Origin of the sequence: Candidatus Microthrix subdominans (genome assembly GCA_016719385.1) — a bacterium.
Taxonomy (GTDB): Bacteria; Actinomycetota; Acidimicrobiia; order Acidimicrobiales; family Microtrichaceae; genus Microthrix; species Microthrix subdominans.
In genome coordinates, this window is record JADJZA010000009.1 from 56,875 (window position 1) to 172,217 (window position 115,343).

The 115,343-nt window shown below is 70.0% G+C and carries 104 protein-coding genes, 2 tRNA genes and 4 pseudogenes (2 of these 110 only partly in view); 28 read left to right on the forward strand and 82 right to left on the reverse strand.

From position 1 onward, the window contains the following. A protein-coding gene (locus IPN02_16735; protein MBK9298437.1) for a hypothetical protein crosses the window boundary here: on the forward strand, positions 1 to 527 show its 3' portion. It extends 7 nt beyond the left edge of the window; only the last 527 of its 534 coding nucleotides appear in the window; its start codon lies off the left edge, out of view; it ends in the stop codon at positions 525 to 527. A gap of 1 nt (position 528) precedes the next feature. Next, complete coding sequence (locus IPN02_16740) at positions 529 to 978, forward strand: nucleic acid-binding protein (GenBank protein MBK9298438.1); 450 nt, start codon at positions 529 to 531, stop codon at positions 976 to 978. Position 979: 1 nt separating this feature from the next. Here the strand turns inward: IPN02_16740 and IPN02_16745 are convergent, their stop codons facing one another. From IPN02_16745 to IPN02_16755, 3 genes are read right to left on the reverse strand one after another with little or no spacing between them, the layout of a single operon-like run. Continuing rightward, a complete protein-coding gene (locus IPN02_16745) occupies positions 980 to 1,375 on the reverse strand; it encodes a hypothetical protein (protein ID MBK9298439.1) in 396 nt (131 codons plus the stop codon). Beyond that, positions 1,333 to 2,337: a hypothetical protein gene (locus IPN02_16750; GenBank protein ID MBK9298440.1), complete on the reverse strand. Its 1,005-nt coding sequence runs from the start codon at positions 2,335 to 2,337 to the stop codon at positions 1,333 to 1,335. Before IPN02_16750 ends, IPN02_16745 begins: the two co-directional genes overlap by 43 nt. A gap of 6 nt (positions 2,338 to 2,343) precedes the next feature. Continuing rightward, positions 2,344 to 3,093, reverse strand: a complete 750-nt coding sequence (locus IPN02_16755) for an ABC transporter permease (GenBank protein ID MBK9298441.1) — start codon at positions 3,091 to 3,093, stop codon at positions 2,344 to 2,346. A gap of 177 nt (positions 3,094 to 3,270) precedes the next feature. Here IPN02_16755 and IPN02_16760 point away from each other — a divergent pair, with 177 nt between their 5' ends. From IPN02_16760 to IPN02_16770, 3 genes and pseudogenes are all read left to right on the forward strand, one after another. After that, on the forward strand, positions 3,271 to 4,203 hold the full coding sequence (locus IPN02_16760; GenBank protein MBK9298442.1) for an MIP family channel protein: 933 nt from the start codon (positions 3,271 to 3,273) through the stop codon (positions 4,201 to 4,203). Between the two features lie 50 nt (positions 4,204 to 4,253). Further along, the gene (gene glpK, locus IPN02_16765; GenBank protein ID MBK9298443.1) at positions 4,254 to 5,765 is read left to right on the forward strand and encodes a glycerol kinase GlpK; all 1,512 of its coding nucleotides are present in this window, start codon (positions 4,254 to 4,256) and stop codon (positions 5,763 to 5,765) included. A 9-nt stretch (positions 5,766 to 5,774) separates the two neighbouring features. Then, positions 5,775 to 5,918 (forward strand): annotated as a pseudogene (locus tag IPN02_16770) (transposase). Between the two features lie 163 nt (positions 5,919 to 6,081). Here IPN02_16770 and IPN02_16775 read toward each other — a convergent pair. Then, positions 6,082 to 6,166 (reverse strand) — tRNA-Leu (locus IPN02_16775). A 234-nt stretch (positions 6,167 to 6,400) separates the two neighbouring features. On the opposite strand from IPN02_16775, the gene IPN02_16780 reads away from it, so the two are divergent. After that, on the forward strand, positions 6,401 to 7,780 hold the full coding sequence (locus IPN02_16780) for a DUF222 domain-containing protein (protein ID MBK9298444.1): 1,380 nt from the start codon (positions 6,401 to 6,403) through the stop codon (positions 7,778 to 7,780). A gap of 40 nt (positions 7,781 to 7,820) precedes the next feature. On the opposite strand, the gene IPN02_16785 is transcribed toward IPN02_16780, so the two are convergent. The 14 genes and pseudogenes from IPN02_16785 to npdG all read right to left on the reverse strand — a co-directional run bounded on the left by IPN02_16785 (position 7,821) and on the right by npdG (position 20,818). Continuing rightward, a tRNA-Leu gene (locus IPN02_16785) sits at positions 7,821 to 7,903 on the reverse strand. A 314-nt stretch (positions 7,904 to 8,217) separates the two neighbouring features. Beyond that, positions 8,218 to 8,508 (reverse strand): HU family DNA-binding protein, encoded by a 291-nt coding sequence (locus tag IPN02_16790; GenBank protein ID MBK9298445.1) that lies wholly within the window; start codon positions 8,506 to 8,508, stop codon positions 8,218 to 8,220. Between the two features lie 246 nt (positions 8,509 to 8,754). Continuing rightward, on the reverse strand, positions 8,755 to 9,558 hold the full coding sequence (gene trpA / locus IPN02_16795) for a tryptophan synthase subunit alpha (GenBank protein MBK9298446.1): 804 nt from the start codon (positions 9,556 to 9,558) through the stop codon (positions 8,755 to 8,757). Further along, complete coding sequence (gene trpB / locus IPN02_16800) at positions 9,555 to 10,703, reverse strand: tryptophan synthase subunit beta (protein ID MBK9298447.1); 1,149 nt, start codon at positions 10,701 to 10,703, stop codon at positions 9,555 to 9,557. Before trpB ends, trpA begins: the two co-directional genes overlap by 4 nt. 14 nt (positions 10,704 to 10,717) lie before the next feature. Then, positions 10,718 to 11,692: an endonuclease/exonuclease/phosphatase family protein gene (locus IPN02_16805; protein ID MBK9298448.1), complete on the reverse strand. Its 975-nt coding sequence runs from the start codon at positions 11,690 to 11,692 to the stop codon at positions 10,718 to 10,720. Then, complete coding sequence (locus tag IPN02_16810) at positions 11,689 to 12,801, reverse strand: glycosyltransferase family 4 protein (protein MBK9298449.1); 1,113 nt, start codon at positions 12,799 to 12,801, stop codon at positions 11,689 to 11,691. Before IPN02_16810 ends, IPN02_16805 begins: the two co-directional genes overlap by 4 nt. Before the next feature lie 10 nt (positions 12,802 to 12,811). Beyond that, positions 12,812 to 13,762 (reverse strand): phosphatidylinositol mannoside acyltransferase, encoded by a 951-nt coding sequence (locus IPN02_16815; GenBank protein ID MBK9298450.1) that lies wholly within the window; start codon positions 13,760 to 13,762, stop codon positions 12,812 to 12,814. A gap of 21 nt (positions 13,763 to 13,783) precedes the next feature. Continuing rightward, positions 13,784 to 14,476: a CDP-alcohol phosphatidyltransferase family protein gene (locus tag IPN02_16820; protein MBK9298451.1), complete on the reverse strand. Its 693-nt coding sequence runs from the start codon at positions 14,474 to 14,476 to the stop codon at positions 13,784 to 13,786. A 108-nt stretch (positions 14,477 to 14,584) separates the two neighbouring features. Beyond that, complete coding sequence (locus IPN02_16825; GenBank protein MBK9298452.1) at positions 14,585 to 15,082, reverse strand: hypothetical protein; 498 nt, start codon at positions 15,080 to 15,082, stop codon at positions 14,585 to 14,587. Next, the gene (locus IPN02_16830) at positions 15,075 to 15,617 is read right to left on the reverse strand and encodes an HIT domain-containing protein (GenBank protein MBK9298453.1); all 543 of its coding nucleotides are present in this window, start codon (positions 15,615 to 15,617) and stop codon (positions 15,075 to 15,077) included. Before IPN02_16830 ends, IPN02_16825 begins: the two co-directional genes overlap by 8 nt. A gap of 101 nt (positions 15,618 to 15,718) precedes the next feature. Next, positions 15,719 to 17,693, reverse strand: a pseudogene (thrS, locus tag IPN02_16835) (threonine--tRNA ligase). Positions 17,694 to 17,742: 49 nt separating this feature from the next. Continuing rightward, on the reverse strand, positions 17,743 to 18,735 hold the full coding sequence (locus tag IPN02_16840) for a 1-acyl-sn-glycerol-3-phosphate acyltransferase (protein ID MBK9298454.1): 993 nt from the start codon (positions 18,733 to 18,735) through the stop codon (positions 17,743 to 17,745). Between the two features lie 191 nt (positions 18,736 to 18,926). Then, positions 18,927 to 20,045 carry a cysteine--tRNA ligase gene (locus IPN02_16845; protein MBK9298455.1) on the reverse strand — a complete coding sequence of 373 codons (1,119 nt, stop codon included), beginning with the start codon at positions 20,043 to 20,045 and terminating at the stop codon, positions 18,927 to 18,929. An 11-nt stretch (positions 20,046 to 20,056) separates the two neighbouring features. Further along, on the reverse strand, positions 20,057 to 20,818 hold the full coding sequence (npdG, locus tag IPN02_16850; protein ID MBK9298456.1) for an NADPH-dependent F420 reductase: 762 nt from the start codon (positions 20,816 to 20,818) through the stop codon (positions 20,057 to 20,059). Between the two features lie 115 nt (positions 20,819 to 20,933). On the opposite strand from npdG, the gene IPN02_16855 reads away from it, so the two are divergent. The 3 genes from IPN02_16855 to IPN02_16865 are packed head-to-tail and all read left to right on the forward strand — an operon-like array spanning position 20,934 to position 22,350. After that, positions 20,934 to 21,722 carry an ATP-binding cassette domain-containing protein gene (locus IPN02_16855; protein ID MBK9298457.1) on the forward strand — a complete coding sequence of 263 codons (789 nt, stop codon included), beginning with the start codon at positions 20,934 to 20,936 and terminating at the stop codon, positions 21,720 to 21,722. Positions 21,723 to 21,754: 32 nt separating this feature from the next. Further along, on the forward strand, positions 21,755 to 22,000 hold the full coding sequence (locus tag IPN02_16860) for a hypothetical protein (protein ID MBK9298458.1): 246 nt from the start codon (positions 21,755 to 21,757) through the stop codon (positions 21,998 to 22,000). After that, on the forward strand, positions 21,997 to 22,350 hold the full coding sequence (locus tag IPN02_16865; protein ID MBK9298459.1) for a hypothetical protein: 354 nt from the start codon (positions 21,997 to 21,999) through the stop codon (positions 22,348 to 22,350). The genes IPN02_16860 and IPN02_16865 overlap by 4 nt, the downstream gene beginning before the upstream one ends. 22 nt (positions 22,351 to 22,372) lie before the next feature. On the opposite strand, the gene IPN02_16870 is transcribed toward IPN02_16865, so the two are convergent. Continuing rightward, entirely contained in the window at positions 22,373 to 23,056 is a 684-nt protein-coding gene (locus IPN02_16870) for a DUF1269 domain-containing protein (GenBank protein MBK9298460.1), read from the reverse strand. 194 nt (positions 23,057 to 23,250) lie between these two features. On the opposite strand from IPN02_16870, the gene IPN02_16875 reads away from it, so the two are divergent. Then, positions 23,251 to 24,072: an SPASM domain-containing protein gene (locus tag IPN02_16875; GenBank protein MBK9298461.1), complete on the forward strand. Its 822-nt coding sequence runs from the start codon at positions 23,251 to 23,253 to the stop codon at positions 24,070 to 24,072. Here IPN02_16875 and IPN02_16880 read toward each other — a convergent pair. The 4 genes from IPN02_16880 to IPN02_16895 all read right to left on the reverse strand — a co-directional run bounded on the left by IPN02_16880 (position 24,033) and on the right by IPN02_16895 (position 28,420). Beyond that, positions 24,033 to 24,839, reverse strand: coding sequence for a DUF2254 domain-containing protein (locus tag IPN02_16880; protein ID MBK9298462.1), 807 nt, complete (start codon positions 24,837 to 24,839; stop codon positions 24,033 to 24,035). The genes IPN02_16875 and IPN02_16880 overlap by 40 nt on opposite strands. Next, the gene (locus IPN02_16885) at positions 24,815 to 25,282 is read right to left on the reverse strand and encodes a DUF2254 domain-containing protein (protein MBK9298463.1); all 468 of its coding nucleotides are present in this window, start codon (positions 25,280 to 25,282) and stop codon (positions 24,815 to 24,817) included. Before IPN02_16885 ends, IPN02_16880 begins: the two co-directional genes overlap by 25 nt. 100 nt (positions 25,283 to 25,382) lie before the next feature. Continuing rightward, on the reverse strand, positions 25,383 to 27,008 hold the full coding sequence (locus IPN02_16890) for an MFS transporter (GenBank protein ID MBK9298464.1): 1,626 nt from the start codon (positions 27,006 to 27,008) through the stop codon (positions 25,383 to 25,385). Then, positions 27,005 to 28,420, reverse strand: coding sequence for a hypothetical protein (locus tag IPN02_16895; GenBank protein ID MBK9298465.1), 1,416 nt, complete (start codon positions 28,418 to 28,420; stop codon positions 27,005 to 27,007). The genes IPN02_16890 and IPN02_16895 overlap by 4 nt, the downstream gene beginning before the upstream one ends. A gap of 96 nt (positions 28,421 to 28,516) precedes the next feature. On the opposite strand from IPN02_16895, the gene IPN02_16900 reads away from it, so the two are divergent. Next, entirely contained in the window at positions 28,517 to 30,721 is a 2,205-nt protein-coding gene (locus IPN02_16900) for a prephenate dehydrogenase/arogenate dehydrogenase family protein (GenBank protein ID MBK9298466.1), read from the forward strand. A 17-nt stretch (positions 30,722 to 30,738) separates the two neighbouring features. On the opposite strand, the gene IPN02_16905 is transcribed toward IPN02_16900, so the two are convergent. Genes IPN02_16905 through def form a run of 10 tightly spaced genes read right to left on the reverse strand, consistent with a single transcriptional unit; the run spans position 30,739 to position 38,046 of the window. Beyond that, complete coding sequence (locus tag IPN02_16905) at positions 30,739 to 31,062, reverse strand: type II toxin-antitoxin system PemK/MazF family toxin (protein ID MBK9298467.1); 324 nt, start codon at positions 31,060 to 31,062, stop codon at positions 30,739 to 30,741. Further along, the gene (locus tag IPN02_16910; GenBank protein MBK9298468.1) at positions 31,059 to 31,361 is read right to left on the reverse strand and encodes a hypothetical protein; all 303 of its coding nucleotides are present in this window, start codon (positions 31,359 to 31,361) and stop codon (positions 31,059 to 31,061) included. Before IPN02_16910 ends, IPN02_16905 begins: the two co-directional genes overlap by 4 nt. A 41-nt stretch (positions 31,362 to 31,402) precedes the next feature. After that, positions 31,403 to 31,879: a 6,7-dimethyl-8-ribityllumazine synthase gene (locus IPN02_16915; protein ID MBK9298469.1), complete on the reverse strand. Its 477-nt coding sequence runs from the start codon at positions 31,877 to 31,879 to the stop codon at positions 31,403 to 31,405. Beyond that, the gene (locus tag IPN02_16920; GenBank protein MBK9298470.1) at positions 31,876 to 33,138 is read right to left on the reverse strand and encodes a bifunctional 3,4-dihydroxy-2-butanone-4-phosphate synthase/GTP cyclohydrolase II; all 1,263 of its coding nucleotides are present in this window, start codon (positions 33,136 to 33,138) and stop codon (positions 31,876 to 31,878) included. Before IPN02_16920 ends, IPN02_16915 begins: the two co-directional genes overlap by 4 nt. After that, positions 33,131 to 33,733 carry a riboflavin synthase gene (locus tag IPN02_16925; GenBank protein MBK9298471.1) on the reverse strand — a complete coding sequence of 201 codons (603 nt, stop codon included), beginning with the start codon at positions 33,731 to 33,733 and terminating at the stop codon, positions 33,131 to 33,133. Before IPN02_16925 ends, IPN02_16920 begins: the two co-directional genes overlap by 8 nt. A gap of 4 nt (positions 33,734 to 33,737) precedes the next feature. After that, the gene (gene ribD, locus IPN02_16930) at positions 33,738 to 34,772 is read right to left on the reverse strand and encodes a bifunctional diaminohydroxyphosphoribosylaminopyrimidine deaminase/5-amino-6-(5-phosphoribosylamino)uracil reductase RibD (protein ID MBK9298472.1); all 1,035 of its coding nucleotides are present in this window, start codon (positions 34,770 to 34,772) and stop codon (positions 33,738 to 33,740) included. 43 nt (positions 34,773 to 34,815) lie between these two features. Continuing rightward, entirely contained in the window at positions 34,816 to 35,337 is a 522-nt protein-coding gene (locus tag IPN02_16935) for a MogA/MoaB family molybdenum cofactor biosynthesis protein (protein MBK9298473.1), read from the reverse strand. 42 nt (positions 35,338 to 35,379) lie between these two features. Continuing rightward, complete coding sequence (locus tag IPN02_16940) at positions 35,380 to 36,564, reverse strand: hypothetical protein (protein ID MBK9298474.1); 1,185 nt, start codon at positions 36,562 to 36,564, stop codon at positions 35,380 to 35,382. Beyond that, complete coding sequence (locus tag IPN02_16945; GenBank protein ID MBK9298475.1) at positions 36,557 to 37,480, reverse strand: methionyl-tRNA formyltransferase; 924 nt, start codon at positions 37,478 to 37,480, stop codon at positions 36,557 to 36,559. Before IPN02_16945 ends, IPN02_16940 begins: the two co-directional genes overlap by 8 nt. Then, entirely contained in the window at positions 37,477 to 38,046 is a 570-nt protein-coding gene (gene def, locus IPN02_16950) for a peptide deformylase (GenBank protein ID MBK9298476.1), read from the reverse strand. The genes IPN02_16945 and def overlap by 4 nt, the downstream gene beginning before the upstream one ends. Here def and IPN02_16955 point away from each other — a divergent pair. Then, complete coding sequence (locus IPN02_16955) at positions 38,045 to 38,704, forward strand: methyltransferase (protein MBK9298477.1); 660 nt, start codon at positions 38,045 to 38,047, stop codon at positions 38,702 to 38,704. The genes def and IPN02_16955 overlap by 2 nt on opposite strands. 1,467 nt (positions 38,705 to 40,171) lie before the next feature. On the opposite strand, the pseudogene IPN02_16960 reads toward IPN02_16955, so the two are convergent. The 8 genes and pseudogenes from IPN02_16960 to carB all read right to left on the reverse strand — a co-directional run bounded on the left by IPN02_16960 (position 40,172) and on the right by carB (position 50,397). Further along, a pseudogene (locus IPN02_16960) lies at positions 40,172 to 40,561 on the reverse strand (hypothetical protein). A 57-nt stretch (positions 40,562 to 40,618) separates the two neighbouring features. After that, complete coding sequence (locus IPN02_16965; GenBank protein ID MBK9298478.1) at positions 40,619 to 41,815, reverse strand: methionine adenosyltransferase; 1,197 nt, start codon at positions 41,813 to 41,815, stop codon at positions 40,619 to 40,621. Between the two features lie 111 nt (positions 41,816 to 41,926). Continuing rightward, complete coding sequence (locus IPN02_16970; protein MBK9298479.1) at positions 41,927 to 43,228, reverse strand: bifunctional phosphopantothenoylcysteine decarboxylase/phosphopantothenate synthase; 1,302 nt, start codon at positions 43,226 to 43,228, stop codon at positions 41,927 to 41,929. 23 nt (positions 43,229 to 43,251) lie between these two features. Beyond that, entirely contained in the window at positions 43,252 to 43,575 is a 324-nt protein-coding gene (rpoZ, locus tag IPN02_16975; protein ID MBK9298480.1) for a DNA-directed RNA polymerase subunit omega, read from the reverse strand. Positions 43,576 to 43,706: 131 nt separating this feature from the next. Next, positions 43,707 to 44,639, reverse strand: a complete 933-nt coding sequence (locus IPN02_16980; protein MBK9298481.1) for a guanylate kinase — start codon at positions 44,637 to 44,639, stop codon at positions 43,707 to 43,709. Beyond that, positions 44,636 to 45,286: an orotidine-5'-phosphate decarboxylase gene (pyrF, locus tag IPN02_16985; GenBank protein ID MBK9298482.1), complete on the reverse strand. Its 651-nt coding sequence runs from the start codon at positions 45,284 to 45,286 to the stop codon at positions 44,636 to 44,638. The genes IPN02_16980 and pyrF overlap by 4 nt, the downstream gene beginning before the upstream one ends. Before the next feature lie 211 nt (positions 45,287 to 45,497). Beyond that, positions 45,498 to 46,376 (reverse strand): dihydroorotate dehydrogenase, encoded by an 879-nt coding sequence (locus IPN02_16990; GenBank protein MBK9298483.1) that lies wholly within the window; start codon positions 46,374 to 46,376, stop codon positions 45,498 to 45,500. A gap of 43 nt (positions 46,377 to 46,419) precedes the next feature. Next, on the reverse strand, positions 46,420 to 50,397 hold the full coding sequence (carB, locus tag IPN02_16995; protein MBK9298484.1) for a carbamoyl-phosphate synthase large subunit: 3,978 nt from the start codon (positions 50,395 to 50,397) through the stop codon (positions 46,420 to 46,422). Positions 50,398 to 50,439: 42 nt separating this feature from the next. On the opposite strand from carB, the gene IPN02_17000 reads away from it, so the two are divergent. After that, a complete protein-coding gene (locus IPN02_17000; protein ID MBK9298485.1) occupies positions 50,440 to 50,934 on the forward strand; it encodes a DUF2505 family protein in 495 nt (164 codons plus the stop codon). A gap of 19 nt (positions 50,935 to 50,953) precedes the next feature. On the opposite strand, the gene carA is transcribed toward IPN02_17000, so the two are convergent. From carA to alaS, 13 genes are all read right to left on the reverse strand, one after another. After that, positions 50,954 to 52,036 carry a glutamine-hydrolyzing carbamoyl-phosphate synthase small subunit gene (carA, locus tag IPN02_17005; GenBank protein MBK9298486.1) on the reverse strand — a complete coding sequence of 361 codons (1,083 nt, stop codon included), beginning with the start codon at positions 52,034 to 52,036 and terminating at the stop codon, positions 50,954 to 50,956. Between the two features lie 384 nt (positions 52,037 to 52,420). Next, positions 52,421 to 53,725 carry a dihydroorotase gene (locus tag IPN02_17010; GenBank protein MBK9298487.1) on the reverse strand — a complete coding sequence of 435 codons (1,305 nt, stop codon included), beginning with the start codon at positions 53,723 to 53,725 and terminating at the stop codon, positions 52,421 to 52,423. After that, positions 53,722 to 54,762 (reverse strand): aspartate carbamoyltransferase catalytic subunit, encoded by a 1,041-nt coding sequence (locus tag IPN02_17015; GenBank protein MBK9298488.1) that lies wholly within the window; start codon positions 54,760 to 54,762, stop codon positions 53,722 to 53,724. Before IPN02_17015 ends, IPN02_17010 begins: the two co-directional genes overlap by 4 nt. A 10-nt stretch (positions 54,763 to 54,772) precedes the next feature. After that, positions 54,773 to 55,360, reverse strand: coding sequence for a bifunctional pyr operon transcriptional regulator/uracil phosphoribosyltransferase PyrR (pyrR, locus tag IPN02_17020; protein MBK9298489.1), 588 nt, complete (start codon positions 55,358 to 55,360; stop codon positions 54,773 to 54,775). After that, positions 55,353 to 55,796, reverse strand: coding sequence for a transcription antitermination factor NusB (nusB, locus tag IPN02_17025; GenBank protein MBK9298490.1), 444 nt, complete (start codon positions 55,794 to 55,796; stop codon positions 55,353 to 55,355). The genes pyrR and nusB overlap by 8 nt, the downstream gene beginning before the upstream one ends. Before the next feature lie 16 nt (positions 55,797 to 55,812). Next, positions 55,813 to 56,376, reverse strand: coding sequence for an elongation factor P (efp, locus tag IPN02_17030; protein MBK9298491.1), 564 nt, complete (start codon positions 56,374 to 56,376; stop codon positions 55,813 to 55,815). A 54-nt stretch (positions 56,377 to 56,430) separates the two neighbouring features. Then, positions 56,431 to 56,898, reverse strand: a complete 468-nt coding sequence (locus IPN02_17035) for a 3-dehydroquinate dehydratase (protein ID MBK9298492.1) — start codon at positions 56,896 to 56,898, stop codon at positions 56,431 to 56,433. 13 nt (positions 56,899 to 56,911) lie between these two features. Further along, a complete protein-coding gene (locus tag IPN02_17040; GenBank protein ID MBK9298493.1) occupies positions 56,912 to 57,946 on the reverse strand; it encodes a 3-dehydroquinate synthase in 1,035 nt (344 codons plus the stop codon). Between the two features lie 9 nt (positions 57,947 to 57,955). Further along, complete coding sequence (locus tag IPN02_17045; protein ID MBK9298494.1) at positions 57,956 to 58,597, reverse strand: AAA family ATPase; 642 nt, start codon at positions 58,595 to 58,597, stop codon at positions 57,956 to 57,958. 64 nt (positions 58,598 to 58,661) lie between these two features. Next, a complete protein-coding gene (locus tag IPN02_17050) occupies positions 58,662 to 59,528 on the reverse strand; it encodes a shikimate dehydrogenase (GenBank protein MBK9298495.1) in 867 nt (288 codons plus the stop codon). A gap of 7 nt (positions 59,529 to 59,535) precedes the next feature. Continuing rightward, positions 59,536 to 61,035 carry an endolytic transglycosylase MltG gene (gene mltG, locus IPN02_17055; protein MBK9298496.1) on the reverse strand — a complete coding sequence of 500 codons (1,500 nt, stop codon included), beginning with the start codon at positions 61,033 to 61,035 and terminating at the stop codon, positions 59,536 to 59,538. Next, a complete protein-coding gene (ruvX, locus tag IPN02_17060) occupies positions 61,032 to 61,514 on the reverse strand; it encodes a Holliday junction resolvase RuvX (protein MBK9298497.1) in 483 nt (160 codons plus the stop codon). Before ruvX ends, mltG begins: the two co-directional genes overlap by 4 nt. 35 nt (positions 61,515 to 61,549) lie before the next feature. Beyond that, on the reverse strand, positions 61,550 to 64,153 hold the full coding sequence (gene alaS, locus IPN02_17065; GenBank protein ID MBK9298498.1) for an alanine--tRNA ligase: 2,604 nt from the start codon (positions 64,151 to 64,153) through the stop codon (positions 61,550 to 61,552). Positions 64,154 to 64,212: 59 nt separating this feature from the next. On the opposite strand from alaS, the gene IPN02_17070 reads away from it, so the two are divergent. After that, positions 64,213 to 66,321 (forward strand): ATP-dependent helicase, encoded by a 2,109-nt coding sequence (locus tag IPN02_17070; GenBank protein MBK9298499.1) that lies wholly within the window; start codon positions 64,213 to 64,215, stop codon positions 66,319 to 66,321. A gap of 6 nt (positions 66,322 to 66,327) precedes the next feature. Here the strand turns inward: IPN02_17070 and IPN02_17075 are convergent, their stop codons facing one another. The 5 genes from IPN02_17075 to aspS all read right to left on the reverse strand — a co-directional run bounded on the left by IPN02_17075 (position 66,328) and on the right by aspS (position 71,349). Further along, on the reverse strand, positions 66,328 to 66,990 hold the full coding sequence (locus IPN02_17075) for a M23 family metallopeptidase (protein MBK9298500.1): 663 nt from the start codon (positions 66,988 to 66,990) through the stop codon (positions 66,328 to 66,330). 69 nt (positions 66,991 to 67,059) lie between these two features. After that, complete coding sequence (locus IPN02_17080) at positions 67,060 to 67,332, reverse strand: hypothetical protein (protein ID MBK9298501.1); 273 nt, start codon at positions 67,330 to 67,332, stop codon at positions 67,060 to 67,062. Further along, positions 67,329 to 68,732 carry a replication-associated recombination protein A gene (locus IPN02_17085; protein ID MBK9298502.1) on the reverse strand — a complete coding sequence of 468 codons (1,404 nt, stop codon included), beginning with the start codon at positions 68,730 to 68,732 and terminating at the stop codon, positions 67,329 to 67,331. The genes IPN02_17080 and IPN02_17085 overlap by 4 nt, the downstream gene beginning before the upstream one ends. Then, positions 68,729 to 69,565, reverse strand: coding sequence for a phosphoribosylformimino-5-aminoimidazole carboxamide ribotide isomerase (gene hisA / locus IPN02_17090; GenBank protein MBK9298503.1), 837 nt, complete (start codon positions 69,563 to 69,565; stop codon positions 68,729 to 68,731). Before hisA ends, IPN02_17085 begins: the two co-directional genes overlap by 4 nt. Next, complete coding sequence (aspS, locus tag IPN02_17095; protein MBK9298504.1) at positions 69,562 to 71,349, reverse strand: aspartate--tRNA ligase; 1,788 nt, start codon at positions 71,347 to 71,349, stop codon at positions 69,562 to 69,564. The genes hisA and aspS overlap by 4 nt, the downstream gene beginning before the upstream one ends. Before the next feature lie 144 nt (positions 71,350 to 71,493). Here aspS and IPN02_17100 point away from each other — a divergent pair, with 144 nt between their 5' ends. Next, positions 71,494 to 73,206 (forward strand): DUF3556 domain-containing protein, encoded by a 1,713-nt coding sequence (locus tag IPN02_17100; GenBank protein ID MBK9298505.1) that lies wholly within the window; start codon positions 71,494 to 71,496, stop codon positions 73,204 to 73,206. A gap of 4,036 nt (positions 73,207 to 77,242) precedes the next feature. On the opposite strand, the gene IPN02_17105 is transcribed toward IPN02_17100, so the two are convergent. Genes IPN02_17105 through IPN02_17135 form a run of 7 tightly spaced genes read right to left on the reverse strand, consistent with a single transcriptional unit; the run spans position 77,243 to position 86,733 of the window. Continuing rightward, positions 77,243 to 78,613 carry a histidine--tRNA ligase gene (locus IPN02_17105; protein MBK9298506.1) on the reverse strand — a complete coding sequence of 457 codons (1,371 nt, stop codon included), beginning with the start codon at positions 78,611 to 78,613 and terminating at the stop codon, positions 77,243 to 77,245. 29 nt (positions 78,614 to 78,642) lie between these two features. Next, positions 78,643 to 80,889, reverse strand: coding sequence for a bifunctional (p)ppGpp synthetase/guanosine-3',5'-bis(diphosphate) 3'-pyrophosphohydrolase (locus IPN02_17110; GenBank protein ID MBK9298507.1), 2,247 nt, complete (start codon positions 80,887 to 80,889; stop codon positions 78,643 to 78,645). Positions 80,890 to 80,939: 50 nt separating this feature from the next. Continuing rightward, a complete protein-coding gene (gene secF, locus IPN02_17115) occupies positions 80,940 to 82,076 on the reverse strand; it encodes a protein translocase subunit SecF (GenBank protein MBK9298508.1) in 1,137 nt (378 codons plus the stop codon). Beyond that, a complete protein-coding gene (gene secD, locus IPN02_17120; GenBank protein ID MBK9298509.1) occupies positions 82,073 to 83,977 on the reverse strand; it encodes a protein translocase subunit SecD in 1,905 nt (634 codons plus the stop codon). The genes secF and secD overlap by 4 nt, the downstream gene beginning before the upstream one ends. Next, positions 83,974 to 84,438 (reverse strand): preprotein translocase subunit YajC, encoded by a 465-nt coding sequence (yajC, locus tag IPN02_17125; GenBank protein ID MBK9298510.1) that lies wholly within the window; start codon positions 84,436 to 84,438, stop codon positions 83,974 to 83,976. Before yajC ends, secD begins: the two co-directional genes overlap by 4 nt. A 49-nt stretch (positions 84,439 to 84,487) precedes the next feature. Next, complete coding sequence (tgt, locus tag IPN02_17130) at positions 84,488 to 85,585, reverse strand: tRNA guanosine(34) transglycosylase Tgt (GenBank protein ID MBK9298511.1); 1,098 nt, start codon at positions 85,583 to 85,585, stop codon at positions 84,488 to 84,490. Continuing rightward, the gene (locus IPN02_17135; GenBank protein MBK9298512.1) at positions 85,582 to 86,733 is read right to left on the reverse strand and encodes an S-adenosylmethionine:tRNA ribosyltransferase-isomerase; all 1,152 of its coding nucleotides are present in this window, start codon (positions 86,731 to 86,733) and stop codon (positions 85,582 to 85,584) included. Before IPN02_17135 ends, tgt begins: the two co-directional genes overlap by 4 nt. Before the next feature lie 289 nt (positions 86,734 to 87,022). Here IPN02_17135 and IPN02_17140 point away from each other — a divergent pair, with 289 nt between their 5' ends. After that, complete coding sequence (locus tag IPN02_17140) at positions 87,023 to 88,579, forward strand: NAD(P)/FAD-dependent oxidoreductase (protein ID MBK9298513.1); 1,557 nt, start codon at positions 87,023 to 87,025, stop codon at positions 88,577 to 88,579. 86 nt (positions 88,580 to 88,665) lie between these two features. On the opposite strand, the gene IPN02_17145 is transcribed toward IPN02_17140, so the two are convergent. From IPN02_17145 to IPN02_17160, 4 genes are all read right to left on the reverse strand, one after another. After that, complete coding sequence (locus IPN02_17145; GenBank protein MBK9298514.1) at positions 88,666 to 89,292, reverse strand: response regulator transcription factor; 627 nt, start codon at positions 89,290 to 89,292, stop codon at positions 88,666 to 88,668. A gap of 83 nt (positions 89,293 to 89,375) precedes the next feature. Continuing rightward, the gene (gene ruvB / locus IPN02_17150; GenBank protein MBK9298515.1) at positions 89,376 to 90,464 is read right to left on the reverse strand and encodes a Holliday junction branch migration DNA helicase RuvB; all 1,089 of its coding nucleotides are present in this window, start codon (positions 90,462 to 90,464) and stop codon (positions 89,376 to 89,378) included. A 54-nt stretch (positions 90,465 to 90,518) separates the two neighbouring features. Next, entirely contained in the window at positions 90,519 to 91,133 is a 615-nt protein-coding gene (gene ruvA / locus IPN02_17155) for a Holliday junction branch migration protein RuvA (protein ID MBK9298516.1), read from the reverse strand. Then, entirely contained in the window at positions 91,130 to 91,642 is a 513-nt protein-coding gene (locus IPN02_17160) for a crossover junction endodeoxyribonuclease RuvC (protein MBK9298517.1), read from the reverse strand. The genes ruvA and IPN02_17160 overlap by 4 nt, the downstream gene beginning before the upstream one ends. Positions 91,643 to 91,770: 128 nt before the next feature. On the opposite strand from IPN02_17160, the gene IPN02_17165 reads away from it, so the two are divergent. Beyond that, a complete protein-coding gene (locus IPN02_17165) occupies positions 91,771 to 92,754 on the forward strand; it encodes a hypothetical protein (GenBank protein MBK9298518.1) in 984 nt (327 codons plus the stop codon). Positions 92,755 to 92,767: 13 nt separating this feature from the next. Here the strand turns inward: IPN02_17165 and IPN02_17170 are convergent, their stop codons facing one another. After that, positions 92,768 to 94,978 carry a hypothetical protein gene (locus IPN02_17170; protein ID MBK9298519.1) on the reverse strand — a complete coding sequence of 737 codons (2,211 nt, stop codon included), beginning with the start codon at positions 94,976 to 94,978 and terminating at the stop codon, positions 92,768 to 92,770. 299 nt (positions 94,979 to 95,277) lie between these two features. On the opposite strand from IPN02_17170, the gene IPN02_17175 reads away from it, so the two are divergent. The 5 genes from IPN02_17175 to IPN02_17195 all read left to right on the forward strand — a co-directional run bounded on the left by IPN02_17175 (position 95,278) and on the right by IPN02_17195 (position 97,947). Next, on the forward strand, positions 95,278 to 95,853 hold the full coding sequence (locus IPN02_17175; protein ID MBK9298520.1) for an Asp23/Gls24 family envelope stress response protein: 576 nt from the start codon (positions 95,278 to 95,280) through the stop codon (positions 95,851 to 95,853). Positions 95,854 to 95,858: 5 nt separating this feature from the next. Beyond that, positions 95,859 to 96,197, forward strand: coding sequence for a J domain-containing protein (locus tag IPN02_17180; GenBank protein MBK9298521.1), 339 nt, complete (start codon positions 95,859 to 95,861; stop codon positions 96,195 to 96,197). Positions 96,198 to 96,263: 66 nt separating this feature from the next. Next, positions 96,264 to 96,650, forward strand: coding sequence for an Asp23/Gls24 family envelope stress response protein (locus IPN02_17185; GenBank protein MBK9298522.1), 387 nt, complete (start codon positions 96,264 to 96,266; stop codon positions 96,648 to 96,650). Continuing rightward, positions 96,647 to 97,201, forward strand: coding sequence for a hypothetical protein (locus IPN02_17190; GenBank protein ID MBK9298523.1), 555 nt, complete (start codon positions 96,647 to 96,649; stop codon positions 97,199 to 97,201). Before IPN02_17185 ends, IPN02_17190 begins: the two co-directional genes overlap by 4 nt. Beyond that, positions 97,198 to 97,947, forward strand: coding sequence for a hypothetical protein (locus IPN02_17195; GenBank protein MBK9298524.1), 750 nt, complete (start codon positions 97,198 to 97,200; stop codon positions 97,945 to 97,947). The genes IPN02_17190 and IPN02_17195 overlap by 4 nt, the downstream gene beginning before the upstream one ends. On the opposite strand, the gene IPN02_17200 is transcribed toward IPN02_17195, so the two are convergent. The 11 genes from IPN02_17200 to IPN02_17250 form a co-directional block, all read right to left on the reverse strand. Beyond that, positions 97,893 to 98,645: a YebC/PmpR family DNA-binding transcriptional regulator gene (locus IPN02_17200; GenBank protein ID MBK9298525.1), complete on the reverse strand. Its 753-nt coding sequence runs from the start codon at positions 98,643 to 98,645 to the stop codon at positions 97,893 to 97,895. The genes IPN02_17195 and IPN02_17200 overlap by 55 nt on opposite strands. Before the next feature lie 65 nt (positions 98,646 to 98,710). Next, on the reverse strand, positions 98,711 to 99,325 hold the full coding sequence (pdxT, locus tag IPN02_17205; GenBank protein MBK9298526.1) for a pyridoxal 5'-phosphate synthase glutaminase subunit PdxT: 615 nt from the start codon (positions 99,323 to 99,325) through the stop codon (positions 98,711 to 98,713). Positions 99,326 to 99,327: 2 nt separating this feature from the next. Next, positions 99,328 to 100,242 carry a pyridoxal 5'-phosphate synthase lyase subunit PdxS gene (gene pdxS / locus IPN02_17210; protein MBK9298527.1) on the reverse strand — a complete coding sequence of 305 codons (915 nt, stop codon included), beginning with the start codon at positions 100,240 to 100,242 and terminating at the stop codon, positions 99,328 to 99,330. 72 nt (positions 100,243 to 100,314) lie between these two features. Beyond that, the gene (locus tag IPN02_17215; GenBank protein ID MBK9298528.1) at positions 100,315 to 101,184 is read right to left on the reverse strand and encodes a M48 family metalloprotease; all 870 of its coding nucleotides are present in this window, start codon (positions 101,182 to 101,184) and stop codon (positions 100,315 to 100,317) included. 7 nt (positions 101,185 to 101,191) lie between these two features. Beyond that, complete coding sequence (locus IPN02_17220) at positions 101,192 to 101,755, reverse strand: LemA family protein (protein ID MBK9298529.1); 564 nt, start codon at positions 101,753 to 101,755, stop codon at positions 101,192 to 101,194. A gap of 309 nt (positions 101,756 to 102,064) precedes the next feature. Further along, positions 102,065 to 103,951: an excinuclease ABC subunit UvrC gene (gene uvrC, locus IPN02_17225; protein MBK9298530.1), complete on the reverse strand. Its 1,887-nt coding sequence runs from the start codon at positions 103,949 to 103,951 to the stop codon at positions 102,065 to 102,067. A gap of 405 nt (positions 103,952 to 104,356) precedes the next feature. Next, positions 104,357 to 105,475, reverse strand: coding sequence for a patatin-like phospholipase family protein (locus IPN02_17230; GenBank protein MBK9298531.1), 1,119 nt, complete (start codon positions 105,473 to 105,475; stop codon positions 104,357 to 104,359). Positions 105,476 to 105,491: 16 nt separating this feature from the next. Continuing rightward, positions 105,492 to 106,919: a pyruvate kinase gene (gene pyk, locus IPN02_17235; GenBank protein MBK9298532.1), complete on the reverse strand. Its 1,428-nt coding sequence runs from the start codon at positions 106,917 to 106,919 to the stop codon at positions 105,492 to 105,494. 89 nt (positions 106,920 to 107,008) lie between these two features. Continuing rightward, on the reverse strand, positions 107,009 to 107,830 hold the full coding sequence (locus IPN02_17240) for a methyltransferase domain-containing protein (protein MBK9298533.1): 822 nt from the start codon (positions 107,828 to 107,830) through the stop codon (positions 107,009 to 107,011). Positions 107,831 to 107,839: 9 nt separating this feature from the next. Continuing rightward, positions 107,840 to 108,631, reverse strand: coding sequence for a transglutaminase family protein (locus IPN02_17245; protein ID MBK9298534.1), 792 nt, complete (start codon positions 108,629 to 108,631; stop codon positions 107,840 to 107,842). A 57-nt stretch (positions 108,632 to 108,688) separates the two neighbouring features. Next, positions 108,689 to 109,969 carry an MFS transporter gene (locus IPN02_17250; protein MBK9298535.1) on the reverse strand — a complete coding sequence of 427 codons (1,281 nt, stop codon included), beginning with the start codon at positions 109,967 to 109,969 and terminating at the stop codon, positions 108,689 to 108,691. Here IPN02_17250 and IPN02_17255 point away from each other — a divergent pair. From IPN02_17255 to IPN02_17280, 6 genes and pseudogenes are all read left to right on the forward strand, one after another. Next, complete coding sequence (locus IPN02_17255; GenBank protein ID MBK9298536.1) at positions 109,905 to 110,846, forward strand: glycerophosphodiester phosphodiesterase; 942 nt, start codon at positions 109,905 to 109,907, stop codon at positions 110,844 to 110,846. The two genes, IPN02_17250 and IPN02_17255, sit on opposite strands and share 65 nt — an antisense overlap. After that, positions 110,828 to 111,550, forward strand: coding sequence for an rRNA small subunit methyltransferase 1 (locus IPN02_17260; GenBank protein MBK9298537.1), 723 nt, complete (start codon positions 110,828 to 110,830; stop codon positions 111,548 to 111,550). Before IPN02_17255 ends, IPN02_17260 begins: the two co-directional genes overlap by 19 nt. A 97-nt stretch (positions 111,551 to 111,647) precedes the next feature. Beyond that, positions 111,648 to 113,360, forward strand: coding sequence for an ABC transporter substrate-binding protein (locus tag IPN02_17265; protein MBK9298538.1), 1,713 nt, complete (start codon positions 111,648 to 111,650; stop codon positions 113,358 to 113,360). A gap of 21 nt (positions 113,361 to 113,381) precedes the next feature. Beyond that, positions 113,382 to 114,330, forward strand: a pseudogene (locus tag IPN02_17270) (ABC transporter permease). Beyond that, positions 114,323 to 115,282 carry an ABC transporter permease gene (locus IPN02_17275; GenBank protein MBK9298539.1) on the forward strand — a complete coding sequence of 320 codons (960 nt, stop codon included), beginning with the start codon at positions 114,323 to 114,325 and terminating at the stop codon, positions 115,280 to 115,282. The pseudogene IPN02_17270 and the gene IPN02_17275 overlap by 8 nt, the downstream one beginning before the upstream one ends. Continuing rightward, positions 115,279 to 115,343, forward strand: the start of a protein-coding gene (locus IPN02_17280; GenBank protein ID MBK9298540.1) for an ABC transporter ATP-binding protein. 1,240 nt of this gene lie beyond the right edge of the window; 65 of the gene's 1,305 nt are visible here — the first part of the coding sequence; the start codon lies at positions 115,279 to 115,281; the stop codon falls past the right edge of the window. The genes IPN02_17275 and IPN02_17280 overlap by 4 nt, the downstream gene beginning before the upstream one ends.

The following is a 115,343-nucleotide window of genomic DNA, read 5'->3' on the forward strand; positions in this document are numbered from 1 at the left end:
CTGCAACTCGCTCGGACATTGGCGCTGCCGACTTCTACGCCGACCCTCACGCGGCCAAGTACCAGGGGGAGCTTGAGGCACATCCGGATGCGTTTCAGAACCTCTTCGAACTGCTGAACTTGCCGGCCAACGAGCAACGGCTCACCGACGCAGAGATGCACAACCTGCCCGCTCTCGCCGGCGTTGTCCGGTTCATCGAGGCAGACCCGGCGATCGAACGCATTCTCATATCTGGCCCTCCCGGCTTCCGCTTTCGTCAGTCTGTGGGCGTCGCCGTGAAGCTCAAGATGGCGAAGCTGGGTTGGCGGTCCACTGGCCGAAAGGGCGCCGTGAAGGGGGCCTCGCACTTCACGAAAGCCGAACGATTCGCCCCCGGCCCAGCCGCAGGTGACGACTATGCGGCCGGTGCACTCGCAGCGATCGACGCCGTCGGCCAGATCGGCGAGCACAGCGAACGGCAGTCGACCGGTCGGGCGCTCATGGATGCGCTGGCTGCGACGCGCCGATCCGAGGGTCGACCCTTCTAGCGTGCTGATCATTCTCGACAGCGGACCCCTCGGCCTCGTGAGCAACCCGAGCACCAAAGGGCCTGCCCACGATGCCCGAACGTGGGCACGAACCCGTATCGACGCAGGCGACCGCCTCATCGTGGCCGAAATCTCTGACTATGAAGTTCGCCGAGAACTCGAACGGTCCGGGAAACACGCCGGTATCGAGCGGCTCGAAAGACTCGGCACCGGCCTCGGTTACCTGCCCTTGTCAACCGCCATGATGCGGATCGCCGCCAGCCTCTGGGCCGAAGCACGAAACAGCGGACTCCCAACAGCCCGGGATGCAGCCCTCGATGGTGACGTTATCCTCGCCGCCCAGGCACAGGCCCTTCAGGCCGAGGAGCCAGCCGAAACAATCGTTGTAGCAACCACGAACGTCACGCACCTTGAGCGCTACGTCGATGCGCGCCTTTGGTCAGACATCTGAGTCAGCGGGTGACCAACGTCGGGCTCAGGCCGAACTCGGCGAGGGTGGCCTCGATGTGACAGAGCAACTCATCTCTGCCGAGGCCGCCGCCCACCGGCCGTGCGACGATCGAGAGGAAGACGTTTCCGAGGGCCCGGCCGCTGAGCACGTACAACTGACCGCCGATGCGGTCGAGGTCCGCCGGACCCTGGCCCGGCTCGATCAGGCGCACCCAGAAGTCGTTCGAGTCCCGGCCGTCGAGGCGGACGACTGCGGCGGGCAGGTCGCCGTAGTTGGAGCAGCCGACCGGCAGGGCGGACGCGCCCATCGCCAGCGGCTCGGCCCTGCGCACCGCGGCGGCGGGCATGAGGGGCGTCAACGGGAGGGCGGCCGCAAGGTCGTATGACTGCTCGGCCACGGCCACGAGCGCCGCCTTGGTGGCCTCGCGTAGGCCGGTGAGGTCATCGACCACGCCGGTGGGTTCGATCCGAATGGTGGCTCTGTCGAGGGAGTTGGCGCGCGTATCGCCCTCGATCCGCACGCTGACCGGCACGCCAGGGTGACCATCCCGTCGGCACCGGTCCGTCCCAACCGCTCCCCCATCCGGGCCGCAACCGCCGACACCAGGGTGTTGCTCGTGCCGCCTCGCTCGGCGGCGGCGGCATCCCAGTCGGCCTGGTTCACCCGAACGCACGACACCGGAACGCGGAAGGGACCGCCTGCTGGTTTCGACGTGGTAGAAGCGGCCGGGGCGCCGGGTTTGCTGCCGGAAGTCTTCGGCGCAGCCTGGGCACGGGCGACTCGGGCGCCGGCGACCACGGCGCGCAGCACGGACGGCAGGCCCCGGACAAACGCCAGCAGATCGGCCCACAGCACGCGGCTGCGGCGACGTGCACCCCTCCGTGGATAGGCCGGGCGGCGCGCCCGACCCTCGACCGCATCGGTGATCGCCTGGAGCACGCAGAGCCCGTCGCCGAGGGCGTGGGGGATGGTGAAGGCAACAGATGTGCCGCCGTCGGTCAGCGGCAACACCCCGATCCGCCAGCCCGGGCCGTGCTCGGGGTCGGTACCTCGGTCACCAAACTCGGAGGTCCAGGTGAAGACCTCGTCCCATTTCCTTGGCGTTGCTTCAACGACGAGGTCGGGGGCGCGGTCGACCGCCACCCAGCGGTGCCGTCCGCCCGGCAGCGGGGAGTGCTCGACCAGCCGTCCCGCCAACGTGTGGCAGAGGTTGTCGTTGACGCGCCGCAACGCTTCGAGGTCGACCGGTCGGTCATACGTCCACGTGGCGAGGAAGACGGGCTGGTGGCCGAGGGCCCGCAACCCGAGGTACGACCCCTGATCCATCAGGGCGATGCGGTCGTCGAGCACCGTCTCCATGCCGCCTCATGTCTTGCTGAACCGGCGGACCGCCAGCGGGACCGAGATGGCGAGGATCACTGCGATCCACAGCAGCGACCGCAACACGTACCCCGTGGTCGTTGTGGTGAACGAGCCGGAATCCTGCAGGGCCTGGGCCGCCTCGGGTCCCAGCATCAGCCCCCTGCAGGCGTTGACGACGATGGTAACGGGCTGGTGGGCGGCGAAGGCCTGAAGCCACCCCGGCATCGAGTTGACCGGTACGAACGCCGAGCTGGCGAAGGTGAGCGGCAACAGCACCGGGAAGGCCATCGACTGGGCCTCCTCGGCCGACGTGGATCGCAGGCCGACGAGCGCCATCAGCCAGGACACGGAGAAGGCGAACGCCAGGACGAGCAGGCTGCCCTTGACCACGCCCATGACGTCGTAGGGCCGGAAGCCGATCGCCATGCCGACGAGCAACATCACCACGACGATGCCGATGTTGCGCACCAGGTCGGCCAGCGTGCGCGCCGCCAGCACCGACATCGGGGCCATCGGCAGCGAGCGGAACCGTTCGATCAGCCCGCCCCCAAAGTCCTCTGCGAGGCCGATGGCCATGGACACCGATCCGAGGGCGACCGCCTGCACGAAGATGCCCGGCAGCAGGTAGTTGACGTAGTCCATGCCCAGCACCTGGCCGAGCGTGCCGCCGAACACGTACCGGAAGAGCAACACGAACATGACGGGTTGCAGGAACGTGAACACGAGCAGCCCGGTCTCGCGAACCAGGTGCAACAGCCTTCTCCTTCACCCGATCACCCTCGTTCACTCGTTGTTGGCCTAGGCTTCGGCCTTCGCCGAACGCGACCAGCTCAAGGAACGACAACGCCGGGTCGGCCCCGGTCATCGCCGGGAACCCGTCGCTGCTCGCGACGAACCCGTGGGAAGCGACTCGCAGGGGGAGGCTGGGGCATGGAGACGACCGGCTCTGCGGAGAGTGCAACTGCCATAGCGTTCGGGACCAGGGTGGGATGGCGGAACACGCCGTGGGCGGACTACCTCGCCGAGTTCCTTGGGACGTTCGTGATCATCACGTTCGGCTGCGGCGTGGTGGCGACCTCGCTCGCCGCGCTCCCGGAGTCGGGGCGGACCGAGACGGCGTTCCTCGGCGGTGGGGACTGGTTGCTCATCACCCTCGGGTGGGCGATGGCGGTGACGTTCGGCATCTACGTCGCCGGCGGGGTCAGTGGCGCTCACCTCAACCCGGCGGTCACGTTGTCGTTCGCGCTACGTCGGGGCTTTGCCTGGTCGAAGGTGCCCGGCTACATAGCGGCGCAGTTGCTCGGCGCCTTCGTCGGCGCCGCCCTCGTGTACGCCCTGTTCTTCGAGGCCATCGAGGCCTTCGAACGCTCCAGTGGGATCGTGCGTCACGGGGGTGCGAGCATAGGCATCTTCGTCACCGCGCCGGCCGACTACTACACGAGCTACTGGGGTCCGTTTCTGACCGAAGCCGTGGCCACCGCCTTCCTCGTCGTGTTCATCTTCGCGGTGAGCGATCTCATGAACACCCCGCCACGAGCCAACCTCGGCCCGCTCGTCATCGGCTTCGCCGTCTTCGCCATCGGCTCCTCGCTCGGTGCCGGCACCGGCTACGCCATCAACCCGGCCCGGGATCTCGGCCCCCGGTTCTTCGCGTGGGTCGCCAGATGGGGTGATGCCGCCCTACCGGGGACCTCGGCGAACCTCGGCGCCTACTGGTGGGTCCCGATACTGGGCCCCATCGTTGGTGCCATCTTCGGTGCACTCGTGTACGACCTGGCGATCCACAACGTCCTGGCCGCCCGGGGAACGGCAGAGACCCCCCACGCCAGGACCGTCGGTGAAGTCGTCCTCGAAGAAGAATGAACGTCCTACGCGGGGTGCAGATCCTGTGACGAACCATATGAGGAGCACAGATGTCTCGGTATGTGGCCGCCATCGACCAGGGCACCACCAGCACGCGCTTCGTGATCTTCGACGCCGACGGGCAATCCGTGGGCATGGCGCAGCAGGAGCACGAGCAGGTCTACCCTCAGCCGGGTTGGGTCGAGCACCGGCCGCAGGAGATCTGGGCCCGGACCGAGGCGGTCATCGCTGACGCCCTCGCTACCACCGGGCTGACCGCGGCAGATCTGGTGGCCATCGGCGTGACGAACCAGCGCGAGACCACGGTCGTGTGGGACCGGTTCACCGGCGAACCGGTGGGCAACGCCATCGTCTGGCAGGACACCCGCACCGATCAGATCTGCCGCGACCTGTCCGCCGACGCGGGTCGTGACCGATTCCGGGCCTCCACGGGGCTCCCGCTCGCGACGTACTTCTCGGGACCGAAGGTCGTCTGGATCCTCGACAACATACCCGGCGCACGAGCGCGCGCCGAAGCCGGCGAGCTCCTGTTCGGGACGATCGACACCTGGATCATCTGGAACCTCACCGGCGGCGTCGACGGTGGACTGCACATCACCGACGTCACCAATGCCAGCCGGACGCTCCTGATGGACCTGGCCACCCTGGACTGGGCGCCCGACATCGTGGCGGCGCTGGGCATTCCCGCGTCGATGCTGCCGGAGATCCGCTCGTCGAGCGAGGTCTACGGCGAAGCCCGCCTCGCTTCCGTGGCCGGGGTGCCGGTGGCCGGTGACCTCGGCGATCAGCAGGCCGGGCTGTTCGGCCAGAGCTGCTTCGACGCCGGCGACGCCAAGAACACCTACGGGACCGGCAACTTCCTCCTGCTCAACACGGGCACCGAGCCGGTGCGCTCGGATCACGGGTTGGTCACTACGGTCGGCTACAAGCTCGGTGACGCCCCCGCCGTGTACGCCCTCGAGGGGTCGATCGCCATCGCCGGGGCGCTCGTCCAGTGGCTTCGCGACAACCTCCGCCTCATCGACTCGGCGGCGGAGGTGGAAGAGCTGGCCCGCAGTGTGGACGACAACGGTGGCTGCTATTTCGTCCCGGCGTTCTCGGGACTATTCGCCCCGTATTGGCGTGATGACGCCCGTGGCGTGATCGTCGGGCTGACCCGCTTCGTGGAGGGAGGCCACATCGCCCGCGCCACGCTTGAGGCCACGGCGTTCCAGGGCCGCGAGATGGTCGATGCGATGGAGGCCGACTCCGGCGTGACCCTCCACGAGCTGCGCGTCGGCGGCGGCATGGTCAAGAACGAGCTGCTCATGCAGTTCCAGGCCGACATCCTCGGCATCCCCATCATCAGGCCGTCGCTGACCGAGACCACGGCGATCGGTGCCGCGTATGCAGCAGGGCTCGCCGTCGGGTTCTGGCCGAGTACCGAGGTGCTGCGGGCCAAGTGGGTCGAGGACAAGCGCTGGCTGCCCCAGATGGACGAGGCCACCCGGGAGCGGGAGCTCGCCCAATGGAAGAAGGCCGTGACCCGCACCTTTGACTGGGTCGACGCTGAGCCGGTCTAGCTACAACGCCCGCGAGCACCCCAAGCGAACGCGTTCGCCGAACGATGGGTGCGCACGCTGCGTCACGAACTGCTCGACCGCACCTTCATCTGGAACGAACGCCAGCTTCGCGCTCTCCTGCTCGACTACAACCAGCACCGCCCGCACCGCGGGCCTGTGGGATCACGCCCACGAGGCAGAGCGCAGGACGCTGCTCGACGAAGCTGCTCCAAGACGTCACAGTCCACGCAGACCGGCTCTCGGTGACCCTGCACGGAGCGCCAGCGCTCAACGTGGGATTCTCCGAAGTCGGGCTCAAGGACTCGGGGTTGAGTTGTGTCGGAGGGGGGACTTGAACCCCCACGCCCTTAACGGGCACTAGGCCCTCAACCTAGCGCGTCTGCCAATTCCGCCACTCCGACGTGACCCCGGTTTTCGCCCGGTGCAAGCGGGTCAGCATAGCAGCGCTGCCGCTCTCCCCCACCAGCCGACACCCAGCCGGCGTCCTGATGGATGGGGCACCCGAAGGCACGGCAGATACGGCCGACCTGATGCCGGTCTGAGGCGTCGCTCACCGCATCAGGATCGCCGAGAATTCTCGGAAATCTTCTCCAGCGGCTGGCTTCGTTGTCACACCCGTTGATCAGACTGGACCCATGGCTTCGATCACCGATTTCGAGCCGACCGGGAGCGGTCCGGAGGGAGTGGGTCCGGAGCGCGATCTTGGGCGGGTGGAGGTGGGCAATCCGGCTGCGGCGCTTGCCTTGGCCCACGCCGAATCGTCGATCGATGAGTTGTTCGCCGCCGGGGTGGAACCCGACGATTCTCAGGATGCGGTCGTCTGGATCGACGAGCTGGAACGGCTTGGGCGTCGGGTGGATGCTGCCCGTTCTGAGTTGGTTGAGTCGATCCAGCGCAGGGTGTTGCACACGGCCGACGGGCACGGGTCGGCCAAGATCATGGTGCGCCATGTCGCCCACCTCACCAACGCTGAGGCGACGGCCCGGGCCAAGACCGCCCGGCTTGCTCGCGATATGCCGAAGGTGACCACAGCATGGAAGGCAGGTGAGGTATCCACCTGCGCGGTCCGCGCGCTGGGTCGGGTGGATGCCAACCCTCGGGTGGCGGCGGCGATGAGAGCCCGTGACGACGAGTTCCTGCGCGACGCCCAGACGATGGGTGCCAAGACGTTTGCGCACAAGGTGCATCGCTGGGCACGCCTGATCGACGAGGACGGCCCCGAACCGGCCAACGAACGTAACCACAAGAAGCGGGATGCCCGGTTGGTGCAGAACCCGTGGGATCAGTCCTGGGACCTGACCGGGTTCTTCGCGTCGATGCAAGGTGCTGAACTCAAGGAGATTCTCGACCGCTATGTCGACGCTGAATTCAAGGCTGATTGGGCCGAAGCCACTGCCCGACTCGGTGAAGGCGGCTGGTTGGGCGACGGGATCTCCAAGGAGGACCTGGATCGGACCGATGCCCAACGCCGCGCTGACGCGTTGGTGCGGGTGTTCCGAGATGCAGCCGCCGCCGATGGATCGGCCATTGCGCCCGGGTGGGTGCACAACATCCACTGGTCGGCGGCCGCCTACGAGGAGATGCTGTCGGCGATGGACGCTGACCGGCCGCCACGGTTCGATCCGGACACGTTCATGTGTCGCACCGAAGACGGCCACGACGTCGACCCCACCGAAGCAGCGGCCGACAGCCTGCTCCACAAGGTCCGACGGGTTATCGTCGACGCAGCCGGGGTGGTGATCGACCTCGGGCGGGCCCGACGGTTCACTGGATCGGCCCGTGTGGCCGCCACCGCCGGCCACACCCACTGCATCTGGCCTGGCTGCCACGCACCCGCCAGCCGTTGTGAGATCGACCACCTCCACGAACACGGCCGAGGCGGAACAACACAACCGGCCAACGCAGCGCCGTTGTGCGGAAAACACAACCGCTGGAAGCAGAAGGGCTTCACGATCCAGCGAGATCCGACCGGCGGGTGGCACACCACACGACCTGACGGAAGCCAGTTGGAGTAGGTCGCCGGCGCCCCGCCAAGCGAGCCGATCGATCCTTGAGTGCCCGGGGTGGGACTTGAACCCACACGCCCTTTCGGACAGGGGATTTTGAATCCCCCGCGTCTGCCATTCCGCCACCCGGGCTTTGGGTGGAGCGTCGATGGTAACCCGTCGACGCGTTCGCTCACCATTGCCGCAGTTCAGGGCCCGGATCGGTAGTTCGTCCGATACGATCCACAGCGTGAGTCGCCTACTGAAGGTTCTCGTCATCATCATCTTGGGCGTCATGCTGGCGCGGGAGATTGCGTTCCGACGGAACCTGAGCGAGTTCAACCCCGACACTGCACCGTTCGGAGACTGAGCACCGAGGGTTGCCGCCGGTCGCGACGATGGGAGCGCCCGAGGACGCTCCCATCGCAGGTAGCACCAGTTGTTCGGGGCCAATCGGCCCCAGCCAACTACGGGGTCTCTTCGCCCTTGGCGATCTTCTTCAGCTTGGAGCCAGCGGAGATTTTGACGGCCTTGGTGGCCGGAACCTGGATCTGCTCGCCGGTCTGCGGGTTGCGACCCATGCGGGCCTTGCGCTCGGTCTGCTCGAAGGAGATGAAGCCGGGGATGGTCAGCTTGTCCTTGCCCTTCGCGACGACCTCGCCGACGACGGTGATGAACTCACCCAGCACTGCGTTGACGTCCTTCTCGGACATCTCGGTGCGACGGGCGATGGTCGAGACCAGTTCACTCTTGTTCATGTGTGCCTCCTCAGCGGTTCGTCCGCTTGGATCATGTACGAACCGACTTGGTTCGGGGTCGTTGTGACCCTATTGCGCCGCCCGTCACGTTCTGCAACCTCGAAACCAGGCCGGAGCCCGGAATTCGGTGAAGCCGGATGTGAATGACAACGGTGTAACTCTACCAGGAATGAGCGCAGACACCTAGGGGCACAACGAATCTGCGATTTGAGCGGGCTTCAAGCGGCGGCTGCAAGGGTCCTAATGTCACATCCCCCGGTCGAGCGCGTCTCGGAACTCCCCCACCTGGTCGGCCACCTGATCGGGGGAGGCACCGTCGAGGATCTTGCGCATGAACGCTGACCCGACGACTGCGCCGTCGGCCACCTCGCACACCTCGACCGCCTGCTGGGGGCTGGAGACGCCGACCCCGACCAGCACGGGCAGGTCGGTGATGTCCTTGGCGCGCCGGGCGATCTCCTTGGCCGAATCGGCCAGGGTGGCCCGCTCGCCGGTGACGCCGAGCAGCCCGACGGCATACAGGAAGCCCCGGGACCGCTGGGCGATGCGGTCGAGGCGTTCGTCGGGGGTGGTTGGCGCCGCCAACAGCACGGTCTCCACCCCAGAAGTGTCGGCCGCATCGATCCACGGGCCGGCCTCGTCGAGAGGCAGATCGGGCAGGATGGCCCCGGCGATGCCGGCCCGGGCCAGTTCTCCGGCGAAGCGGGTGACGCCCGGGCGGAACACCAGGTTGTAGTAGGTCATGACGGCCAAGGGGATGCCGACGTCGGCAGCACCGGCGGCCTCGATCACCTCGTGGGGAAGGGCCCCCTGGTGCAAGGCCAGGTCGGAGGCCGCCTGGATGGTGGGGCCGTCCATCACCGGATCGGAGAAGGGAATGCCGATCTCGATGGCATCGGCGCCGGCCTGGGCGACCGCCTCGATCGTGGGGATCCACTCCCCCAACCCACCGGTGATGTAGGGCACGAGGGACTTGCCCCCGGCGTCGCGACGGCGGCGCAGCGCCGATTCCAGCGGGCCCGGGACGTGTGACGGCTGGGCGGCGCTCATCCCAGCACCTCCATCATCTGGGCGACGTCCTTATCGCCGCGTCCCGACAGGTTGATGAGCACGGTCTTGCCGGCGAGCTCGTCCTTGGCCTTGGCCACCCAGGCGAGGGCGTGGGCCGGCTCGAGGGCCGGGATGATGCCCTCGGTCCGGCTGAGCAGCACGAAGGCCTCGATCACCTCGGCGTCGGTCACGGGCTCGTAGCGGGCCCGGCCCTCGGCGGCGAGGAAGCTGTGCTCGGGGCCCACCCCCGGGTAGTCGAGCCCGGCCGAAATCGAGTGGGCCTCCATCACCTGACCGACATCGTCCTGCTTGAGGTACGAGGCCATGCCGTGCACGACGCCGACCGCCCCGCCGCCGATCGCCGCCCCGCCGGCGGGCTCGGCGCCGACCAGCTCGGCCTCGGTATCGACGAACCCGGAGAAGATTCCGGCTGCGTTCGATCCACCACCCACGCAGGCGACGACGACGTCGGGGTCGGCGCCGGTCAACTTGTGGACCTGGGCGTAGGCCTCGTCGCCGATCACCCGGTGAAACTCCCGCACCATCCACGGATACGGATGGGGTCCCATCACCGAGCCCAGGCAGTAGTGGGTGGTCTCGACGGTGGCCACCCAGGAGCGCATCGCCTCGTTGACCGCATCCTTCAGGGTGCGACTGCCGCTCATCGCCGAGCGAACCTCGGCCCCGAGTAGGCGCATGCGAAAAACGTTGAGCTCCTGGCGGGCCATGTCGACCTCGCCCATGTAGACGATGCACTCCATGCCGAGCAGCGCCGCAGCGGTGGCGGTGGCCACGCCGTGCTGGCCGGCACCGGTCTCGGCCACCAGCTTGGACTTGCCCATGCGGCGGGCGAGCAGCGCCTGGCCGAGAACGTTGTTGATCTTGTGCGAGCCGGTGTGGTTGAGGTCCTCCCGTTTGAGCAGCACCCGGCAGCCGAGCTCCTCGGACAGCCGGTGGGCTTCGGTCAGCGGGCTGGGACGCCCGGCGTAATCGGCGAGCAGTCCGTCGAGCTCGGAACGAAAGGCCGGGTCCACCCAGGCGTCGCGGAACGCCACCTCGAGCTCCTCACATGCCGGGATGAGGGTTTCGGGCACGTAGCGCCCACCAAACTCGCCAAAGCGGCCCGTTGCACCCGGGTCACCCATACCTACCGTGTTGGTCACGCTCGCTCCCGTACCTTCTCGACGACGGCCGACACCCTACGCCCGGCGGTCGAGAACCTTGCGGTGACCGGCCGGTGGTCCGAACCGGCTGTGCATCCCACGCTGAGCGACAGCGGTTCGAGGCCCCGGAACAGCACCCGGTCGAGACGGGCAATCGGCAGCCGAGCAGGCCAGGTGAGCCCCAACCCCTGCCCCACTTCCCGGTGGGCGTCGCGCAGGTGCCCGCCGGCCACCAACTGGCGCATCGGCTGGTGCCGACCGCTGGCGTTGAAGTCACCGGCCACCACCACGCGATCGGCCTCCCTGGCCATCGCCGCCAGCCGGTCGTGTTGGGCGGTCCACGGGCCCACCCCGTGGATCGGCGGGGTGGTGTGCACCCCCAGTACGCGCACCACCGTGCCGTCGCAAGCGACCACGTCGGCTGAGGGCGTGGGCGACCCGGCGGCCGACTCGATCGTGGCGTTGCGCACCTCCACCCGGGCGAACATCGCTGCCCCCAGCGCATCGTCGCGGGAGGTCGACACCACCTCGGTGTAGCAGCCCTCGAGCCCGGCGCGCAGCTGCCGGAGATAGTCGGGGGTGACCTCCTGAAACACGGCGACGTCGCAGCCGGCGGCCAGCATCTCCTCGATGTTGGCCGAGACGTCGCTCCGCTCGAACTCCAGGTTGGCGGAGTACACGGTGAGGGTGGCGTCTCCCGGTCGGGGCCCTCCGCCCCAGTCCCCAGCCAGCAGGCCGACGCCGGTGCCGAGCAGTGCGAGGGCGGCGGCCGCGTTGAGCTGGCGTGCCCTGCGGCCGGGGGCGAGAGCGGCAGCCGGCAGGGCCGCCAGGGCTGCGGCGTGCGCCGGCAGCGCCAACGTCTGGGCGATCACGTGGGCCGGTGGGCCGTTGATGCCGAGCGCCCAGGCCGCATCGAGTGCGGCCGCCGGGGCCAGCGCCGCCGGGGCCAACCAACGCGGGATGCGGCTCAAGCGCCGGAGCGCACCGGCTCGGCCGCCGGGGTCCGGGCCATCGCATCCCGGTACAGCTGCTCGTAGGCGGCGGCCAGGCGGTCCATCGAGTAGGCGTTGGCCCGCTGGTGGCCCGCCTCGGTCAGCCGGGCGGCCAGCGCGTCGTCGGTCAGCACAGCGGTGAGCGCCTCGGCCAACGCCGTGGGATCCTCGGGCTCGGCGAGCAGGGCGTTGCGGTCGTGGGTGGCCACGTTGTTGTAGCCGGGGATGTTGGAGGCGACCACCGGGGTGCCGGCCGCCATCCCCTCGAGAAGCACCACGCCGAAGCTCTCGCCGCCGAGGGCAGGCGCACAGAACACGCTCGCCCCGGCCAGGCGGGCATCCCGCTCGGCGTCGCTGATCCGGCCCAGCCACTCGATCCGCTCGTCGCCGGCATTGGCCGCCTGGAGCTCCTCGGTGAGCGGGCCGGTGCCCGCCACCCACAGGGTGACGTCGGCGGGCAACTGCTTCATCGCTTCGAGCAGGACGGCCAGGCCCTTGCGGGTCTCGTGGCGTCCGATGAAGAAGATCGAGGGCCCGTCGCTCGGCGTGGGCACCACCTGGCGAAACGCCTCGGTGTCGACGGCGTTGTAGAGCACCAACATGTCGTCATCGGTGAACCACACACCGGCGGTGCTGCGGGCGTCGTCGGAGACCGCCACCCGCACGTCGAGGCGCCGCACCCCCCACGATCCCAGCGGCTTGAGCCAGGAGGAGTAGGCCGAGAAATCGCCCGAGGCGTGGAACGTACCGACCATCGGGCACGGCTTGACGACCAGGGCGGTGTTGGTGACGCCGGGGACGAGCGGTTCGTGCAGGTGCAGCACGTCGAAGTCCTCGTCCCACAGGGCCCGCATCGTCCGTAGCTGCGCCGAGGGGTCTGGGGCGAGCGGGGCGACCGACCCGTTGGTGGCGAAGGGGATGGAGGCGCCCAGCGGAGTGACCCCCGGTTCGGGCGGCGGGCCGTCGCAGGGCGCCAGCACGCGAACCTCGTGGCCTCGACGGCGCAGGGCCTTGGCCAGCCCGAGCACCTGCCCCTGGACCCCACCGGGCACGCTGAGGCTGTAGGGACAGACGAGGCCGATACGCATCGGGGTGAGGCTAGTTGGAATGCCCTGGAGCGCTCCCAGGCAACGACTCCGGCGAGTAGCCGGCCGCCCGCAGCGCCGCGACATCGCTCGGCCAGTTGGGGCTCTGAAGGTGCCACTGCTGGGGCTGCGCGGCGATCAGCTCCTCGAGCTCGTAGGCGAGGACCTGGGTGAGCCGGGCGACGTCGGCCCGAAGGCGCCCCTCGCGTTCGAGGTCCATTGGGGGGCGGACCACGCCGAGCACCCGGTTGCCCGGCGTTTCGTAGACCGCGGTGGGCAAGAGCAGGGCGCCGGTGCGCAGGGCCAGGGTGACCGGGCCGGCGGGCAGGCGGGTGCGCTCCCCGAAGAACTCCACCTCGGGGCCGCCGCCGCTGATGTCGCGGTCGGACAGCAGACACACGACGTGGCCGGCTTTGATCGCCCGGCTGATCGACCCGACCGCGTCCGGCCCCAGAGGCACGACGTGGATGCCGAGCGCCTCGCGTTTGTTTCGGAACCAGTCGAAGAGTTCCGGAGGTTCGATCGCTTCGACGACGGCGGTCACCTCGACGCCGTGCACGCGGGTGAGCCATGCGGCCGCCCACTCCCAGCGGCCGACGTGGGGCATGGCGAGGATGGGTCCGGTGCCGCTTGCGACCGCCTCGTCCAGGTGGTGGAGTCCCTGGCTGTCGAAGTTGGCCGCCAGCTCGCGGGTCGAGACCGTCGGCAGGCGCAACAGGTCCTCCCAGTAGCGCCCATAGGAGCGGATCGCTGCGTTGGTGAGCGCCTCGCGTCGAACGGGAGTGAGCCGGTGACCGGTCGCCCGATCGAGGTTTCGGCCGATCAGCAGGCGCCGCTCGGAGAGCATCGGCGCCACGGCGCTGGCCAGGCCCTGCGAGACGATGTTGGCGCCCGGCCTCGGCAGCACACCGGCGGCGGCGGTGCCCAGCTTGAACAGGTCGAGGACCGAGATGCCCAGTACCACGCCGTGAACCGAAGGACCTGGTTAGCGGCGGCTGGCCAGGCGGCGGTCGCGGGCGTCCCGGCGGATCTGCCAACGCTCGGCCATCGTCGTCTCACTGCGGCGGGCACGGCGACGCTGGCGGGGCGGGCGGGGACGCTCGACCGAGGCCTGCTTCCACACCTTGACGAAGCGCTGTCCGGCCGTGCCGACGTTGAGGACCAGCATGAGGATCAGGGCGGGGATCATCAGCATGGGGAACAGCAGGGCGACCAGGAGGATGATGAAGCGCTCCGCCCGTTCGACCATGCCGCCGCTGGCGTCAAAGCCGAGCGATTCGGCCTTGGCCCGGATGTAGCTCACCCAGGAGGCGCTGGCGAGCACGGCGACCGGCAGCCACACCCAGTTGGGCTGGTTTTGGCTGTAGTTGATGGCGATCGCGCCGAACAGCAGCGCATCGGTGACGCGGTCGCTGACCGAGTCGAAGAAGGCCCCACGAGGCCCTGCGGTGCCCGACGCCTTGGCCACAGCACCGTCGAGCAGGTCGGGCACGCCGGTGAGCACGACGAACAGCAGCCCGAGGTGCCACCAACCGAAGCTGATGACGACCGCAGCGCCCACCGCCATGACCAGCCCCGCGATGGTGAGGTGGTCGGCCGTGATGCCGGTGCGCTTGATCTGCTGGCCGACCGGTTTGAGCTTGGCCTCGACCTGAGGACGGAAGTTTCCGTCGAACATGCTGTCTCCCCTCGGGGTGCTAACTCTTGCAAGCATAGCGACCCGGGTGTCTTCTGTGAAGCGTAGACGCTCGACGGGTGCCGGACGGACCTCTCGGACCCGGGTGGTTCAGGCGCCGGGCTGCGGGTCCCAGCGCTCCGGGTTCTCCTCGGCGAACCACTCGACGATCTCGCCGTTGACACCGTCGATCAGCACGATGCCGCGGTTCTGGGGCGGGTTCTCGTTTGAGTAGATGAGAATGCGCCAGGTCGGGGTGGAGCGCCAACCCCGCCACACCTGCTGTGCCGACGCGTGCCCGACCGGGAACCCGACGACAGAACCGGCGGTGGCGAACGCCTGCTGGTCGTCGACCGCCAAGGTGCGGCCGGCGATCAGCCCGTACAGGCCGAAGACCGCCAGCAGCGCGCCGGCGACGGCGACCCCGGTGTTGACCACCGCCTCACCTTTGTAGGCGATGGAGACGGCGATGGCGGCCACGCCGAGCAGGAGGTAGATCAGCGCCGGGATGCGGCGACGGTTGTTGTTGGGGAACGTCACCGGGCCGACGAAGTTGGTCATGTCGAGGTCGTCGGGCAGTTCGTCGATGTGTTCGGCCTCGTCAGTCATTGGCCTGTCCTTTCATCCAAGCAGGGGGTGCCCCGCCGGGCCACCCGGCGCGTAGGCGGTCCCAGGCCTCGGGCAGCGACACCGGCAGGGTGCGGGTGTCGGCGGTGGCGGTCATGAAGTTGGCGTCGCCTGCCCAGCGGGGCACGACGTGGACGTGGAGATGGTCGCTCTGGGAACCGCCGGCCTCCGCCCCGAGGTTGACGCCGACGTTGACGGCGTCGCAGCCCAGGCCCTCCCGGCAGGCGACCGTTGCGTCGCGCACCATCGGCCACAGCTCGGCGAACTCCTCGTCGTTCAGGTCGTCCAGCCCGGCGACGCCGCGGTTGGGCAGCACCATGACGTGGCCGGCGGTGTAGGGGAACAGGTTCAACAGTGCAAAGCAGCGACGGCCGCGGGCGACGACGAACTTCTCGCGGTCACCCTCTGGTGCGCCGAGGATGCGCTCGAACAGCGTGCCCTCGGCGTCGCCCGGCGGGTCGCCCAGCGTCGAGACGTAGTTCGATCGCCAGGTGCTCCACAAGTGATCGAGCGTCACGACGGACCGGGGCGCGAGGCGGCCTCGATCACCGCCTGGGGGACGCCGTCGGGGTCGAGCGAGCCGGCATCGACACCGACGGGCGTGCCCGGCCCGGCTCCGATGCCCTTGGACTCCACCTCGGCTGCCAGCCGCTCGAGGAAGGCGTCGACCGACACGTCCCGCTCGACCGAGCCACCCCGGGGGTTGACGCCCACAGTGTGGTGGGCCACATCGTCGTCCCCGACGACCAACACGTAGGGCAGCTTCTGCCCCTTGGCGTTGCGGATGCGCTTGCCCAACGTGTCGTTGGCCTCGATCACCTCGGGGCGATACCCCGCCGTGCGCAGCCGTGCGGCCAGGTCGTGGGCGTAGTCGTCGTGGGCGTCGGCCACCGGCAGGATGGCCACCTGCACCGGGGCCAGCCAGGTGGGGAACGCCCCGGCATAGTGCTCGACCAGCACGCCGAAAAAGCGCTCGACCGAACCGAACAGCGCCCGGTGGATCATGATCGGCCGGTGCCGCTCGCCGTCGGAGCCCACGTACTCCAGCTCGAAGCGTTGGGGCAGCTGGAAGTCGACCTGAATCGTCGACATCTGCCAAGTGCGGCCGATGGCGTCGCGGGCCTGCACCGAGATCTTGGGGCCGTAGAAGGCACCGCCGCCGGGATCCATCACCAGGTCGAGGCCTTGGGTAACGGCGACCTGGCGCAGCGCCTCGGTGGCCTCGTCCCACTCCTCGTCGGTGCCGACCGCCTTCTCTTCGGGCTTGGTGGACAGCTCGAGGTAGAAGTCATCGAGGCCGTAGTCGCGCAGCAACGACAGCACGAAGTCGAGCAACGACGACAGCTCCTCCCCCATGTTCTCCTTGGTGGTGAAGATGTGGGCATCGTCCATCGTCAGGCCGCGCACCCGGGTGAGGCCGTGCAGCACGCCGGACTTCTCGTAGCGGTACACCGTGCCGAACTCGAACATGCGCAGCGGCAGCTCGCGGTAGCTGCGCATGCCGGCTCTTGAAGATCAGGATGTGGAACGGGCAGTTCATCGGCTTGAGGTAGTAGTTGGTCGCCTCGCCGTCGCCGTCCAGGTCGAGTTGCATCGGGGGGAACATGCCGTCGGCGAACCAGTCGAGGTGCCCCGAGATCTGGAACAGCTTTTCCTTGGTGATGTGGGGGGAGTTGACGAACTCGTAGCCCGCCTCGGCGTGGCGCTTGCGGGAGTAGTCCTCCATCAGCATTCGGACGATGCCGCCCTTGGGGTGGAACACCGCCAGCCCGGAGCCGATCTCCTCGGGAAAGCTGAACAGGTCGAGCTCGACCCCCAGCTTGCGGTGGTCGCGCGCTGCGGCCTGCTCGAGCCGCTCGAGGTGGGCGGTCAGGTCGTCCTTGGAGGTCCAGGCCGTGCCGTAGATGCGTTGGAGCATCGGGTTGGCCTCCGAGCCCCGGAAGTAGGCGCCGGCCACCCGCATCAGCTTGAACCAGCCCAGCTTGCCGGTCGACGGCACGTGAGGGCCGCGGCACATGTCGACAAAGCCGTCGCCGTTGCGATAGAAGCTGATCGTCTCACCGGCGGGGGCCTCCCCGTCCGAATCGTCACCACCGGACGCGGCGGACATGAACGCCTGCTTGTAGGGGTGGTCGCCCATCTCGGCCATCGCATCGTCCAGCTCGAGTTCGTACCGCTCGAAAGGCTGGTTGGACTTGATGATCCGGCGCATCCGCTCTTCGATGCGGGCCAGGTCGCCCTCGGAGAAGGTGCCGCCATCGGGCAGTTCGAAGTCGTAGTAGAAGCCGTCCTCGATCGGCGGGCCGCCGGCGAACGTGGCGCCCGGCCACAGGTCGAGCACCGCCTGGGCGAGGACGTGGGCGGTCGAGTGCCGCAGGTGTTCGAGCACCTCCGGGTCGCGCTTGGTGAGGAAACGCACCTCGGCCCCGTCGGGCAGCGGCGCCGACAGGTCGCTGGGATGGCCGTTCACCTCGGCGATCAGCACCGCCTTGGCCAGGCCCGAACCGATGTCGGCGGCCAGGTCGGCCCCCGTGGCACCGTCGGTGAGCTCTCGCTGAGAACCGTCGGGAAGGGTGACCGTGATCGCTGACATAAGGGGACCGAGGCTACTCGTCCGGGTACGGAACCCGGAAGCGGGTTGCCTAGGCCCGCACGAGCGGCCTTGGCTGCAGCACCGTCGCCGACGAGGCCCGGCTGAGCATGTCGTCGTGGTCGGAGGATGTGTCGACCACGGCGGCGGCCTGTTCCCTGGCTGCGGCCGGGTCCGGCGCCGGCACCGGGGAGCTACCGGCCGGCACCAGCGGGCGCGCCGCCAGGACCGATCCGGACGAGGGGCGCGTGGCGCCGCTCTGGGTGGGGCTCGACGTACCGGTGCGCAGGTGGCGGCCGTGGCGCACCTCGCCGCCGGCGCCGGTGAGCACCGTCGAGGAGGACGCAGGAGCGGTGGCCGGTGCGCTGGGCTGCTCCGGCTTGGCCGCCTTGGTGGCGTAGGTGTCGTTGTACTCCTGGCCGGTCAGGCGGCGGATCTCGAACATCACCTCGTCGGTCAGCTGACGCAGCGCCATGCGATCGTCGAGGCGGTCGAGGTAGCGCTCGGGCGAGATCGGTTGACCGAAGCGGATGTGCACGTTGCGGAACGGCCGCGGGAACTTGGCGTCGGGGGGTTGCACCTGGACCGTGCCAAGGACGCCCACCGGCACGATGGGCGAGTTGGTCTCGATCGCCAAGCGAGCGATGCCGGTGTGCCCCTTGTGCAGGTCGCCGGTGCGGCTGCGGGTGCCCTCCGGGTAGATGCCAAACAGCTCCCCGCGGTTGAGCACGTCCGCTGCTGCGTCGAGCGCAGCCTGGGCGTGCTCCCCGCCGCGCCGGTCGATCGGGATCATGCCCATCGCCGGGAACAGTACCTTGGTCTTCCAATCGTCCAAGTACTCGGCTTTGCCCACGTAGGTGATGCGACGGGGCAGCGAGCAGGGCACGAAGAACGAATCCAGCACCGACAGGTGGTTGGGGGCGATGATGGCGCCGCCATCGGTGGGGATGTTCTCAAGGCCGTCGGTGCTCACTCGCCACGCAAAGTTGAAGAGCGGCGAGAACCGCCTTGATGGGTTTTGGAGTTGTCCGAACTCGAGTTGCATGTACTCCCCTTACCTTTCGGTCACCTGCGGAACGCACTCATGCTGATCGCAGTTTGCGCTCCTTCATGAAGTTTTGGTGACGGCCCATTCTGTCCTATGCCCATGATGATTGGTACCGCTAACGGGCGATTTCTCATTCGGACCTGAGAATTTTCATGGCGACAACGTAAGGCCGACGCCGGGTGGGCGGCTCAGCGCTCGAAGTCGACGCCGAGCAGCATGGCCGCCTCCGACACGCCCTCGCCTCGTTCGGCCGCAGCATCGATCGCAGCGATCGCAGCCGGCGTGTCCAGGTCGTCGTCCAGCGCGGCCCGCACGTCGTCCAACGCGCCGGTCCCCTCCCCCGCCGCCAGCCAGCGCTCCCAGCGTCGCTGGGCGTCCGGCATCAGCTCGTCGGAGTACTCCCACTCGGTGCGGTAGTGGTTGGTGAGCACGCCGAGCCGGATCGCCATCGGGTGAAACGATTTGGACAGCTCGCTGACGAACACCAGGTTCCCCAGCGACTTCGACATCTTCTCGCCGTCCATGCGGACCATGGCCTGGTGCATCCAGTGGCGCACCAGCGGCTCGCCGGTGGCGGCCTCGGACTGGGCGGCCTCGCACTCGTGGTGAGGGAAGATCAGGTCGCTGCCGCCGCCGTGCAGATCGATGGTCGTGCCCAGCTCCCGCAGGCACAGCGCAGAGCACTCGATGTGCCATCCGGGTCGGCCCGGGCCCCACATCGACTCCCAGGCCGGTTCGTCCTCGGCGGAGGGCTGCCACAGCACGAAGTCGAGCGGGTCCCGCTTGTTGGGGTCGTCGACGTTGCCGCCCCGTTCGGCGGCCAGCTCCAGCATCTCGTCGCGCGAGTAGCCGGACAGTTCACCGAAGCGCGGGAAGGTGGCCACCTCGAAGTACACCGAACCGCCCGCCTCATAGGCGTGACCGGTATCGATCACCATGCCGATGAACCCTCGGATGTCGGGGATGGCTGACGTCGCGCGGGGCTCGGAGTACGCCGGGAGCATGCCCAGCGCCTCCATGTCGGCATCGAAGCGGGCCATCTCCGCGGCTGCCAGGTCGAGGTAGTGCACGCCAAGCTCGCGTGCCTTGGGCAGGATCGAGTCGTCGACGTCGGTGATGTTGCGGACGGCCCGGGTCTCGTGCCCCGCGTCGCGCAGGCGGCGCTGCAACACGTCGTAGGTCAGGTACGTCGCAGCGTGCCCCAGATGGGTGGAGTCGTACGGCGTGATTCCGCACGTGTACATCGTGACCACCGGTCCCGGCTCGAAGGGCACGATCTTGCGGCGAAGGGTGTCGTAGAGGCGCACGGAGGTGGGCGTTACGCCTTGGCGGGCGCGGCTGTGTCCTTGGCGGCGGGTGCCTTGGAAGCGGCAGGCTTGGCGGCGGCCTGCGCGGTGCGGCCTGGGGACTTGGTGCGCCGGTTCTTGGGATCGATCCCGGTGAAGCGCACGGCGGCGCGGGTGCGGTACTTCACGTTGAGCTGCAACAGCACCGCAGCAAAGGCCTCGATCGGGGCGGCGTTGGACAGCTCGCCGGCATCCAGGCCACGCAGGTCGGGGATGGCGTTGACGATCTCGAGCGTCGTGTTGGTGGCCTCGTCGTGGTCGGAGCACACCAGCACGTCGGACTCGACCGGGTTGGCCAGGTCGCCGAGTTCCTTGGCGGGCACGTGGTGCATGGCCGCCGACACGAGCGACTGGGGAATGGCGGCCTGGATCGACGCCGCCACCGAGCCGCGGGGCGGCACGAGGGGCTGGAATTCGTGGGCCACCTTGGCCAGGGCGTTGGCCATCGAGATGACGACCTTGCCGGCCAGCAGGTCGGCCAGTGGCATCACGGTGGCGGCCGCAGCGTCCCAGGGCGTGGCCACGACGACGACGTCGGCACGGGCGGCGTCCTGGTTGTCGCCCGCATGCAGGTTGAGGTCCTTGTCCGGCCACTTGTCGGTGAGACCGTCGACCACCTCCATCGCCCGGTACTTGGACCGGGAACCGATCCACACCTCGTATCCAAGCGACGACAGTCGCACCGCCAGCCCGCTTCCGGCCGGTCCAGTTGCTCCAAGTACACCGATCTTCATGAGGGGCGATGGTAGTTGGGGGTCACCATCCGGCCATGAATCGCCTCGGCGTGCGACGTGTGGGAGCGTCGGACGGCCGGCGAAACGGTCGCCGCCGATCCGACGGAGGTGGAACGTGTCCCAGCCGCTGCTGTCGGTGGGCGGCCTGAGCGTGTGGCGGGGCGAGCGCCACCTGCTGTCCGATGTCACCTGGGCGGTGTTGTCCGGCGAGCGCTGGGTGGTGCTGGGCGCCAACGGCTCGGGCAAGACCACCCTGGTGCGGGTGGCCACCTGGTGGGACCGACCGTCCGCCGGCGAGCTGACCCTGCTCGGCCATCGGCTTGGCCGGGCCGACGTGCGCTCGGTGCGCACCGAGGTCGGGTTCGTCAGCGTGGCCTTCGCCGACAAGATCCGTCCCGGCGTCACCGCCCACGACGTGGTGGTCTCGGCGCGCCACGGCGCGTTGGAGACGTGGTGGCACCACTACACCGCCACCGATCACGAGCGGGCCGGAGCAGCGCTGGGCGAGATGGGCATGGCCGGCTTCGGCGAGCGCGCCTTCGGATCGTTGAGCTCGGGCGAGCGCCAGCGGGTGCTGCTCGCCCGAGCCCTGATGGCCGACGCGCCACTGATCGTCCTCGACGAGCCGTCGGCCGGGCTCGACCTGGGCGGCCGGGAGGATCTGCTCGGCCGGCTCGACCGCCTTGGCTCCAACCCGGAGGGCCCGGCTCAGGTGCTGATCACCCACCACCCCGAGGAGATCCCGCCCAGCTTCACCCATGTGTTGTTGATTCGCAACGGAATGGTGGGCGATGCCGGCCCGATCGACGAGGTGCTAACCGCCGAGTCGCTCAGCGACACCTTCGGCCTGCCGCTCAACCTTGAGCGGCGCGACGGCCGATTTACCGCCTGGGCGGCGACCTAGCCGTACTTGTACGGCTTCGGTACCATGCCCGTATGGCCACCAAGACAACCATCAATTTCGATGACGAGATGGAAGCCGCACTCGCCGAGTTGGTGGCCATCGACGGCACCAAGAGGCTGGCGATCAAACGTTCGCTCCTCGCCGAAGTGAAACGACGGCGCCGAAGTCAGGCGATGATCGACCTGATCGCATCGTGGGAAGCCGAGGATGGGCAAATCGACGCCGAGCACCTCGCGTGGGCCGACGCGGTGCTCGACCGGCAGGGAGTCGATCGATGATCATCGATGCCGGCCCGTTGATCGTCGACGGTGAGCGGGTCAACTCGCGGCTATGGGCGCTGATCAAGCGGGCAACCGAGCGCGGCGACGACCTTCACACGACGCATCCCGTGCTCGCTCAGGTGTGGCGGGACCCAACCCGACAGGCAAACCTGGCACGAGCGCTGCGCAGTTTCGATATCCACCCGCTCGACGAGTCGAGGAGTGTCGGTCGGCGGCTCGCCGCAACCGGAACGTCCGATGTCGTCGATGCTCACCTGGCGGTCGTTGCGGAGCAGCTCGGAACCTTCATCCTGACGGGAGACCCTGATGACATGACGGCGCTCAACGCCCGATTCGAGCTCTACTGACCTGGTTGTTCGGTGAGGACGACTAACCGGCGACGCTCTGGCCGATCGAGTGGTGATGGCCGTGTTCGTGCAGCGCCCTGGCATCGTCGACGGACATCGGAGCGAGGTCGTCTGCTCCATCGCACCCGACCCGATCTTGGTCTCGCCGGCCCACAGGGTGACCTTCCCGCCGGCCCCGGGCTTGGGTTCGTCGGACTCGAAGAGCATCTTCAGCGTCGTGCGGCCGGTGGGGACCGGCCGGTCGGACACCTGCTGGTAGGTGTCCGACCCCGAGGAACGAAGAGGAGTGGTTGAGCAGGCCATCGCCGTCCAACCACAGCGAGAAGCCACCGATGAAGTCGGCGTTGGCCACCAGCACACCCTCGGCGCCACCTTCGGGGATCTCGACGTCGGCCTCGAGCCGGTCCTCCTCATCGACGATGGCGATGATCATGGCGCCGTCGCTCGGCAACTTGTCCGCCAGTGCCTCCTCGAGCCCGCTGTCCACCTTCGTGCGGGTGAACTTGCCGACCACACCACCGACGGCGCCGCCGACCACGACCGAGGCCAACAGCGGCGGGGACAGCAACCCGACGAGCACGCCCACGCTGCCGCCCCACGTCATGCCACGTCGGCCGAGGTGGTCGGCGGTGTGGGTGACCCTCACCTCGCCGTGATCATCGTGGTCGACGAGGATGACCCCGGCGGCGGGGGGGCGTTCACCCACCACCGGGCGACGCACATCGGAGTCGCGAGGAGGCGTACCCGGTGATCGTCCGGGGCCTGCGTGACACCGCACGACGCCCAGCCCGACCGACAAGTCGCCTGGCAGGGCGGCGCGATGGGCACGACTCTTAGGGGTGGGGAACGGGGGGGGGGGGGGGCCGGGGGGGGGGGGGGGGGGGGGGCTGGCGGGGCCGAGTGGGGATCAGCATCGACGGGCCCTCGGAGCTGCACGACCGCTACCGGGTCGACAAGCGGGGCCAGGCGACGTCGGCCAAGGTTCTACGCGGACTCGAACTGCTCCGGGCCCACCGGGTGGACGTCAACGTCCTGTGCACCGTGAACGCGGCCAACCAGTACCACCCGCTGGACGTGTACCGCTATTTCCGCGATGTGCTCGGCATCGAGCACATCCAGTTCATCCCGATCGTCGAGCGCGACAACGACACCGGCTTCCAGGAGGGAGACGTCGTCACCGACCGGTCGGTCGACCCGACGGCCTGGGGCGAGTTCCTCGCGACGATCTTCGACGAGTGGGTCGGGCGCGACGTCGGGAAGGTGTTTGTGCAGATGTTCGACTCGGCCTTGGCCTCGTGGCTGGACCTGCCATCGAGCATGTGCCTGTTCCGGGAAACCTGCGGGGACGCCCTGGCGTTGGAACACAACGGCGACCTGTACTCCTGCGATCACTTTGTGGAACCGGCCCACCTGCTCGGCAACATCGCGACCACCACGATGGTGGAGCTGGTCGCGTCCCCGAAGCAACGGGCCTTCGGGCGGGCCAAAGCCGACACGCTGCCCGCCTACTGCCGCCGGTGCGAGGTGCGCTTCGCCTGCAATGGCGAATGTCCGAAGAACCGCTTCACCCTCTCCCCCGACGGCGAGCCCGGCCTGAACTATCTGTGCGCCGGCTACCGGCACTACTTCAACCACATCGACGGGCCGATGCGCACGATGGCAAACCTGCTGCGCGCCGGTCGCTACGCCGACGAGGTGATGGAGGTACTGCCGGGGGCCTGACTGCCCTCGGCGGAGTGGATCGTCATCCCGAGTCCCTGCCGGTCCGATGCGAGCGCATCGGGGCGCTGCTCAGCAGGGAACGATCGCTCGACCGCGTCCTCGAGCAACTCCCGTTGCCTCACCAACGCAGGGTGGCGTTTGGCGGGCAGGTCGACGATCAGGTCGTCCAGCAGAGCGCGGACCCGTCTTGCGACCTGATACTGACCGGCGCCGAACGCCCTGATCTCGTCGAGGGCCAGCGCGACAAGATCGTCCCAGGTGGGGGTCGGAACGAGCACGCGCACCGCTCCGTGGGGATCGGTCACGACGCCGGTCGACAAGTGCTTGGCGGCGGCGTAGCGCAGCACGTCCGCAATGCGATGGAGGCACTGGACGGCCGTGGTCGGGTCGTTCACCGCCGGTGACAGCGCCTTGATGGCGACGTCGACGAGGAGCCGCAACGTGAACGCCGGATCATCCTCGAGCGTCCGCTCGTCGCCGAACATCAGGGCACCTTTGAGCGGTCGCATCGGCAGGGCTTGGTCGCCGTACACCCGGAGCACCAGGCCACCGGCGGCGATGTGGTCGCCCACCGCCGCACACAGCTCGATCAGCGCGTCGTGGCGCTGAGCGATCCGCAACAGCTCGTCGCGATCGACGGCCACCAGCACGCCGCCCACGTCTGGATTTCGCACCTGCTGCACGGCCGAGCTGGGATCGACGCTCGACGCCGCTTGCTGGGCCGTCGCCACTTCGGTGCTGCTCACCGGATAGACGTCGTCGAACACCCGGCGCGCCTGGCTGTCGATGCGCTGGATGACGTGGCAACCCGGAGGTTGTCCGACGTTCGGGAAATCAGTGCCAGAAACCAGGCGATGCTGGCGGCGGTCAGCACGGTCGCTCCGATCAGCGCACGGTTCGGCACGATGTGGTCGGCGCCGCGACCGCTGAGCGCCGTAGACGTCAGCGCGAACACGAAGGTGGCGATGAAGGTGCCCAGGCTGTGCTTCATGACCGGGTCGTCGCGAAACCAGCGGAGAAAACGGGGCGAGAACTCGCTACTGCCGAACTGGACGACGAGGAGCACCACCGACATGACAAACCCGGTGAAGGTGATCATGCCGCCACCGAGCGCGGCGAGCGCCGCACCCGCGCTGGCCGCGCTCAGGTCGAGCGACGATTCAAGCGGGCTGGCGTGGTCGAAGGCCACAAGCGCGATGCCGGTGCCCAAGGCGACCGCTGCGTACAGACCGGGAATAACCCAGAGGCTGCTCTTGATCCAGTGACGAACCCGTCGGATTCGCCAGCGACTGGACCGTGTTAGGCCCACGTCAGCCGTCCGGGTGGCCGGCGGGCTGAGGGGCGGCGGTGGACGCCTCGGCCTCGTCCTGCTGGTGGAACTCGGCCAGCATGCGCTGCTCCTCCTCGGCCTTGGGAAACATGAACCAGACGAGCACCGCACCGAGCGCCACGGCGATGATGGCGACGCCGTAGGCCCAGTCCTGTCCCTCGACGAAGGACTGCTTGGCCGCTGCGACGATCTGTGAGGAGTACTGCGGGTACTGCTGAGCGATCGCATCGGCCCCGCTAAACGACTTGGTCAGCTGGCTCTGCACGCTGGTGGTCACGCTGCTCGCCTTGGACGATCCGGCGATCGCCGCGGTGGCCGCTGAGGCGTAGCCGGCAGTGAGCAGCACGCCCATCAACGACTGCATGATGGCCCCACCGAGGTCCCGCTGCAGATCGGCGGTGGCCGAGGCCATGCCCGCCTTGGTGACCGGAACCGAGCCGGTGAGTGAGTGCGAGGCCGGGGTCCCGGCGAAGCCCACACCCGCACCGACCAGGGCATACCCGAGCCCGACCGGCCAGTAGGACACCCCGTCCCTCCACAGCACCAACATGATGATGAAGCCGGCCAGGATGGCGGCGTACCCCACCAGCAGCGTGAAGCGCGCACCCTTCGTATCGACAAGTTTGGCCGATTTGGGTGCGATCAGAACCATCGCCACGGCCGCCGGCAGGATGGCGAACCCGGCTTCGACCGTGCTGTAGCCCAGCACGTTCTGCAGGAACTGCTGGCCAATGAACATGGCCCCCATCAGGGCGCCGAAAACGATGATGCCGGCGCAGGCGGCGACCCAGAACGTCCGCCGGCCGGCGACGGCGAGGTCGTAGAGGGGCTGCTTGGAGCGGCGCTCCTGAATCACGAACGCGATCAGCGCGGCGACGGCGAGGACGGCCAGGCCGATCACGAGCGTCCCGGCGTTGGGCACGGCGGCGAAGTTGATCGCCAGGATGAACGCGCCGACGAGGACCGCTGAGAGGATGCCGCCGAGGTGGTCGACCGGATCGTCGGATTCGTTGACGTGGGCGGGCACGACCATGACGACCTTGACCACGCTGACGACGATCAGCGGCAATGTCACCAGGAACACCGAGCCCCACCAGAACGTGGTCAACAGCACCCCGGCGACCAACGGGCCGAGGGCCGAGATGGCCCCACCGAGCGCCGACCACAGTGCGATCGACTTGGTGCGCCCGGCGCCCGTCCACAGCGCTGTGATCAGCGACAGCGTGGTGGGATAGGCCATGCCGGCGGCCAGACCGCCGACCAGGCGAGCGAGTATGAGCACCTGAATGCTGGGCGCCCAGGCCGCCGCCAGGCAGGCCGGAAGCGATGCGACGACGCCGATGAGCAGCATCTGCTTGCGGCCGTAGCGATCGCCCACCGCTCCGAGCCAGAGCACCGACATGGCCAGGCCCAGCGAGTAGGCGATGGCGACCAGGTTGAGCTGGGTTTGCGAGGCGTCGAAGGCCTTGCCGATGTCGGGCAGCGCCACGTTGGCGACGGCCAGCGGCAGGTTGGCCACAGCCGCTGCCAGGATGAGCGCGGTGAGCACCGCGCCGGCCCGCTTCGGGCTGGTGCCCGCTGCGACGGCGGGGGCTGTGGTCGTCATAGAACACTCGTATCGTCACGGTCGGACAGTTCGTCGGCGATCAACTCAGCGATCACCTCGTCTTCACTCAGACGGGACAACGCCACCTCGTAGGCGGCCAGGATCGCCAGCACGATCGCCACCCAGAGCCAGGACGATGCGCCCCACCACAACACCAGCAGCGCCACCACCACGCCGGCGATGCGCAGCGGGTCGCGATGGTTCACCACCCAGGTGGTCGTCGCCGGGTCGGTGCCCCGGTCGTGAGCGGAGGTGGCCACGCCGGTGACCAGGGATGCCGTTCGCCGGCGCAACGCCACCGACCGAGGCCAGGGTGCGGTGAGCGCCGCCAACACGATGAGGATCCCAAAGGCCCAGAGGAGGATCCGCGTGCCATCGAAGAGTCCCTGCAGGATGGCATCGCTGATCGCGCCCACCGCGCCACGGTTGGACGGAACCCGAACCAATGCGAGCAGCTGATCCTGAGCGATGATTGCCGCCCGGCGCATCAGGATCAGGAGGAGCATGTCGACGACCGCCAGCTCGATCAGCGTCCGCCGCCGGTTGATCGACAGCGCCAGGGCCCCGACGGTGGAGAGGGCGAACACCACGGCGGACACCCACACCAGGGTGTCGAAGAGCGCAATCGCGTCCTGCACCTCCTTCAGCTTGCCGTTGTCGTAGATGGTGATCTGCCCGAAGTCCTGGGGGAGGTTGGTGCCGAAGGCCTGGTTGACCTTGTCGATCGCCGCCGTGGGGATCTCGTCGATCGACACGTCGGGGATGTTGATCGTCTTCCCGAACAGTTCCGGCGACACCGCCGTGATCTGCGCCAGCACCTGGTTGATCGCCGGCACCAGGCTGATCGTCACCGACTCGTCGCCGGCGGTGACCCCCTTGGCGTCGCCCCGCAGCACCTGAACCGCCTTGGCGTGCGCCCTGCGGTTCAGCTCGACCCAGAGGCGTTCGAACTGCTTGGTGGCGACCACCTTGTCCACCTGGTCGCCCACGAACGAATCGACCGCGTTGGACAGCGGGACGGCGAGCACTTGGCCCCGTTCGGGCAACGCCTGCTTGATCAGCGCCTCGGGATCGACGAGCTTCATCGTCTCCTCGGTGATCTTGGCGCTGAGCGCCGCCTGCACCTCGGGGTTGTCGATCAGCGGCCCCGTGTGCGCCACCCAGACGTCGGTGTCGAGGAGGCTGCGCTTGGCCCACACCCCGATGCCGCCCGAGAGGAAGGAGATGCATGAGACGAACACCAACACGACGGCGGTGGTGCGGCGGACCAGCCGACGCGACGGCGGCTTGCCGCGTAGGTCGGCCATCTCGGCCCGCGCTGCGTCTCGCTCGGCGCGAGCGGCATCGCGTTCGGCGCGGGCAAGCTCGAGTTCGGTGGAGAGGTCCTGATGCGGCGTCTCGGGTGTCGGCATGTCGCTCTGTTTCCTTCGGCGGTGCAGCCATGGTGCCCGACACTCCGTGGATTGTCCTCACCCAATCGGGATGAACGGTCTCACTAGGATCTGCGGATGGTGCGGCCCTCCCCCACCCCGGCCGAGATGCCGGGTCGACTGGTGATCTTTGGTGCGGCCCAGGGCATGGGGCGCTGGCTGGCCGAGCAGGTGTTTGCCGCGGCGCCGTTCGAGCTGGTGCTCGTCGACGTATCGCATCACGTCTTTGAGCATCCCGGCGATCGGCCGTGGGGTCGGCCGCCACTGCGGCTGAAGGTCGCCTACGAGGCAGGCCGCCCGGTGTTCACCGACGGCGACGGCGCCGCAGCGCAGTCGCCCCTCGATCCGCCCGGCTCGGGCCGACTGGCGCTGTGCCTGGCCGTACCGGCCGATGCGGTCGACACTATTGCGTCGGTCGTGCTGCCGCAGCTGGAGCCGGGCAGCATCGTGTTTGATGTGACGTCGTCGAAAAACCAGCCGCTCGCTGCGCTGCGGGCGCAGCGGGACGACCTGGCCGTCTTCGGTACCCACCCGCTGTTTGGCCCCCGCGTGGCGGGACCGGCCGGGCAGAGCGCCGTCGTATGTCCCGACCCCGACGACGTCGCTGCACACCGCTGGCTGAGCGACCTGTTCACCGAGGCCGGTATCACCGTGCAGGAGGTGTCGGCCGCCGAGCACGACCGGGCGATGAGCTGGGTGCAGGCGCTGACCCACCAGGTGCTGATCGTGTTCGCCGGGCTGGTGAGCCGCTCCGAGCCGGGCATGGACGAGCTGTGGCGCTTTCGTACCCCGGTCTTCGAGGCGCTGGCCGGCCTGGCCGGCCGCGTGCTGACGCCCAGCCAGGATGCGACAATCGCCGCCATCCAGTCCGGGGTCGACGGAGCGGGTCGGGCCGACGACCTGGCCGAGGCGGTCGACGCGCTTCGTCAGGCGCTGGCCAGCGGCGACCCGGCCGACACCGCCGGGTTCATCGCCTGGGCGCGCGAGGGGCTGCGCGCCGTCGACCTCACCCGGCTTCAGGCGACCGCCGAGGACGCGGTTGCGGCGGTTCAGGCACTGCGCTCCGATCTGGCCGCCGCACGGGCCGACGGCCACGTCGTGGGCCTGACCCCGAGGGAAGGCTCCGATCGGCGCCCCCACATCGGAACGGTGGTGTCGGTGGACAGCACCGAGGTGCGGCTGCTCGACGTGGTGCTCGGCCCCGACGACCGGGCGGTCCTGGTGACCGATGCCGCCGGCCAGCGACGGGCGGCCAAGTTGGGGATCGGCGGCAAACCTCGCCCGGTTGCCCTCGCCCTCTCCGGCCACCGTCTGCTGGCCGACGCCGAGCTGGAGCGGTGGCTTGCCGGTCACCTGGCCACGCTGGAACGCGATGTGCGGGTGCTGGTGCCGCCGTCGCTCAACGGCGACGAACTGGGCCGCATGCTGGCGGCGCTCGTGCCCGGACTGAGCGGGGCGGTGCCGGTGGCCGACCGCTGGTTTCGGGGCGACCGCGAGCTGATCCTGCGCCTGAGCATCCGCGCCGATGGCGATCCGGCACACGTTCGAGACGCGGTGATCGCCCAGGTCGAGGCGCTGGTCACCCCGCCGGCGCCGATCGGCACCGAGGTGATTGCCTACCTGGGTCCGCCGGGCACGTTCACCGAGCAGGCCGCCCGGGCACTGGGCGCCGAAGCGGTCGGCGACGGCGCAGCGCTGGTGGCTGCGCCGTCGGTGGGCGAGGCGCTCGACCGCCTCTCCGACCATCAGGCGGACTGGGCGGTCATCCCGGTGACCAACACGCTGTCCGGTGGTGTCCGGCCCGCCCTCGAGGCGCTGGCCGCGCGCAGCGCCGAGTTGGCGGTGGCCGGCAGCCACCAGGTGGCGGTCAACTTCACCGCCTGGGTGCATCCCGACGACCTGACGGTGGCCGGATTTGAGGGGGTCGTCAGCCACGAGCAGGCGCTGGCCCAGTGCGGCACGTACCTGGCAACGCTGGGCGTCCCCACCCGATCGGTCGATTCCACCGCCGAGGCCTGCCGGGTCGTCGCAGACCGTGACGCACCGGGATGGGTGGCGCTGGCCGGGCCCACCACCGGGGCTCGGTACGGGCTGGTCCCGTTGGCCGAACAGGTGGCCGACAGCACCGACAGCGTCACCACGTTCGTGCTGGTTCGGAGGATGGCACCGGGTGTCGGGCGCAGCGATGACCGAGTCGTCGAGGTCAACTTGCGTGATCCGTCGATCCGGCTGCCGAAGCTGTCGCCGCATGAACCCCCGGCACCTCTGGTGGCGACGAGTTAGCGGCCTTTGGCCAGGGCTCATCTTTCGCAGGCGATCACATGGGCCATGGCGGCACACACCTCGCCCCATCGCTCCGGACGAATGCGGCCGGCGAGGCCGAGGAGCTCTCGACGATCGACGAGTTGCACGTTGTCAAGGTTGGCCGCGCTGCCGTCATCGACGCCGTCGCCTTGCCCGAGCAGCACCTCGCAGTGAATCCCTCGAACACGAGTGGTAATCGGAGCCACCAGCACTCTGGACAATCGTGGCGCAACCCAGCCTCGTGTGAGGATCAGAACGGGTCGCACCTTGTCCCGCTCGAGATCGGCCCACCAGATCTGACCGTGGCCGACGACGGTCACGAAGCGCGCCGCTCGCGTTCCGCCCGACGCTCCTCGGCAAGACGCTGAATTTGAGCGGGAACAGCACCGTCGTAGGGCAACGCGCCCTCCGGATCGCCGGGGTGGTCACCCACCCTCAGGTCCGCGTCGGTTTCGTACGGGAAACGGTCGAGCAACGAGAGTTCCGCTTCGATCACCAACCGTTGGAGGAGCAACTCCAGAGCGCGGTCGAAAAGCTCCGAATCCCGCAGGCCCGATCGGGTCCGCGCATCTTCGAGCCGATCGGCGTCGACCGTGGTGGAGATCCGCGTGCGTGCCATGCCACGAAACGTAGCATGGACCAAAAACGTGCAGTCGGCGGCTAGTCGGCCAGTTGGTCGAGGGCGGCGAGCACGCGGGCGGTCTCGATGGCGGCCATCGCCGCGTCGAAGCCCTTATTGCCAGCCTTGGTGCCGGCCCGCTCGATCGCCTGGTCGATGTTCTCGGTCATCAGCACCTCGAAGATCACCGGCACGCCGGTGTCGGCCGCCGCCCGGGCGATCCCCGCCGCCGCCTGGCCGGCGACGTGCTCGTAATGGTCGGTCGAGCCCTTGATCACCGCGCCGAGCGTGATCACCGCATCGAAGGCGCCGGACTGGGCGCAGCGACGCGCTGCCACCGGAATCTCGAAGGCGCCCGGCACCATCACGACGGTGATGTCGTCCTCGTCGACGCCGTGGCGGACCAGACCGTCGCGGGCGCCCTCCAACAGACGGGAGGTGATCAGGTCGTTGAAACGACCGGCGACGATGCCGATCCTCAGGCCGGTGCCGTCGAGGTTTCCTTCGATCACGTTCATGGGGTCTCCACTTCGTCGTCCAAACCGGGGAGCAGATGGCCCATCAGCTCCCGCTTGGTCTGTAGGTAGCGCAGGTTCTCGGGGTTGGGCACCGACTCGATCGGCACCCGCTCGGTGATCTCCAGCCCGAAGCCGTCGAGCCCGCCGTACTTGGCCGGGTTGTTGGTCATCAACCGCATGGTGGTGATGCCCAGGTCATTGAGGATCTGCGAGCCGATGCCGTACTCGCGGGAGTCGACCGGCAGGCCCAGCGCCTCGTTGGCCTCGACGGTGTCGAGGCCCTCGTCCTGGAGCGAGTAGGCCCGGATCTTGTGCCCGATGCCGATGCCGCGCCCCTCGTGGCCACGCAGGTAGACGACGACGCCCAGGCCGTCCTCGGCGATCTGGGCCATGGCGGCGTCGAGCTGGACACCGCAATCGCAGCGCAGGCTGCCGAACACGTCGCCGGTGAGGCACTCGGAGTGCACGCGCACCAACACGTTCTGCTCACCGGACACGGCGCCGCGCACCAGCGCAACGTGCTGTTGACCGTCGAGCACCGACTCGTACGCGAAGCAGGTGAAGTCGCCCCACACGGTGGGGATGCGGGCCTCCGCAACCCGGCGGACCAGCTTCTCGTTCTGTCGGCGGTAGCGGATCAGCTGCGCGATCGACACCATCAACAGGTCGTGCTCGGCGCAGAACTTCTCCAGGTCGGGCACCCGGGACATCGTGCCGTCGTCGTTGACGATCTCGCACAGCACGCCTGCCGGATACATCCCGGCCATGCGGGCCAGGTCGACGGCCGCCTCGGTGTGGCCGGCGCGCTTGAGTACCCCGCCCTCGGCGTAGCGCAGCGGGAAGATGTGGCCGGGCCGGGACAGGTCGGCCGGACGGCTGGCGGGATCGATCAGCGTGGCGATCGTTTTGGAACGGTCGGCGGCCGAGATGCCGGTGGTGACACCCTCGATCGCATCGACGGTGTAGGTGAAGGCGGTGCGCTGGCTCTCGGTGTTGTTGTCGCGCACCATCAAGGGAATGTCGAGCTCGTCGAGGCGGTCACCGGTGACCGACACGCAGATCACCCCCGAGGTGTGGCGGACGAAGAAGGCGAGCGCCTCGGGCGTGGCCGCCTCGGCGGCGATGATCAGGTCGCCCTCGTTCTCGCGGTCCTCATCGTCGACGACAACGACGACCTCACCGCGGGCGATCGCAGCGATCGCCTCGGGCACCGTGCAGAATGTCGTCGCCTCGCCCCTTTCGGCTGTGGCTTCACTCATCGTCGCTCCTGTCGGTTGCATGCTGCTGGTCGGGGGTTCCGCCCAACATCGATTCCACGTACTTGGCCACCACGTCAACCTCCAGGTTCACCCGCTCCCCCACCCCGCGCCGACCCAGGTTGGTGACCTCGGCGGTGTGCGGGATGACCGCCACGGTGAACGAGGTGTCATCGAGCGACGCCACGGTGAGGCTGACGCCGTCGACGGTCACCGAGCCCTTCTCGACCAGGTACCGCTGGAGCCCGTCGGGGATGGCCACCCGAAGGTCGGGCACCGGCTCGAGCACCTCGGCGACCGCGTCGACGTGGCCCTGCACCAGGTGACCGCCGAGGCGGTCGGACAGACGGAGAGGCCGCTCGAGGTTGACCGGGTCGCCCACAGCCAGGTCGCCCAGGTTGGTGCGCCGTTCGGTCTCGTCCGACACGTCGGCCTCCCACCAGCCGTCGCCCTGGGCGACGACGGTCAGACAACACCCGTTGACGGCGATCGAGTCGCCCAGCCGGGCATCCTCGATCACCGTGTCGGCGGCGATCCGCACCCGTTGGCCGCGCTGGGAGTGCAGCCGGCCAAGCTCCTCGACGATTCCGGTGAACATCGCTTCAGTGCTCCAGGTGATCGGTGACATGGTCGGCCTCAGCCGGCTTCTCGGGCGGCCGGGCGGCCAGTTCGATGCGCACGTCGTCGCCCAGGCGGTCGACCGAGATCAGCTCACCCCGCCAAACGTCGCCCATGCTCCACGCCCCCGGCCCGGAGAACAGGCTGCGGGCGTCATCGCCGCCGAAGAGCGCCGGAGCGAAGTACAGGACGTATCGGTCGACCAGTCCGGCCCGGTGAAATGCCCCGGCCACCGCAGCCCCGCCCTCGATCAGCACCTGGACCATGCCCCGCTCGGCCAGATCGACGAGCACGTCCTCCGGGTCCCCGGACAGCTCGAGGCAGGGGTGGATCAGGGCGCCCTCGGGCGCCGTGCCCAAGACGACCCGAACCGGGTTGTAGTCCTCGGGATGGGCGCCGGTGGGCGGCTGCCAGTCGCGAACGGTCAGGTTGGGGTCGTCGTTACGGACCGTCTGGGCGCCGACGATGATGGCGTCACTTTCGGCTCGCAGGCGGTGACCGTCGCTGCGGGAGGCGGGGCCCGTGATCCACTTGGAGCTGCCGTCGGGAGCGGCGGTGTAGCCGTCGAGGGACGCCGCCAGCTTGAGCACGACGAAGGGCCGGCCGGTGCGGCGCTGGTGCAGGTAGGGGGCCAGCTGGGCCTCCACCTTGTCGGCGACCACGCCGACGTCGACCGTGATGCCCGCAGCCCGGAGTGCCTCCACGCCGGTGCCGTCGGTGCGGGGGTCGGGGTCGAGCACGCCGACGACGATCCGGGCCAGGCCCGCTGCGATGATGGCCTCGGTGCACGGCGGCGTGCGGCCGTGATGGGCGCACGGCTCGAGGGTGACGTACATCGTGGCACCGGCGGCGCGGTCGCCGGCCCGCTCGATCGCCACTTTCTCGGCGTGGGCCTGGCCCGGTGCACGGGTGGCGCCGGTGATCAGCTCGCCGTCGGCGGTCACCAGGATCGCACCCACCCACGGGTTGGGTGTGGCCACCCAGCGCGCGTCGGCGCCGGCGGCGATCGCCCGCTGCATCAGCTCCCGATCCCGGGTGGTGGTGATGATGTCGATCTCGGCCCTACTGATCGGGGGTCGGGTGCGGATCCCGCTTCCCGCCGAGGAGCGCGAGCGCGTGGGGGACGACGTCGAGGACCGACTCGAGGGTCTCGACCGCGCCGCCGGGCGAGCCGGGCAGGTTGAGGATCAACGATCGACCCCGAACGCCGGCCACACCGCGCGACAGGCGGTTGAGTGGCGACGCGGTGGCCATGGCGGTCGTCAGCCCGGGGGCCGGCTTGTCGAGGATGCGGCGGGTGCCTTCCGGGGTGTCATCCCGAGGACCGAATCCGGTGCCGCCGGTCGTGGCGATGAGACCGACGAAGTTGAGGGCCATGTAGGAAAGCGTGTTGGAGACGTTGTCGACGCCGTCGGAGATGGTGCGATGCTCGATCACCTCGAAGCCGGCGGCCTCCAGGTGCGACACCAAGCCCGCGCCCGAGGAATCCTTGCGGACGCCGGCCATCACCCCGTCGGACACGGTGAGCACCTTCGCCTGCTGCTTGTGCTCGGTTGCGTCGGTCGTCCCGGCGTCGCCAGTCATCTGTCTCCTTGCCATCTCGGGCCATAGCGGCCGCGTTGGATGTTAGTGCTGGGGTGCCCGGTGCAGGGTAGCCAGGGCCATGCCGTCGGTGCCTTCACGCTGGGGCAACAGAATCGACACCGGGCCGTCGCTCTCCCAGGGGCCTTCCAGCGGCGCGTCGGCGCCAAACTCGGGGTGGTCGTCGAGGAACGCTTCGACCACGTCGACGCTCTCGGCCCGGGTGAGGGTGCAGACGCTGTAGGTGAGGGTGCCGCCCGGCTTGACCAGCGGCGCCGCCGCCTCGAGCAGGCGGCGCTGCAGCTTGGCCAGGTTGGCCGGATCCTCGGGGGCCACCCGCCAGCGCAGGTCGGGACGGCGGTGCATGACCCCCAGCCCGGAACAGGGCGCATCGACGAGCACGCGGTCGGCGCTGCGGTTGCGCAGGGGCGGTGACGTGGCGTCGGCGCGCACCGCATGCACGTCCGAGCCCAGCCTGGCGGCGTTCTCGACGACCAGATCGACCCGGTGGGCGACCAGATCGGCGGCGATGACCGTGGCACCGGAGGCCGCCATGCCGGTCGCTTTGCCGCCGGGGGCGGCGCACACGTCGACGACGAGCTCACCCGGGAGGGCACCGACCGCATCGGTCACCCAGGTCGACGCCCGGTCCTGGGTGTAGCCGTCGGCTCGCACGGTGGGCGCCACCGGCCGGTTCATCGCCTCCAAGGCCTCCTCGGCCACATCGCGACCGAGGTCGGTTTCAAGTCGTTCGACGATCCAGTCCGGATAGGACAGCTCTTCGCCCAGGCTGCGCCACCGGGGCGGGTCGGACCGCACCACGTTGCGCAGCACGGCGTTGACCAGGCCCCGCCACCGCTTGGGCACGGCGCCAACCGTCGTGTTGAGCGCGGCGTGGTCGGGAAACCCCACCTCCAGCTGGTAGGCGCCCAGGCGCAGAGCCCGCACCGCCACGTCGGCGGGTCGGCGGTCGAGGAACGGGTCGATGATCGCGTCCAGGCGCCGTCGTTGCCGCACGGTGCCGTAGGTCAGCTCGGTGACCAGGCGCCGGTCGGCGTCGCCCAGGTCGCAGCGGTCGAGGGCCCGGGGCACGACCAGGTTGGCCCACGCGCCGTCATCCTCGATGCGGGCGAGCAGGTCGAGCGCCAGGCGCCGGGGCGCCACGCCCGGTACCTCTGCGCCCTTCGCCGGGCGGTGGGCAGTTCGGTTGGCAGCGCGTCGTTCAGCCACCGAGGCGCTCCCCCGGCTCGGGGCGCAGGCCGCGCAGGAACTCGGTGGCGTCCTGGCGGGCCCGACCGGCCAGCTGCACTTCGACCAGGCGCAGGCCCCCGCAGGCGGTGCCGACGATGTCGGCGTCGAGCACGCCGGGCGGTGGAATCTCGGCCGCGGAGGGTGCGACGATCTCGGCCCGCCACACCTTCAGCCGCTCGCCACGCAGTGTGGTCCATGCCCCGCCGACCCGCACCCGACGGTCGAGCTCGATCGCGGGGGCCTCGTCGAAGCGCAGTTCGAGATCGTCGCCCGTGATCTTGGTGGCGTAGGTGGTGGTCCCCGATTGCGGGCGGGGATCGGTCAACCCGGAACCGAGGGTGTCGATCAGCAGCTCGGCGCCTCGAGCGCTCAGCTCGGTCCGTAGCTCGGCGGCAGTGCTGGTCGGAGCGATCGGCACGGCGACCTCGGCGTAGACCGGCCCGGTGTCGAGGCCCTCCTCGACACCCATCACCGCCACCCCGGTGGCATCGTCGCCGGCGAGGAGTGCCCGCTCGACCGGGGCGGCACCCCGCCATCGGGGCAGCAACGAGAAGTGCAGGTTGACCATCGGCAGCGCTTCGAGCAGCGGCCGGCGCAGGATCTGTCCGTAGGCGACGACAACGCCCAGGTCGGCGCCGTCCTCGGCCGCTGTGGCCGCATCGGTCAGGTCGTCGGTCACCTTCAGGCCCAGCCGAAGCGCTGCCGCCTTGACCGGGGTCGGCGTCGGCGAGCCCCGCCGGCTGCGCCGTCGGTCGGGAGCGCTGACGACCAGATCGACCCGATGGCCGGCGGCGATGAGCGCCTCGAGGGGCGCCACCGCCTCGGCGGGCGAGCCGAAGTAGACGATGCTGGTCGGCCGGGTCGGGGGCGGAGGAAGGGGCTGGGCGTCGCTCACCGACTCCCGCCGAAGAGGGCGTCGCTGCCCAGCCGCTTCCTGGATCGGTCGGGCAGCTCGTCGGGGCCGCGCTCCCCCATCATCATCTCGCGCACCTGCTTCTTGGCCATCTTGCGCTGATCGGCCTCGAGATGGTCGAGCAGCAGCACGCCGTCGAGGTGATCGAGCTCGTGTTGGATCAGGCGGGCGGCGAGCTCGTCGGCCTCCCAGTCGACCTCGTTGCCGTCGAGGTCGATCCCCCGCACGTGGACCTGCCTGGGGCGGGCGATCTCGAAGTAGAGTCCGGGTACCGAGAGACAGCCCTCGTCGAAGAGCCATTCGCCGTCCGACTCGACGATCTCGGGGTTGATCAGGGCCTTTGGACCGCCGTCGTCACCGAGGTCATAGACAAAAAAGCGCTGCTTGATGCCCACCTGTGGGGCGGCCAGACCGAGGCCGGGCGCGGCGTACATCGTCTCGGCCATGTCCGCCGCCAGGCGAACCAGGCGTTCGTCGATGTCATCGACCACCTCGGCGCGCTGGCGCAGTACCGGGTCGCCGACGATGCGGATGCGTGACGCAGTCATGGTCCCAGCGTACCGCCGGGGGCCGGCTCCTCGAAGATCACCGGCCTACACTCCGCCGGTGGATCAGCAGTATTTCAGCGCCCAACCGAGCTCCAAGCGGCGCACCCGGCAGATCGAGGTGACGCTCGACGGTGAGACGCTGACCTTCCAGACCGATTCCGGGGTGTTTTCGCCCGGTCGCCTGGACCTGGGGTCGGCCACGCTGTTGCGGCTGGCACCGCCACCCCCGCCCGACGCCGCCGTGCTGGTCGACCTCGGGGCCGGCTGGGGGCCGCTGAGCGTGGCACTGGCGCGTCGCACCCCGACCGGCACCGTGTGGGCGGTCGAGCCCAACGATCGGGCGCGCGAGCTGTGTGCGATCAACGCCCAACGGTTGGCACCCGGGCGGATCCGCACCGTCGGCCCCGACGGAGGTCCCGATGCCCCGATCGACCTGTTGTGGTCCAACCCACCGGTGCGCATCGGCAAGGCCGAGCTCTATCCGCTGCTCGAGTCGTGGCTGGACCGCCTGGCGCCCGACGGCCGGGCGGTGTTCGTCATGAGCAAGAACCTGGGTGGTGACTCGTTGCACCGTCATCTGGAGGACCGGGGGCATCCGGTGGAGCGCCTGGGTTCCAAGGCCGGCTACCGGGTGCTGTCGATCGAACCACGCCGGTAGTCGGACCCGTTACAGGCGCAGCGGGTCGACCCGGAGGCGCAGGCGCCCGGGTGGGCGTTCGACCTGGTCGAGCAACGCGCTCAGCTGTTGCCAGCCGGGGGCGCGCAGCAGCCACCGTCCGTCCTCGGGGTTGAGCAGCTGGGCATCGGGCACGTCGTCAAGCAACGGGGTGAGCCGTTCGACGTAGGCGGGAGCGGCCTGGCCGGCGATCTCGGCGACCGAGCCGAACGGTGGGTAGGCGAGTAGCTGGCGACGCGATCGTTCGGCGGCGACGGCCCGGTCGGGGTCGGCGAGCACGGCGGCGTGCAGTACCGGATGCTCGGGCTCGCGGGTGGGGACGATCACCCGGCCCCCGCCGGCGCGGGGCCCGACCAGTCGGGCCGCCCGGGCCAGCAAGGCCAGCGCCTGCTCGGCCGCCCGGTAGCGGGGCGCCAACAGCTCCTGATCGAAGTCCAAGAACACCACCAGGTCGGCGCTGCCGGCGCGGTGCAGCACGGCCTCGGTGCCAACCACCGGGCCCCGGTCGGGCAGCTTGTCGCGTCCGCCGGAGGCGCCGGTCGCCTCGGCCACGTCGACGCCGAGCAGGGCTGAGGCCTCCTCGACCACACGGCTGACCCCCAGGCGCAGGTTGGCGAAGGCGGTGCCCCGACAGGCGAGGCACACCTCCGGGCGTTCGTGGGCGCAGCGGGGGCAGGTGAAGATCCCCGTTTTGAGCCGGCTGACCGCAGCGTCGCAACGCTCGCAGGTGGCGGTCGCCGAGCAGTTGCGACAGATCGACAACCGTGAGCGACCGGTGCGGTTGAGGACGAACACCGGGCGATGGGCGGCCCGCGCCGCGGCGACGATCCGAGGGTGGAACAGGCCACCCCGGGGGTCCTCGGCCCGGAGGTCGATCAGGTCGATCGGCGGCCACCCCGCCCGTTCGGCGCTTCGCGACAGCGACAGCACCGGCCCGAGGGCCACCGCTTCCTGGCTGGGCACCGGCGAGATCAACAGCAGGGGCACCCCCAGACGGGCGCACCGCTCGACGAGCACCTCGCGGGCGTGCCAGCTGGGCGAGCCCTCCTCCTGGAGCGACTCGTCGTGTTCGTCGACGATGACGACCACCCCCAGGTCGCCCTGGGGCGAAAACGCCGCCGCCCGGGTGCCGACCACCGTCGATCCCCCGGCTTTCGCTGCGGCCCAGGCCCGGTCGTAGGGCACCGCCGTGACGCCGGCCCGACGCAACGCCCGGGTCAGCTGGGCTGCCTGGGCGTGCTCGGGCACGACGACCAGGCCCGGACCCTGCTCCCACCGCTGCGCCAGCCCAGCGAGGACGGCGCCCAGGGGGTCGGCGGCGGGCGCCAGCCGCAGCGTGGCCACCGGATGCTCGAGTGCTGCGGCCACCGCATCGACGACCTCCGCATCGGGGGCGGTCGGGGGCGGACCGGCGGGTGCCGGGTCGGGCAGGGCCGGCACCGCCCGGTGCGGGCTGGCGGTGGTGAGAAACGTTGCCAGGCGTCCGGCCCAGCGCCGTGCCGCCCAGCGGCACAGGTCGATCACCTCGGCCGGCGGCCCGTGACCGGTGATCTTGCGGATCGGTTGGAGGGTCACGCCGTCGGGCGGGGTGACGTCGCACTCGAGCACCCAGCCGCCCACCGGGCGCCCCGCCAGCGCGACGCGCACCATCGAGCCCACCTCGAGTGGGCCGTCGGTCGCGTCGGGGACCGAATAGTCGAACGCCCGCCCGATGCGAGCCGGCTCGGGCAGTACCCGAACGAGCCGCCCCTCGGGCGGGGGGCCGGGCTCAGCCGGCAGAGGGGTGGCGGGCGGGTCCGGGAGCCGAGCCCGCTCCCTCTGGCTCCCCGGGCAACCCAGCCTCCGGCTCCCCGAAGGGCAGCCGGGGCTCGTCCGGGTTGGGTGTGGACCTCGAGCTCAGAGCCCCAGGGCCGAACGGAGGTCGTCCGCCCGGTTGGTCAGCTCCCAGGTGAACCCGGGACCGGTCCGGCCGAAGTGGCCGTAGGCGGCCGTCGGGCGGTAGATCGGGCGTCGCAGGTCGAGGTCGCGCACGATCGCAGCGGGGCGCAGGTCGAACACGTCGCGCACGGCGGCCTCGATCTTCGAGTTCTCGACCGTCTCGGTACCGAAGGTCTCGACGAAGATCGAGATCGGGTGCGCCATGCCGATGGCGTAGGCCACCTGCACCTCGCAGCGGGTGGCGGCGCCGGAGGCGACGACGTTCTTGGCCACCCAGCGGGTGGCGTAGGCGGCGGAACGGTCGACCTTGGAGGGGTCCTTGCCCGAGAAGGCGCCGCCGCCGTGGCGGGCCGAGCCGCCGTAGGTGTCGACGATGATCTTGCGGCCGGTCAGGCCGGCGTCGCCCACCGGGCCGCCGATGACGAAGCGACCGGTCGGGTTGACGTAGACGTCGAAGTCGTCGTTGGCGAAGCGCTCCGGGATCGTCGGCCGGATCACCGACTCGATCAGGTCCGGGCGGATGTCGGCGTCGCGGTCGACGCCCTCGTTGTGCTGGGTGGAGATCAGCACGGCCTTGAGCCCGACCGGCTTGCCATCCTCGTACTCGAAGGTCACCTGGGTCTTGGCGTCCGGACGCAGGTAGGGAATCGTGCCCGCCTTGCGGACCTCGGCCATCCGCTCGGCCAGGCGGTGGGCCGTGTGGATCGGCAGCGGCATCAGCTCCGGGGTCTCGTCGCAGGCGTAGCCGAACATCATGCCCTGGTCGCCGGCGCCCTGCTGGTCGAGCTGGTCCTCTTCGCCGGAGGTGCCCGAACGCACCTCTTCGGAGTCGTCGACGCCCTGAGCGATGTCGACCGACTGCTCATCGATGGCGACGAGCACGCCGCAGGTGGAGCCGTCGTAGCCGACGTCCTCGCGGTCGTAGCCGATGTCGCGGATCGTCTGGCGCACGATCGACTGGATGTCGACGTAGGCCTTGGTGGAGATTTCGCCGGCGACGATCGCCAGGCCGGTGGTCACCATCGTCTCGCAGGCCACCCGGGAGTCGGGATCCTGCTCGAGCAGGGCGTCGAGCACCGAGTCCGAGATCTGGTCGGCCATCTTGTCGGGATGACCTTCGGTCACCGACTCCGACGTAAATGTCCACTTGGCCACGTTGAGCTCCTCAAGGGTTGAAAATCGCGAATTGGTTGAAGGGGGATGAATGGTAGGTGACGGTCGCCACCGAGATGGAAGCGGCCGGGTCTCGTCAGAGGACGCGAGGGCTTAGGACGACGCAGCGCGTGCGGCGGCCAGCGCTCCGGCGCATTCGAGCACCCGCGCTGCCACCGCCGACTTGTCGGTCAGCGGCACGCTGATCCGCTCGCCGGAGTGGCCGAGGATGAGCACCTCGTTGGTGTCGTGGCCGAACCCCACCCCGGGGGCACCGACGTCGTTGACGACGAGCAGGTCGGCGCCCTTGCGCTCGAGTTTGGCGGCTGCGTTGGCCTCGACATCGTCGGTCTCCGCCGCAAAGCCGACCAGCACCTGCGACGCAGGCTTGCGGCGTCCCAGCTCGGCGAGGATGTCCTGGGTGGGGACCAGCTCGATGCTCGGCGCCCCATCGGCCTTTTTCAGCTTGCGGTCGGCGACAGCGGCGGGGGTGAAGTCGGCGACAGCGGCGGCCATGATCACGAGGTCCATGCTTGGGGCAGCCTCGAGCACCGCGTCGGCCATCTCGGCGGCCGACGTCACCTGTCGCCGTTCGATTGCCGGTGATGTCGGGAGCTCGGAGGTGGTCACCAGCGTGACCGCCGCGCCGAGCTGGGCGGCCTCCTCGGCCAGTGCATGGCCCTGCTTGCCGGTCGAGCGGTTGCCGAGGTAGCGCACCGGGTCGATCGCCTCACGGGTTCCCCCGGCCGATACGAGCACCCGTCGGCCGCGCCATCCCATGCCTGCATCGCCGCTTGCGGCGGGAAGCGGGCGGGCCCCGGCGGGAAGGGCGGCGGGTTCGGAGCCGGCGGTGAGCAACTCGATCGCCCGGTCGACGATGCGCTCCGGGCCGGCCAGCCGCCCTTCGCCGACGTCACCACCGGCCAGACGCCCCGACTCGGGATCGACGATGACGACGCCACGGCGGCGCAGCACCGCCAGGTTGTCGACGACCGACGGATGGCGCCACATCTCGGTGTGCATCGCCGGCGCCACCATCACCGGCGCCTCGGTGGCGAGCAGCGTGGCGACCAGCAGGTCGTCGGAGCGTCCCGTCGTCAGGTCGGACAGCACCCGTGCCGTGGCCGGGGCGACCAGCACCAGGTCGGTGCGCTGGCCCAGGCGGGTATGGGGAATGGGATGGGGCCCGTCGAACAGCGAGCTCTGGGCGGGCTCGGAGGCGAGCGCCGAGAACGTGGCCGCCCCCACGAAGCGCTGGGCGCCCTCGGTGAGCACCGGGGCGACGTAGGCCCCGGCATCGATCAGGCGGCGGCATACCTCGATCGCCTTGTAGGCGGCGATGCCACCGGTGACGCCAAGGACGATGTGGCGACCGGCGAGCGGGCCGTCCCCCTCGGTCGCCCCGGTGGCATTCATCGGCGTTCAATCACCTTGGTGGTTCAGCCCGCGGTCGGGTCGTCGGAGTCGTCGGAGGCGTCGCCCGGGTGCACCACGTGGCCCTCATCGTCCAGCTGGACGCCGGCGGGGTTGTCGCGCCCGGGGGCGTTCACCGGCAGGATCTTGTCCGCAGCGATCTCCTCGAAGGCGATCGAGAGCGGCTTAGAGGCATTCGACGCCACCTGCGGCGGGATCGCTCCGCCGGAGGTACGGCCCAGCTGATGCACGTAGTCGTTGATCTGACGCGCACGACGGGCGGCGAGCGTCACCAGCGAGAACTTGGATCCCGCCCGGTCGAGAAGACCTTCCACCTGGGGCTCGATCATCGTGTCGTGGCGGGTGTTCATCGGTGCTGGGGGCTCCTCGTGTGCGGATGGCGGCGCCTGGCGAACGCGCAGCGAACCAGCATAGCGCAGTGGACCGGGTCACAGCCCCGGCCGACGACCGGTGGATCGGGCTACGCCGGGGCCGGGCCGCCCGGTGATCGGCGGGCTCGACGGGCCGATTCGATCAGCGCCTGCAACTCGTCGACCGTCGCCTCGACGTCATCGTTGATCACGACGATGGCATCCATCGCCAGGGCCGCCGCCACCTCTTCATCGGCCTTGATCAGCCGCTGCGCGATGCGCTCGGGGTCGTCGCCACGGCCGCGGAGGCGGGCCTCCTGCTCCACGCGACTGGGTGTATCGATGAACACGCACAGCGCGTCGTCCCAGCGTTCGCGCAGCGCCGTGGCTCCGGCGACGTCTATCTCGAAGACAACGTCGCATCCCGGTGGCGGATCGGGTACCGGGGAACCCTGGCAGTAGTCGAGAAACTCGACCCATTCGAGAAACCCCCCGGAATCGGCGTGGGCGACGAACTCCTCGGTCGTCGCCCACCGGTACGCATCCTCCGCCTCGCCCGGCCGGGGAGCACGGGTGGTCCAGGAGCGGCTGAGCCACAGGCGGGGATCCCGCTCGAGGAGCCGGTGCACCACCGTGCCTTTGCCGACGCCGCCAGGACCGGAGATCACGATGATCAGGCCCGGCTGGTCGGGCTGGGTTGCGTCGATACCGGCCGAGTCGGGTAGGGCCGTGGCGTCGGGCGCAGCCGGGTCGGCGAACACCGCCTCCAAGCGCCGGCGCAGCCGGTCGTCGAGTTCGCCGAGGGTGATCGACTGCGGAAGGCCGAGAGCGTCGAGGGCCCGCCGGGTGAGCACCTTCTTGGCGCCGGGTCGGGCCTCGAGCGCCACCAGCAGCTTCAGCTCGGCCGCCGCCGGGTCTCGATCCGCCTCGAGCCAGAGCCGGTCCAGGGTGAGCGTGCCGTCGGCCAGCCGGTCGAGCAGCCCCTGCCAGCGTCGCCGTGTGGAGGCAACCCAGTCGTGGGCCCGAGCGCGGTCGGCGCTCAACGGAGGGCGAGGGTCGCTCGGACCTCGTCGGCGATCGATGCCGACGCCGCAACCGGGTCGTCCGCCTGGGTGACCGCCCGCCCGACGACCAACAGGTCGGCCCCGGCGGAGATGGCCTCGCCGGGGGTGGCCGGGCGCGCCTGGTCGTGGGTGTCGCCGCCGGCGCTTCGAATGCCGGGCACCACCCGGGTCATCTTGGGGGCGAGGGTGAAGGCGTCGTGCAGATCCTCGGCGGCGAGCACCAGGCCGCCGCAGCCGGCCTCCATCGCCATGCGCATGCGCTCGGCCGCTACATGGGGTGCTGCGGTGTCGTCGCTGGTGAGCACGGTGACCGCCAGCGCCTGGGGGATCATCTGGCCCGCGTTGGCCGCACCCTCGGCCAGACCCTCGACGCCGGCGCGCAACATGTCGGTGCCACCGCTGGCGTGCAGGGTGAGGTAGGTGGCGCCCATCGAGCCGAGCACCCGGCTGGCGCGGCCGACCGTGGTCGGGATGTCGTGCAGCTTGAGGTCGCAGAAGACGTCGAAGCCCAGGTCGGTCAGCGAGGCGATCGCGTTGGGGCCGGCGGCCGAGAACAGCTCGAGGCCCACCTTGACCACCCCGAAGTAGGGCATCAGCGCAATGGCGGTGCGTTCGGCCTGCACCATGTCGTCGGTGTCCAACACCAGGCACAGGTGGTTGCGCACCGACGGCTCGGCCCAATCGGGCTCGTCGGGAACGTCCTCCGACTCGGGATCGACCGAGTGGACGCCGGTTCCGTCGCTCACGTTCACGATGTGGTCCTCTTCCGGTTTGGGGAGAAAGCGGCCTGGACGGCCATGGGCGCGCAGCGACGATACACCGCCTGAGGTGTTGCGCTCATGGGTGGGCCGCACCGATCAGCTCGGCGATCGTCGCCACCCCATGGCTGTCGCACCAGCTCGCCAGCTCGTCGAGCACCCGGATCGTCGCTCGGGGGTCGGCGAAGTTGGCGGTGCCCACCTGCACCGCCGAGGCGCCGGCCATCAACAGCTGCAACGCCGAGTTGGCATCGTGCACCCCGCCGACGCCGACGATGGGCAGCTCGGGCATGGCCCGGGCCACCTCCCACACCGCCCGCACAGCGATCGGGCCCAGGCCCGGCCCCGACACCCCTCCCCCGCCACCGCCCAGCGCCGGGCGGCGACTGTCGGTGTCGATCACCAGGCCGAGCAGGGTGTTGGTCAGGGTCACCGCGTCGGCCCCGGCCCCGGCGCACGCCTCGGCCACCGCCACCAGCGCGTCGGTGTTGGGCGACAGCTTGGCCCAGCGGGGATATGCCAGCCCGGCGGTGGCGGTGATCACGTCGGCGGCGGCGCCGACGTCGTGGGCAAACATCTTCTTGCCGGCCAGGTTTGGGCACGACAGGTTGATCTCGACCGCAACGATCGGGTCGCTCGCCGTCCCGGCGGGCGCATGTTTGGCGAGCGCGTCGGCGGCGACGGCGTAGTCCTCGACGCTGCGACCCCAGATCGACACGACCACCCGGGCTCGGGCCCGGCGGAGCGCAGGAAGCTCGTCGTGCGCCCAGGCGGCGATCCCGGGGCCTTCCAGCCCGACCGAGTTGATCATGCCGGTGCTCAACGGGTGCACCCTGGGCGCCGGGTTGCCCGGCCACGGGCCGGCCGACAGTGACTTGACCACGACCGCACCGAGCTGGGCCAGGTCGACGAAGGCGCCGAGTTCGGCCCCGTGACCGGCGGTGCCCGAAGCGCACATCACCGGGTTTGGCAGGCCAACCGCCCCGACCGCTGTGGTGAGATCAACCACGTTGGTCCGACGCTGCGCCCGGCTCGTCGGCACGGTGATCGGCCGCCGAACTGCGGTCGACGCCGGCCTGGTACTCCTGCAGGGTGCGCACCGCCATCGGGTGGGCCCGGCGGTCGGACATGCCCCGCACGGCGGCGGAGGCGGCCGAGATCGTCGTCATCAGCGGCACGTTGTGCCGACCGGCCGCCTCGCGGATCTCGTGACCGTCCGCCCGGGGGCCGCGACCCCTCGGCGTGTTGATCACCAGGCCGATCTCCCCGTCGGCGATCAGCTCGGGGGCGGTGGCACCCTCGGTGCCCGAATCGGCGTCGGCCACCTTGGTGATCGTGCCGGTGACGGCGATGCCTGCGTCCGCCAGGGCGGTGGCGGTGCCGCCGGTGGCCATCAGCTCGAAGCCGAGGCCGATCAGCCCGCGGGCCACCTCCAAACCGGCCACCTTGTCGCGGTCGGCCAGCGAGAGGAACACGCAGCCGCCCTCGGGCAGGCGATCGCCGGCGGCCAGCTGGGCCTTGGCGAAGGCCAGGCCCGGCGTCAGGTCGATGCCCATCACCTCGCCGGTCGAACGCATCTCGGGCCCGGGCAGCGGGTCGGCCTCCGGGAAGCGGTTGAAGGGCAGCACCGCCTCCTTGACCGCGGTGTGGTCGCCGCTGGACACCTCGCCGAGCAGGCCCTCGGTGCGCAGTTCGCCAAGCGTTGCGCCGGCCATCACCCGGGCGGCGATCTTCACCAGCGGGCGCCCGGTCGCCTTGGCGACGAACGGCACGGTGCGGCTGGCGCGTGGGTTGGCCTCGATGACGAACACCTGGGCGGCGTCGGGGTGGATGCCGGCCCGCTTGACGGCGAACTGGACGTTGATCAGCCCCTTGACGTCGAGCGCCTCGGCGATGCGGCGGGTGGCGTCGCCCAGCACGTCGATGACGCCGGCACCCAGCGTGACCGGCGGGATGACACAGGCCGAGTCGCCCGAGTGCACCCCGGCCTCCTCGACGTGTTCCATGATGCCGCCGATCAGCACCTCGCCGGAGGCGTCGCGGATGGCGTCGACGTCCACCTCGGTGGCGTCCTCGAGGAACCGGTCGACCAGCACGGGTCGGTCGGCGGACAGCCCGCCCTCCCGGCCCAGCGAGCCTTCGAGGGCGAGGGCGGACCAGGCGCGGGCCAGATCGTCGTCGTCGTAGACGATCTCCATCGCCCGGCCACCGAGCACGTAGCTCGGCCGGACCAGCGCCGGATAGCCGATCCGCTCGGTCACCTCACGGGCGCCTTCGAGGGTGGTGGCGGTGCCGCCGGGGGGCTGGGGGATCTCGAGCCGGGCGCACAGCGCGCCCCAACGGTTGCGGTCCTCGGCCAGGTCGATCGAGGCCGGCGAGGTGCCGAGGATCAATTCCTCGGGTAGGTCGCCCGCCAGCTTCAGCGGGGTCTGCCCGCCGAGCGACACGATCACGCCGGCGACCGGGCCGGCCTCGGACTCGGCGTCGATCACCGACTGCACGTCCTCGAGCGTGAGGGGCTCGAAGTACAACCGGCTGGACGTGTCGTAGTCGGTGGACACGGTCTCCGGGTTGCAGTTGACCATCACCGTGTCGTACCCGGCGTCGCGCAGGGCGAAGCTGGCGTGCACGCAGCAGTAGTCGAACTCGATGCCCTGCCCGATTCGGTTGGGCCCCGACCCGAGGATCAGCACCCGCGGGGTGTCCGAGGGTTGCACCTCGGTCTCGTCCTCCCACGTGCTGTAGTGATAGGGCGTGTCCGCCTCGAACTCGGCGGCGCAGGTGTCGACCGTCTTGTAGGTGGGCACGACGCCGGCCGCCAGGCGGGCGGTGCGCACCGTCGCCTCCTCCGCCCCCCACAGGTGGGCGAGCTGGGCGTCGGCAAAGCCCAGCCGCTTGGCCCGCCGCCATCCGGCGCGGCTCAGCGTGTCGGGCGTGGCCGCTTGGATCGTCTCGCGCTCCTCGTAGATCGTCGACATCTCGTCGAGGAACCACGGGTCGATCGCCGTGAGCTCGGCCACCCGCTCGACCCCCCAGCCGCGCCGCAGGGCCTCGCCCACCTCAAAGATGCGATCCGGGGTGGCAACGACCACCCGCCCGGCCAGCTCGTCGTCGTCCACCTCGGCCAGCGCCACCTCGGTCGGGTCGGCGCCCAGGCCGAAGTGGCCGCTCTCGAGCGAACGCAACGATTTTTGCAGAGACTCGGGGAAGGTGCGCCCGATCGACATCACCTCGCCCACCGCCTGCATCTGGGTGCCGAGGACCTCGGGGACGCCGGGGAACTTTTCGAAGTTCCAGCGCGGCACCTTGGTGACGACGTAGTCGATCACCGGCTCGAAGCAGGCCGGGGTCTTCTCGGTGATGTCGTTGGGGATCTCGTCCAGCGTGTAGCCAACCGCCAGCCGGGCGGCGATCTTGGCGATCGGGAACCCGGTCGCCTTGCTGGCCAGCGCCGAGGACCGGCTGACCCGGGGGTTCATCTCGATGACGACCAGGTCACCGTTGGCCGGGTTGACCGCAAACTGTACGTTGGACCCGCCGGTCTCCACCCCGACCCGCCGGATGCAGGCGAATGCGGCGTCGCGCATCGTCTGGTACTCGACGTCGGAGAGGGTCTGGGCCGGGGCGACGGTGATCGAGTCCCCGGTGTGCACGCCCATCGGGTCGAAATTCTCGATCGAGCAGACGATCACGCAGTTGTCGGCGCCGTCTCGCATCACCTCCAGCTCGAACTCCTTCCAGCCGAGGATCGACTGCTCGATCAGGATCTCCGAGATCGGGCTGGCCTCCAGGCCGCGCTGGGCCAGGCGGGTGAACTCCTCGGGCGTCGAGGCGATGCCGGTGCCCCGCCCGCCCAGGATGTAGGCCGGTCGGATGATGGCGGGCAGCCCCAGCTCGGCGGCGACCGCCTCGGCCTCGGCCATGTTGTGGGCGATGCCGGAGTCGGGCACGGACAGGCCGATCTCGATCATCGCGTCCTTGAACTGCGAGCGGTCCTCGGCGGTGGCGATCGACTCGGCGTTGGCGCCGATCAGCTCGATGCCGAGGCGATCGAGGGTGCCCGCCTCGTGCAGTTCCATCGCCAGGTTGAGGGCGGTCTGGCCGCCCAGCGTGGCGAGCACGGCGTCGGGCCGCTCCCGTTCGAGGATGGCGGTCAGCACCTCGACGTCGAGGGGCTCGACGTAGGTCGCATCGGCGAAGTCCGGGTCGGTCATGATCGTGGCCGGGTTGGAGTTGGCCAGGATCACCCGGTAGCCCTCCTCGCGCAACACGCGGCAGGCCTGGGTGCCCGAGTAGTCGAACTCGCAGGCCTGGCCGATCACGATCGGGCCGGACCCGATCAGCAGAATCGATTCGAGGTCGTCACGACGCGGCATGCTGGCTCCCGGCGTGGGTTTCGAGGCGGCGGGGGGCGCACGGCGGCGCGGTGGGGACAGGGGGGGAGGCCATCGAAAGGAGCAAGTTAGCAGCCGACGGCCGGGCGTCCGATATGGGGGTCGGGGCCGCTCAATCCTTGGTCGAGGCGCGTCGCCCAACGCCTCGATGTAGGCGATCACCTGGTCGAGCTGGGCGTCGTCGAGTGGCACCATGGGCATGATTGGCTTGAACCCGTCGACGATCTCGCTCGACGGATCGGTGATCGCCCGCTCGAGGTACTCGCGGTCGGCGGTCACGGTGCTGCCGTCCTCCAAGGTCACCTCGGACCCGGCCAGCCCCGCCCAGCTGGGCCCGCGGGCGTTGTCGTCCCCTGAGGCCGAATGACACTGCGTGCAGCCCCGATCGCGAGCGATGTCGCGGCCCGCGGCGGCGTCGCCGGTGAGGCCGTCGGTGTCGGTGTTGCCGCACGCCCCGAGTGCGAGGGTCGCCGCAACGCACAGCCCAACCGCTCCGGCCAGGAGTCGCAGGGGACGAGGGCGCCGTGAAGGAGGGTTCCTCTGGTGTTCGAGAGCACCGGAATGGCGGAGTGTGTGAGGGGGCATCGTCACCCAGCGTACCGTCGGGCAGCGTGCCAAGATGTCCCGATGCGGTTTGCCGTCACCCAGACCTATCCGATCAGTCGCGATGAGGTGCTCGAGATGTACACCGGCACCGAGATGTGGGGGGAACTGTCCGGGTTCACCAAGGTGTCGGTGCCGGAGGTGGTCGACCGAACGAAGAAGGGCGACCTGGTGACGGTGCGCCTGCGCTACCGGTTCATCGCTCCCCTGCCCACTGCGGCGACCGCTGTGGTCAACCGCGACAAGTTGGTCTGGATCGAGGAGACGGTGACCGACCTCTCGGCCGGGACCGCCACCGTCGACTTCCAGCCCGAGAACTACGCCAGCAAGCTGGCGGCCTCGGCCGCAATTCGCTACGAGCAGCTCGACGACGCGGCCAGCCGGACCGTGCAAGGTGATCTGAGGGTCAAGGTGCTGTTCGTCGGCGGCCAAGTTGAAAAGGCCATCACCTCGGGGCTGAGCGATCACCTGGCCCAGGAGGAGCGTGCGGTGCTCGACACGCTCAAGCCCGCCGGCTAAGTCGACCGGCGGCGCCGCCTCAGGTAGCGCGGGCGTCCATCAGCGCGGCAAAGCGGTTGAACATGTAACCGCTGTCGTGGGGGCCGGGGCCCGCTTCGGGGTGGTACTGGACGCCCAGGGCGGCCACCTCGGTGCCGACGAACCCCTCAAGGGTCTGGTCGTTGAGGTTGATGTGGGTGAGCTCCACGCCGGCGATGCCCTGCGGGTCGACGCAGTAGTTGTGGTTCTGGCTGGTGATCTCGATCGTGTTGGTCAGCGTGTCCTGCACCGGGTGGTTGCCGCCGTGGTGCCCGAACGGCAGCTTGTAGGTGCTGGCCCCCAGGGCAGTCGCCAGCAGCTGGTGGCCCATGCACACGCCGAAGACCGGCACCTGCCCGAGCAGTTCGGCGATCATCGCCGGGGCGTGGGTCACCGCCGCCGGGTCGCCGGGGCCGTTGGACAGAAACACGCCGTCGGGCTCGAGGGCCAGGATGTCATCGGAGCTCGAGCCGGCCGGCACCACGGTGACGGTGGCGAGCGGTTGGAGGTGGGCCAACAGGCTGGCCTTCATCCCGTAGTCAACGGCGACGACCCGGCGGGGACCACCGGGGCGAACATAGGGCTCCGGGGTGGTCACCAAGCGGGTCAGGTCGGTGTTGTCGGTGCCGGTGGCACTGGATGCGGCGGCCCGCAGATCGGTTTCGTTCGCAGTGCCGAATACGCCCGGCACTGCGCCGTGGTTGCGCAGGTGACGGGTGAGGCGACGGGTGTCCACCCCGGCGATGCCGGCGATGCCGTGGCGCTTCAGCCACTCGTCCAGGCTCAGCTCGGCGCGCCAGCTGCTGTGGCGACGGGCCAGGTCGCGGACGACGATGCCGGCGCAGCTGGGCCGGGTCGACTCGTCGTCGAGGTCGGTCGTTCCGGTGTTGCCGATGTGGGGATAGGTGAAGGTGACGATCTGACCGGCGTAGCTCGGGTCGGACAGCACCTCCTGGTAGCCGGAGAGCACGGTGTTGAACACCACCTCACCGCTGCTGATCCCGCTCTCGGGGGTGGCACCGATCGCCTCTCCCTCAAAGAGCGACCCATCGCTCAGTACCAGTGCAGCCTCGGTCACGCTCACGCCAGTCCTCTCAACAGCTCAACCCCACCCGGTCGGCCGGGTCGGTTCCGCCGGACACCGTACCGGCGCACGCGCGATCACCCGGAACTCGGGCGCACCGCCCGCTCCACACCTGCACCACACCCGCTCCACACCTGCACCACACCCGCTCCACACCTGCACCACACCCGCTCCACACCCGCAACTGGGGAGCCCAAACAACCACCAGGGCGCGGTGTGCACTCCCGAGTTGGCGACCCACCCGCAACTGGGGAGCCCAAACAACCACCAGGGCGCGGTGTGCACTCCCGAGTTCGGGTTTGGGCGGGTGTGGGTGTCGGTTTGGGTGGGTGTCGGTTTGGGTGGGTGTCGGTTTGGGTGGGTGGGGGTGGCCGGCCGGCCGGGTCAGCGTTGGGGCGCGCCGTCGATCACCACCGGCTCGCCTGCGCACACCGTGTGGCGCACCTTCCCGGTCACCCGACGCCCCGCATAGGGCACGTTGCGGCTGCGGGACGCACCGCCGGTGTCGTCGATCGTCCAGGCGGCGCTCGGGTCGATCACGCACAGGTTGGCGGGTGCCCCAACCGCCACCGGCCGTCCCTGCTCGCCCATGCGGCCGATGGCGGCGGGGCGCACCGACAGCAACTCGATCACCGCATCGAGCGGCAGATCCAGCTCGGTGAGCGCCAGCGCCAGCGCGTACTCCAGGCCCAGCATGCCGGGAGGGGCCTGGTCGAAGGGCAGCTCCTTGCTGTCCGGCGTGTGGGGGGCGTGGTCGGTGGCGATGGCGTCGATCGTCCCGTCGGCCAGGCCCGCCTTCACCGCGGCCACGTCGGCTGGAGTGCGCAGGGGCGGGTGCACCTTGAAGAGCGGGTCGTAACCCACACAGACCTCGTCGGTCAGCGTGAAGTGATGGGGGGCCGCCTCGGCGGTGATCGCCTGGCCGGCGGCCTTCGCCTGACGCACCAGGTCGACCGAGCGGGCAGTCGAGAGGTGCAGGAAGTGCACCGGGGTGCCGGTCAGGCGGCTGAGCGCGATGTCGCGCATCACCATCAGTTCCTCGGCCTCCGCCGGCTGTCCGCTGAGACCCAGGCGGGATGAGACCAAGCCCTCGTGCATGCACGTGCCCTGCGACAACGAGGTCACCTCGCAGTGCTGGGCCAGGATGACGCCCAGCCCGCCGGCGTACTCGAGCGCACGACGCATCAGCGCGTCGTCCTGCACGCCGCTGCCGTCATCGGTGAACAGCGAGACGCCGAGGGCGGCCATCTCGGCCATCGGGGCCAACCGCTCCCCCGCCCGGTCGACCGTGATCGCACCGGAGGTATGCACGGCGCACGGTGCGGACCGACCCAGCTCGAGCACCTCGCGCACCACCTCGGCAGAGTCGATCGTCGGCGTGGTGTTGGGCATGGCCAACACGGCGGTGAACCCGCCGAGGGCGGCGGCGCGACCGCCGCTCTCGATCGTCTCGGCCTCCTCCTTGCCCGGCTGGCGCAGGTGCGTGTGCAGGTCGACGAGCCCCGGGGAGACGACGCAGTCACCGCAGTCCAACGTGATGTCGGCGGTCGCCTCGGTCGCCTCGGGGCCGACGGCTGCCACCAGGCCGTCGCGCACCAGGACATCGGCGGATGTGCCGTCCCCGCTGTCGCCCGGTGTCCAGGGGCGTCCGCCCCGGAGCTTGACCGTCGGGTTGGGACCAGTGCTCATCGGTGCTCCTCGGGGGGCGGCGGCCCGCTGCCTGCTCGGTCGCCGTCTGCTCGGTCGGTGTCTGCTCCGTCGATGTCCTGGCCCGGCTCGGCAGGCCCGGCGGTATCGGGGTTGGCGGTATCGGGGTTGGCGACCAACGCCCAGAACAGCACCGCCATGCGGGTGGGAACGCCGCTGGCCACCTGGGCGGTGATCAGGGAGCGGGGATCGTCGGCCGCCTCCGACGAGATCTCGAGCCCTCGCACCATCGGGCCGGGGTGCATCAGGTGGGCGTCGGCGCCGATGAGCCCCAGGCGCCGGGCGGTCAGCCCGTAGGTGGCGGTGTACTCCCGCAGCGTGGGGATCAGCGCCTCGCTCATGCGCTCCCGCTGGATCCTCAGCACGTAGACGACGTCGGCGGTGGCAAGCGCCGCGTCCAGGTCGTGGCCGACCCGCACCGGAAACGAGGCCACCTCGGGAGGCAACAGGGTGGGCGGGGCGACCAGCGTCACCTCGGCGCCAAGCGCGGTCATCGCTGCGATGTTCGAGCGGGCCACCCGGCTGTGGCGCACATCGCCCACCATGACGACGTGCATGCCGTCGAGGCCCGGCCGGTCGAGGCGTCGGGTCAGCGTGTAGGTGTCGAGCAGCGCCTGGGTGGGGTGGCCGTGCTGGCCATCGCCCGCGTTGATCACCGAGGCGTCGGTCCAGCGGCTGATCTGGTGCGGAACCCCCGACGAACGGTGCCGCACCACGTAGGCATCAACCCGCATGGCGTCGATCGTCATAATCGTGTCTCGCACCGACTCGCCCTTGCTCATCGACGAGCTGCCCGACGAGAACCCCATCACGTCGGCCGACAGGCGGCGCGCCGCTGCCTCGAAGCTGAGCCGGGTGCGGGTCGAGTCCTCGAAGAAGCAGCTGACGACGGTGCGGCCCCGCAGCGCCGGGCTCTTGGGGATCGGCCGCGAGCTCACCTCGACCATCGTGTCGGTCAGCGTGTGCAGCTCCTCGAGGCCGGATCGGCCAAGGGATTCGATGTCCAGCAGGTCGCTCACCGGGGTTGCCTCACTTCACCAGCTCGCCCAGGTCGACCCCGTCGGGGCCGACATCGACCAGCTCCACCCGGCGGGTGGGCACCACCCGACCGACGTAATCCGGCGCGATCGGCAGCTCCCGGTGGCCGCGATCGACCATGACCGCCAGCTGCACCGCCCTGGGACGCCCCCAGTCGGCCAGCGCGTCGAGCGCCGCCCGCACGGTTCGCCCGGTGAACAACACGTCATCGGTGAGCACGACGGTCATGCCGGTGAGGTCGACCGGGATCGAGGTGGCCGCCTGGGGCAGCAACGGCCGGATGCCGACGTCGTCGCGGTGCATGACCACGTCGAGGGTGCCCACCGGCGGCGCAGCGACTGCTTCGGAGCTGGCGGCCGTGTCGAGCGCCGCCACCTCGACGGCCAGCTGGCGGGCCAGCTCGATGCCGCCGGTCTGCAACCCGATCAGCACGAGCGACCCGGTGCCCTCGTTGCGTTCGATGATCTCGCCGGCCATGCGCCGCCGGGCACGGTCCAGATCGTCGGCGTCCATCACCCGCACGCGGGGATGAAACGTGCCCCCGTAGGGCCGGGCCAGGCGCCGTTCGCGTTCAGCCATCGCCGCGCTGGGCCGAGCCGTGGCCCGTGCCGTCGGATCGAACGTCGTCGGCGAGCGTGGCCAGCACGCCGTTGACGAAGCTGCCCGAGTCGTCGGTGCCGTAGGTCTTGGCCAGCTCGACCGCCTCGTTCAACACGACCGCTGTCGGGATGTCGGGCCGTTCGGTCAGCTCCCAGACGGCCAGCCGCAGCACGGCCCGATCGATCGCCCCGAGGCGATGGATCGGCCAGTCGCCCGTGCGCTCGCCGAGCAGTTGATCGAGGCGTTCCTGGTTGGCCTCCACCCCGGCCAGCACCTCGGCGGTGTACTCGTCGGGTTCGACGACCACGTCGGCGACCATCGCCTCGGCGCCGAGGCTGCGGATCTCCGCCTCGTACAACAACAGCAACGCCTGCTCGCGCGCCTCGCGCCGGCCGCCGAGGACCGGGGACGGCACCGGGTCGCCCGCACCCTCAGGCACGGGTGAGGTACTCGCCGGTTCGGGTGTCCACCTTGACCGTGTCGGACTGGTTGACGAACAACGGGACCTGGAGGGTCTTGCCGGTCGACAGGGTGGCCGGCTTGGTGCCGCCCGAGGAGCGGTCGCCCTGAACGCCGGGTTCGGTCTGGGTGATCTCGAGGTCGACCGACGCCGGCAGGTCGATGCCGATGATCTCGTCGCCGTAGAACACGACGACGGCGGTGGAGTTGTCGGCCAGGTAGTCGGCTGCATCGCCCACGGTTTCGGGCGGCACGTGCAGCTGCTCGTAGGTGTTGGAGTCCATGAAGACGAAGTCGGCCCCGTCCCGGTACAGCATCGACATCTCGTTCTTGTCGACGATGGCCCGCTCCATCTTCTCGCCGGAACGCATCGTGCGCTCGAGCACGGCGCCGGTGCGGACGTTCTTCAGCTTGGTCCGCACGAAGGCGTGCCCCTTGCCGGGCTTCACGTGCTGGAACTCCACCAGGGTGAACAACCCGTCGTCGAGGTCGAGCGTCATCCCGTTCTTGAAGTCGGCGGTGGAGATTTGGGCCATGCGGTACCTCTGCTGTCTGGGGGGCGGCCCGTCAAGGCTAGTGGATGCCCTGGATCAGCCTTGGTCGAGCAGGTGGGCGACCGCCTCGATCGCCAGGCGGTATCCGTCGCCGCCGAACCCGGCGATCGTGCCGGTGGCCACCGGTGCCACCACCGAGGTTCGCCGCCAGGGTTCGCGGGCGTCGGGGTTGGACAGGTGCAGCTCGATCACCGGTCCCTCGAACGCGGCGAGCGCATCGTGCAGCGCCCAGGAGTAGTGGGTGAACGCACCGGGGTTGACGACGATGGCCCGGTGGCGGCCACGGGCTCGGTGCACCGCCTCCACCGCGTCGGCCTCGGCGTTGGTCGCCATCGCCTCGACCGCCAGTCCGAGCGCAGCTGCGGTCGTGGTGGCGGTCTCGACGTGGTCGGCCAGGGTGGCGGTACCGTAGATCTCCGGTTCCCGGCTGCCCAACAGGTTGAGGTTGGGCCCCGACAACAACAGCACCGTGGCTCGATCGTCGGCCGTGGCCGGGGCGCTCATCGGGTGGTCGTCGCTATCGGGTGGCATGCAGGGCCTCGACGATCAACCCGACGGGCACATCGGTCACCAGCTCGACCCCGTCGGGGCCGTCGAGCACGAAGGTCAGGCCGTCGAGCGCCTTCTTGTCGCGGCCCATCGCCGCCAGCAGGTCGTCGTCGCCCAGCGACGGATCCAGCCGGTCGACCAGCTCGTAGGAGGCGATCACCCGTCGGTGTTCGGCCACCGCGGCGGCATCGATGCGTCCCAGCCGCTGCGCCAGCTCGGCGGCGAAGATCAACCCCACCGCGACCGCCTCGCCGTGGGCCAGTGCGTGGTCGCTCACGGTTTCGATGGCGTGGGCCAGCGTGTGGCCGTAGTTGAGGATGGCCCGTCGGCCGCCCTCGCGCTCGTCGGAGGCGACGACCTCGGCCTTGATCTCGACGCAGCGGGCCACCCGGTCGACCAGGCTCAGGTCGTCGAGTCGACCGCCGCCCAGCCAGTGGTACTTGGCCACCTCGCCCATGCCGCAGCGCCACTCCCGCGGCGACAGCGTGTCGAGCGTCTCGGTGTCGCAGATCACCGCCGAGGGTTGCCAGAAGGCGCCGACCAGGTTCTTGCCCTCGGGCAGGTTGACGCCGGTCTTGCCGCCGATCGCCGCGTCGACCTGGGCGAGCAGCGTGGTGGCCACGTGCACGACCGGCAGGCCACGGTGGTAGCTGGCGGCGGCGAATCCGGCCACGTCGGTGACGAGGCCGCCGCCGAGGCCGACGACGCAGTCGGCGCGGTTGATGCCGGCCCGGGCAAACGACGACGTCAGCGCCTCGATCGCGGCCAGGTTCTTGTGGGCCTCGCCGCCGTCGATCGTGTGCACCGACACCGCCACGTCGAGCGCCGCCAGCGTCGAGTCCAGCCACGGCTGGTCGGCCTCGGTCACCAGGGCGACCCGGCGCGTCCCGGCCGGCAGCATCGAACCCAGTTGAAGGCGGGTCCCGTCACCGACCCGGACGTCGTAGGAGCGGTCCCCCAGATCGACGTTGACCTCTCGAACCGGCGCAGTCGTGTTGGGCACGTGTCGATCCTACCGGTCGTTGCCGCCGCCCACGCCGGTGGGTTGGGGTTGCGCCGGGAACTGGAGCAGCGCTGCGATCTGGTCGACCACCTGCGCCGGGTCGACGGCGGCGTCGATGCGATGGCCGGCGGTGGCCTCGTACAGCGGGCTGCGGGCCGCGGCCAGCTCGGCCAGGCGGAGGGCAGGATCGCCATCGTTGAGCAGCGGGCGGGGCGTGGCATCCGAGCCGAGTCGGTCGAGCAGTTGTCCGACCGGGACGTCGAGCCACACCACCGTCGAGCGGGTGACCAGGGTGGCCCGGTTGGCCTCGGAGGTGACGATGCCGCCGCCGGTGGCGACGACCACCTCGGTCGGGAGGGCCAGCACGCCGCGCAGCACCTCGGTCTCGACGGTGCGGAAGTGGTCCTCCCCCCGTTCGAACAGCTCGGGAATCGACTGCCCGGTCACCGCCTCGATCCGGTCGTCGAGATCCACCCAGCGCCAGCCCAACCGCTCGGCGAGCAGCCGGGCCACGGTGGACTTACCCGAGCCGGGCAGCCCGACGAGCGCCACGGGCAGTGCGCCGAGGTTCGGCGTGACCGGTGCCGTCACGGGTCGTCTCCGGCGCACCGGCGTCGGCAGGGGGGTCCCCTCGGTGGCATCCGCAGTCATGGCCAAACGCTAACCGGGCCGCCGGGTCGCTCGGTCCGCCCGGCGCGTCGGGCAAGCGCTTCGATTACCGCTCACGTCCCAGCTGGTCGAGGGCGGCGGCCGACATCGCATCGAGGGGCGCATCGAGGTCGGTCCACCAGGTGAAGACCTCGGCGGAGACGCCGACCAACAGCTCGACGCCGCCCAGGGTCGACAGGCCCCGACCCTTCGCTGCGACGAGCAGCGGCGTCTCGGTCGGGTGATACACCGCGTCGATCACCCAACACCGGGGAGACAGCAGCTCGACCTGCGCCAGCGCATGCTGTGGAGCAGGCCCCCCGATCATGCCGACCGGTGTGGTGTTGGCGACCAGGTCGGCGCCGCCCCAACCGGCGTCGTCGACCCGGTCGAGCGCCACGCCGACCCCGACCGCCCCGGCCAGCTGCGCCACCTCACGGGCGGCGTCGGCCCGGCGGGCGGCAACGGTCACCCGGGCGGCGCCGGCGCCGGCCAGCGCCGCGGTGAGCGCCCGAGCGGTGCCGCCGGCCCCCAGCACGATCGCGTTGCGCCCTGCCGCGTCCCAGCCGGCGGCTGAGAGGGCGTGGAGGAAACCGGTGCCGTCGGTGTTGTGGCCGACGAGCGACGTACCCACCCGCTTGGTGGCGTTGACAACGCCGAGCGAGACCGCCGCCGGGGTGAGCTCGTCGCAGCACGCTGCAGCGGTCGCCTTGTGCGGCATCGTCACCGACAGGCCTTCCAGACCGAGCGCCACCGCCCCCCGCAGTGCCGCCTCGACCCCGCCCGGCCGCACCGGCAGGGCGACGTAGGCCCAGTCGAGGCCGTGGGCGGCATAGGCGGCGTTGTGGATGGCGGGCGACAGGGAGTGCCGCACCGGATCGCCGATCACCCCCGCCAAGCGGGTGGCGCCGGAGATCAACTCGGGCGAGCGCACCCGCCGCTCACTGGATCACGCCCTCGTTGCGGGCCTTGTCTCTCAGCTCGATGAACTCCGCCTGGGTGTCGACGAACGCGTGAACGCCGGGTTCGACGAGCACGTAGTACATCCAGGCGCCCTCCTCGGGGGCGATGGCCGCCTTCAGCGACGCCCGCGAGGGAAGCCCCACCGGTGTGGGTGGCAGCCCCTGTTTGGTGCGCGTGTTGAACGGATCGGTCTCGTCGCGCAGCTCCTGGGTGGTCAGCTGGCCGCCGGGTTTGCCCTTCGAGTATACAGCGGTGGCGTCGATGCCGAGGATCTCCGGGGCCGCCAACCGGTTGTAGATCACCCGGGCGATCTGCGATCGCTCCTCGGGCGGCGTGCCGGCCTCCTTCTCGACCAGCGAGGCGACGATCACCGTCTCGTACGGGGTAAGCCCAACCTTCGCCTCGGAGTTCTGGAAGCCGAGCTCGTCGAGTTCGCTCGTCATCTGGTCGGCCAGCTTTTGGAGGATTGCTTCCGGTGTGGCGTCCTCGGAGAACTCGTAGGTGTCGGGGAACAGCATGCCCTCCCACTTGTTGTACTTGTCCGGCGGGATCTCGCCGTTCTCCAGCGGGGGCAGCTCGGCGGGCACGTACTTCGACGTCACCTTGCCCGAGTCCAGCGCGGCGAGGAAGTCCTCCTTGGAGATATCGGGAAACTGCTCCGCCAGGATGGTCAGGGCCTCGTCGAGTTCGACGCCCTCGGGGATGGTGACCCGGGAGGTGCCGACCGGGACCGGGCCCCCGTTAAGGACCTCGGTGACCTCGGCGAAACTCGAGTTCTTCTGCAGCTCGGGGTAGTCACCCGAACTCCAGCTGCCACCGGTGAAGCGGACGTACCAGCCGAACACCGACGCGTTGCTGATGATGCCGTTGTCCTCGAGCAGGAGCGCGACATCGGTGTCGGTGGCGCCCTCGGGAATGACGATGCCGACCGCCTTGCCGGGCTCGCCCGGGGGGTCGACCTTGCGCAGCACCCAAAAGACGGCACCGGCCGCCACCAACATGACGACACCCAACACAACGACCACGCCGATGATCCCGCGCCGGCCGCAGCCGTCGTTGCTGGCCAGGTCCTCGTAGCTCTGCTTGCGACCCGATCGCGGTGATGGCTCCGGCGGGGGCACGACGTCGGCGGGTGCCGGGTCCCACACGTCTCCGAGCGGCAGGCCGTGACCGTCAACCCATCCTCCGGCGCCGTCGTCGTAGACCGGACTGCCGTGCTCGTCGACGTAGCCGCCTTCCCCGTCCTCGTACACGAGGGTTTCCGCCGCCGGCCTTGCGTCCCGGGAAGGATCGTCGGGGTCGGCGACGATGACCGGGGTGCCGTCCTCGTAGACGAAGCCGCCGGCACCGTCGTCGAAGACGTGATTGTCCGCCTCGTCGGCGAAGGTGCCGTCGTCGTGTTGGAAGACCAGCACCGGAGTGCCGTGCCGGCCTTCCTCGTGCGCCGTGGTCTCCCAGTCGTCGGCCACGTCGCTCACCGGCTTCGCTCCGCGTCGAACGACCCCTGCTCGGTCAGCGCCAGATGAGCGCGCCGATCGAGCCACCCCTGAAGGATGACCGAGGCTGCGACGGCGTCGACGACGGCCCGGCGATTGCGGCCCGTCATGTTCAGTTGGTCCAACGAACGCTCCGCTGTGACGGTGGTCAAGCGCTCATCGTAGGTGAAAACCGGCACGTTCAGACAGCCTCGCAGCATTTCCACCTCGCGCAGGGCGCGCTGGGCGGCCGCTCGCTGCTGACCGTCGAGGGACACCGGCAGCCCGACGACCACCACGTCCACCTCGTACTCGTCGGCCAACCCGGCCAGGCGGCGGAAGTCGCCCGGGATGTCCTTGGTCCGCTGGATGGTCCGCAGCGGTGTGGCAACGCCCACCGCCCCGACCGCCACGCCGATGCGCTTGGTGCCGGGGTCGATGCCCAGCGCCCGCAGACGCCCTGGAGGCGGCAGCGCGTCCACCTCGGCCGGTAAGCCAGGGGTGTCGGCCGCGTCGTTCACGAGATCCCGAGCGCAGTGCGCAACATCTCGAGCGCCTCGTCGAGCCCGTCGGCGTTCTTCCCGCCGGCCACGGCCAGGTCGGCGCCCTTGCCGCCGCCGCCCGAGATCGCCTTGGCGGCGGGTGCCATCAGCTCGCCGGCGTGCAGGTCACCGTCCACGCTGGTGGCGACCACCAGCGTGACGCCCTTGCCGCCGGGGACGGCGCCGAGGACGACCGCTCGGATCCCGGGCCGGTCCCGCAGGGCCAGCGCCTGGTCGCGCACCTCGTCGCGGCTGGCGGCCTCCACCCGGGCGACGATCACCCCGTCGGTGGCGGTCTCGGCCAGCGACATCGCCTTGGATCGGGCTGCCTCGGTGCGCAGCTGGCCCACCTCTGCCCGCAGGGCCTTGTTGTCGTCGTTGCGTCGACGCATCGTCGCGAGCAGTTCGTCGCTTGAGGTTCCCAGCTCGGCGGCCAGCGCACCCAGCGTGGCCTCGTCACGACGGAGCAGCTCGATCGTGTTCAGCCCGGTCGAGGCCTCGATGCGTCGGATGTTCGACCCGATCGAAGCTTCGGAGGTGACCTTGACCGTGCCGATCTGGCCGAGCGCGCTCACGTGGGTGCCGCCGCACAGTTCGACCGACGGGCCCGCCTCCAGCACGCGGACGTCGTCGCCGTATTTCTCCCCGAAGAAGGCGATCGCGCCCCGCTCGTCGGCGTCGGAGCGGCTCATCTCCTCGTGGCTCACCGGCTCGCCGGTGAGCACCTCGCGGTTGACCAGGTCCTCGATGCGGACGATCTCGTCGGCGCTGAGCGCCTGGAAGTGGCTGAAGTCGAAGCGCAGGCGGGTCTCGTCGACCAGCGAGCCCTGCTGCTTGACGTGGTCGCCCAGCACCTGGCGCAGCGCCCAGTGCAGCAGGTGGGTGGCGGTGTGGTTGCGGCGGATGGCGTTGCGGCGTTCGACGTCGATCGATGCTGTGACCGTGTCCCCCGCCGACAGGCCGCCCACGTCGGGCGCTGCATCGTTCCCCAGCACGTGGCGGGTCAGCCCGGGCAGGGCGAAGGTGGTGTCGAGCACACGGGCGCTGCCCCCAGACCAGCTGAGCGTGCCCGTGTCGCCCACCTGGCCGCCGGACTCGGCATAGAACGGCGTGCGGTCGAGCACGACCGAGCCGCCGACGATGCCGAGCACGGTCGCCTCGGTCGTCGACACCTCCCGGCCGACGAACTCGGTGGGGCCGTTCTCGGTGATCAGCCGGCGAAACTCGTCGGCCGCCTCGCCCACCTCGACGCCGCCGCCCTTGGATGCCGCCTTGGCCCGGGCCCGCTGCTGTTCCATCTCGGCGTCGAAGCCGGCCAGGTCCACCTCGTGGCCTCGCAGCTGAGCCATCTCCTCGGTCACCTCGAGGGGGAACCCGTAGGTGTCGTGCAACTTGAAGGCCACCGCCCCGGGCAGGGTTGCATCGTCGTCGAGGCCGTCGAGCGCCTGGTCGAGCAGCGTCGATCCGTTGGCCAGCGTCGTGCGGAACTGGCCCTCCTCGCGTTCGGCGACGCCGAGGATCAGCTCGCTGTTGGTCCTCAGGTCGGGGTAGGCGTCGCCCATCATCTCGGCGCAGCGCTCGATCATCGGCACGAGCACCGCGTCGGACACGTCGAGGAGGTAGGCAAAGCGCACCGCCCGGCGCATGATGCGGCGCAGCACGTAACCGCGGTCCTCGTTGGAGGGGATCACGCCGTCCGAGATGAGAAAAGCCGTGCTGCGGGTATGGTCGGCCAGCAGCCGCAGGGCGATGTCGCCCAGGTCGCTGTCGCCCAGCGAGCGTCCGGTGACCTGCTCGGCGCCGCTGACCAGCTGGCGCATGCCGTCGGCGTCGTACAGCGAGGAGCTGCCCTCGGTAAGGGCCAGGGTGCGCTCGAAGCCGAGGCCGGTGTCGACGTTCGTGTTGGGCAGGTCGGTCAGCTGGCCGTCGGCGCCGCGGAAGTACTGGGTGAAGACCAGGTTCCAGAACTCGATGTAGCGCCACTCGGAGCCCTGGGCCGGCCCGCCGTCGGCGCCGAACTCCGGCCCGAAGTCGAAGAACAGCTCCGAGCTGGGCCCGCACGGGCCGGTCTCGCCCATCTCCCAGAAGTTGTCGGTGCCCATGCGCTGGATGCGCTGGCGGGGCAGGCCGACCACGTCCGCCCAGATCGCCTCGGCCTCGTCGTCGGTGGTATGCACGGTGGCCCAGATCCGGTCGCCATCGACCCCCAAGCCGCCCTCACCGACCGACGAGGTGACGAACTCCCAGGCCCAGGGGATCATCTCGGCCTTGAAGTAGTCGCCGAAGCTGAAGTTGCCCGCCATCTCGAAGAACGACAGATGGCGGGTGCTGCGACCGATCGCGTCGAGGTCGTTGTGCTTGCCGCCGGCCCGCACGCACTTCTGGATCGAGGACGCACGCGGCGGGTCGTAGGGCACCGCCTCCTCGCCCAGGAAGTACGACACGAAGGGCATCATGCCCGAGTTGGTGAACATCGGCGCCGAGGGGTGGTGTGGGATCAGCCCGGCGGAGGGCACCACCGTGTGGCCCCTCCGCTCAAAAAATCGGTCCCAGGCAGATCGCAGTTCATGTGCGCGCATAGCGGTCCGAGCCTACCGGCCCACGTGAGGGCTTCCCGCAGCGGTTACACTTCGAACGCATGTTCGCCCCATCCGCCGCCGACCACGTCAGCCCCGACCTGCTCAATCCCGAACAGCAGCGGGCGGTCCAGGCGCGCGGCGGTCACCTGCTGGTCGTCGCCGGCGCCGGCACCGGCAAGACGCGCACCCTGGTGGCCCGGGTGGTGGGGCTGATCGCCGACGGGGTCGATCCCAGCCGCATCCTGTTGTTGACCTTCACCCGCCGCAGCGCCGCCGAGATGTTGGGCCGGGTGGCAGCCGCCGAGCGGGACTGCTCGGGTGCCGCAGCGCAGGTGTGGGGCGGCACGTTTCACTCGGTGGCCAACCGCTTGTTGCGCACGTTCGGTGGCTCCGCCGGGTTGCCCCCCAACTTCACCGTGCTCGATCACGCCGACAGCACCGAGCTGATGGGGATGGTGCGCACCGAGGAGGGCTTCGGCGAACGGGCCAAGCGGTTCCCCAAGGCGCAGACCGTCGCCGCCATCTACAGCCGGGTGGTCAACAGCCAGGCCAAGCTGGCAGCGGTCCTCGAGGTGGACTACCCGTGGTGCGCCGATGATGGCGACGATCTAAAGACGATCTTTGCCGCCTACACCGCCGCCAAACGGCGCCATCACCTGCTCGACTACGACGATCTGTTGTTGTTCTGGCGTGGGGTGCTCGCCTCCCCCGCCGGCGCAGCGATGGCCGAGCGCTTCGACCACGTGCTCGTCGACGAGTACCAGGACACCAACCCGATCCAGTCCGACATCCTGCGTGCGCTGACCCGGGCGGGGACGCCGTACCAGGCCGGTACCCAGGTGTGCGCCGTCGGCGACGACGCCCAGGCGATCTACGGCTTTCGGTCGGCCTCGGTGGAGAACATGTGGGCGTTCGCCGAGCACTTCCCCGGCGCTTCGATCGTCACCCTGGAACGCAACTACCGATCGACCCAACCGATCCTGGCGGTGGCCAACGCCGTGCTGTCCGACACCACCCACTTCGCCAAGAAGCTGTGGACCACGCGCAGCGACGGGCCCCGGCCGATGCTGGCCACCCACCACGACGAGGGGGCCCAGAGCCGCGCCGTCGCCAACGCCGTGCTCGATGCCCGGGAGCGGGGGATCGACCTGCGCCAACAGGCGGTGCTGTTTCGCGCCGGCCATCACGGGGACTCGCTCGAGCTCGAGCTGACCCGGCGGGATATCCCCTACGTGAAGTTCGGCGGGCTGAAGTACCTGGAGGCGGCCCACGTCAAGGACCTGCTGGCGCAGCTGCGCATTCTGGAGAACCCCGCCGATGCGATGGCCTGGCACCGCGTGCTCGCCTCGTTGGACGGGGTGGGGCCGGCCACCGTCCGCCGGATCATCGCTGAACTGGGCCTGGTCGAGCCGGCGCCCGAGCCTTCCGGGGCGACCGCTGCTGCGTCGCTGGGCGACGATCCGTTGGGCCGTTTCATCGGCGGCGTGGGCGCCTTGCCGCCTGCGGCCACCGCCCAGGCCGCCGAGCTGCGCGCCGCGTTCGCCGACTGTCGGGGCGAGTCCCGGCCGCCGGCCGAGCAGGTGGAGCGCCTGGCGAGCTTCTGCGCGATGGTGTTTCCCGGCCGCTACGACAACGCTGATGTGCGGCTGGCCGACATCGGCCAGCTGGCCGCCAGCGCCGGCGGCTACCGCAGCCGATCCCGTTTCCTCGCCGAGCTGACCCTCGATCCCCCCGGCAAAACCTCCGAGCTCGCCGGTCCCCCGCACCTCGACGACGACTGGCTCACCCTGAGCACGATCCATTCGGCCAAGGGCGGCGAGTGGCGCGCCGTCCACGTGCTGCACGCCTCGGATGGCAACATCCCCTCCGACATGGCGCTCGGCGACGTCGACGCCATGGCCGAGGAGCTGCGCCTGCTGTACGTGGCACTCACCCGTGCCCGGGACGAGCTGTCGGTGCACGTGCCGTTGCGCTACCACGTCAACCGCCACGGTCACGACGACCGGCACCTGTACGGCCAGGTCAGCCGGTTCATCGAGCCGGCGCGCCATCTGTTCGAGGCCACGACCACTGCGGTGGATGCGACGCTCGACGAGGTGGTGGCCCTCGACGGCACGGTCGGGGTGGCCGACGAGGTCGACGCGCTGTTGGCATCCCTGTGGGATTGAGCGCCGTCAGCCGCAGCCGATCGCCTCGATCGTCTCGAGCGGGTCGCGATCGCCCCCCGAGCGCCAATCGTCGAGGAACGGTTGCGGGTAGGTAAGCCCCCGGCGGTTCTGCCAGCCGGTGAGGCACGCCGGGGACAGCCCGAAGTGGATGTGGCAGCCGGTTCCGGCGGCGTTACCGGTGTCGCCGACCGTTCCGACCTGGTCGCCCCCCGCAACCGACTGACCGGGTTCGACCGCCACCGACGCCAGGTGGCTGGTGTAGTAGCGCACGCCGCGATCGTCGACCAGCGACACGAACAGGCCGCTGCGGGTGGCCGGGTCGTCGCTGGCGCTGTCCCACTCGTCGGTCGTGGACACGTCCTCGATGACGCCATCGGTCACCGCCAACACCGGGGTTCCACAGGACGTGAACATGTCGGCCGCCGGGTAGTCGTGATGGCTCGAGTCGTAGTTGGTGTCCGCCGACGCCGACGGAAAGGTGAAGGTGCGGGGGCCGTCGGGCGCCGGGGCTGAGCCGGCGGGCACCTCGGTGCTGCCCGAGGGCGGCGCACGGCGCGCCGGATCGCTGATACGGCTGCCGAGCACCCCGGCGACGACGACCGCCACGATCACCGCGCACCCGAGCCCCAGCCACAACGCCGCTCGTCCGGACTTCGCCCGCCCGCTCACCCGGCCTCCATCGGACGCCCGTCGCCGCACCGAGTTCGTGGCGCCCGCGGCCCCGGCCCGCCGGCGTCGCTAGCGGCGCTGGGCACCGCTCCAGTCCCGCTCGTCCCACGGTTGCGCTCCGGCGGGACCCGCCGAACGCGCCTTGACCCGACCCTTGACCGCCCCTCCAACCTTGCCCGGAGCTCCCGCCGCCGCGCTGGTCAGCTTGCCGGCCGCCCCCTTGGCCAGGTTGGCCGGGGTGAGCTGTTCGCGCCTCGCCTGCAGCTCGGATTCGGCCCGCCGGGCGCCGACGACGCCTGCCGCAGCCCCGACCGCAAACCAGAATGCTCGCTTGGGAATCACGTCGTCTCCTCCCCCGCCGGCGTGGCGGGTTGGTCACTGGTCGTGTCGGGCTGTTCGACCGACGGTAGCGCCCCCCGGGCGGCCAGTCGCTGGGCGACGCGCCCCTCGTAGCCATGCTGGGACGGTTGGTAATAGCGCCGGCCGGCCACCACGTCGGGCAGGTACTGCTGATCGACCCAGCCGGATGGGTCGTCGTGCGGGTAGCGATAGCCGACGCCGTGACCCAGCCGTTTGGAGGCCTGGCCGGAGGTGTCGCGCAGCGGTGGCGGCACCTCGCCGACCAGCCCGCGTCCCACGTCCCCGAGCGCTGCGCCGATGCCCAGGTAGGCCCGGTTGGACTTGGGCGCCTGGGCCAGGTGGACGACCACCTGGGCCAGGTTGATCCGGGCCTCGGGCAGCCCGACCAGCTCGACCGCCTGGGCGCCGGCGGTGGCGACCACCAGCGCCATCGGGTCGGCCTCGCCGATGTCCTCGGAGGCCGAGATCACCAAACGGCGGGCGATGAAGCGGGGGTCCTCCCCCGCCTCGAGCATGCGGGCCAGCCAGTACAGGCCGGCGTCGGGGTCCGACCCCCGGATCGACTTGATGAACGCCGACGCAACGTCGTAGTGGGCGTCCACGCCGTAGCGCACCGCCTTGGCTCCCATCGCCCCCTCGACGTCGACCAGCGACAGGTCGATGGCCTCGGCGGGCGCCCCGGCCCCGGCCCGCGCCCGGGCCAGGCTGATCGCCACCTCAAGCGTGGTCAGCAGATGGCGACCGTCCCCTGCCGCCGCCACCGCCAGCACCTCAAGCGCCTCCTCCAGGCCACCATCGCCTGGCGGCCCGGTGGAGGTGAGCCCCTCGGCGGCGAGGCCCCGCCGGGCAAGGGTGACCAGCGCGTCGTCGTTCAGTGGCTCAAGGCGGAAAAGCACCGACCGCGACAACAGTGCCGAGTTGACGCTGAAGCCCGGGTTCTCGGTCGTGGCGCCGATCAGGATCACCAAACCGGTCTCGACCGCCGGCAACAGCGCATCCTGTTGGGCCTTGTTGAAGCGATGGACCTCGTCGAGAAACAGGATGGTGCGCCGGCCCCGCTCCCCCAGCCGGGCCTGGGCACCGGCGATCACCTCGCGCACGTCCTTGACGGTGGAGGTCACCGCCGAGCGGGCCTCGAGGTGGGCCGAGGAGGCGCCGGCGATCAACCGGGCCAGGGTGGTCTTTCCCGTGCCGGGAGGGCCCCACAACACCACCGAGGACAACCTGTCGGCTTCGACGAGCACCCGCATCGGCTTGCCCATCCCCAACAGGTGCTCCTGGCCGACAACCTCCTCGAGCGACCGCGGTCGCAACCGGTCGGCGAGGGGCGCCGACGCGGCGGCGAGCTCGTCGGCGGCGGCGCTGAAGAGGTCGTCGCTCACGGCGAGGGCGGGCCCACCGCTGCGGCCTGCTCACGGTTCCAGTCGACGCACTCCTCGTAGCTGGCGCCGGTGCCTCCAAACAGGTCGAGGGCCGACCCGATCGTCAGGTCGACGCGGCCGTCGGAACGTTCGGCGACCAGATCGAGGTCCTCGATCGACCGGGCCCCACCGGCATAGGTCACCGGTCGTCCGCCCCACCGGCCGAGCAGTTCGACCAGCTCGGCGTCGATGCCCTCCTGGCGACCTTCGACGTCGGCGGCGTGCACCAGCAGCTCGGAGGCGTGCTCGGCCACGTCGTCGAGCGCTGACGGGGTGATCTCCAGGTTGGTCAGGCGCTGCCAGCGGTCCATCGCCACCACCCACCGGGTGTTACCGGCACCATCCGAGCCGTCGGTGTCGGCTTCGTCGACGGGGATGCGCCGGGCGGACAGGTCGACGACGAGCGACTCGGCCCCCACCTCGGAGGAGAGGCGGGCGAGCGCCTGGGGGTGGAACCGGCCCCGGTCGTCGAAGAGCGACGAGGTGACGATCACCGCGGAGGCTCCGGCCTCCAACCACATGGCGGCGTTGGTGACGTTGACCCCGCCGCCCAGTTGCAGGCCCCCGGGATAGGCGGCCAGCGCCCGGCGTGCTGACGCGTCGTTCTCGGGGCCCAGCTTGATAACGTGCCCGCCGGTCAGCCCATCGGCGCGATAGCGCTCGGCGAAATAGGCGGCGGGGCGCTCGCTGCGGTGGTTGGTGACCGTCGACGACCCGTCATCGGAGTAGGTGCCGCCGACGAGCTGGACGACCGCTCCCCCGGCGAGATCGATGCAGGGCCGAAAGCGGGTCATGTCGTCGGCGGCAGCAGGCGCAGCCCCAGCTCGTCGAGCTGGTCGGCCCCGATCGGGCCCGGCGACCCGGTCAGCGGGTCGGCGCCGCTCTGGGTCTTGGGGAAGGCGATGACCTCCCGGATGTTCTCCTCGCCGGCCAGGATGGCGACCAGCCGGTCGATGCCGTAGGCGAAGCCGGCGTGGGGCGGGGCGCCGAAGCGCAGCGCCTCCAACAGGAAGCCGAAGTTGGCTTCAGCCTCGGAGTCGGAGATACCGAGCAGACCGAACACGGCCTCCTGCACGTCGCTGCGGTGGATCCGCACGCCGCCGGAGCCCAGTTCCCAGCCGTTGATCACCAGGTCGTAGCTCTGGCTGCGCACCTTCAGCAGCTCGTTGGGATCTCCCAGCTCACCGGCCGCGCCTGCCTGGAGCAGGGCCAGGTCGTCCTCATGGCACATCGTGAACGGGTTGTGGGCCGGCACCGGCCGGCCGGTCACCTCGTCGATCTCCTCGAACAACGGGAAGTCGATCACCCAGCGCACCTGCACGCCGCCCTCGGCGATCGGGGGTCGGCCCAGCTCGAGGCGCAGCAGCCCGAGCACGTGGGTGGTGCGCCGCCACTCGTCGGCGACGAGCAGCAACAGGTCGCCCTCGGTGGCCTCGGTGCGTTCGGTGAGGGCCGTCATCTCGGCCTCGGAGAGGAACTTGGCCACCGGCGAGTCGAGCCCGTCGGCCTTCACCCGCATCCACACGAGGCCCTTGGCGCCCCAGCGTTTGGCCGACTCGGTCAGCTCGTCGAGGCGGCGGCGGGTGAGCTCGGCGCCGCCCGGCACCCGAATCGCCTTGATCGACGGAGCCTTGAATGCGTTGAAGCCGGTCTCGGCGAACACGTCGGTCACCTCGCGCAGCAAAATGTCGAAGCGCACGTCGGGCTTGTCCGAGCCGTAGGTGTCCATCGCGTCGTGCCAGCTGATGCGCTCGATCTCGCCGACCGGCCGACCGGTGACGCCCTCGATCGCCGCCGAGATCGTCGACCCGATCACGTCGAGCACCTCGTCGCGGCTGGCGAAGGCCAGCTCGGCGTCGAGCTGGGCAAACTCGTACTGACGGTCGGCCCGCAGGTCCTCGTCGCGCAGGCAGCGGGCGATCTGGTAGTAGCGGTCGATGCCGCCGACCATGCACAGCTGCTTGTACATCTGGGGAGACTGGGGCAGGGCGTAGAAGGTGCCCGGGTGCTGACGGGAGGGCACGACGAAGTCGCGGGCGCCCTCCGGGGTGGACGCGATCAGCATCGGGGTTTCGATCTCGACAAACCCCTCGTGCTCCATGGCGGTACGGATCGAGGAGTTCACCCGGGCGCGCATGCGCAGGTTGGACTGCATCTTCTCGCGCCGCAGGTCGACGTAGCGGTGCCGCAGGCGGATCGTCTCGTCGACCGCGTCGGCCCGGTCGTCGACGGGGAACGGCGGCGGTTTGGCGGCGCTGAGCACCTCGACCTCGGCCTCGCCGATCTCGACCTCGCCGGTGTCCAGGTCGGCGTTGACCGTGCCCTCGGGTCGGGGGCGGACGACGCCGGTGATCTTCACCACCCACTCGGAGCGGACGTCGACGTCGTGGTCGATCACGCACTGGACGACCCCGGTGTGGTCGCGCAGGTCGATGAACGCCAGGTGCTCGCCGTGCTCGCGTCGGCGGGCGACCCATCCGGCCACGCTGACCCGCTCACCAACGTTGGCGGCCCGCAGCTCCCCGCAGCGGTGGGTGCGGTAGGGCGGGTTGGCGGATACGGCGGGGGTGTCTTCGATGCTCGGCACGAGGATCGATCCTACCGACCGGCGGCGGCCGCCCGGCAGCCGGGGTTCGGTCGGTGCCGCTCACCGGCGGACAGGCGTGGCAGAGTTGGCGCCGGTGAGGGTCGGACGAACACGGGGGCACTGTCGATGGGGTTTATGAAACCGAGCGCGCCCGAGTTCGACACGGCGGCGTGGCCGGCGCTGCCCTACCCCGAGCGTCTCCGGCTGATGTGTCACACCTGGGCGATGCAGGGCTTCGGCGCACCGCTGGTCGCCTACGGCTTCTACGTCGTGAAGCTGGTGCTCTTCGTCGGCGGATTCATCGTGTTTGCGCGGTTCACCGACGGCGTCGACTCGCTGGGGAGTATCGGTGGGTGGTGGGCCCGACCGCAGGTGTTCGCCAAAGCGGTGTTGTGGTGCCTGGTCTACGAGGCGATGGGCCTGGGCTGCGGCAGCGGACCGCTGACCGGCCGCTACTCGCCCCCGGTGACCGCCGGGCGTGCGTTCCTGCGGGTCGGCGGCGTGCGGCTACCACCCTGGCCGCAGCTTCCACTGACCGGGGGCAGCCGCCGGAACGCCCTCGACGTCGGGCTCTATGGCGCGCTGTTGGCGTTAACGCTTCGGGCCCTGCTCGCCGGGGATCCGCTCGCCAGCCGGTGGATCGTCACCCCGATCATCGTCGTGATGGTGCTGGCCGGACTGCGCGATCGCACCGTGTTTCTTGCCGGGCGATCCGAGCACTACCTGCTCGCCGCCTTCGTGTTGTTGTTTCCCTCCGAGCTGTGGGCCGGCGAGCAGGCGGTGCAGGCCGGCCTGTGGTTTTGGGCGGCCACCTCCAAGCTGAACCACCACTTCCCCAACGTGATCGCGGTCATGTTGTCCAACAACCCGTTCTTTCGGTCGCGGCGGCTGCGCCGGTGGTTGTACCGCGACTTTCCCGACGACCTGCGCGGATCGAGGTGGGCCGCCTGGGTGGCCCATGGCGCCACCGCGCTGGAGTACGCAGCACCGCTGGTGCTCGTCTTCGCCCCGAGCGGCCCGGTCCGGGTGGCGGCCCTGGTGGCGATCGTCGCCTTTCACACCGTCATCCTCACCAGTTTTCCGCTCGGGGTGCCGCTGGAGTGGAACCTGTTCTTCATCTACTCGGCGCTCGTGCTGTTCGGGGCCCACGGCGACGTGCGCATCTGGCACCTGAGCAACCCGCTGCTGATCACGGTGCTGGTGGTCTGCCTGGTGGCGATCCCCGCCTACGGCAACGTCCGTCCCGATCGGGTGTCGTTCCTGCCCGCCATGCGCTACTACGCCGGCAACTGGGCGATCGGCACCTGGCTGATGCGACCGGGTTGCCTCGACCGCATCGAGGACACGCTGCGCTGTGCGGCCGCCACGCCGGCCCAGCAGCTGGAGGGGCTTGGCGACGACACCGACGTCCCCCAGGCGCTGGGCCGGGGCCAGGCATTTCGGGCCATGCACCTGCACGGGCGGGCGCTGGCGGCGCTCGTGCCGCTCGGAGCATCGGGCATGTTGGACGATTCTGCGTACCCGGACCCGACCGCGCAGTTGGCACCCGATGAGCTCGAGGTGCTCGACGGCGAGATGGTCGCCGGCATGGTGCTCGGCTGGAACTTCGGCGACGGGCACCTGCACGACGAGCGATTCCTGGAGATCCTCCAGGAGGCCTGCGGCTTTGCCCCCGGCGACGTGCGGGCGGTGATGATCGAGGGCCAGGCACTCGGCTCCCCGACGATGGCCTGGCGCATCGTCGACGCCGCGTCGGGCACGGTGGCCAGCGGCAACCTGGTGGCGGCCGACCTGCTCGATCACCAGCCGTGGGAGGCGAATGGGCTGGCGCTGCACGCCGAGGCCTGAGCCGGCCTCGCTACAACACCTCGAACGCCGCTCCGCTTCTCCGTGCATCGGGTACCGTTCGGCTTCGGGGGAACGATGATGCGTCCGAGCGAGTCGTCCGACGAACGCCAGCCTGACGACGGCAGCGCTCGTCCGCTGGAGCTGCGCGTGCACGGGGTGGGCAACCCGCCCGACGACACGGTGCTGCCACCGGCCGGCTCCGAGACCCACACCGAGGTGCGCCTGGTTCGCTGGGGTCACCTGATCGCGGACAATCGCTGGTTGCCCCTGTGGGTGCTGCTCGCCCCGTTCACGCTGGCCAACGTCGCCGGTTGGATGCACCCGGCCAACGCCCCCCGACGGGCCGCGTGGTGCCGCCGCATCGCCCATGTGGTCGGCATCAGCCTGACGGTGACGACGACCGCCTGGGTCACCCAGCTGGTCGTCGACGTCATCGCCTGGCAGGGCCTGGTCGGCCTCGATGTCTGGACGTACCACCCGCTGCGGCGCCTGTGGTTGGCGGTGGCGGTCACGTTCCTCGGCATCGTCGGCGCCTTCACCCTGGCCGGCCGCACCCGCGCCGCCGCCGAGGCGGTCGCCCCCTACACCGCCGCCCCGGAATCGAGGGGTGGCGTCGACGACGATGAGCGGATCTTCAACCCGGCCTTCTTCGCCCACGAGCCGGACCTGGCCTTTCTGGCGATCGTCCACCAGCTGTTCGCCCTGGGCACCCTGGTCCTCACCGCCGTGTTGGCCTTCCATCGCGCCGGGGCGGCGCCTACCCCGGTTCCTGGGCAGCCGGTGCCCCTCGGCCTGGGCGACGTGTTCGCCACGGTCGGAGCTGCGCAGTGGATCGGCGTGGGGCTGCTGGCGGTCGCCGGCCTGGAGCGGCCCGGGCTGTGGGGCCGGCGCTGGCGCATCTCCGGACCGGCGGTGGCGATGGGGCTGGCGATCCTGGCGTCCAATGCCGGCTGGTCCGGCGTGATGTTGGTCGCCCGCCGAACGCTCAGCTGGCTGGGCGGGGCTCAGATCACCCTGGGCTCGGAGGTGGCCCTGGTGGAGAGCTTTACCGCCGGTGTGGTCGCTGCCGCGCTGCTCGCTGCGCTGATCGCCGCGGTTGCACTGCTGCGGGGAGGACGTGGCGACACGACCCTCCCGGCCGTCCCCCGAACGCTCCTCGTGCTGCGGGTGCTGATCCGCAACGTCGACCTGATCGCCTCGGCCGGGGTGGCCGTGGCGTTCGCCGTGGGCGGGGCGCTGTTCGTCGCCCGGTTTCAGCGCCCCGCCGACGTGTTGGCCCCCTGGCCGGTGCGCATCGAGTCCCCGGGTGCCGGGTGGCTCACCCGGGTGACCGCAGCGGTGCCGCTCCTGCTCGCATTGGGGGCGGCAACAGCAGCGCTGGCCACCCGCTCGGTGCCCCGCCTGCGGCCCTGGGCGGCATCGGTGTGGGAGGTGCTCACCTTCTGGCCGCGCCGTTTCCATCCCCTGGCGATCACCCCGTATTCCGAGGTCGTCGTGCCCGAGCTCCAGCTCGAGGTGGTCGACGGACTTCGGCAGGGGCGCCGGGTGGTCGTTTCGGCCCACAGCCAGGGCTCGGTCCTGGCGGTGAGCGCCCTGGCCGGCCTGGCCGGGGGCGGGGTCGACCTGGCCGGGTCCTCGCTCGTCACCCACGCCTGCCCGATCGGCCCCCTCTATGGCCGGTTCTTCCCCCACCAGTTCGCACCGGAGGCCCTCATCCCGCTGGCCGAGCACCTTGCGGTCGGCGCCCGTACGGGCTCGACCTGGATCAACGCCTGGCGACGCGGTGACCCGGTCGGCGGCCCGGTCGGGTCGGTCGGGTCGGTCGATGGAACCAGCGTGCAACGCGGCCCCGTCGAGATGCCGCTCGGAGGGGTGGGCCACACGGCGGCCTTCGACGACCCCGAGGTGCGACGGGGCATCGAGCTGTTGCTGGCGAGCACTCCCCGGCCGATCCCCGACGAGGTCTTGCCGCGGCTTGACCGCATCCGCTTCTCACCCAAGCCGATGGTGGGCTGGTTCGACCCGTCGGTGCTGTTCCGCGCCGGATCCAGCCTGACCCTCACCGAGGCGGTCGGGCCCTTCGCCGACCGGCGCGAAGTGCTCGCCGCTCTTGATCCGGACGCCGCCGTCATCGACCTGGCGGAGGCGGTGCCCCGAGCCGACCCGTACACGCCGGTGTGGGTCGACTTCGTCGCCGATACCGGCGACGGCCACGTGCCCACGATGGCGGTGGCCTGGCACCTGGCCAGGGGGCTGACCCCAAGCGACACCGACCGGGGGCCCGACGACGAACCGACGGTGACCAGAGCGATCGAGCTCGCCCGGGAACCAATCTGGGACGAGGCGGTGGCGCTGACCCCGCGCAGCCGCCCCGCCGGCCCCGACGTGGCCCTGCCGCGCGGCTCGCTGCTGGTCATCGGCGGCGATCTCGGCTACCCGGTCGGCACCTCCGACACCTATCGGGACCGCCTCGCCGGCCCCTACCAGCAGGCCTGTGACGGTGTGGGGCCGTCACCGGACGGGACGGAGCCGCTCGTCGTGGCCATCCCCGGCAACCATGACTGGTACGACGGGCTGGACGGATTCGCTGCGTTGATGTGCGATCGGGTCCGCCTTGGCGCGTGGCGCACGGCGCAGCGCCGGAGCTACGCAGCGGTGGCGCTGGCCCCCGGTTGGATGCTGTGGGCGGTCGACGGCGGTGTCTCCGGCGGCGACGTCGACCCGACCCAGCTCGACTACTTCACCCGGATCGGCGCCGACCTTTCACCGGATGTCAGGGTGATCCTCACCTGGCCGACCCCGGCATGGGCGACCGGTCATCGCCACGGCGAAGCCCAGGTGGCGCTCGACCGCTTCGTGATCGACACCCTGGGCGACCCCCGCCGGGTGGCGCTGTACCTGAGCGGTGACAGCCACCATTACGCCCACCTCATCGACGAGCAGCACGGTATCCACTACGTGACCGCCGGGGGCGGAGGCGCGTTTACCCACCCCACCCACACGCTGCAGCGACGCAGCGATCACCACTCCCCTGCCCGGGCCACCGTCCCCGCCGGAGCAGATGGCGCAACCGGGTTCGACCCTGCAGCCGGTCCGGTGCACCTCGACGGAGTCCCACCCGGCGAGACCGCCTTTGCCCTGACCGATGCCACCGGTCGCTTCGGGCCCCGCACGCTGCGACTGGGAGCGGTGTTCCCCACCTTTCGCCAATCCCGGCTGGCGTTGCTGCGCCACCTGGCCTTCCCGTTGATCAACCCTGGCTTTCTCGTCGTCACTGGCGCGATCAGCGCGGTGTTCGCCATGATCGCCGTGTTCACCGTCGGCGCTGGGCGCGAGCTGCTCGTCGGCCTCGACGGTCTGGCCGGTCACCTGATGACCAGGTACTGGGCCAATCCGCTCAGCTGGATTCCGTTGCTCATCGTGCTCGTCGCTACCACGCTGTTCGCCCGAGCCGAACGAGCCGACCGCGCCAGCGTCTTTACCGCGCGGGCGGTCGGTTTTGCCCATGGGCTGGCGCAGCTGGCGGTCATCGACGCCGTGCTCGGTTGGGCCTCGTCGGCCGGCGAGCGGCTGGGCAGCCTGGTCAGCGGACGGGACCCGGCGTCGCTGCTCGGCGTGACGATCTCCGCGCCGTCGCTCGTCGGCGGCATCGTCACGGTGGTGGTCGCCGCCGCCGTCGGCGCCCTGGCCTCGGCCTGGCTGCTCGCCGCCTACCTGGTCGTCTCCAACCTGGCCTTCGGCATGCACGACAACGAGGTGTTCTCAGCCCTGCGGCTCACGTCCTACAAGCATTTTCTGCGCATCCGGGTGGAGCCCTCGGGCGACCTGACCGTCTACCCGGTCGGCCTGGCGGCCACCCGGCGGCCGCTCCGCTGGAATGCGCCCTCGGGGGGCGTGGGCATCGACGCCCACCCGGCGACCTTCGCCAGCGATCCGCGCCTGATCGAGGCACCGTTCACGTTCGCTCGACCGTCCTTTCCAGCGCCCACAACCACAACCACACCCGCCCCTGTCCCGGACCCGACCGGGATGGGTCTCAGCGACCGAGCTCGGCCAGCACCGCAGCGACAAGCTGATCGAGCGGCACCTGGCGCTGAGGCGTCTCCGAGCGGTCTGGCCCACCCCGCAGCGGACGCAGCGTCGCCGCTCCGGCCTCCAGCTCGTCAGGTCCGATCAGCACCGCCACCTGGGCGCCCGAGCGGTCCGCCGCCTTCATCTGGGCCTTCATCGACCGGGGTCGACCCAGCCCCGCCTCGGTGAGCTCTCCGGCCCAGGAGCGATCGGTGGCCACGCCCGCTCGTCGCAGCGCTTCGGCGATCTCGAACCCGTACAGCGAACCGGTCGTGTCGACGACGAAGCAGTCGAGCGCCGTCGTGGGGGCATCGAACACGCCTTCGGCATCGCAGGCCAGCAGGGTGCGGTCAACGCCGATGGCGAAGCCGACGCCGGCGGTCGGCGGGCCGCCCAGCGCCTCGACGAGGCCGTCGTAGCGGCCACCGCCGCCGAGCGCGTTCTGCGAGGAGTCGAGCGCCTCGGTGGCGAACTCAAACGTGGTGCGCCGGTAGTAGTCCAGCCCTCGGACCAGCTTCGGCGACACCTCGGCCTCGATCCCCAGTGCGTCGAGGCCGGCCAGCACCCGTTCGAAGTGGGTGACCGACGCCAGGCCGAGGAAGCTGGACAGCTGCGGCGCACCGGCGATGATCGGCTGGTCCTCACTTCGCTTCGAGTCGAGCACCCGCAGCGGGTTGCGCTGAAGCGTCGTCGCCGCCTGCTCGGACAGGTCGCCCAGGTGATTGGACAGATAGGCCGCCAGCGCGTCGACGTAGGCGGCCCGCTCGGCGGCCTCGCCCAGCGAGTTGACCAGCAACCGCAACCGACGGAGCCCCAAGCCGCGAAAGAAGCGCCAGGCCAGCGCAATCGCCTCGGTGTCCAGGTCCGGGTCCTCGGAGCCCAAGGTTTCCAGCCCCACCTGGTCGAACTGCCGGTAGCGGCCCTTCTGGGGCTTCTCGTAGCGAAACTGCGGCCCGGAGTACCACACCTTCCAGGGCAGCACCGCCGGCCGGTGCTCGGTGAAGGCCCGGCACACCGACGCTGTCAGCTCGGGTCGCAACGCCATCGCCCGTCCGCCCTTGTCGGTGAACTCGTACATCTCCTTGGTGACGACGTCGGTCGACGCGCCCACCCTGGTGAACACACCCAGATCCTCGAACATCGGCGTGGCCAGGTGGCGGTACCCGGCCAGCTCGGCCGCATCAGCGAAGCGCTGCACCAGCGCCCGGCGCCGCTCGGATTCGGGGCTGAGCACGTCCCGGGTGCCGATCGGTGCGGTGAAACGTTCCGGGCGGGCGGGTCGGGCCGGTTGAGCCGGTTGGGTTGGCTGATTGGTCGACGGATCGGTCTCGGGCACGGCGACCGATCGTAGCGGGGTGCGGCGGGTCAGCCGTGGGGCTGCACGCGGGCGGCGTCGTACACCGCGTCGACGCCGTACAGGTTGCCGAGCAGGCGTTCGAGGTGTGCCGGGTCGCCCAGCTCGAGGTCGAACCGCATCGTCGTCACCCGGTCGTCGCCGGTGCGGGCCTGCAGCGAGCGCACGCCCACCTGGGCCTCGGCGATCACCTGGGCGATGTCGACCAACAGGCGCGGCCGGTCCAGCCCCTTCACCTCGATCGCCACCTCCCAGCTGCCCCGGCTCTCCAGTTCCCATTCGACGTCGACCACGCGGTCGACGTGCGAGGACAGTGACACCGCGTTGGTGCAGTCGGTGCGGTGCACGGCGATGCCCCGGCCCCGGGTGACGAAGCCCATGATCTCGTCGGGGGGCACCGGGGAACAGCAGCGGGCCAGCCGGACGAGCTCGTCCCGAAAGCCTTCGACGTGAACACCGCTGCCGTCGCTGCGCCGGGGTCGACGCCGCTCGCCCAGCACCTCGCTGGCCAGCATCGGCCCGCCCGCACCCGAGCCGTGCTGAAGCTGTCGGACGAGGCGCCCCGCAACGGTGGCGGCCTGCACCTTCTCCTCGCCGATGGCGGTGACCAGGGCCTCGGCGCTCGAGTACCCCATCTGGCTGGCCACCTCCTCGATCGTCTCGCCCTCGAGCAACTCGGCCGGTAGCCGCTCGCGGCGCACCGCCCGTTCGAGCTCGTCGCGGCCCCGTTCGACGGTGTCGTCGCGTCGCTCCCGGCTGAACCAGGACCTGATCTTGGATTGCGCCGACCGGCTCTTGACGAAGCCCAGCCAGTCTTCCGACGGGCGGTGACCGTCGTTGGCGGTGATGATCTCGGCGGTGTCGCCGGAGCTGAGCACGTGGTCGAGCGGCACCAGGCGCCCGTTCACCCGGGCGCCGATGCAGCGGTGTCCCACCTCGGTGTGCACCCCGTAGGCGAAGTCGACCGGCGTCGAGCCGGCGGGCAGGGTGATCAGGCGCCCTTCCGGCGTGAAGACGTACACCTCGTCCTGGCCAAGGTCGGTCTTCAGGTTCAGCATGAAGTCGTCGGGGTCGGTCAGGTACTGCTGCCAGTCGACGATGCGGTCCAACCAGTCGCCGTGGTTCTCGGAGTCCGGGTCGACCGGCGGCGTGGCCACCGGTGCTTTCAGCACCGAGCCGCTCTTATAGGTCCAGTGGGCCGCCACCCCAAACTCGGCCTGGCGGTGCATCTCGCCGGTGCGGATCTGCACCTCGACCGTCTTGCCGCCGGGCCCGACCACCGTCGTGTGCAGCGACTGGTACAGGTTGAACTTGGGCATGGCGATGTAGTCCTTGAACCGACCGGGGACCGGCCGCCACAGGGCGTGGATGGCGCCGAGTGCGGCGTAGGTGTCCGCCTCGTCGGTGACGATGATCCGCACGCCCATCAGGTCGTGGATCTCGTCGAAGCTCCGACCTCGGATCACCATCTTTTCGTACAGGCTCCACAGGTGCTTCGGTCGCCCGGTGATGTCGCTGTCCACCCCGATGCGCTCCAGGCGGATGCGCATCTCGTCGATCACCTGCATCAGGTACAGGTCTCGTTCCGGGGCGCGCTGGGCGACGAGGTGGTCGATCTCGGCGAACACCTGAGGGTGCAGGGAGGCAAAGCACAGGTCCTCGAGCTGCTGGCGCAGCTCGGTCATGCCCAGCCGGTGGGCCAACGGGGCATACACGTCGAGCGTTTCGCGGGCCTGCTTCTCCTGGTGGGCCGGCGACATGGCGGCCACGGTGCGCAGGTTGTGCAGGCGGTCGGCCAGCTTGATGACGATCACCCGCAGATCGTTGGCCATCGACAGGATGATCTTGCGGATCGTCTCGGCCTTCTGGTGCGCCTTGGAGTCCACCTCGACGCGGTCGAGCTTGGTGCAGCCGTCGACGAGCACGCTGACCGTCGGTCCGAACTTGGCGCTGATCTCGGCCAGCGTGACGTCGCAATCCTCGACCGTGTCGTGCAGCAGCGCCGCACACACGGTGGCATCGTCGGCCCCGTAACGGGCGACGATGGTGGCGACCGCCAAGGGGTGGGTGATGTAGGGCTCGCCGGACGCGCGCAGCTGCCCCTCGTGAGCGGCCTTGGCAAAGTCGTAGGCCCGCTCGACCAGGGCGATGTCGGGCCGGTCCCGGGCCTCGTTCATCGCCAGGACCAGCGGGCGAAGCTCCGACGCCCGCGGTGCGCTGTGTCGTCGCCACGGCAATACGCGTGTCACCGTCGGCATCGGGGGACCTCCTCGGTGCCCAGCCTACGCCGCACTCGCCGGGCCGACGCTCAGCGCTTGGACTTCTTGCGCGGCCGGGGTGGGTGGGGCCGCTCGTACAGGTCGGCCCGCTCGGCTGCCCGGTTGCCCGCCGCCACCGTTCCCTCGTGACGCACCGACGCCTGAGGGAGCTTCGCTGCGCTGCGACGCTTGGAGTACTCGACCCAGCGGGTGTCGTCGGGATCCCCACCGCGATCGATGATCCGCTGGCGGATCTTGACGAACTGAGGCTCGCGCTCCTTGAGCCACTCGAGCAGCGTGGTGGCGATGACGATCGAGCTGTAGGCGCCGGCGACCAGGCCGATCAGCAGCGCGATCGAGAACTCCGACAGCGTCGCCTGCCCGTAGAAGCCCGCCCCGATCACCAGCATGGCGATCACCGGCATCAGCGCGGTGATCGTCGTGTTCATCGTCCGCATGAACACCTGGTTGAGGCTGCGTCTCGACAGGGTGATGAACGTGTAGTGGCCGGTTTTGGTGTAGCGCGCCTGGTTCTCCTGGGATCGGTCGAACACGACGATCGTGTCGTAGAGCGAATAACCCAGGATGGTCAACACGGCGATGACGGTCGGCGGGGTGACGTCAAACTGGAACAGCGCGTACATGCCGAGCGTGATGATCACGTCGTGCAGCAGCGCGGTGATGGCGCCCACCGCCATGCGCCACTCCAGCCTGGCGGTGATGAACACCGAGACGAGCACCAGGAAGATAACGAAGGCCTTGGCCGCCTGCCGGGTGACCGTCTTGCCCCAGGTGGGGCCAACGAAGTTGGTCTCGACGTCGGTCACCTTAACGTCGCCGGCCTTGGCCAGCTCCGCGGTGACCTTCGCCGAGGCCTTCTGGTTGGTCAGGTCGCTCTGCACCCGCACGATGCGCACGTTGTTGGCGTCGGTCACCACCTGCACCTTGGAGCCGGCAGCGACATCGGCGTCGGCGAGCACGGCGGTGGCCTCGTCCTGGGTGAGCGTGTCCGAGGGCACCTCCCAGACGGTTCCGCCGACGAAGTCGACCGACAGGTTGAGCCCGCGGGTGAACAGCGCGCCGAGCGAGATCAGGATCAGCACGCCCGACATGATCAGCAGGCGGCGGTTGATGCGGGGAAAGTCGAAGTCGATCTGGCCCCGGTAGATGCGCCCGTGGGTGCTCACAGCGTTCCCCGATCGGACGTCGCCATCGCAGGCGTCGGTTCCACCTCGGGCACCAGCGGCACGCCGGGGCCTCGTTCTTCGGCCAACTCGGCCGGGGTGTACAGCACCGGAATGCCAAAGCGCGACCGCTTCTCACCCAGCTTGGAGCGGGTGAGGTAGGCGACGGCCGGGCGCATGAAGAAGTAGCTGGCCACCAGGTCCAACGCCACCGACAGCCCGAGGTAGAGGGCAAAGCCCCGCACGCTGCCGGCGGTGAGGAGGTACAGCACCGCCGCACCGATCAGGCTGGACATGTCGGCCTTGACGATCGTGCTGAAGGCGGCCGGGAAGCTCTTCTCTCCGGCCAGGCGCAGGCTCTGTCCGTGGAGCACGTCCTCCTTGAGGTGTTCGTAGAACACAACGTTGGAGTCGAGGGACACGCCGATCGACACGACGATGCCCACCAGTCCGGCCAGCGTCAGCGTTGCCCCGAGCAGCGAGATGATCACCCACAAGAGAGACCCCGATAGCGCCAGGCTGATGAAGGCCACGATGCCCAGCAGGCGGTAGTAGGCGATGAAGTAGATCGCCACGATGCCGAGGCCGATCAGGCCGGCGATGATCACGGCCCGCAGCGCACCCTGGCCGAGCGTGGCGGTGACGGTCTGGGTCTGGCTCGGCCGCAGCTCGAGGGGCAGGGCGCCGAAGCGGAGGGCGGTGGCGACGTCCTTGGCCTCCTGCTCGGCGAAGGACCCGGAAATCGAGATCTGGTCCTTGTCGAAGGTGGCCTCGTTGATCGACGGGGCGGTCAGCACCTCGCCGTCCAACACGATCGCCAGCTGACCCCTGGGCGCCCCACTGGTGGAGTCCTGGGCGTTGGGCGGGCACAACGGATCGCCGTTGTAACAGAGGGTTGCGGCCTGGTTGAACTTGTCGATGCCGTCCTTGCCGCCCCGAAACGTCGGGCCGACCTGCCACTGCCCCTGCGCATCGAGGCCTGCGCTGGCGCCGGACAGCGCATCACCGGTGAGCAGGACGGGGCCCAGCGTGTACCGCTCTTTGCCGTCCTTAGCCAGGAGGGTGACGTCCACGTCCTTCTTGGCGCCGAGCTCGTCCGGGTTGGTCAACTCGGCCTGCTCCAGCTGCAGCAACTCGCCGAAGGCCTGGCTGGTCACGTCGATCCCCTCGGCGTTCTGCGGGACGAACGCCGTCGTCGGCGGCGCCTCGGTGGGCGGTGGCGCTGTGGTGGGTGCAGCGGTGGTGGGGGTCTCCTGGCCGGGCAGGCGCTTGTCCGCCTTGGCGCCGGCGAAGCCCTGGGCGGGCACAGCGGTGGCGGGCGCCGCGGTGGTGGCGGGGGGAGCGGTCGTCGCAGCCGAGGCGGCGGTGGTCGCAGGACCCTCCGGGGTTGCACCCTGCTCGGGGGTGGTGCTCTGCCCGGCAGCGTCGAGGCCGCGAGCGTCGAGCTCCTCCTGTTGAATGTCGGCGGCGCTCTTGCCCTCGGGAATCTTCAGCTCCTTGCGGAGCTCGGCCTCACGCTTGGGATCCGGCGGCACCACGGGGGTGCTGGACAGCACCGGGCGGAACTCGAGCTGGGCGGTGCGCCCGACCAGCTCCAAGGCGCGCTCCTGGTCGTCGATGCCGGGCAGCTGGATGAGGATGTTGTTGCCCTGCGAGCTGATCTCCGGTTCGGACACGCCCAGCGCGTCGACCCGGCTGCGAATGATCGCAATCGCCTGTTCGACCTGCTCGTCGCTGACGTCCTCGGCCGGTTTGCCGTCGACGTAGGGCTCGAGCACCACCGAGATGCCGCCCTGAAGGTCGAGACCGAGGAGCGGCGAGGTGTTGGTGAAGATGACCGCCGCCAAGGCGCCCACCGACAACACGACGATGGCCACCATCTGGATGGCTCCAGCCCGCTTCATCGCTTGGAGCGCTGGCCCTTGTCGCCGCCGTTTGCGTCGTCTCCGCCCTTGCCCTTGCCCCGACCGGCACCACCGGAGTCGGACGTGGTCGGGTCGTCGGTGGGACGGGCGCCGCCGCCCAGCAGGCCGCCGAGCAGCCCGCCGCTCTTGGCGGGCGTGGCGGGTGCGTCCTGGGAGCGCAACACCGCTGCCCTGGCCACCCGGACCACGATGTCGCGGTCGACCTCGAGGTGCACCGTCTCATCGTCGATGTGGTTGACCGTGCCGTACAGGCCCGATGAGGTGACCACCTTGTCGCCCACCTCGATGCCGCTGGTGAACGACGCCTGATCACGCTGCTTTTTCTGCTGAGGGCGGATGAGCACCATGTACATGACGCCCATCATGCCGACCAACAAGATGATCGAGAAGGCGCCGCTGCCGCCTGATTTCTCTTGCGCAAGTACCAGAAGAGTTTCCACGAGGGGGCGATCTTATGGGTCCCTGAGCACGAGTGGAAACCGGGGCGCCTTACGCCCAGACGGCGGCCACCTCACTCCTGAGAGCGTCGAGCGTTCCGGCGGCGATCGCGGCGCGCATGCGGTCCACAAACGCCAGCATCCAGGCCAGGTTGTGCAGCGCGCACAGGGTTTTCCCGGCCGGCTCCCCGACGACGAGCAGGTGCCGCAGGTAGCCGGCGGAGTAGGTGGCGCACACCGAGCAGGCGCACGCCGGGTCGATCGGCCGGTCCGACCGGGAGAACTCGGCCCGTTTGGCGTTGACGCGCCCCCGGTCGGTCAACAGCGTGCCGTGGCGGCCCAGCCTGGTGGGCAACACGCAGTCGAACATGTCGACACCACGGGCCACCGCCTCGATCATCGAGCGGGGGTCCCCCACGCCCATCAGGTAGCGGGGCTGATCGGCGGGCAGCTCGGCGATCGCCGCCTCGAGCGCCCCCATCATCGGGCCGCGCTCCTCCCCGACCGACAGGCCCCCGATGGCGTAGCCGTCGAAGTCGAGCGCCACCGTTCGCTGGGCCGACTCCCGGCGCAGTGCCGCATCGGTGCCGCCCTGACCGATGCCGAACAGCGCCTGATCGTCCCGGCGTCGGTGCGCCGCTTTGGCACGCTCGGCCCAAGCCGCAGTGCGCCGCACGGCGCGGGCCAGGTCGCTGCGCTCCGCCGGCAAGGGAAGGCACACGTCGAGCACCATCTGGATGTCGGCGCCGAGGAGTTCCTGGGTGGCCACGATGCTCTCGGGGGTGCAGCGCACCGTGTCGCCGTCGTACACCGAGCGAAAGGTCACCCCTTCGTCGTCGACCTTGGGCGACAGCGAGAACACCTGGAACCCGCCCGAGTCGGTGAGGAGGTGTCCACCCCAGCCGGCGAAACGTCCCAGGCCACCCAGTGCGGCCACCGTGTCCGCCCCGGGGCGCAGCATCAGGTGGTAGGTGTTGGCCAACATGAACTCGGCGCCCAGGTCGGCCAGCTGAGCGGTCGTCGCCGCCCGGATGGTGCCGCGGGTGCCCACCGGCATGAACACCGGGGTGGCAAAGCCCCCCTTGGGCGTCGGCACCCGGCCGGTGCGGGCGGCCCCGTCGGTGGCGGTGACGTTCAGCTTCAGCTTCATCGGGGGTCCTCTAACGGGTCGAGGGGCTGCGAGCGTCGATCGAGCAGCGTGGCATCCCCGAACGACAGGAACCGGTAGCCCTCGGCGAGTGCCCGGTCGTACAGCTGGCGCCAACGGGGACCGATGAACGCGTCGATCAGCACCAGCAGGCTGGACCGGGGCAGGTGAAAGTTGGTCATCAGCCGGTCGACGACCAGAAACTCGGCGCCGCGGTGCAAGAAGAGCTTGGTGGTGGCGGCGAGGTCGCCGCTGCGGGCCGCCGATTCGAGCGCCCGCAGGGTGGTCGTGCCGACCGCCAGCACCGATCCGGGCGTCGCCGGGTCGTGCGCAGCGCGGATGGCCGCCCAGGCGTCGGGGGCGATCCGGTAGCGCTCGCCGTGCATGGCGTGATCTTCGACGCGGTCGGCCGTCATCGGCCGGAACGTGCCCAGGCCCACCTCGAGGTCGACGCTGACCACCTGGGCCCCGGCCTCGACGACCGCATCGAGCACCTCCCGGGTCAGGTGCAGCCCGGCGGTTGGCGCCGCCGCCGACCCGGGCCGGTCGGCGAACACGGTCTGGTAGCGCTCCGGATCGCGGGGCCGGTCGTCCAGGTACGGGGGCAGCGGCATGACGCCGTACTCCTCGAGGGCCGCATCGGCCGCGTCGTCCAGGTTCCGGCCGTCGAGGGTCCGGCCGTCGGCCGCGCCGTCGATGCCGAGCTCGACCACCCAACGGCCCTCGCCGTCGTAGGCCTCCAGGCGCACGTGAAAATCGTCGGGTCCGGCTGCGTCGGGACCACCCGTGTCGGGTCCAGCTGCGTCGGTCCGGACCTGTGGACGCAGCACATCGCCCGGCTTCAGCTTGGCCGACGGTCTCACCAGGGCCTCCCAACGGATGGTCGAACCGTCGAGTGGCGACAGCAACAACACCTCCCCGGCACCGCCGGTGGCGCGTCGGACCGCCAGGCGCGCCGGGCGCACCCGGGTGGTGTTGACGACGACGACGTCGCCCGGCCCCACCTCGGCGGGCAAGCCGGCCACCCGGGAGTGCTCCGGCGGCCGGTCGGGGCCTCGGTCGATCAGCAGACGGGCAGCGTCGCGGGGCTCGACTGGCTCCTGGGCGATGGCCTCGACGGGCAGCTGGTACTCGAACTCGCTCAACCGCACTGGCTCCGTGCCTCCCGATCTTCCTCGTCGATCGTCCGACCGTGGCCGGGGTCGCCCGGACGGTGACCGGGCCCGAGGCGCCGCTCGCGTGACCCATGCCGCAGGGACGGCCTGGGCACCGACCCGGCCAGCGAGGAGACTACGCTCAACACTTCGGTGGTTCCGTCATTCGGATCGCAGCGTCAACCGCCCCTGGCCTTCGGCCCGACGGCCAGCCCACCGGACCATTCGAACCCACACCCCCCCGGCCCATCGATGCCGACAGCCACTTGCGAGGACCCCACGCGCCATGGACGACACCCGCCCCACCCTCGATCCCGCCGCTGCCGAGCTGATCGGCACCGATCCCGGCGAGGTGGTCGTGATCGGCGCCGGCCCGGCCGGCCTCACCGCCGCCTTCCAGCTGCACAAGTACGGCATTGCCTCGACGATCCTCGAGGAGTCCGACCAGGTCGGTGGCATCTCCCGCACCGAGGTGCGCGACGGCTGGCGCTTCGATATCGGCGGTCACCGCTTCTTCACCAAGGTGCCCGAGGTCGAAGCGCTGTGGCACGAGATCCTGCCCGACGAGGACTTCATGATGCGGCCCCGCAAGAGCCGCATCTTCTATGACGGCAAGTTCTACGACTACCCCCTGCGGGCCACCAACGCCCTGCGCAACCTGGGCATCATCGAGGCGATCCGCTGCGTGCTCAGCTACATCTGGGTGCGCATCCGTCCGCCGAAGGATCAGACCAACTTCGAGGGCTGGGTGGCCGCCCGCTTCGGGTGGCGCCTCTACGGCACGTTCTTCAAGGCCTACACCGAGAAGGTGTGGGGCGTTCCCGCCGACCAGATCGAGGCGGACTGGGCCGCCCAGCGCATCAAGAACCTGTCGCTGTTCAGCGCCGTGGTCAATGCTCTCTTGCCCAATCGAAATCAGAAGGACATCGCTTCGCTGATCGAGGAGTTTCAGTACCCCAAGTACGGGCCCGGCATGATGTGGGAGGTGTGTCGCGACCACGTGGTCGCCGACGGCTCGACGATGCACTACGAGACCGAGGTGACCGGCATCCGCCACGCCGACGGCGTCGCCACCCATGTGATCGCCACCCACCCCAACGGCACGACCGAGGAGCACGAGGCCGACCACGTCGTGTCGTCGATGCCGATCTCGGCGCTGCTCGCCGGCATGGACCCGCCGGTGCCCGACCACGTGATGGCGGCGGCCAACGGCCTCAGCTACCGGGACTTCATCACGGTGGCCCTCGTCGTTCCCGAGTCCAAGGTGGACTGGAACGACAACTGGATCTACATCCACGATCCGGCGGTCGCCACGATGCGAATCCAGAACTTCGGTTCCTGGTCCCCGTACCTGGTCAAGGACGGCAGCAACGTGCTCGGTCTCGAATACACCGTGTTCGAGACCGACCACGCCTGGACTGCCCCGGACGACGAGTTGATCGAGCAGGGCAAGCGCGAGTTGGTGTACCTGGGCCTGATCGAGCCCGGCGACGTCGAAGGCGGCTACGTCGTTCGCCAGAAGAAGGCGTATCCGACCTACGACGAGACCTACAAGGCCAACGTCGACGTGCTGCGGAATTGGCTGGACACCCATACCGCCAACGTGCACCCGATCGGCCGCAACGGCATGTTCCGGTACAACAACCAGGACCACTCGATGTACACGGCGATGCTGACCGCCGAGAACATCGCCACCGGCTCCACCCATGATGTGTGGACGGTGAACGTCGAGGAGGAGTACCACGAGGAGGGCCCGGCCGAGAAGCCGAGCTTTGCGTCGAAGCCGTCGACCGGCCGGGACGCGCCGATCATCCCCTCGACCGCACCCCGCATCGAGCGCTGACGCCGCCCGGCACCGTCGCCGGGTCGCTCTGAAACGTTCCACATGGCACCGGGGCGCCGGTCGGATCCCGGTCGGCGCCGGGTGGTTCACTCCTCCGGGACCAGGCCGGCGCGGACCGCCCACGCCGCCAGGGAACTGCGGGTGCGACCGTCGAGCCCCAGCTTGCGCTGCGCCGAAGTGATCAACCCGTCGACGCTTCGTTTGGGGCGGTTCAGGTCGCGGGCGATCTCTGGGCTGGCCATGCCCTGCGCCACCCGCCGGGCTACCTCGATCTCGGCGGGTGACAGCTGCGCATGATCGTCGAGAAACTCGATGCCCGCCTCGAAATAGACACCGTGATGGGCCGACAGCACGGCATCGATCAACTGCAGGGCCGCCGACCGCTTGGACACGAAGGCGCTGGCCCCGGCCGCCTTGGCCTGGTCGCGGATCATCGATGTGGCGAACATCGTGCAGACCACCACCGGGATGCCCCAGGGCACCACCCGTTCGACCGCCTGTATGCCGGCGGCCTCGTTTGGCAACGACAGGTCGACGATCACGACGTCGGTGTTGGCCGGTTCCGTCGCCGGCAGCGGCACGGTGCGGATCGAGCCGAACGCGCCGACCACCTCGAGGCGGGCATCAGCCTTCAGCTCCGCGACCACACCACTTCGGGTGAGTTCGTGGTCGTCGATCACCAGCACCCGCACCGGATGCAGTTCGTGAGCCATCTCGAACGTCCCTCCCTCCGTCTCCGCTCGCCGAGCGCAGACCCGTCCTCCCGGCAGGGTACCCGGGCGGCCTGAGGTGCGGTTCAGCCGTCGTTGTCGAACAAGGTGGCGCTGGGCGTCGGCGCGTCCGGCACCGGAAGGCCCAGGTGCTTCCAGGCCGCCGGGGTGGCCACCCTGCCTCGGGGCGTGCGCATCAACAGGCCCTGTTGGATGAGGAACGGTTCGTGAACGTCCTCCACCGTCTCGGTTGGCTCGGCCACCGCGATCGCCAGGGTCGACAACCCGACCGGCCCACCGGCGAAGCGCCGAACGATCGAGTCGAGGATCGCCCGGTCCACCTTGTCGAGCCCCAGGTTGTCGATGCCGAACACCGCCAACCCTCGCTGGGCCACGTCGGCGTCGATGTTGCCGTCGGCCTCGACGTCGGCGTAGTCCTGCACGCGGCGCAGCAGCCGGTTGGCAATGCGGGGCGTGCCCCGGGACCGCCGAGCGATCTCGCGGGCGCCCTCGGTGCTCAGCGGCGCCTCGATGATCGTGGCGGTGCGCTCGACGATCGACTGGAGGTCGGCGCTCTCGTAGTAGTCGAGGCGGGCGACCAGCCCGAAGCGATCGCGCAGCGGTCCGGTGATCAGCCCGGTGCGCGTGGTCGCGCCGACCAGGGTGAACTCGGGCAGATCCAGCCGGATCGACCGGGCCGCCGGCCCCTTGCCCAACACGATGTCGAGCTGGAAATCCTCGATCGCCGGGTACAGCACCTCTTCGACCGCCCGGGGCAGCCGGTGGATCTCGTCGATGAACAACACATCGCCGTCGCCGATCTTGGTGAGGATGGCCGCCAGGTCCCCGGCCCGCTCCAACGCCGGACCGCTGGTGACCTGCATGGTCGAGCCCACCTCGGTTGCGACGATGCCGGCCAACGTGGTTTTGCCCAGGCCGGGCGGCCCAGCGAACAGCAGGTGGTCGGCTGCGGCGCCGCGCCGACGAGCCGCCTCCAAGATGATGCGCAGGCGTTCCTTCAGCTCGCGCTGGCCGACGAACTCGGCCAGCGTGCGGGGCCGCAGCCCGGGCTCGGCGGTTTCGCCGTCCTCGCTGCCGGGAGCCCCGTCCGGCGGCGGTTCCAGGGGATGGTCGGCCTCGGTCGCCCGGGGTTCGATCAGCTCGTCGCGGGCCATGCTATTTTCCCGCCAGGTGCGCTGCGGGGGTACTCAACGGTTCGCCCATCACGTTCAGTCTCCAGCCAGATGGGCGAGGGCGGCGCGCAACAGCTCCGCCGGGTTGTCGCCGGCGGGCAGGGCGGCGACGGCGCGGTTGGCCTCGTCGGCGGAGTACCCCAACTCCCCCAGCGCCGATCGCACATCGGCTTTGGCGCTCGCCACAGGCTCACCGGAGGCGCCGCCGTCGGCGTCGCCGCCGGGCACCGTCCCAACGTCGAAGCTGCCGACATCGAGTCGGCTCTTCAGTTCGATCAGCAGCCGCGCCGCCGTCTTCTTACCGACGCCGGGAACCAGGCACAGGGCGGCCAGGTCGTCGGCGGCCACCGCCCGCGCCAGCTCGCCCGGGGAGTGCACCCCGAGGATGGCCATCGCCAGCGCCGGGCCCACGCCGTGGGCGCCGATCAGCACCTCGAACAGCTCCCGCTCGTCCTCGGTGGCAAAGGCGTACAGCGTCTGTGCGTCCTCGCGCAGGTGGTGGTGCACCCAGCAGAACAGCTCGTCGCCCAGCTCGCCCCCGGCGGCGACCAGCCCCGGTGACGCCGCACAGCGATAACCGATACCGGCAACCTCGATCGTCAGCTCGGCGCCATGGCGGGCCAGCAGCGTGCCGCGCAGCGACCCGATCATCGGCCGGCCCGGACGCTGGTGGCGCTGCTCGACGCGCGGCGTCCGGTGGTGCCGACGCCGGCGATCGCCACATGACACAACGCGATCGCCGCTGCGTCGGCGGCATCGGCGGGGTGTGGCGGTTTGCTCAGCCCCAACAGCCACTGCACCATCGTGGCCACCTCGTCCTTGTCGGCGGAACCGTGTCCTGCGACCGCACCCTTCACCTGGTTCGGCGAGTACTCGACGACGTCGCAGCCCCGCCCGGCCGCCTCGGCCAAGACGAGCCCGCTGGCCTGGCCGACCGAGATGGCGGTGCGCACGTTGACCTGAAACAGCACCCGTTCAACCGCAACCGCCTGGGGTCGAAGCTCGTCGAACAACGCCCGAATGTCGCCGGCCAGCTCGGCCAGCCGCTCGGGCACCGGCGCCGACGGCGGCGTGGTCAACACCCCGAGCGCCACCGTGCGATGGGTGCGGCCATCGGTATCCAAACAGCAGTACCCGCATCGGGACAAGCCCGGATCGATCCCGAGAACGAACACGCGTACGACCCTATCCGATTGATCGCTTTGCCGGGGGGATCGCTCGGGGGCGAATATCGTCGGAGACCCCCTCCCCCGGTCATCTACGCGGGCCACACAGCGACAGGAACTCCATGAGCAACACGAAAGCCTTCACCGGCCCGGCGGGGCGCCACCGGCGAGCTTCGTGGTTGCGGCGCAGCGGTGTGGCGGTGTCGTTGTCGGCGCTGCTCCTGGGTGCATCATGTGGGAGGACGGTCGACGAGGCTGCGACCGATCGCACGACGACCACCGAGACGGAGGAAGCCTTCGTCGCGACGAGCCCCCCACGGGAGCTGACCACCGGGGAGGTCGACGACGACACCATCGCCATCGTCGAGGAGTACCGCATCGACGGCGACCAATTGGTTCCCAACGACGACACGCCAATCCCCGCCTTGACCCAGAAGGCGTGGGGCCGCTTCGCTGCGCTGTTTCCCGCCGCCGGGCGCCCGGAGATCGACCTGCTCGTCGGCATCGACCAGGACGCCTCGGACGGCACCGACGGAGCCCTCCAGAACAGCGCGACCGATGACGACAAGCGGTACCTGGCCATCGACGTCAGCGGCGCGGTGGAGTTCAAGGAGCTGACCCGCACGATGATCCACGAGTACGCCCACCTGCTGCAGTTCCGCCCCTCGGCGTTGACTCCAGGCACCGAGGACGAGTTCTGCGACGTGTACGACGGTGGGGAGGCGTGCCCCAAGCCGGGGTCGTACCTGCGCCTGTGGAGCGAAGCCTTCTACCCGGACGTGACCGATGGCGACGACTATCCGGAGGAGCAGTCCGACATCGACGATCGCTACAGCGCCACCGAGCACGTCACCGACGACTACGCGGCCACCAACCCCGCCGAGGACATGGCCGAGACCTTCGCCGAGTGGGTGCTGCTCAATGCCCCCGCCGGTCCGAAATTCGTCAACGACGACCCCCACTACGACGCTCCCGTCACCGGCGACCGGGTGGTCGACCAGAAGCTGCGCTTCTTCGATCAGTTCCCCGAGTTGGTGGACCTGCGGGCCAACATCCGCGGTGAGCTCGGGTTGGCCCCGCTGGCGGTGCCGGCAGCGACCGGTTGAGCCGGCGGGCCGGTCAGCCGGTCGGTTTGGCCCGGCACGGCTCGCCGCCGCAGGGGTCGATGATCGTGCCGGTCTCGAAGAACGTCTGCTTCTGCGTGACGAATCCGATCGCCCGACGTGGGTCCTCGTGCGGGTCGGCGCACTTGGCGTCGGCATCCACCTCGTCCTCGCTCAGCGAGCTGCAGGTGTCGATCCACTCGTCGCTCATCGTCGGGCTGACGTTGCCGGGGGGCGGGGCGAGCGCACCACTGTCCCAGTAGAACAGCGCCGAGCCATCGGCCGGGTAGTCGGTGATCGGGTCGAGCCCCCACAGCGGCTCCTCCCGGGGGTCCCGGCCATCGGCCAGCGACGGCTCGTGGAAGGGGATCTTCAGCATTCTCGCCATGTTCTCCGCCGTCACCGGGGCCACCTGATGGTCACCGAAGGCGACGGCGAAGATCACCTGGTGTTCGGGGGTTTTCGGATACGGATTGGAGGTGAGGTGTTGCACGTAGCCGCCCGCCTCGCCCCGATCCCACAGCATCTGTAGCAGGCCGAACACCAGCTGGCGGTCGGCGTCGCTCGGGTAGGCGGGGTCCATCACCGCGGCATAGGTGGCCCAGTCGGTCGAGCGCTGCAGCAACGTGGAGTAGTTCATGCCCGGTACCCCCAGCGTCGCCCGCTTCCAGTCGGTGGCCACCGCCGTGGCGGCGGCGCCCATGATGGCGCCCTGGCTGTTGCCGTCGAAGAACACCTCGTCGGTGAAGTAGCTGACCGAGCCGTCCTTGTTCCGAAACTGCGGAAGCTGGGGCAGCGACCGGGGGTCGATGATGGCCCTGGCCAGCACGAGCTGCGCCAGGATGCCCTGCTGCATGCGGTCGGCCATCGCCGGAAACTTCGAGAGATCCCCGAGGGCCTCGGTGGCATAGCCGATGTCCTGTGTGCTCATGCCCAGCCAGTCGGTGGCGCAATACATCTGGTTGCCGGAGGCGGCGTTGGCCCCCAGGTCGTTGCCGGCCACCTCGTCCCGGCTGCCCAACAACCCATGGCCGTAGACGACGGCGCGGGCCTTGCCCCCCAGCTCGTTGCCCAGCTGGGCGTTGGTCAGCATGCATGTGAACCCGGCCTGGTAGGTCGTCCCCGTCGCCTTGGGCGTGGTGCCGTCTTTGTCGTAGGTCATCGGCGACCCGGGCTCGCCCTTTCCCTTCAAGAACAGCGGCAGGGCGAAGGTGCCGGTGACCTTGCGGCCGATGCCCTTGGGCAGCTTGGTCGGGTTCTCCTCGGTGCCGGTGACCTTCACGACGACCGGCTGCTTCTCGGTTGCCTTCAGCGCAGCGTTACGCATCGACAGCAGCCGACCCGACAGGCTGGAGGTGCTGGCGACGGTGAAGTCCCAGGCGACGATCAGCCCGGCGGTGTCGACGCCGGCCTCGTCGAGCTGGTCGAGCACCGGCGCCAGCTCGTCAGAGCGCTCGCCCAGCGTGGCCTTGGCTCCGGCCGAGACGTCAACCTCGTCGAGGTCAAGCCCATCCCGGATGGCACGGAAGGCGGCCGACGGGGGGATCGCGCGGCCCCGCTCGTCGAGCAGGTCCCGATAGGCGACCGCAAAATGATGCCCCTCGGGGAGCGAAACCGCCGGCCGCATGATCGTCAACCGTTCGGCCGGGTCCTCGGCCCGCTGGTCGACCTCGACCCAGTGGGGAATCTGCTTGCCATCGGTCAGGTCGAACAACACGCTGGGGCTGTCGGCCGACATGCTGACGCTCAGTTCGCCTTCGGTCGGCGTGGCGCTGCGCTCGAGGTCCACGTTGGGGAAGTAGGTCAGGATCGGGGTGTTCGGGCTGAAGCCGTCGTTACGGTTCCATTCGGTCGGGTCGATGTGGACGTCGTCGGCGTTGGCCGGCATGTTCTTCTCGACAAAGGCCACCGTTCGGCCGGTCCCCTTCTCCGAGGACACCGACGACGTCCCCGAATCGTCGGACATGGTGTAGGTGCCGGAGGGAAACGGCAACAGGCATCTGGTCGTGTCCAGGGCATCGCAGCCGGGACCCTGGTCGTCGAGTCGGGTGAGGGCCTGAAGCTCGGTGGTCGACAGTTCGGGCGCCGCGGTGTCGGAGCCGGTCGACTCCTCGGCGGTCCGGTCCGACGCCGTGCCGTCGGTGCAGGAGGCGCCCAACAGGGCGACGGTCAGCGCGGTTGCCGCCACCGCCAAAGGGGCCTGGCGACGCGTGGTCGGCGGCTGCATCGTTCGCCCCGCTCGGGCCCGTCGTCGGAACACGTTGTCCTCTCCTCGGTCGGGCCGGCTGAGCGCCCGACACCTGGTGGCTGGCACTCGAACGCCTGCGCTTGGTGGCTCGGCCTGCGGCGGCCGACGAGTCGGCGCTGCCGATGCTCAACGCTACCCGTCCACCCTCGATCGTCGTTGGACCCTTGAAGCGGGCCCACGGGTCGCCGATGGAGGTCGCCCGCAGGTTTGGCCGCGTGCGGTGGCGGGCATCTGGCAACCTTGCATACCGCCCACCACCGCCTCCCGGGGGAACCACCATGATCGACCAGACGTCCACCGCCACTTCGCCGCCCACCGATGACGGTGTTGGAGGTGACGTGGACGGTGCCCCGAGCTCCGAACATGGCTCGCAGAACGCTCTCACGGGCGCGGACCCCGGCGCTTCGACATCGATCGAGGTGCGCCCCGAATCGGCGCTGCACACCGATAAGGGCACCACGACGATCGCCGAGGGGGTCGTCGCCAAAATCGTGGGCATGGCCGCTCGCGAGGTGGCGGGCATCCACTCGATGGGTTCCGGGTCGGGCCGAGCGATGGGGGCGGTCAAAGACCTGCTGCCCGGCAGCTCGTCCAGCGTGACCGAGGGCGTCTCGGTCGAGGTCGGCGCCACCCAGGCGGCTGCCGACCTCAGCCTCGTCACCATCTACGGGGCTGCGATCCAGGACGTCGCCCAAGCGGTTCGTGACAACGTCATCCGCCGGGTGCAGGAGATGACCGGGCTCGAGGTGGTCGAGGTGAACATCTCGGTCACCGACGTCAACGTGCCGAGCGACGGTGTCCAGGCCGGCTCCGACGGTCAGGCCCAACCGGGTGCGCACCAGCGGGTGCAGTAGCGGCGATGAGCCCCAACGGTCCCGCAGACGGGCCGCCACCCGCCGCTCCCGAGACCGTCCTGGGGGTCCCTCCGGGTGCGACCGAACGAGAGATCGACCTCGCGTGGCGCGCCTACGTGAAGCGTCACCACCCCGACCGGGGCGGCGACGCCGAGGCGTTCCTGCTCGGACGTTCCGCCAGGGAAACCTTGCTGTCGTCGATCGGCCCCGCATCTTGCACCCCCAGGAGTGCGAGTCCGGTCCTGGGCGCCCCGTCGCGACGACGGCTGAGGGTGCGGCGCCTGCGCCGGTCGTTGGCCACGATGTTCCCGTCCCTGGCGCCTCCACCTTCGCGGGTCGACTGACGCCATGACCGCTGACCCTCACACGCGCCCGAGCCGTCTCGCCGGCGCTATCGACGGACCGATCCGATGAGCGACGTCGTGCGCCTCGCCTTCCCCGGATCGATCGACGGCCGCCTCGACGTGTCCTTCGAGGTGATCGCCAAGTTGGCGACAGGGTTGGCCCTCACCGTCGACGGCGTGGCGCAGCCTGCCCAACGAAGCGGCCTGCGACGCCTGGCCGGGTCGGCCGACGCCCCCGTGACCAGCGCGGTGACCCGGGAAGGCGGCGGGGTTCGGATCACCCTGCGGGTCGATGCCAGCTGGGGCACCCCCCTGGGCGAGCTGGCCGACAGGCTCCGACGAACGGTGTCCGACGGCGTCAACGCCTCGCTGGGAACGACCCTCGACCCCGAGGCGGTCTGGGTTCGCTTCGATGCCCTCCGGGTCGAGGACACCGACGGGGCGCTGCTGTGAGGGGCAACCGGCTCCGTCGCGTCGCCCGGGCAACCGCAGCGCTGGCCGCGTTGGCGCTGATGGGCGTCGGCACGTTGGTCGTCATCGAGGCAGTGGCCCACATCGGCGGGTTTTCGCCGGTTGCGTTCAGATGGCCGGTGCTCGCCCGTCGTTTGGAGGACGTTCGCCTGGGTGAGCGTTGGCTGACGGGGGTTGCGGTGGGCCTCTGTGCGCTCGGCGCATGGTTGCTGCTGCTCAGCCTGGCCAGGACGGAGCGCCGACGGGTGGCGCTGGCGCTCGTTCCCGCCGGGATGGTGGTGACCCTCGACCTGGCCGATGCCCGCTCGGCAGCGGTGCGCGCAGCCCGGTCGGTGCCGGCGGTCGAGCGAGCATCGGCCCGGTGGACGGTCCGCAAGCGGGTCCGGGTGAAGGTTCGCTACCACCCCTCCGACCTGCCGCCGGGCGCCGACGTCGATGCGCTCGTCCAACAGCGGGTGGTCGCCGCCTTGGAGCGTCTGGCCATCCAGCCCCGGCGCGGCATCAAGGTCAAGCGGTCGAGGCGGTCGCCGTGAGCCGTTGGGATCGGGCATGGCTGATCGTGCTCGGCGTGATCAGCGCGTCGGTGGGGGCGACTTTTCTCGTGTGGCACCGCTGGATCAACCCCGGCCGCCGGGTGGTCGGCGAGCCATTCAAGGGCTGGCTGGGCGAGCCGTGGTTTCCGTGGGCGGTCGCCGCACTCGGCGTGGCCGTCGTCCTCGCCGGGCTCGCCTGGCTGATCAGCCAGACCCGCCGCACCCGCGACCGGGCCGACCGCTTCGATGCCGGAGGCGGCCCAGCCGATGCGCCTGTCTCGGTGCGAGCCCGCCCGGCGGCCGACGCGGTCGCCCAGCAGGCCGAGCTGGTGCCCGGTGTGATCTCGGCGGCGGCGCGGGTGCTCTCCGACGCACCGCCCACCATCGAGCTGCGCCTGATCGTCGACGACGGATACGACCTGACCGCCCTCACCGGCCGGATCGACGAGCGGGTGCGGGCCGGACTGCGCCGCACGCTCGGCCGGCCGGACGCTGCGCTGATCCTGCGCATCGGCCTCAAGCACGCCAAGACCGGCGTGGTCGACGGCGGCACGCTCGTTGCGCCGACCGCCTCCGCTCGGGCAATTGTGGCACCGGGCAAGGTGCCCCAGATCACCCTGACCCAGGCCATCCTGCCGGTTCCGGCGTTGCCGCAACCGGCAGGGTGGCCTGGCGGGTCACGGCCGTCAGATCACTCGGCCGAAAGCTCGGCGGCGACGTCGTCGGGCACATCGACGTTGGCGTAGGTGTCGGCCACATCGTCGTGGTCCTCCAGCGCATCGATCAGCGCCAGCACGCCCCGCGCCTCGCCGGCGGTGGCCAGCTCGACCAGGTTGATCGGGATCATCGTCAGCTCGGCCGACGTGGTGGCGATGCCCGCCTCGACCAGCCCGTCGCGCACCGCCATCAGCTCGTGCGGGTCGGTGGTGACCACCCAGGCCCCGTCACCGGGGACGATGTCCTCGGCGCCGGCCTCGATGGCGGTCAGCATCAGCTCGTCCTCGGTCACCTCGGCGGGCACGAGGATCATGCCCTTGCGCTCGAACTGCCAGGCGACGGCGCCCGGCTCGGCCAGCGACCCGCCCGCCTTGGAGAAGATCGCGCGGATCTCGGCGCCGGTGCGGTTGCGGTTGTCGGTCGAGCCGTCGAGGAAGATGGCCACGCCGTGGGGGCCGTACCCCTCGTAGGTGACCTCCTCGTAGGTGACCCCTTCCAGATCGCCGGTACCCCGTTGGATGGCACGGTCGATCGTGTCGACCGGCACCGAGGCGTCCCGGGCCTTCTGGTACATCGTGCGCAGCGTGGGGTTGGAGTCCAGGTCGCCGCCCCCTCCCCGGGCGGCGATCTCCAACTGGCGGATGAGCTTGGCGAAGAGCTTGCCGCGCTTGGCGTCGGCGGCGCCCTTCTTGTGCTTGATCGTCGCCCATTTGGAGTGACCCGACATACGTGGTGATCCTTCTCGTTGGCGTGGGGCTGTGAGCGGAGGCCGCGCTCCGAGGAGCGCCCCGCTTATCCGAGCATAGGGGCACCACCGGCGACCGTTTCCAGCCACGCCCGATGGAAACGGGTGTCGTCGCTGAGCTCGGGGTGGAACGTCGTCGCCCAGGCCCGGCCCGAGGCCACCGCCACCGGTTCGGACCCCAAGGCGGCGAGCACCCGCACGTCGGCACCCACCCGCTCGATGCGGGGCGCGCGGATGAAGACGGCGTGGATGGCGGCCGGCAGTTCGGCGCCGTCGGCCACCTCCAGATCGGCTTCGAAGCTGGCCAGCTGGCGGCCGTAGGCGTTGCGCCGTACGGTCACATCGATCGACTGAAAACTCGCCTGGTCCTCGCGGCCGTCCCGGATGTCGGAGGCGAGCAGGATGGCGCCTGCGCAGGTGCCCAGCACCGCCATGCCATCGGCGAGCCGCGCCGCCAGAGGCGCCCGCAGGCCGCTGCTGTCCAACAGCTGGGACATCGTGGTCGACTCCCCGCCGGGGATGATCAGCGCGTCGACGTCGTCGAGCGCCGCTGCGGTGCGCACCTCGCGTACCGGCGCGCCCAGGCCTTCGATCACCAGCCGGTGCGCCCGGAAGGCGCCCTGAAGCGCCAGCACACCAATCGTCGGCCGGGCTCCGCCCAGGGCTACCAGCCCCGCTCGGAGAAGCTCATCTCCTGCGAGGCCGAGTCGAGTCCGCGCATGGCGTCGCCCAGGCCCCGGCTGACCCGAACCACCGTGTCGGGGTCCTGGTAGTTCGTCGCCGCCTCGACGATGGCCTTGGCCATCACCGATGGCGTCTCGGACTTGAAGATGCCCGAGCCGACGAACACCGATTCAGCGCCGAGCTGCATCACCAGGGCGGCATCAGCCGGCGTGGCCACTCCCCCGGCGCAGAACAGCGGGACGGGCAGCCACCCGGTGCGGGCGACCTCCTGCACGAGCGGCAGCGGCGCCGACAGGTCCTTGGCCCAGCCGAACAGCTCGGCCTCGTCGGCCTGCGAGATCGCCCTCATCGCCGAGGTGATCGCACGCATGTGGCGGACCGCCTGGACGATATCGCCGGTGCCGGCCTCGCCCTTGGAGCGGATCATGGCCGCACCCTCGGAGATCCGGCGCAGTGCCTCGCCCAGGTTGGTCGCGCCGCACACGAAGGGCACGTCGAAAGCGAACTTGTCGATGTGGTACGCCTCGTCGGCGGGGGTCAGCACTTCGGACTCGTCGACGAAGTCGACGTTGAGCGCCTGCAGCACCTGGGCCTCGGCGAAGTGGCCGATGCGGGCCTTGGCCATCACCGGGATGCTCACCGTCTCCTGGATGCCCTCGATCAGCGCAGGATCAGACATGCGGGCGACGCCACCGTCGCGACGGATGTCGGCCGGGACCCGCTCGAGCGCCATGACGGCGACCGCCCCGGCGTCCTCGGCCACCTTGGCCTGCTCGGCGTCGACGACGTCCATGATGACGCCACCCTTCAGCATCTCGGCCAAGCCTCTTTTCACCGTCATCGTTGCCGAGGTGGAGGGGGTGTCTGCGTTGCCGTTGGCGGAACTGTCGCTCATCGCCCGAAGTGTACCGACCGCACTCGATGGGTCAGAAGCCGGGGCGTCCGACCGATGGCCACCGGGGCCGCGCTACAACTCGTTGAGCAGCGCCAGGCGGCGGGCGATCGTCACCTGGGCGGCGTTGTTGACCTGGAACTCGTCCGGTGCTGCCATCCACAGGTGGGAGACGGCAGGGTCGCCGTCGGAGCCGGCCGGGCCCATCTCGGCGATCAGCTCGAGGGCGGAGATCAGGCCCGGCGGGTAGCGGGTGAACTCGAGGGCGTTGAGGTCGCACAGCTCCTCGCGACGGGCGGGCAGCAGTCGGTCGAGCTCGTAGCGCCAACCGACGCTGGTGCGGAAGGCATGGGCTGCGGTGGCGGCCTGGGCATCACCGCCGGCCAGGTGAGCCACCTGCTGGGCGAGGACCGCCTCCAAACGCATGCGGTCGGCGGCGTCGAGCAGCCCGGAGGTGACCACAACGCAGGCATCGTCGCCCAACGCCACCGTGGCGGCGTTGGCCCGGGGGTCGTCGACAACGTACAGCCGGGGCTCCGCCACCCCCGACGACATCGCCAGCCCCTCGATCAGGTTGGCGTAGCGGGGATTCTCCCCGGCCCGCAGCCGCCGGGCACCCAGGGCGTTGAGCGCCGCGGTCACCGCGCCGGATCGCCGCCAAGCGACCAGCGCTACGACGAGGGCGATGCTCACCACCAACAGCGCCAGGCCCAGCATCCAACCGACGAAGATGCCCACCAGGAGGGAGACCAGGATCAGCGGCACCGCCAAGGCCGCTGCGGTCGACCGGTACACCGACCGAACTTCGCCCTCGAGCAGGGCCCGGCGCTCGGCGAGATCCAAGGGAACGGTCCGCAGCGAGCGGGTCGCTTCCGCATGGACGGCTGCGGCGTCGGGATCGGCGTCGGTGGGTGGCTCTGCGGTGCTGAAGGACTCTGCGTTCACCACCGGCTCAGAATTCAACCTGGACGTTGGCCCGGCTGGCCTCGTCCGCTTGGAAGTACGCCCGCTCGGTGAAGCCCATCTTGTTGGCGATCAGGCTCTGGGGGAACGACTGGATCTTGGTGTTGTAGGTCCGCACGTTGTCGTTGAAGTACTGGCGCGAGTAGGCGATACGGTCCTCGGTCTCGGACAGTTGGCGTTGCAGGTCGAGAAACTGGGTGTTGGCCTTCAGGTCGGGATAGGCCTCCGACAGGGCAAACACCTGCTTCAGCATGCCGCTGAGCACGCCTTCGGCCTCGGCCTGGGCCTCGGGGCCCTCGGCGGCCACGGCGGCGTTGCGGGCGGCGATGACCCCTTCGAGCGTCGCCCGCTCGTGGGTGGCGTACCCCTTGACCGTCTCGACCAGGTTAGGGATGAGGTCGTGGCGACGGTTGAGCTGCACGTCGATCTGGGCGAAGGCTGATTCGATCTTGTTGCGCAGCTTGACCAAGCCGTTGTAGGCGCCCATCAGGTACAGGCCGCCGCCGATGACGACGAGCAGCACGATGACGAGCAAGACGATGAGAACGGTCACGCAGGTGCCTCCTTCTTCGAGAAGGGTCCATCCTAGCGGTCGATCGACGCTGGGCCGACCGACCCCGGTGCCCCCGGCCGTGGTTCTCGAGGTGCTCGGATTCGACGCCTGGCCATGCGGGTAGCGTCGAGCGTTGCGACCGGGCCTTGATTGGGGCTCGTGGCGGGGGATCCACCTGCCAGGTGGACCGGCGCTCGGCGTTTTGCGACCCGCTTCGGCATCGCCGTTTGAGCATCCGGCAACCGGAAGGTGTGGACGGGTCATCTCCGGCCGACGGCTCGGGTAGCGCGTTCCAGCCGGAGCCATCCGTCAGCTGTCAGCCACCGGGATGCCGTGCAGCGCCTCCCACACCCCGTCGGCGACGGCGTCGGGCAGCCAGCTGAACGCCCGCAGCTCGGACGGTTCGGCTGCCCGCAGCTTGGTGATGCCCCCGGCCTCGTCGAGCAGCCGCCTCTTGCGGGTGGGCCCCAGCCCGGCCACGTCGTCGAGCACCGACGCCGTCGACCGCTTCTCTCGCAGGGTGCGGTGATAGCCGATGGCGAAGCGGTGGGACTCGTCTCGGATGCGCTGCAAGAGGAACAGCGCGTCGGAGCCGCGGGGCACCTCGACCGGCACATCGGAGTGAGGCACGAACACCTCCTCGAAGCGTTTGGCCAGCGACGCGACCGGGATCTCCTCTGAGAGGCCGACCGACTCCAAGGCACGCACGGCGGCGCTCAGCTGGCCTTTCCCGCCGTCGACCAGCAACAGCTGCGGCGGGTACTGAAACTTGCCCCGTTCGGCGAGCGGCAGGTCGCGGTCGGCAACGAAGGCCTTCAGGCGCCGGGTGACCACCTCCTCCATCGCTGCAAAGTCGTCGGAGTCGCCGGCGTAGCGTCCGCCGACGGTGCGCACCTTGAAGCGCCGGTACTCGCTCTTCTTGGGCAGCCCGTCTTCGAGCACCACCATCGAGCCGACGTAATCGGTGCCCTGGAGGTGGCTCATGTCGAAGCACTCGATGCGCAGCGGCGCCTCGGGAAGGTCGAGCGCCAGCTGAATCTCGTTGAGCGCCTTGGCCCGGCTGTTGTGGTCCGAGCCACGCTTCAGCCGGTGCCGGTTGAAGCTGTCGGTGGCGTTGCGGGTCACCGTCTCGAGCAGCTCGCGCTTGTCCCCGCGTTGGGGTACCCGAATCTGCACCTTGGACTCACGCCGTTCGCTCAGCCAGCGGGTGAACAGTTCGCCGTCCGCCGGTTCGGCGGGCACAACGATCAGGCTGGGCAGGCCGACGACCGGATCCTCGGCGTACAGCTGCTCGATCACTTCGGCCATCGTCTCGCTGGTATCGAGGTCGAGCGCCTTGTCGAGGATGAAGCCGTTGCGCCCCACCACCCGGCCGTGGCGGACGTGGAACACCTGGGCCGCCGCCTCCAATTCGTCCTCGGCCAGCCCGATCACGTCGAAGTTCTCGTTGCCCGGTGCCACCATCTGTTGACGCTCGATCGCCCGCTCGACGTTGGCCAGCCGGTCCCGCAGCCGTGCCGCCGACTCGAAGTCGAGCTCCGCTGCCGCGGCCGTCATCCGGCCTCGCAGCTCGTCGAGGACCGGTTGGGTGTCACCTTCAAGGAACGCCGCCAGGTCCGCCAACATCTGGTTATAGTCCTCGCGGCTCACCTCGCCCACGCAGGGCGCCGAGCACTTCTCGATGTGGAAGAGCAGGCAGGGGCGTCCGCTGGCGGCGTATCGCTTGAACTTGCCGTCGGTGCAGGTTCGGATCGGGAACGTGCGTAACAGCAGGTCGAGCGTTTCGCGGATCGCGTAAGCGTGGGCGAAGGGCCCGAAGTAGCGGTTGGGCTTCTTGCGCTTGCCCCGCATCACCATCGCCCGGGGCCACTCGTCGCCCAAGGTGAGGGCCAGGTAGGGGTAGGACTTGTCGTCGACCAGCCGCACGTTGAAGCGCGGTCGGTGGGTCTTGATCAGGTTGTACTCCAGCATCAAGGCCTCGACCTCGTTGCGGACCGTGATCCATTCGACCGATTCGGCCGCCGCCACCATCTGGGCGGTGCGCACGTGCAGGGTGCGGGGGTCGCCGAAATAGTTGGACAGCCGCTGGCGCAGCGACTTGGCCTTGCCGACGTAGATGATCCGGCCGTCACCGTCGCGGAACTGGTAGCTGCCGGGTTCGTCGGGGATCGTACCGGCGGGGGGACGCTCAATCATCGGGTCGCAGCCTACGGTCCGACGCCGCCGTCTCCTTCCCACCGAGCGCCCGTCTCCCCACCTCGTTGGCCAACTCGGGAGCCCAGAGCGCGCCCTGGCGGTCGTTTGGGCTCCCCGGTTCGGGAGCCTCGGGAGCCCAGAGCGCGCCCTGGCGGTCGTTTGGGCTCCCCGGTTCGGGACAAGCCACCAACTCGGGAGTCCAGAGCGCGCCCTGGCGGTCGTTTGGGCTCCCCGGTTCGGGATGGGTGGGTCGAGTCCAGCGTCGGGACACGCCGCCAACCCGGGAGCCCACAGCGCGCCCTGGCGGTCGTGTGGGCTCCCCGGTTCGGGGTGTGGTCGGTTCGGGGTGTGGTCGGTTCGGGGTGTGGTCGGTTCGGGGTGTGGTCGGGTCGGGCTGTGGGCGGGTTAGGCGTCGCCGGGGTGGGGCGAGGCGGCCTCGACCAGCTTGAGCGCCGCGGTGAGCTCGGCGTCGTCCTCGAACGCAGCACCGTCGCCGGGGCCGGGCAAGAGCGCGTCGGCGGGCAGCCGGGGGCCGATCACCACGCCCGGCCGACCCAGGCCCAGGCGCCCCAACCAACGGGACGGCTTGGGCAGGGAGGCAAACTCGTCGCCGTCGAGGAACTCCGCCGCCCGTAGATATCCGACCTGGATCAGCTCCTCGGTGCGGCTGAAGTCGTCGTAGCGCAGTTCGGGGCGCGCGCCGGTGGGCAGGATGACCACCTGGGTGCCGTTGGGGATGTTGGACAGATCCCGCATGAAGCGGTGGTTACGGGCGATCCAGTAGCCCAACATGGCGCCGTCGACCGGACGACGGATCGTGGCCTCGGGCCGGCCGTGCAGCCCGACGTGCAGCACGTACACCCGCTCGGCACCCAGCTCGACGGCTCGGGAGATCGGAACGTTGTCGATCACCCCGCCGTCCACGTAGCGACGGCCCTCGAGCGTGACCGGCGGGTACACCGCCGGCAACGCGGCCGAAGCGAGGATCGGATCGAGCAGCTCGCCGGAGCCGAACCAGCGGGCCACGCCCGACACCAGGTCGGTCGCCACGCACTCGAAGCGGATCTTGAGCGACTCGAAGGTCTGACGATCGCCGAGGAAGGTGCCGACCAGCGAGCGAAGCCCCTCGTTTGAGGACACCGCCTCGCCCTTGCGCAGCAGCTGCACCATGCTCGGCATGCGGCCGGTGGGCATCAGCTTGTCGCCGGTGACCTCCCGCCACTGTGCCTCCATGCGCCGGACGCCGGCCAGGGTGGGGTCGGCGGCGTAGGCGGCGCCGTTGAGCGCACCGACCGAGCACCCCAGCACCACGTCGGGGCGGATCGAGCGCTCGGCCAGCGCCCGCATCATGCCCACCTGCACCGAGCCCAGGTTGCCGCCGCCCGAGAGGACGAAGGCCACCCGGGGCTCCTTGTGGCGCCGGGGCTTGGGGACCGCGGTCGTGCCGTCGGCGGCGACCGCCGGCTCGGCTTCGGGGCGCTCGGTGGAACCTTTGGGGCGGGGTAGCCAGGCCGGGATCTTCATCGGTTCACCGGCTCGCTCACGGGACCCGCAACAGGCGCACCGTGTCGGTTTTGCGAACGCCGATGCCCGAGCCCCACACCACCGCGATCAGGTCGCCGGAGCGCACGTGTCCGCTGTCGCGCACGCGGGTGGCCAGGTCGTCCACCTTGGAATCGTCATTCTGGCTGGGAGCCCCCATCGGCGTGACCCCCCAGCTCAGCGACAGCTGGTTGACCGTCCGTTGCGACGGCGACAGCCCGATGATGCCCATCGACGGGCGGAATCGGGCGATCGAGCGCACGGTGAAGCCGGTGTCGGACACGCACACGATGGCGGCGACGTCCAACTCGGTGGCCGCCCGCCAGGCGGCGCCGCTGATTGCGTCGGTGATCGAGCTTTCGACGGAGGTGGCGGCGGTGCGGCGCAGGTTGCGGATGCCGCGAGGCCATGCCTCGTAGTCGAACTCGGCATCGGCACGCTCGGCGATGCGGGACATCGTCGCCACCACCTCGACCGGGTCGTGGCCCACCGCGGTCTCCCCCGAGAGCATCACCGCCGACGTGCCGTCGAAGATGGCGTTGGCCACGTCGGTGATCTCGGCCCGGGTCGGGGCGGCGGCGTGCACCATCGATTCGAGCATCTGGGTGGCCGTGATCACCGGCCGGCCCGAGGCGATGCAGCTGCGGATGATGCTCTTTTGCAGGTGGGGCAGCTCCTCGATGCCGCACTCGATGCCCAGGTCGCCGCGCGCCACCATGACCGCTCCGGCCACCTCGAGGATCCCCTCGAGGTTTTCGACCGCCGCCCGCGTTTCGATCTTGGCGACGATCAGCGGACCCCGCGGCGGCGGCTCCACCCCGATCCGGCGGATGTCGTGGGCTGAGCGGACGAAGGACATGCCGATCATGTCGACGCCTTCCTCGACAAGGGCATCGAGGAAGTACAGGTCCTCGGCGGTCGGCGTTCCCATCGTGAGCCGATCGGACGGGATGTGCAGCCCCGGACGCCCTTGCATGAGGCCTTCGCCGCTGACCGTGGCCTTGAGCGATACCCCGTCGTTGGACGTGACCCGCAGTGCGACCCCGCCGTCGCCGACGGTCAGCACGTCGCCGGGGCCGACGTCGTCGATCAGCAGCGGATAGTCCACCCAGAGCCCGTCGGGACCCGAGCGATCGGTACCCGGTGCCACCGACACCGTGTCGCCTTCGTGCAGCACCATGCCGCCCTCGACGAACTCGGTCAGGCGCACCTTGGGGCCGGGCAGGTCGGCCAGGATGCCGACGACGCGCCCGGTCTCGGCCGCCAGGCGTCGCACCAGCCGCATGCGCTCGATCGCCTGGCCGACCGTGCCGTGGGCCAGGTTGAGCCGCACCACGTCGCAGCCGGCCTCGATCATGGCCCGAAGGGTCTCCTCGGGCTCGGACGCAGGCCCGAGCGTGGCGATGATCTTGGTGCGGCGGGGCATGATCCCAGCCTAACGAGGCGATGTCGGTGTGCTTCGGCCCGGGCCTGGACCCGGACCCGGAGGTTCGATCCGCCGTCCTGGCCAGGACGTCACTCGGCCGGCGTGGCCAGGATCTCGCCGTGGGGCACGAGGAACCAGCCATCTGGGTGCTCGGCCCATTCCCGAAAAGCGGCGCCGTACTCGGCGAGCTCGTCGGCACCGGCGATACCGAGCTCCACCGCCTGAGCGGCGAGGGTTGAGTGCAGCATCCGGTCGGCCCACAGACCGCCCCACCAGCGCCGATCCTCCAGGGTGCTGAAGCACCAGGTGGATGCCGACGCGACCGGGTTGGGCAGGCCGGCCCGGTTGGCCCACGCCAGCAGACGCCGGCCGGCATCGGGCTCGCCGCCGTTGCGGCGGGCCACCGACTGGTAGGTCGCCATCCAGCGGTCGAGCCGCGGGTCGGCCGGGTACCAGCCCATGGCCCCGTAGTCGGCGTCCCGGGCGGCGACGACCCCGCCGGGGCGGACGACGCGGGCCATCTCGGTCAGCGCGGCCACCGGGTCGGCGACGTGCTGGAGCACCTGGTGGGCGTGCACCACATCGAGGTGAGCGTCGGGGAACTCGATGGAGTGAACATCGCCCACGTGCCCGGTGACGTTGTCCAGGCCCCGGTCGGAGGCCAACGCCACCGCCTCGTCCACGATGTCCGGGCTGCGGTCGAGGGCCACGACGTGCCCCGGGGCCACCAGCGCCGCCAGATCAGCGGTGATCGTTCCCGGGCCGCAACCGATATCGAGTACCGAATCCCCGGGCGTGAGCCGCTCGAGGAGGTAGGCGGCGGAGTTGTGGGCGGTGCGCCACCGGTGGGAGCGCAGCACCGACTCGTGATGGCCGTGGGTGTATCGACCGTCGCTGGGGCCGTCCGGCACCGACACGGCTCAGTTCAGCAGCGCGCTGAGGCGGCGGCCCTCGGCCCGCCACCGGCTGGAACGCTCGTCGTCGTCGATGCCCTCGGCCAGCGCCATGCACACGGTGGCGGCGGCACCCCAGCGACCCAGACGGGTGAGCACGACCGCAAGTTCCTGTTGGGCGTCGATCTTGGAGGCACAGCACTGGGCGAGCAGCGGAAGCACCCAGGCCAGCCCCTCAAGGTCGTGGTGGCGTCCGTAGGCGATCCGCAGGTTGGCGAGCGTGCGCACCAACATGACGCGATGGTCGACCGGGTCGAGCGAGTCGGGCGGGAGCGGACGGCCGAGCAGCCGGACGTGGAGGTCGGCCACTTGGCCGGGCGTGAGGGTTCGGCCCCGATCGAAGGGGTCGAAGTAGCGCCCCGCCCCGTCGACCCGGCCCGGTTCACCGAGAAGGAAGTGCCCGGGCATGCCCACCCCGACCAGCGGTGTGTCCCAGCGTTCGGCGACGGCCAAGGCCAGGGCCGACAGCGACAGCGGAATGCCCAAGCGGCGCTCGAGCACCCGGTTGACCAGCGAGTTGGCGGGGTCGTAATAGTTGTGAATGTTGGGTTGAAAGCCGTCGGTGCCGAACAGCCCGGCGCACAGGCGGGCCGGGTCGGCGTGGCCGTATTTCTCGGCCAGGCGATCGAGTTGGCCGGTGACCAGCGCGGGGTCCAGGGCCGGATCGGCGTGGACGGCGATGGCGATCAGGCCCCGCTCCAAGCGTCCGCGCTCGGGGGCGCCGGTCAGTTCGTCGAGCAGCTGGTGTGACGCATCCACGTGGTCAACCTACGGCGCCGTCAGCCGATCGCCCCCGCGCTGTTGGCGGCCAGACGATCACGCCTGCGTCACCCGGGGCGGTGTGGCGGGGGCGGAGCGCTCCAGGTCGCGCCGGGCGGCGAGCATGCCGGCGGCGCTGATCAGCGCCAGCAGCGCAGCGGTCGACCACGTGAGCGGGTAGCCCAGCGACTCGGACACCGGCCCAAAGATCAGCGGGCCGAGCGTGGTTCCGACGTAGATGCCGGTCTGGCTGACGCCAGTGGCCCGTCCCGGTTCGTCGGGGCGGGCCCGGACGACCGCCAGGTTGAACACGCCGGGCCACGCCCATCCGATGCCATAGGCGCCGGGCAGCGCCAGCCACTGCGCCCACGGGGTGCGCAGCCCGAACCCGATGAGCGCCACTGCGCCGACCGCAAGCATTGCCGCCACCCAGCCGAGGATCCGCTCGGGTGAGGCGCCGGTGCGGTCGGCCCGCACCCCGGCGACGATGCGACCGACGATCGAGGTGGCGGATCCCAGCGAGGCGGCCAGCCCGGCGGCGGCAAGGCCGACGCCGGCGTCCCGGGCCGACTCGACGTAGAAGCCGCCGAGCGCCACCGCGCTGGCCGAGCCGAACCCAGCCGCAGCCGCCACCAGCCCCAGCGTCCGATCCTTCCGCGGCGAGGCCGGGGTAGGGAGCGAGGCGGCGGGCCCTGGGGCGGGAATGGCGGCGGACGCTGGGGCGGGCTTGGCGGCGGGCGCCGGGGCGGGCATGGCGTCCGCAGGCCTGCGGTTGGCCACCCGCAGGCCGGGATGCCAACGTCGAACCGCCTCCAGGCCCAGCGCAGCGGCCAGGGCGGCACCGGAGGCGACGCCGAACGCGCTGCGCCAGCCGGTGGTCAGCACCAGGGTCGGCAACAGCAGTCCGGCCACCAGCACACCGCCGGGGTTGGCCGACTGCTTGATCGAGAAGGCCACGCCGTGCCGGGCCGGCGGGAGGTATCGGGCCAGGTACACGTTGGCGGCGATCTGGGTGAGCGCGTTGCACCCGCCGCCAACCATCATCGCCACGGCCAGCACGGGCACCGAGTCGGCGATCGTCGCCATCGTCGCCCCGGTGACGGCCGAGCCGGACAGCCCGACCTGCAGCGTCCTCACCGGGCCGACCGAGTCGGCGATCGATCCTGCGCGCCGGGACACGAGCGCCGAAACGGCGAAGAACGAGGCCATCAGCCAGCCGGCGGTGGTCTCCCGGTAGCCGAACTCCGAGCCCATCGGACCGACGAGGGCGCCGATGAGAAAGACCGGCAGGATCGAGGCGACGATCGCCGGCAACAACGGCGCCAGCAGTCCGACCACCGGTGCCTCGCCGCGCGGAGATGCGGCGCTGCGGCGGTCGGTCGACGGGGTCGGCACGGCCCCAGGATGGCAGCGACCGGTTCGATCCTGGGCATCGCCGGACCGGGGTGGGAGACTCCCCGATGTGGCACCGACGCTCCATCCCTACCTCGACCTCCCGACCCCTCACGCCATCGCCCACCGTGGCGGGGCATCGGAGGCGCCCGAGAACACGATCGCCGCCTTCCGAAAGGCGCTGAGCGCCGGCTACCCGTTTCTGGAGACCGACACCCACGCCACCGCCGATGGGGTCTTGGTCGCCTTCCACGACGATCGCCTCGACCGCGTGACCGACCGGGAGGGCACCATCGCGGAGCTGCCCTACGCCGAGGTGGCCAAGGCCAGGGTGGGCGACCAGCCGATCCCGAGGTTGGAGGAGCTGCTCGAGGAGTTCCCCGGTCACCGCTTCAACATCGACCCCAAGTCCGATGCCGCCGCATCCCATCTGAGCGCCGTGCTTCGCCGCACCAAGGCCCTCCCCCGAGTGTGTGTGGCCTCGTTCTCCAGCGAGCGGCTCATCCGGTTGCGACGCGACCTGGGCGATAAGGCGTGCACGGCGGCCACACCGCGCGAGATCGCCCAATGGCGCGCCGGTCGGGTGGGCCGGGGCTTCGATGTACTCCAGGTGCCCACGTCGCATCGCAACGTCGAGCTGGTGACCCGCAGGAGCGTCGCCCGTGCCCACCGGACCAACGTCCTCGTCCACGTCTGGACGATCGACGAGCCGGCCGAGATCGAGCGCCTGCTCGACCTGGGCGTCGACGGCATCATCACCGACAGCCTGGAAAACCTGGGCGGCGTGCTGAAGCGCCGAGACCAATGGCATCCGGTCACCTGAACGAGCCTGCGTCAGCGGGTTTGGGCACCCTGGTCGTGATCGCCACGCCGATCGGCGATGTCGACGACCTGTCTTCCGCCGCCCGCCTCGAGCTTCAGCGGGTTGACGTCCTCGCCTGCGAGGACACCCGTCGCACCCGTCGGCTGCTCGCTGCGGCGGGCATCGCCGCCCCGCGCCTGCGCTCGGTTCGGCGGGAGAACGAGGCGGCCGCCGTCGGCTGGACGCTCGCCCAGCTCGACGCAGGCCGGCGGGTCGGGCTGGTCAGCGACGCCGGGCTGCCCGCCATCTCCGACCCGGGGCAGCGCCTCGTCGCCGGGGTCCGCGCCGCCGGGGGTTCGGTCGCCGTCGTGCCGGGGCGCTCCGCCGTCTCGGACGCGCTCGCCCGTGTCGGGTGGGCGAGATCCGGGTTCGTGATGGCCGGCTTCCCGCCCCGCTCGGGCGCCGATCGTCACCGCTGTTTCGAGGCGGTCGCCCACAGCGCCGTGCCCTCCGTGATCTTCGAGAGCCCCCGCCGGGTCGAGGCGACCCTCGCCGACCTTGCGCACGCCTGCGGACCGGACCGGCGGGCGCTGGTGGCCAAGGACCTGACCAAGACCCACGAACGGGTGGTGATCGGCACGCTGAGCACCCCGATTGGTCAGGCGCGCGGGGAGTACGTGGTCGTCGTCGACGCCCTTCGCGCCGGCGACGCGTCAATGCCCTAGAGTGTCGCCGCGCCTGTGTTGGGGGTCACACGCTGTGATCACCTCGGGTGTGACGCAACGGTTTGAAGGGGTGCGACATCAGCGAGCGAGCAACCACGTGAAAGCACCTGGCACGAGCGTGCAGTCGACCGGATCGCGCGCCCGCTGGGCGTCGCCGCTCCGGGCCCTCATCGGCTTGGCCGTGCTGGCCGCCGGGCTGGCCGCATGCACCCCGCCTCCGGCCGAGAACACGGTCATCTACGGCATGGAGGCGGAGAACGACGGAGGCTGGTGCCTCCCCGAAGGGCAACTGGCCATCGCTGGGCTGCAGACCGCCCGGGCGCTGTACGACCCGCTCACCATCCCGGACGAGAACGGCGAGTACGTGCCTTTTCTCGCCAAGGACGTCACCTCCAACGACGACTACACCGAGTGGACGATCACGCTGCGCAAGGGCGTGACGTTTCACGACGGCAGTCCCCTGACCGCCCAGGTGGTGAAGAACAACCTCGACGCCAACCGGGGCCAGTACCCGGGCCGAAGCGCTCTGCTGCAGCAATTCATCTACGGGAACATCGCGTCGGTTGACGTCGTCGACGAGTACGCGGTGAAGGTGACGACCGGGGTGCCCTGGCGGGCGTTCCCCGCCTTCCTCAACAGCTCCAACCGCTTCGGGGTGATGGCCCAGGCCCAGCTCGACGACCCCGACACGTGCGATGCCAAGCCGATCGGCACCGGACCGTTCATGTTCGAAAGCTGGAGCCCGGGCGACAAGCTGGTGCTGAAGAAGAACCCCGACTACTGGATCGAGGGCTACCCGCTGCTCGACGGCATGGAGTTCCGGCCGATCCCCGACGGGGACGCTCGCTCCAACGCGCTGCGCGGCGACGAGATCGACGCGATGCACGTGTCTGACGACCTGGTGGTCGACGACTTCCGAACCGACGCCGACACCGGCAACCTGAACATGTACGACACGTTCAAGTTCGCCGAGCTCAGCTATGTGATGTTGAACAACTCCAAGCTGCCGTTCTCCAACAAGAACGCCCGGCTGGCGCTCGCCTACGGCGGCGACCGGAAGGCGATCAACCAGGCGGTCTATGCCGGCCTGGCCGAACAGCGCAGCGGGCCGTTCCCGCCCGGCAGCCCCGGCTATCTCGAGGACCCGGGTTTCCCCGAGTACAACCCGAAGAAGGCTCGGGAGTACGCCAGGAAGTACGTCGAGGAGACCGGCCAGCCGCTCGAGTTCGAGATGTCGGTCGTCCCTTCCGTCCTCAGCCTCGGCCAGTTGCTCCAGCAGTTGGCCGCAGAAAGCGGGGTCACGATCAACTTGAAGACGATCGACCAGGCCCAGCTGATCAACGATGCGATCAGCGGCGACTTCGAAGCGTCGGTCTTCCGGCTGCACCCGGGCACCGAGCCCGACCTGCAGTCGGTGTGGTGGACCGACGGCCCGACCAACTTCGCACGCTTCAACGCCAAGACCGAGGACGGCGAGTGGATGCACCCGGGCGGAAAGAAGATCAACGACCTGATGGTCGAGGCCCGCTCCGAACCCGACCTGGCCAAACGGACCGAGCTGTACGAGGAGGTCAACCGCACCTTCAGCGAGGAGGTCTTCAACATATGGGCCTACTCGTCGCACTGGGCGATCGTCACCCAGCCCGATGTCCTGGGCATCCTCGGGCCCAACAACCCCGACGGTTCCAAGCCGTTCCCGGGGCTGTCCAGCGGACATGCGGTGCACGGGCTGTGCCGGAAGGGCGTCTCGTGTCCTCCGGAGGCCGAGGTCGACTACATCCCCGTCGATGTGAAGACGATCGATGAATAGTCCCAAGGGAGCCTGACGCCAATGGCCAAGTTCATACTTACCCGTCTCGGCCAGTTGGTGCTCGTCGTCATCGTGGTCACGTTCGTTACCGCGGTGGTGATGAGCTTCATCCCCGGCGACCCGGTGACGGTCATCGCCCCGTTCGCCGAGGGTCAGCAACGAGACGAGATCCGCGCCGACCTCAACCTGGACGACCCGGTGCCCGTGCGCTACGTCAAGTGGCTGGGCGGCTTTGCCACCGGCGACCTGGGTAACTACTACACCGTGTCATCCAACCGGCCGGTTGCCGACCAGTTCTGGCCGGCGATCCGAACCTCGGCGATCCTGATGCTGTGGGCCCAGGTGCTCGCCCTGGCGATGGCGATCCCCTTGGCGATCTACTCCGCCTCCCACGAGGGGGGGCTGGATCGACAAGATGATCTCCAACTCGGCCTATGCAGCGCTGTCGATACCCGGCTTCGCGCTCACGCTGATCCTCGCGTACGTGCTCGGCGTCAAGTTGCACTGGTTACCCCCGTCCGGCTGGCGGGACCCCTGGTACGACACCATCGGTCACCTCCGGCGCGTGATCATCCCGGCCTTCGCGCTGTCGCTCGGTCCGGCGGCGATCTACATGCGCCTGCTGCGGACCGACCTGATCGCCACCCTGCGCCAGGACTTCATCACGATGGCCCGGGCCAAGGGGCTGTCGCCTCGGCGCATCATGTGGCGCCACGCCCTACGGGCGTCGTCGATCACGCTGCTGACCGTCGCCGGCCTGTCGGTGGGCACGATGATCGGCTCCGCACTGATCGTCGAGGTGATCTTCGGCATCCCGGGGCTGGGCACCCTCACCGCCCAGGCCATCCTGTCCCGGCAGTACGGCGCCCTGCAGACCTTCGTGGCGGCGATGGCCATCCTGTTCGTGCTGGTGAACATCGCCGTGGACATCCTCTACGGCTTCGTCGACCCGAGGATCCGCAATGCCTAAGACCCCAACCTCGACCGAAGACCTCCTCGAGGAGGCCGCCGCGCCCGTACGGCCGGTCAGCGCGCTCGACTCGATGACCGCATCCGGACCCGATGAGCTGATCCCCACCGACCAGCGGGCACCCCTCGGCATCGGGGCCTGGCTGTCGATCGCCTGGCTGGCCGTCATCACGTTGGCGTCGATTTTCGCCCCGTTGTTTCTCGTCGACCCGACCGCCGCCAACCCGATCAACGCTCGCAAAGGCCCCTCCGGCGCCGCCATCCTCGGCTATGACGAGGTGGGGCGCGACCTGTTCAGCCGGCTGATCAACGGCGCCAAGTGGACACTGGTGATCGCGGTCGGCGCCATCGCCATCGGGCTGCTCGTCGGTGGGCTGCTCGGCCTGGCCGCCGGCTACTTCCGGGGCAAGACCGATGCCGTGCTGTCGCCGACGTTCAACGCATTGCTGGCATTCCCGCAGCTGGTGTTGGCGCTGCTGTTGGTCTCGGTCTTCGCCAACGGGCCCCAGGATTCGGTCGCCAAGCGGATCGTCGTGTTGATGGCGGCGTTGGGCATCATCGCCATCCCGCTGCTCGCCCGGATCACGCGAGCCAACACGCTGGCGTGGGCCGACCGCGACTTCGTCATGGCCGCCCGGGCGATGGGCGCCAAACCATGGCGGGTGTTGTTCCGTGACGTGCTGCCCAACGTCGTCCCCGCCATGATGGCGATCACCCTGCTGGCGATCGGCGTCGCCATCGTGGCCGAGGCCGGCCTGGCCTTCCTCGGCTTGGGCGTCAAGCTGCCGACCCCGTCCTGGGGCAACATCCTGGCGGCGGGCAAGCCCGAGCTGCGGCGGGTGCCGATGATGGTGATCGCGCCGACCATCTTCATCTTCTTCACCGTCATGTCCCTGAACTTTCTGGGCGATGTCATCCAAAAGCGATTCAACGTGAGAGAGAGCCTCTTGTGAGCCCTGGAACCAATGCTGCGGCAACCGACCATCCAACGACCCGGCCAACCGAGGGCACCTC

Bases quoted from the DNA above. Each gene is read 5' to 3' on its own strand.
- IPN02_16750 (MBK9298440.1), bottom strand. From the start codon at position 2,337: ATGGAGACGGTGCTCGACGACCGCATCGCCCTGATGGATCAGGGGTCG.
- IPN02_16760 (MBK9298442.1), top strand. From the start codon at position 3,271: ATGGAGACGACCGGCTCTGCGGAGAGTGCAACTGCCATAGCGTTCGGG.
- glpK (MBK9298443.1), top strand. From the start codon at position 4,254: ATGTCTCGGTATGTGGCCGCCATCGACCAGGGCACCACCAGCACGCGC.
- IPN02_16780 (MBK9298444.1), top strand. From the start codon at position 6,401: ATGGCTTCGATCACCGATTTCGAGCCGACCGGGAGCGGTCCGGAGGGA.
- IPN02_16790 (MBK9298445.1), bottom strand. From the start codon at position 8,508: ATGAACAAGAGTGAACTGGTCTCGACCATCGCCCGTCGCACCGAGATG.
- trpA (MBK9298446.1), bottom strand. From the start codon at position 9,558: ATGAGCGCCGCCCAGCCGTCACACGTCCCGGGCCCGCTGGAATCGGCG.
- trpB (MBK9298447.1), bottom strand. From the start codon at position 10,703: ATGGGTGACCCGGGTGCAACGGGCCGCTTTGGCGAGTTTGGTGGGCGC.
- IPN02_16810 (MBK9298449.1), bottom strand. From the start codon at position 12,801: ATGCGTATCGGCCTCGTCTGTCCCTACAGCCTCAGCGTGCCCGGTGGG.
- IPN02_16820 (MBK9298451.1), bottom strand. From the start codon at position 14,476: ATGTTCGACGGAAACTTCCGTCCTCAGGTCGAGGCCAAGCTCAAACCG.
- IPN02_16825 (MBK9298452.1), bottom strand. From the start codon at position 15,082: ATGACTGACGAGGCCGAACACATCGACGAACTGCCCGACGACCTCGAC.
- IPN02_16840 (MBK9298454.1), bottom strand. From the start codon at position 18,735: ATGCAACTCGAGTTCGGACAACTCCAAAACCCATCAAGGCGGTTCTCG.
- npdG (MBK9298456.1), bottom strand. From the start codon at position 20,818: ATGAAGATCGGTGTACTTGGAGCAACTGGACCGGCCGGAAGCGGGCTG.
- IPN02_16860 (MBK9298458.1), top strand. From the start codon at position 21,755: ATGGCCACCAAGACAACCATCAATTTCGATGACGAGATGGAAGCCGCA.
- IPN02_16865 (MBK9298459.1), top strand. From the start codon at position 21,997: ATGATCATCGATGCCGGCCCGTTGATCGTCGACGGTGAGCGGGTCAAC.
- IPN02_16890 (MBK9298464.1), bottom strand. From the start codon at position 27,008: ATGACGACCACAGCCCCCGCCGTCGCAGCGGGCACCAGCCCGAAGCGG.
- IPN02_16895 (MBK9298465.1), bottom strand. From the start codon at position 28,420: ATGCCGACACCCGAGACGCCGCATCAGGACCTCTCCACCGAACTCGAG.
- IPN02_16900 (MBK9298466.1), top strand. From the start codon at position 28,517: ATGGTGCGGCCCTCCCCCACCCCGGCCGAGATGCCGGGTCGACTGGTG.
- IPN02_16910 (MBK9298468.1), bottom strand. From the start codon at position 31,361: ATGGCACGCACGCGGATCTCCACCACGGTCGACGCCGATCGGCTCGAA.
- IPN02_16915 (MBK9298469.1), bottom strand. From the start codon at position 31,879: ATGAACGTGATCGAAGGAAACCTCGACGGCACCGGCCTGAGGATCGGC.
- IPN02_16920 (MBK9298470.1), bottom strand. From the start codon at position 33,138: ATGAGTGAAGCCACAGCCGAAAGGGGCGAGGCGACGACATTCTGCACG.
- IPN02_16925 (MBK9298471.1), bottom strand. From the start codon at position 33,733: ATGTTCACCGGAATCGTCGAGGAGCTTGGCCGGCTGCACTCCCAGCGC.
- ribD (MBK9298472.1), bottom strand. From the start codon at position 34,772: ATGCAGCGGGCGATCGCCGCCGGCGCCGACGCGCGCTGGGTGGCCACA.
- IPN02_16935 (MBK9298473.1), bottom strand. From the start codon at position 35,337: ATGACTGGCGACGCCGGGACGACCGACGCAACCGAGCACAAGCAGCAG.
- IPN02_16955 (MBK9298477.1), top strand. From the start codon at position 38,045: ATGGTCCCAGCGTACCGCCGGGGGCCGGCTCCTCGAAGATCACCGGCC.
- def (MBK9298476.1), bottom strand. From the start codon at position 38,046: ATGACTGCGTCACGCATCCGCATCGTCGGCGACCCGGTACTGCGCCAG.
- IPN02_16970 (MBK9298479.1), bottom strand. From the start codon at position 43,228: ATGAATGCCACCGGGGCGACCGAGGGGGACGGCCCGCTCGCCGGTCGC.
- rpoZ (MBK9298480.1), bottom strand. From the start codon at position 43,575: ATGATCGAGCCCCAGGTGGAAGGTCTTCTCGACCGGGCGGGATCCAAG.
- pyrF (MBK9298482.1), bottom strand. From the start codon at position 45,286: ATGGTGCAGGCCGAACGCACCGCCATTGCGCTGATGCCCTACTTCGGG.
- IPN02_16990 (MBK9298483.1), bottom strand. From the start codon at position 46,376: ATGTGCGCTTCGGGCACCGCCGGTCACGGGGCCGAACTCGGCGCCTTC.
- carB (MBK9298484.1), bottom strand. From the start codon at position 50,397: ATGCCCCCTCACACACTCCGCCATTCCGGTGCTCTCGAACACCAGAGG.
- IPN02_17000 (MBK9298485.1), top strand. From the start codon at position 50,440: ATGCGGTTTGCCGTCACCCAGACCTATCCGATCAGTCGCGATGAGGTG.
- IPN02_17010 (MBK9298487.1), bottom strand. From the start codon at position 53,725: ATGAGCACTGGTCCCAACCCGACGGTCAAGCTCCGGGGCGGACGCCCC.
- pyrR (MBK9298489.1), bottom strand. From the start codon at position 55,360: ATGGCTGAACGCGAACGGCGCCTGGCCCGGCCCTACGGGGGCACGTTT.
- efp (MBK9298491.1), bottom strand. From the start codon at position 56,376: ATGGCCCAAATCTCCACCGCCGACTTCAAGAACGGGATGACGCTCGAC.
- IPN02_17035 (MBK9298492.1), bottom strand. From the start codon at position 56,898: ATGAGCGCCCCGGCCACGGCCGACGATCGAGCCACGGTGCTGTTGTTG.
- IPN02_17045 (MBK9298494.1), bottom strand. From the start codon at position 58,597: ATGACTGCGGATGCCACCGAGGGGACCCCCCTGCCGACGCCGGTGCGC.
- alaS (MBK9298498.1), bottom strand. From the start codon at position 64,153: ATGCGCGCACATGAACTGCGATCTGCCTGGGACCGATTTTTTGAGCGG.
- IPN02_17070 (MBK9298499.1), top strand. From the start codon at position 64,213: ATGTTCGCCCCATCCGCCGCCGACCACGTCAGCCCCGACCTGCTCAAT.
- hisA (MBK9298503.1), bottom strand. From the start codon at position 69,565: ATGACCCGCTTTCGGCCCTGCATCGATCTCGCCGGGGGAGCGGTCGTC.
- IPN02_17100 (MBK9298505.1), top strand. From the start codon at position 71,494: ATGAAACCGAGCGCGCCCGAGTTCGACACGGCGGCGTGGCCGGCGCTG.
- IPN02_17110 (MBK9298507.1), bottom strand. From the start codon at position 80,889: ATGCCGACGGTGACACGCGTATTGCCGTGGCGACGACACAGCGCACCG.
- secD (MBK9298509.1), bottom strand. From the start codon at position 83,977: ATGAAGCGGGCTGGAGCCATCCAGATGGTGGCCATCGTCGTGTTGTCG.
- tgt (MBK9298511.1), bottom strand. From the start codon at position 85,585: ATGAAGCTGAAGCTGAACGTCACCGCCACCGACGGGGCCGCCCGCACC.
- IPN02_17140 (MBK9298513.1), top strand. From the start codon at position 87,023: ATGGACGACACCCGCCCCACCCTCGATCCCGCCGCTGCCGAGCTGATC.
- IPN02_17145 (MBK9298514.1), bottom strand. From the start codon at position 89,292: ATGGCTCACGAACTGCATCCGGTGCGGGTGCTGGTGATCGACGACCAC.
- ruvB (MBK9298515.1), bottom strand. From the start codon at position 90,464: ATGGCCCGCGACGAGCTGATCGAACCCCGGGCGACCGAGGCCGACCAT.
- ruvA (MBK9298516.1), bottom strand. From the start codon at position 91,133: ATGATCGGGTCGCTGCGCGGCACGCTGCTGGCCCGCCATGGCGCCGAG.
- IPN02_17165 (MBK9298518.1), top strand. From the start codon at position 91,771: ATGAGCAACACGAAAGCCTTCACCGGCCCGGCGGGGCGCCACCGGCGA.
- IPN02_17170 (MBK9298519.1), bottom strand. From the start codon at position 94,978: ATGCAGCCGCCGACCACGCGTCGCCAGGCCCCTTTGGCGGTGGCGGCA.
- IPN02_17175 (MBK9298520.1), top strand. From the start codon at position 95,278: ATGATCGACCAGACGTCCACCGCCACTTCGCCGCCCACCGATGACGGT.
- IPN02_17180 (MBK9298521.1), top strand. From the start codon at position 95,859: ATGAGCCCCAACGGTCCCGCAGACGGGCCGCCACCCGCCGCTCCCGAG.
- IPN02_17185 (MBK9298522.1), top strand. From the start codon at position 96,264: ATGAGCGACGTCGTGCGCCTCGCCTTCCCCGGATCGATCGACGGCCGC.
- IPN02_17200 (MBK9298525.1), bottom strand. From the start codon at position 98,645: ATGTCGGGTCACTCCAAATGGGCGACGATCAAGCACAAGAAGGGCGCC.
- pdxS (MBK9298527.1), bottom strand. From the start codon at position 100,242: ATGAGCGACAGTTCCGCCAACGGCAACGCAGACACCCCCTCCACCTCG.
- uvrC (MBK9298530.1), bottom strand. From the start codon at position 103,951: ATGATTGAGCGTCCCCCCGCCGGTACGATCCCCGACGAACCCGGCAGC.
- IPN02_17230 (MBK9298531.1), bottom strand. From the start codon at position 105,475: ATGAAGATCCCGGCCTGGCTACCCCGCCCCAAAGGTTCCACCGAGCGC.
- pyk (MBK9298532.1), bottom strand. From the start codon at position 106,919: ATGCCCCGCCGCACCAAGATCATCGCCACGCTCGGGCCTGCGTCCGAG.
- IPN02_17255 (MBK9298536.1), top strand. From the start codon at position 109,905: ATGAGAAAGACCGGCAGGATCGAGGCGACGATCGCCGGCAACAACGGC.
- IPN02_17260 (MBK9298537.1), top strand. From the start codon at position 110,828: ATGGCATCCGGTCACCTGAACGAGCCTGCGTCAGCGGGTTTGGGCACC.
- IPN02_17275 (MBK9298539.1), top strand. From the start codon at position 114,323: ATGCCTAAGACCCCAACCTCGACCGAAGACCTCCTCGAGGAGGCCGCC.